The sequence below is a fragment of the Pseudomonas sp. NPDC078416 genome (assembly GCF_050268485.1).
GTDB lineage: Bacteria > Pseudomonadota > Gammaproteobacteria > Pseudomonadales > Pseudomonadaceae > Aquipseudomonas.
In genome coordinates this window covers 283,049-374,457 of the sequence record NZ_JBNNGV010000002.1, presented here as the reverse complement: position 1 = coordinate 374,457, position 91,409 = coordinate 283,049, and the positions used below count along the sequence as shown (strand labels likewise).

General features: G+C 61.4%; 80 protein-coding genes and 1 pseudogene (1 of these 81 cut by a window edge). 54 read left to right on the top strand and 27 right to left on the bottom strand.

Annotation, left to right across the window (positions count from 1 at the left end; genetic code table 11):
- From der to ACQKEN_RS05535, 5 genes are all read left to right on the top strand, one after another.
- Positions 1–1,421, top strand: a 1,421-nt coding sequence (gene der / locus ACQKEN_RS05555) for a ribosome biogenesis GTPase Der (RefSeq protein ID WP_427684240.1), incomplete at its 5' end; no start/stop codon positions are given.
- Between the two features lie 118 nt (positions 1,422–1,539).
- Positions 1,540–2,688: a pyridoxal phosphate-dependent aminotransferase gene (locus ACQKEN_RS05550; RefSeq protein WP_427684238.1), complete on the top strand. Its 1,149-nt coding sequence runs from the start codon at positions 1,540–1,542 to the stop codon at positions 2,686–2,688.
- Positions 2,676–3,467: an amidohydrolase gene (locus ACQKEN_RS05545; RefSeq protein WP_427684236.1), complete on the top strand. Its 792-nt coding sequence runs from the start codon at positions 2,676–2,678 to the stop codon at positions 3,465–3,467. The genes ACQKEN_RS05550 and ACQKEN_RS05545 overlap by 13 nt, the downstream gene beginning before the upstream one ends.
- 58 nt (positions 3,468–3,525) lie before the next feature.
- Positions 3,526–3,972 (top strand): hypothetical protein, encoded by a 447-nt coding sequence (locus tag ACQKEN_RS05540; protein ID WP_427684234.1) that lies wholly within the window; start codon positions 3,526–3,528, stop codon positions 3,970–3,972.
- A 278-nt stretch (positions 3,973–4,250) separates the two neighbouring features.
- Positions 4,251–4,658, top strand: coding sequence for a hypothetical protein (locus tag ACQKEN_RS05535; RefSeq protein WP_074886306.1), 408 nt, complete (start codon positions 4,251–4,253; stop codon positions 4,656–4,658).
- 65 nt (positions 4,659–4,723) lie between these two features.
- On the opposite strand, the gene leuA is transcribed toward ACQKEN_RS05535, so the two are convergent.
- The 3 genes from leuA to xseA form a co-directional block, all read right to left on the bottom strand.
- Positions 4,724–6,409, bottom strand: a complete 1,686-nt coding sequence (leuA, locus tag ACQKEN_RS05530; RefSeq protein WP_427684232.1) for a 2-isopropylmalate synthase — start codon at positions 6,407–6,409, stop codon at positions 4,724–4,726.
- A 481-nt stretch (positions 6,410–6,890) separates the two neighbouring features.
- The gene (locus ACQKEN_RS05525; RefSeq protein ID WP_427684261.1) at positions 6,891–7,688 is read right to left on the bottom strand and encodes a peptidoglycan DD-metalloendopeptidase family protein; all 798 of its coding nucleotides are present in this window, start codon (positions 7,686–7,688) and stop codon (positions 6,891–6,893) included.
- Between the two features lie 48 nt (positions 7,689–7,736).
- Positions 7,737–9,116, bottom strand: a complete 1,380-nt coding sequence (gene xseA, locus ACQKEN_RS05520) for an exodeoxyribonuclease VII large subunit (protein WP_427684230.1) — start codon at positions 9,114–9,116, stop codon at positions 7,737–7,739.
- A gap of 135 nt (positions 9,117–9,251) precedes the next feature.
- Between xseA and ACQKEN_RS05515 the strand changes: the two genes are divergently transcribed.
- The 3 genes from ACQKEN_RS05515 (at position 9,252) to guaA (ending at position 13,072) form a co-directional block, all read left to right on the top strand.
- Positions 9,252–9,800, top strand: coding sequence for a sugar ABC transporter ATPase (locus ACQKEN_RS05515; protein ID WP_074886647.1), 549 nt, complete (start codon positions 9,252–9,254; stop codon positions 9,798–9,800).
- 126 nt (positions 9,801–9,926) lie between these two features.
- Positions 9,927–11,396, top strand: coding sequence for an IMP dehydrogenase (gene guaB / locus ACQKEN_RS05510; protein ID WP_122535039.1), 1,470 nt, complete (start codon positions 9,927–9,929; stop codon positions 11,394–11,396).
- 98 nt (positions 11,397–11,494) lie between these two features.
- On the top strand, positions 11,495–13,072 hold the full coding sequence (gene guaA, locus ACQKEN_RS05505) for a glutamine-hydrolyzing GMP synthase (RefSeq protein WP_108120879.1): 1,578 nt from the start codon (positions 11,495–11,497) through the stop codon (positions 13,070–13,072).
- Between the two features lie 89 nt (positions 13,073–13,161).
- Here guaA and ACQKEN_RS05500 read toward each other — a convergent pair whose 3' ends face one another.
- Entirely contained in the window at positions 13,162–16,026 is a 2,865-nt protein-coding gene (locus ACQKEN_RS05500) for a dermonecrotic toxin domain-containing protein (RefSeq protein WP_427684259.1), read from the bottom strand.
- A 238-nt stretch (positions 16,027–16,264) separates the two neighbouring features.
- Here ACQKEN_RS05500 and ACQKEN_RS05495 point away from each other — a divergent pair, with 238 nt between their 5' ends.
- Complete coding sequence (locus ACQKEN_RS05495; RefSeq protein WP_427684228.1) at positions 16,265–17,638, top strand: multicopper oxidase family protein; 1,374 nt, start codon at positions 16,265–16,267, stop codon at positions 17,636–17,638.
- The gene (gene tadA, locus ACQKEN_RS05490; RefSeq protein ID WP_427684226.1) at positions 17,638–18,120 is read left to right on the top strand and encodes a tRNA adenosine(34) deaminase TadA; all 483 of its coding nucleotides are present in this window, start codon (positions 17,638–17,640) and stop codon (positions 18,118–18,120) included. The genes ACQKEN_RS05495 and tadA overlap by 1 nt, the downstream gene beginning before the upstream one ends.
- A 33-nt stretch (positions 18,121–18,153) precedes the next feature.
- Here the strand turns inward: tadA and mltF are convergent, their stop codons facing one another.
- The gene (gene mltF / locus ACQKEN_RS05485; RefSeq protein WP_427684224.1) at positions 18,154–19,614 is read right to left on the bottom strand and encodes a membrane-bound lytic murein transglycosylase MltF; all 1,461 of its coding nucleotides are present in this window, start codon (positions 19,612–19,614) and stop codon (positions 18,154–18,156) included.
- Positions 19,615–19,827: 213 nt separating this feature from the next.
- On the opposite strand from mltF, the gene purL reads away from it, so the two are divergent.
- The gene (gene purL / locus ACQKEN_RS05480; RefSeq protein ID WP_427684222.1) at positions 19,828–23,727 is read left to right on the top strand and encodes a phosphoribosylformylglycinamidine synthase; all 3,900 of its coding nucleotides are present in this window, start codon (positions 19,828–19,830) and stop codon (positions 23,725–23,727) included.
- 6 nt (positions 23,728–23,733) lie between these two features.
- Positions 23,734–24,045, top strand: coding sequence for an NGG1p interacting factor NIF3 (locus ACQKEN_RS05475; RefSeq protein WP_427684220.1), 312 nt, complete (start codon positions 23,734–23,736; stop codon positions 24,043–24,045).
- Between the two features lie 158 nt (positions 24,046–24,203).
- Here the strand turns inward: ACQKEN_RS05475 and ACQKEN_RS05470 are convergent, their stop codons facing one another.
- Positions 24,204–24,767: a L,D-transpeptidase family protein gene (locus ACQKEN_RS05470; protein WP_427684218.1), complete on the bottom strand. Its 564-nt coding sequence runs from the start codon at positions 24,765–24,767 to the stop codon at positions 24,204–24,206.
- Positions 24,768–24,817: 50 nt separating this feature from the next.
- The gene (locus tag ACQKEN_RS05465) at positions 24,818–25,369 is read right to left on the bottom strand and encodes an NUDIX hydrolase (RefSeq protein ID WP_427684216.1); all 552 of its coding nucleotides are present in this window, start codon (positions 25,367–25,369) and stop codon (positions 24,818–24,820) included.
- Between the two features lie 152 nt (positions 25,370–25,521).
- Between ACQKEN_RS05465 and ACQKEN_RS05460 the strand changes: the two genes are divergently transcribed.
- From ACQKEN_RS05460 to purT, 4 genes are all read left to right on the top strand, one after another.
- The gene (locus tag ACQKEN_RS05460; RefSeq protein WP_427684214.1) at positions 25,522–26,133 is read left to right on the top strand and encodes a CoA pyrophosphatase; all 612 of its coding nucleotides are present in this window, start codon (positions 25,522–25,524) and stop codon (positions 26,131–26,133) included.
- Positions 26,134–26,196: 63 nt separating this feature from the next.
- A complete protein-coding gene (locus ACQKEN_RS05455; protein ID WP_192170765.1) occupies positions 26,197–26,721 on the top strand; it encodes a gamma carbonic anhydrase family protein in 525 nt (174 codons plus the stop codon).
- Positions 26,721–26,954: a DUF1289 domain-containing protein gene (locus tag ACQKEN_RS05450; protein ID WP_427684212.1), complete on the top strand. Its 234-nt coding sequence runs from the start codon at positions 26,721–26,723 to the stop codon at positions 26,952–26,954. The genes ACQKEN_RS05455 and ACQKEN_RS05450 overlap by 1 nt, the downstream gene beginning before the upstream one ends.
- 117 nt (positions 26,955–27,071) lie before the next feature.
- Entirely contained in the window at positions 27,072–28,253 is a 1,182-nt protein-coding gene (gene purT / locus ACQKEN_RS05445; RefSeq protein WP_427684210.1) for a formate-dependent phosphoribosylglycinamide formyltransferase, read from the top strand.
- Between the two features lie 77 nt (positions 28,254–28,330).
- On the opposite strand, the gene ACQKEN_RS05440 is transcribed toward purT, so the two are convergent.
- The 3 genes from ACQKEN_RS05440 to ACQKEN_RS05430 all read right to left on the bottom strand — a co-directional run bounded on the left by ACQKEN_RS05440 (position 28,331) and on the right by ACQKEN_RS05430 (position 32,020).
- A complete protein-coding gene (locus tag ACQKEN_RS05440) occupies positions 28,331–29,653 on the bottom strand; it encodes an MFS transporter (protein ID WP_427684208.1) in 1,323 nt (440 codons plus the stop codon).
- 303 nt (positions 29,654–29,956) lie between these two features.
- Positions 29,957–31,195, bottom strand: coding sequence for a transporter associated domain-containing protein (locus ACQKEN_RS05435; RefSeq protein ID WP_427684206.1), 1,239 nt, complete (start codon positions 31,193–31,195; stop codon positions 29,957–29,959).
- A gap of 12 nt (positions 31,196–31,207) precedes the next feature.
- Complete coding sequence (locus ACQKEN_RS05430) at positions 31,208–32,020, bottom strand: cytochrome C assembly family protein (protein WP_427684205.1); 813 nt, start codon at positions 32,018–32,020, stop codon at positions 31,208–31,210.
- A 291-nt stretch (positions 32,021–32,311) separates the two neighbouring features.
- Between ACQKEN_RS05430 and ffh the strand changes: the two genes are divergently transcribed.
- The 11 genes and pseudogenes from ffh to ACQKEN_RS05375 all read left to right on the top strand — a co-directional run bounded on the left by ffh (position 32,312) and on the right by ACQKEN_RS05375 (position 43,580).
- Positions 32,312–33,688, top strand: a complete 1,377-nt coding sequence (gene ffh, locus ACQKEN_RS05425; protein ID WP_065989960.1) for a signal recognition particle protein — start codon at positions 32,312–32,314, stop codon at positions 33,686–33,688.
- A 246-nt stretch (positions 33,689–33,934) separates the two neighbouring features.
- The gene (gene rpsP, locus ACQKEN_RS05420) at positions 33,935–34,186 is read left to right on the top strand and encodes a 30S ribosomal protein S16 (protein WP_037012442.1); all 252 of its coding nucleotides are present in this window, start codon (positions 33,935–33,937) and stop codon (positions 34,184–34,186) included.
- A gap of 5 nt (positions 34,187–34,191) precedes the next feature.
- Positions 34,192–34,728: a ribosome maturation factor RimM gene (gene rimM, locus ACQKEN_RS05415; RefSeq protein ID WP_037012440.1), complete on the top strand. Its 537-nt coding sequence runs from the start codon at positions 34,192–34,194 to the stop codon at positions 34,726–34,728.
- Positions 34,729–34,731: 3 nt separating this feature from the next.
- Positions 34,732–35,484: a tRNA (guanosine(37)-N1)-methyltransferase TrmD gene (gene trmD, locus ACQKEN_RS05410; protein ID WP_065989956.1), complete on the top strand. Its 753-nt coding sequence runs from the start codon at positions 34,732–34,734 to the stop codon at positions 35,482–35,484.
- Between the two features lie 43 nt (positions 35,485–35,527).
- Positions 35,528–35,878, top strand: a complete 351-nt coding sequence (rplS, locus tag ACQKEN_RS05405) for a 50S ribosomal protein L19 (protein WP_037012438.1) — start codon at positions 35,528–35,530, stop codon at positions 35,876–35,878.
- Positions 35,879–36,007: 129 nt separating this feature from the next.
- The gene (gene xerD, locus ACQKEN_RS05400; RefSeq protein WP_108120893.1) at positions 36,008–36,904 is read left to right on the top strand and encodes a site-specific tyrosine recombinase XerD; all 897 of its coding nucleotides are present in this window, start codon (positions 36,008–36,010) and stop codon (positions 36,902–36,904) included.
- 167 nt (positions 36,905–37,071) lie between these two features.
- Positions 37,072–37,812 (top strand): bifunctional protein-disulfide isomerase/oxidoreductase DsbC, encoded by a 741-nt coding sequence (dsbC, locus tag ACQKEN_RS05395; protein ID WP_427684202.1) that lies wholly within the window; start codon positions 37,072–37,074, stop codon positions 37,810–37,812.
- A 132-nt stretch (positions 37,813–37,944) separates the two neighbouring features.
- Positions 37,945–39,249: a homoserine dehydrogenase gene (locus ACQKEN_RS05390; protein ID WP_108120894.1), complete on the top strand. Its 1,305-nt coding sequence runs from the start codon at positions 37,945–37,947 to the stop codon at positions 39,247–39,249.
- 163 nt (positions 39,250–39,412) lie between these two features.
- Positions 39,413–40,822 (top strand): threonine synthase, encoded by a 1,410-nt coding sequence (gene thrC, locus ACQKEN_RS05385; protein WP_074892276.1) that lies wholly within the window; start codon positions 39,413–39,415, stop codon positions 40,820–40,822.
- Between the two features lie 172 nt (positions 40,823–40,994).
- A pseudogene (locus tag ACQKEN_RS05380) lies at positions 40,995–43,070 on the top strand (transporter substrate-binding domain-containing protein); the annotation flags it as partial.
- 213 nt (positions 43,071–43,283) lie between these two features.
- Positions 43,284–43,580 carry a DUF3509 domain-containing protein gene (locus tag ACQKEN_RS05375; RefSeq protein WP_427684199.1) on the top strand — a complete coding sequence of 99 codons (297 nt, stop codon included), beginning with the start codon at positions 43,284–43,286 and terminating at the stop codon, positions 43,578–43,580.
- A gap of 196 nt (positions 43,581–43,776) precedes the next feature.
- On the opposite strand, the gene ACQKEN_RS05370 is transcribed toward ACQKEN_RS05375, so the two are convergent.
- Entirely contained in the window at positions 43,777–44,622 is an 846-nt protein-coding gene (locus ACQKEN_RS05370) for a TIGR02285 family protein (RefSeq protein WP_425438896.1), read from the bottom strand.
- Between the two features lie 250 nt (positions 44,623–44,872).
- On the opposite strand from ACQKEN_RS05370, the gene ACQKEN_RS05365 reads away from it, so the two are divergent.
- From ACQKEN_RS05365 to ACQKEN_RS05355, 3 genes are all read left to right on the top strand, one after another.
- Positions 44,873–45,415, top strand: a complete 543-nt coding sequence (locus ACQKEN_RS05365) for a YaeQ family protein (protein ID WP_427684197.1) — start codon at positions 44,873–44,875, stop codon at positions 45,413–45,415.
- Between the two features lie 101 nt (positions 45,416–45,516).
- Positions 45,517–47,226 carry a single-stranded-DNA-specific exonuclease RecJ gene (recJ, locus tag ACQKEN_RS05360; RefSeq protein ID WP_427684195.1) on the top strand — a complete coding sequence of 570 codons (1,710 nt, stop codon included), beginning with the start codon at positions 45,517–45,519 and terminating at the stop codon, positions 47,224–47,226.
- A gap of 373 nt (positions 47,227–47,599) precedes the next feature.
- Positions 47,600–48,706 (top strand): NADH:flavin oxidoreductase/NADH oxidase, encoded by a 1,107-nt coding sequence (locus ACQKEN_RS05355; RefSeq protein WP_427684194.1) that lies wholly within the window; start codon positions 47,600–47,602, stop codon positions 48,704–48,706.
- 49 nt (positions 48,707–48,755) lie between these two features.
- Here ACQKEN_RS05355 and ACQKEN_RS05350 read toward each other — a convergent pair whose 3' ends face one another.
- The 6 genes from ACQKEN_RS05350 to ydcS all read right to left on the bottom strand — a co-directional run bounded on the left by ACQKEN_RS05350 (position 48,756) and on the right by ydcS (position 53,627).
- On the bottom strand, positions 48,756–49,082 hold the full coding sequence (locus ACQKEN_RS05350) for a type II toxin-antitoxin system HicB family antitoxin (protein ID WP_427684192.1): 327 nt from the start codon (positions 49,080–49,082) through the stop codon (positions 48,756–48,758).
- Positions 49,079–49,333: a type II toxin-antitoxin system HicA family toxin gene (locus ACQKEN_RS05345; protein WP_427684190.1), complete on the bottom strand. Its 255-nt coding sequence runs from the start codon at positions 49,331–49,333 to the stop codon at positions 49,079–49,081. Before ACQKEN_RS05345 ends, ACQKEN_RS05350 begins: the two co-directional genes overlap by 4 nt.
- 97 nt (positions 49,334–49,430) lie before the next feature.
- Complete coding sequence (locus ACQKEN_RS05340) at positions 49,431–50,240, bottom strand: ABC transporter permease (protein ID WP_427684188.1); 810 nt, start codon at positions 50,238–50,240, stop codon at positions 49,431–49,433.
- Positions 50,230–51,180, bottom strand: a complete 951-nt coding sequence (locus ACQKEN_RS05335; protein WP_427684186.1) for an ABC transporter permease — start codon at positions 51,178–51,180, stop codon at positions 50,230–50,232. Before ACQKEN_RS05335 ends, ACQKEN_RS05340 begins: the two co-directional genes overlap by 11 nt.
- 1 nt (position 51,181) lies before the next feature.
- Complete coding sequence (locus tag ACQKEN_RS05330; RefSeq protein ID WP_427684184.1) at positions 51,182–52,219, bottom strand: ABC transporter ATP-binding protein; 1,038 nt, start codon at positions 52,217–52,219, stop codon at positions 51,182–51,184.
- A 256-nt stretch (positions 52,220–52,475) separates the two neighbouring features.
- Positions 52,476–53,627 carry a putative ABC transporter substrate-binding protein YdcS gene (gene ydcS / locus ACQKEN_RS05325; RefSeq protein ID WP_427684182.1) on the bottom strand — a complete coding sequence of 384 codons (1,152 nt, stop codon included), beginning with the start codon at positions 53,625–53,627 and terminating at the stop codon, positions 52,476–52,478.
- Positions 53,628–53,889: 262 nt separating this feature from the next.
- On the opposite strand from ydcS, the gene ACQKEN_RS05320 reads away from it, so the two are divergent.
- The 14 genes from ACQKEN_RS05320 to ACQKEN_RS05255 all read left to right on the top strand — a co-directional run bounded on the left by ACQKEN_RS05320 (position 53,890) and on the right by ACQKEN_RS05255 (position 70,257).
- Positions 53,890–54,624 carry a tellurite resistance TerB family protein gene (locus tag ACQKEN_RS05320; RefSeq protein ID WP_427684180.1) on the top strand — a complete coding sequence of 245 codons (735 nt, stop codon included), beginning with the start codon at positions 53,890–53,892 and terminating at the stop codon, positions 54,622–54,624.
- A 401-nt stretch (positions 54,625–55,025) separates the two neighbouring features.
- Entirely contained in the window at positions 55,026–56,588 is a 1,563-nt protein-coding gene (locus ACQKEN_RS05315; protein ID WP_427684257.1) for a methyl-accepting chemotaxis protein, read from the top strand.
- Between the two features lie 9 nt (positions 56,589–56,597).
- A complete protein-coding gene (locus ACQKEN_RS05310; protein ID WP_427684178.1) occupies positions 56,598–57,134 on the top strand; it encodes a chemotaxis protein CheW in 537 nt (178 codons plus the stop codon).
- Positions 57,131–58,483: a CheR family methyltransferase gene (locus ACQKEN_RS05305; RefSeq protein WP_427684176.1), complete on the top strand. Its 1,353-nt coding sequence runs from the start codon at positions 57,131–57,133 to the stop codon at positions 58,481–58,483. The genes ACQKEN_RS05310 and ACQKEN_RS05305 overlap by 4 nt, the downstream gene beginning before the upstream one ends.
- Positions 58,480–59,163: a chemotaxis protein CheW gene (locus ACQKEN_RS05300; RefSeq protein WP_427684175.1), complete on the top strand. Its 684-nt coding sequence runs from the start codon at positions 58,480–58,482 to the stop codon at positions 59,161–59,163. The genes ACQKEN_RS05305 and ACQKEN_RS05300 overlap by 4 nt, the downstream gene beginning before the upstream one ends.
- On the top strand, positions 59,160–61,499 hold the full coding sequence (locus ACQKEN_RS05295; protein ID WP_427684174.1) for a hybrid sensor histidine kinase/response regulator: 2,340 nt from the start codon (positions 59,160–59,162) through the stop codon (positions 61,497–61,499). The genes ACQKEN_RS05300 and ACQKEN_RS05295 overlap by 4 nt, the downstream gene beginning before the upstream one ends.
- Positions 61,496–62,506: a chemotaxis response regulator protein-glutamate methylesterase gene (locus ACQKEN_RS05290; protein WP_427684173.1), complete on the top strand. Its 1,011-nt coding sequence runs from the start codon at positions 61,496–61,498 to the stop codon at positions 62,504–62,506. Before ACQKEN_RS05295 ends, ACQKEN_RS05290 begins: the two co-directional genes overlap by 4 nt.
- A gap of 45 nt (positions 62,507–62,551) precedes the next feature.
- Positions 62,552–63,556: a diguanylate cyclase gene (locus ACQKEN_RS05285; protein ID WP_427684172.1), complete on the top strand. Its 1,005-nt coding sequence runs from the start codon at positions 62,552–62,554 to the stop codon at positions 63,554–63,556.
- 161 nt (positions 63,557–63,717) lie between these two features.
- A protein-coding gene (prfB, locus tag ACQKEN_RS05280; protein WP_108120905.1) for a peptide chain release factor 2 occupies positions 63,718–64,813 on the top strand; the annotation gives its coding sequence in 2 pieces (ribosomal slippage) (positions 63,718–63,789 and positions 63,791–64,813; 1,095 coding nt in all).
- Positions 64,814–64,927: 114 nt separating this feature from the next.
- Positions 64,928–66,430 carry a lysine--tRNA ligase gene (lysS, locus tag ACQKEN_RS05275; RefSeq protein ID WP_427684171.1) on the top strand — a complete coding sequence of 501 codons (1,503 nt, stop codon included), beginning with the start codon at positions 64,928–64,930 and terminating at the stop codon, positions 66,428–66,430.
- 213 nt (positions 66,431–66,643) lie between these two features.
- Complete coding sequence (locus ACQKEN_RS05270; RefSeq protein WP_133772657.1) at positions 66,644–67,375, top strand: TetR/AcrR family transcriptional regulator; 732 nt, start codon at positions 66,644–66,646, stop codon at positions 67,373–67,375.
- 18 nt (positions 67,376–67,393) lie between these two features.
- Positions 67,394–67,951 carry a hypothetical protein gene (locus ACQKEN_RS05265; RefSeq protein ID WP_427684169.1) on the top strand — a complete coding sequence of 186 codons (558 nt, stop codon included), beginning with the start codon at positions 67,394–67,396 and terminating at the stop codon, positions 67,949–67,951.
- 27 nt (positions 67,952–67,978) lie between these two features.
- Positions 67,979–69,256, top strand: a complete 1,278-nt coding sequence (locus ACQKEN_RS05260; RefSeq protein ID WP_427684167.1) for a flavohemoglobin expression-modulating QEGLA motif protein — start codon at positions 67,979–67,981, stop codon at positions 69,254–69,256.
- 68 nt (positions 69,257–69,324) lie between these two features.
- A complete protein-coding gene (locus ACQKEN_RS05255; protein WP_427684165.1) occupies positions 69,325–70,257 on the top strand; it encodes an alpha/beta hydrolase in 933 nt (310 codons plus the stop codon).
- Positions 70,258–70,345: 88 nt separating this feature from the next.
- Here the strand turns inward: ACQKEN_RS05255 and ACQKEN_RS05250 are convergent, their stop codons facing one another.
- From ACQKEN_RS05250 to ACQKEN_RS05240, 3 genes are all read right to left on the bottom strand, one after another.
- Positions 70,346–71,128 (bottom strand): OmpA family protein, encoded by a 783-nt coding sequence (locus ACQKEN_RS05250; RefSeq protein WP_427684163.1) that lies wholly within the window; start codon positions 71,126–71,128, stop codon positions 70,346–70,348.
- Between the two features lie 48 nt (positions 71,129–71,176).
- Positions 71,177–71,602, bottom strand: a complete 426-nt coding sequence (locus ACQKEN_RS05245; protein WP_074893253.1) for a DUF4398 domain-containing protein — start codon at positions 71,600–71,602, stop codon at positions 71,177–71,179.
- A gap of 287 nt (positions 71,603–71,889) precedes the next feature.
- On the bottom strand, positions 71,890–72,225 hold the full coding sequence (locus ACQKEN_RS05240) for a pilin assembly protein (RefSeq protein WP_427684161.1): 336 nt from the start codon (positions 72,223–72,225) through the stop codon (positions 71,890–71,892).
- Positions 72,226–72,468: 243 nt separating this feature from the next.
- Between ACQKEN_RS05240 and ppc the strand changes: the two genes are divergently transcribed.
- The 6 genes from ppc to ACQKEN_RS05210 all read left to right on the top strand — a co-directional run bounded on the left by ppc (position 72,469) and on the right by ACQKEN_RS05210 (position 79,030).
- Positions 72,469–75,105, top strand: a complete 2,637-nt coding sequence (gene ppc, locus ACQKEN_RS05235; protein WP_427684160.1) for a phosphoenolpyruvate carboxylase — start codon at positions 72,469–72,471, stop codon at positions 75,103–75,105.
- Positions 75,106–75,388: 283 nt separating this feature from the next.
- Positions 75,389–76,036 carry an adenylate kinase gene (gene adk / locus ACQKEN_RS05230; RefSeq protein WP_427684159.1) on the top strand — a complete coding sequence of 216 codons (648 nt, stop codon included), beginning with the start codon at positions 75,389–75,391 and terminating at the stop codon, positions 76,034–76,036.
- A 90-nt stretch (positions 76,037–76,126) separates the two neighbouring features.
- Positions 76,127–76,801 carry a tRNA (adenosine(37)-N6)-threonylcarbamoyltransferase complex dimerization subunit type 1 TsaB gene (gene tsaB, locus ACQKEN_RS05225; protein ID WP_427684157.1) on the top strand — a complete coding sequence of 225 codons (675 nt, stop codon included), beginning with the start codon at positions 76,127–76,129 and terminating at the stop codon, positions 76,799–76,801.
- 321 nt (positions 76,802–77,122) lie between these two features.
- Positions 77,123–77,413: a hypothetical protein gene (locus tag ACQKEN_RS05220; protein ID WP_133772675.1), complete on the top strand. Its 291-nt coding sequence runs from the start codon at positions 77,123–77,125 to the stop codon at positions 77,411–77,413.
- On the top strand, positions 77,410–78,282 hold the full coding sequence (locus tag ACQKEN_RS05215; RefSeq protein ID WP_427684155.1) for a DUF72 domain-containing protein: 873 nt from the start codon (positions 77,410–77,412) through the stop codon (positions 78,280–78,282). The genes ACQKEN_RS05220 and ACQKEN_RS05215 overlap by 4 nt, the downstream gene beginning before the upstream one ends.
- A gap of 49 nt (positions 78,283–78,331) precedes the next feature.
- Positions 78,332–79,030 (top strand): extensin family protein, encoded by a 699-nt coding sequence (locus tag ACQKEN_RS05210; protein WP_427684153.1) that lies wholly within the window; start codon positions 78,332–78,334, stop codon positions 79,028–79,030.
- A gap of 46 nt (positions 79,031–79,076) precedes the next feature.
- Here ACQKEN_RS05210 and ACQKEN_RS05205 read toward each other — a convergent pair whose 3' ends face one another.
- On the bottom strand, positions 79,077–79,706 hold the full coding sequence (locus tag ACQKEN_RS05205; RefSeq protein ID WP_427684152.1) for an energy transducer TonB: 630 nt from the start codon (positions 79,704–79,706) through the stop codon (positions 79,077–79,079).
- A gap of 98 nt (positions 79,707–79,804) precedes the next feature.
- Here ACQKEN_RS05205 and ACQKEN_RS05200 point away from each other — a divergent pair, with 98 nt between their 5' ends.
- Positions 79,805–80,596 (top strand): class I SAM-dependent methyltransferase, encoded by a 792-nt coding sequence (locus ACQKEN_RS05200; protein WP_427684150.1) that lies wholly within the window; start codon positions 79,805–79,807, stop codon positions 80,594–80,596.
- A gap of 133 nt (positions 80,597–80,729) precedes the next feature.
- A complete protein-coding gene (locus ACQKEN_RS05195; protein WP_427684148.1) occupies positions 80,730–81,818 on the top strand; it encodes a catalase family protein in 1,089 nt (362 codons plus the stop codon).
- 155 nt (positions 81,819–81,973) lie between these two features.
- Here ACQKEN_RS05195 and ACQKEN_RS05190 read toward each other — a convergent pair whose 3' ends face one another.
- Complete coding sequence (locus ACQKEN_RS05190; protein ID WP_427684147.1) at positions 81,974–82,606, bottom strand: TetR/AcrR family transcriptional regulator; 633 nt, start codon at positions 82,604–82,606, stop codon at positions 81,974–81,976.
- Between the two features lie 102 nt (positions 82,607–82,708).
- On the opposite strand from ACQKEN_RS05190, the gene ACQKEN_RS05185 reads away from it, so the two are divergent.
- Positions 82,709–83,821 carry an efflux RND transporter periplasmic adaptor subunit gene (locus tag ACQKEN_RS05185; RefSeq protein ID WP_427684145.1) on the top strand — a complete coding sequence of 371 codons (1,113 nt, stop codon included), beginning with the start codon at positions 82,709–82,711 and terminating at the stop codon, positions 83,819–83,821.
- A 4-nt stretch (positions 83,822–83,825) separates the two neighbouring features.
- On the top strand, positions 83,826–86,903 hold the full coding sequence (locus tag ACQKEN_RS05180) for an efflux RND transporter permease subunit (protein WP_427684143.1): 3,078 nt from the start codon (positions 83,826–83,828) through the stop codon (positions 86,901–86,903).
- Positions 86,904–87,035: 132 nt separating this feature from the next.
- Here ACQKEN_RS05180 and ACQKEN_RS05175 read toward each other — a convergent pair whose 3' ends face one another.
- From ACQKEN_RS05175 to ACQKEN_RS05155, 5 genes are all read right to left on the bottom strand, one after another.
- Complete coding sequence (locus ACQKEN_RS05175) at positions 87,036–87,725, bottom strand: DUF4197 domain-containing protein (RefSeq protein WP_427684141.1); 690 nt, start codon at positions 87,723–87,725, stop codon at positions 87,036–87,038.
- 39 nt (positions 87,726–87,764) lie between these two features.
- Positions 87,765–88,163, bottom strand: a complete 399-nt coding sequence (locus ACQKEN_RS05170) for a YbaY family lipoprotein (protein WP_427684139.1) — start codon at positions 88,161–88,163, stop codon at positions 87,765–87,767.
- Positions 88,164–88,209: 46 nt separating this feature from the next.
- Entirely contained in the window at positions 88,210–90,702 is a 2,493-nt protein-coding gene (gene plsB, locus ACQKEN_RS05165) for a glycerol-3-phosphate 1-O-acyltransferase PlsB (RefSeq protein WP_427684137.1), read from the bottom strand.
- A gap of 97 nt (positions 90,703–90,799) precedes the next feature.
- Entirely contained in the window at positions 90,800–91,177 is a 378-nt protein-coding gene (locus ACQKEN_RS05160) for a hypothetical protein (protein WP_427684135.1), read from the bottom strand.
- A 65-nt stretch (positions 91,178–91,242) separates the two neighbouring features.
- Positions 91,243–91,409, bottom strand: the end of a protein-coding gene (locus tag ACQKEN_RS05155) for a putative RNA methyltransferase (RefSeq protein WP_427684133.1). Its footprint extends 643 nt past the window's final position; only the last 167 of its 810 coding nucleotides appear in the window; its start codon lies beyond the right edge, outside the window; its stop codon occupies positions 91,243–91,245.

Here is a 91,409-nt window from a genome sequence, read left to right as displayed (position 1 = left end):
TGTTCAAACGCCTGACCAGGACTCGCGACGCCATCGTCGGCGACTTGTCCGGTCTGACCCGTGATCGCCAATACGGTGAGGCCAAGTGGCAAGGGCGCTCCTACATCCTGATCGACACCGGCGGTATCTCCGGTGACGAACACGGCATGGACGAAAAAATGGCCGAGCAGTCGCTGCTGGCCATCGAAGAAGCCGATGTCGTGTTGTTCCTCGTTGACGCCAAAGCAGGCTTCACAGCCGCCGACCAGATGATTGGCGAGCACCTGCGCAAGCGCAACAAGACCTCCTACGTCGTTGCCAACAAAGTCGACAACATCGACCCTGACATGGCCCGTGCCGAGTTTGCACCGTTGGGCATGGGTGACGCGATTCCGGTCGCCGGCGCTCACGGTCGAGGCATCACGCAGATGCTCGAAATCGCCCTGCGCGATTTCCCGAAAGACGCTGACGAAGTCGAAGAAGGCGAAGAAGAGGAAGTCGTCGCTGAAGGTCAGGAAGCCAAGCGCATTCCGGGTCCGAGCGAGAAAGACGGCATCAAGATCGCCATCATCGGTCGCCCTAACGTCGGCAAGTCGACGCTGGTCAACCGCATGCTCGGTGAAGACCGCGTTATCGTTTACGACGAGCCCGGCACCACCCGTGACAGCATTTACATCCCGTTCGAACGCAACGAGGAAAAGTACACGCTGATCGACACCGCCGGTGTGCGCAAGCGCGGCAAGATCCACGAAGAAGTCGAAAAGTTCTCCGTGGTGAAAACCCTGCAGGCGATCAAAGACGCCAACGTGGTGATCTTCGTGATGGACGCCCGTGAAGGCGTCGTCGACCACGACCTCAACCTTCTGGGCTTTGCCCTTGAATCCGGTCGGGCCCTGGTCATCGCGCTGAACAAGTGGGATGGCATGGTGCCGAGCGAGCGCGATTACGTGAAGGTCGAGCTGGAGCGTCGGTTGTTCTTCGTCGACTTCGCCGACATCCACTTCATCTCGGCGCTGCACGGCACCGGCGTGGGCAACCTGTATCAGTCGGTGCAGAACTCGTTCAAATCCGCTGTGACCCGTTGGCCGACCAGCCGCCTGACGCAGATTCTGGAAGACGCAGTCAGCGAGCACGCACCGCCCATGGTGGGCAGCCGCCGCATCAAGCTGCGTTATGCACACTTGGGTGGCGCGAACCCGCCGTTGATCGTGATCCACGGTAACCAGGTCGAGAAAGTACCGAAGTCGTACGTCCGGTATCTCGAGAACACCTACCGCCGTGTGCTCAAGCTGGTCGGTACGCCGATTCGCATCGAGTTCAAGGGTGGCGAGAACCCGTATGAAGGCAACAAGAACACGCTGACCGACCGCCAGGTCAACAAGAAGCGTCGGATGATGTCGCACCACAAGAAGGCCGACAAGAAGCGCCGCGACAAGCGCTGATCGTGTAAAGGTCTTTCTCGGAAAAGGCGCCAGTGGCGCCTTTTTTTGTGCGCGACATCTGGGCTATCCTGCGGGTCCCCGAGCCCTCCAGGTGTCGGGAGTGGAGCAGGAAAACCCCATGATCACCAGCAAACTGCCGAACGTTGGCACCACCATTTTTACTGTGATGTCTCAGCTTGCCGCCGAAACCGGGGCGATCAATCTGTCTCAGGGTTTTCCCGATTTCGATGGGCCCGATGCGCTGCGTGAAGCCCTTTGCCGCCGCGTCATGGACGGCAACAACCAATACGCGCCGATGGCCGGCCTCCCGGCACTGCGCGAGCAAGTCGCCGCGAAAATCGCCCGGTGCTACGGCCGTCAGGTCGGCGTCGACAGCGAAATCACCATCACACCCGGCGCCACACACGCCATCTTCTGCGCCATTCAAACCGTCGTCAGCGCTGGCGATGAAGTGATTGTCTTCGACCCTTGCTACGACAGCTATGCGCCTTCGGTGGAACTGGCCGGTGGACGCTGCGTGCATGTGCAGCTGAAAGACGGCGACTTCGCCATCGATTGGGAGAAACTCAGCGCCGCGTTGAGCCCCCGCACCCGCATGATCGTCATCAACACGCCGCACAATCCCAGCGGTGCGTTGATCACCCGCGACGAACTGGATCGCCTGGCGGCGTTGATACGCGACCGTGATATTTACGTGCTCAGCGACGAGGTCTACGAACACCTGGTGTTCGACGGCCTGCAGCATGCCAGCGTGCTGGCCCATGATGAGCTGTATCAACGCGCATTTGTCGTCAGTTCGTTCGGCAAGACTTACCACGTCACCGGCTGGAAAACCGGCTACCTCGTTGCGCCGCCGGCGCTGACCGCCGAAGCGCGCAAGATCCACCAGTTCGTTGCGTTCTGCGGCGTCACACCGCTGCAGTGGGCGCTGGCCGATTTCATGGCGGCGCACCCTGAACACGTCGACGAACTGCCGGCGTTCTATCAGGCCAAACGCGACTATTTCTGCGATCGACTGGAAGCCTCGCGCTTCACCTTCACGCGGGCCAGCGGCACGTACTTTCAGCTCGTTGATTATTCGCAGATCCGCCCGGACCTCAATGACGTCGACATGTCGTTGTGGATGACCCGCGAGCACGGTGTGGCGAGCATTCCGATTTCGGTGTTCTATCAGAGTCCGCCCGAGGGCCAGCGCCTGATCCGGCTGTGTTTTCCCAAACGTGAGGAGACGCTGCGTCTGGCGGCGGAAAAACTATGCGCGATTTGAGTACGCTGCCCAATCTGAACATCGCGCTGGTCCAGACCACGCTGGTCTGGCACGACGCCCCGGCGAATCACGCCCACTTCGAAGAGCTGCTGGCCCAGGCCAAGGGCGCGGATCTGGTGATCCTGCCGGAGATGTTCACCACCGGCTTTACCATGGAGTCCGAAACCCTGGCCGAGCCCGGAGACGGCCCGACGGCGCAGTGGATACTGGCGCAGGCCAGGCAACTGGATGCCGTGGTGACCGGCAGCGTGATCATTCGCGCCGCTGACGGCAGCCATCGCAATCGCTTGCTGTGGGCGCGGCCGGACGGCGAGCTGCTGCATTACGACAAGCGCCATCTGTTCAGAATGGCCGGCGAGCATGAGCATTACAGCCCGGGCGAGCGCCAGGTTCAGTTCGAACTCAAGGGCTGGCGGATTCGTCCGCTGATCTGCTACGACCTGCGTTTTCCGGTGTGGAGCCGTGACGCGTACAATACCGATCTGCTGCTGTACACCGCCAACTGGCCGGGCGCGCGCCGTCTGCACTGGAACCGCTTGCTTCCGGCGCGGGCCATCGAGAACCTGTGTTACGTCGCGGCAGTGAATCGCGTGGGCATTGATGGCAAGGGCTTCGCCTATACCGGCGACAGCCAAGTGCTGGACTTCCAGGGCGAGAGCCTGCTTAACATCGGCGAGGCCGATGGCGTGTTTCAGGTCAGCTTGTCAGCGCAGAGCCTGGCGGCGTATCGCGAGAAATTCCCGGCCTGTCTCGACGCTGATACATTCGAGATACAGTAATGTCATGGAGTTGAGGGGGCAGGGGTCGATAGCGGTTGTACCCAGACAGGAGATCGGTATGACCACCATTAACGCATCCTCATTGAGTTCCTACTCCAGCAGCTTCACCGTTGCGGTCAAGAAAGACGCCACAACAGCGGCGGCTGACAGCGACACCTCCACCACAGATGCCACGTCGGCATCTGCGTCGACCACAGCCACTGCGGCAGGTGGCGCTGGCGGTGCTGGCGGTGCTGGCGGAGCGGGTGGGGCCTCTGATTCCTCCAGCACCAGCGAGCAGGCCATCGCGAAGCTGGAAGAGCAGATCAAGGAAACCCAGAAGCGCTTGCAGGAACAGCAACAGCAGCTCGCTGCCGCCCAGGCCAGCTCTGACACTGACGAGGAAAAGTCCGCCCGCGTGATGGCCATTCAGGGACAGATATCGTCGACGACCGCCAGCTTGTCCACGGAACAGGCCGCGCTCTTGCAACTGCAGAAGTCCGGCAGCATCAACACCACCGCCTGATTCATTGATTCTGAGATACAGACGCTCCATGACTTCGGTCATGGGGCGTTCTCGTGCGTGGCATATAGGTCGTTGGGGGCTCACGTGTAGCATCAGGCTGTAGGAGCCGGCTTGCTGGCGAAGGCATCAGGTCAGTTGCCCTCGCATCGACTGACAACATGGGTTCGCCAGCAAGCCGGCTCCTACGAATGAGAGGTGGCACGATCAGCCGGAAAATAATTCGACTTCAGATGTTTGTACGCTGGCCGATACAAAGTGCACCTCATAAGGAGTTCATCATGACCACCATCAACACCAGTTCGTTGGGTGCTTACTCCAGCGTGTTTACGGCTGCTGTCAAAACCGACGACTCCACCAAGAGCGATGCCAAGACCGCCAGCGTCGAGTTGCGTGGCAACGTCTATGGCGACACCAAGGCGGCCGGAGCCACTGAGTCGGGCGACGCGCCGAGCATGAAGGAGGAGATGATCAAGCAGTTGCAGGAGCAGATTGAGCGAACCCAGAAAATGCTTCAGCAGCAGCAGGCTCAGTTGGCCGCTGTACAGGGCAGCAAGACGCCGGATGAGCTGAAGGCCACGCAGGTCATGGCGATCCAGCAGCAGATTTCCGGGACCATGGCTCAGTTGGGCGCGTTGCAGGCTTCCCTGTTGAACCTGATGAAAGTCAAAGTCGACACCACGGCCTGATTATCCAGCGCTAAAACAAAAGGCCCTGAAGTTTGCACTTCAGGGCCTTTTTGCATCGCGGTGCGTTACGCCGCTTTGGTGGCTTCTTCAGCCTGCTGCACGCCACGGTTGAGCGCGCTGAACAGGGCCTTGAAGCTGGCCGTGGTGATGTTCTCGTCGATACCGACGCCGTGCACTGCGCGGTCGCCATTCACACGCAGCTCGATGTAGGCAGCGGCCTTGGCCGTGGTGCCTGCGCCAATGGCGTGCTCGTTGTAGTCCATGATCTCGACCGGCACCGGCAGACCGGCGACCAATGCTTCCAGCGCACCATTGCCCGTGCCTTTCCAGCGCAGGTTGCTCTCGCTGTCACCCTTGCCGGTCACTTCCACTTCCACGGCGCTGTTGCCGTTCTCTTCCTGTAAGCGGTGGCTGACCAATGCGTACGGCTTGTTGGCCTGCAGGTATTCACGCTTGAACAGCGAGTAAATCTGCTGAGCGCTCATCTCCAGGCCCAGACGATCGGTCTCGCCCTGAACCACCTGGCTGAACTCGATCTGCATGCGGCGCGGCAGGGAAATGCCGTATTCCTGTTCGAGCAGGTAGGTGATCCCGCCTTTGCCGGACTGGCTGTTGACGCGGATGACCGCTTCGTAGCTGCGGCCAATGTCAGCCGGGTCGATTGGCAAGTAAGGTACTTCCCACAACGTGCCGTCCTTCTGCTGAGTGAAGCCCTTGCGGATCGCGTCCTGGTGAGAGCCGGAAAACGCGGTGTGTACCAGATCGCCAACGTACGGATGACGCGGGTGCACCGGAATCTGGTTGCACTCCTCGACCACCTTGCGCACGCCGTCGATGTCGGAAAAGTCCAGCTGCGGATTCAGGCCTTGGGTGTACATGTTCAGCGCGACGGTCACGAGGTCGACGTTACCGGTGCGCTCGCCGTTGCCGAACAGGCAGCCTTCAACGCGATCCGCGCCGGCCATCAGGCCCAGCTCGGTTGCGGCGACGCCGGTGCCACGGTCGTTATGGGTGTGCAGGCTGATGATCACGCTGTCACGACGGGAAATGTTGCGGCAGAACCATTCGATCTGGTCGGCGTAAATATTCGGGGTGGCGACTTCGACGGTTGCAGGCAGATTGAGGATCACCTTGTTCTGCGGCGTCGCGTTCCACACTTCGATGACGGCGTCGCAGACTTCCTTGGCGAACTCCAGCTCGGTAGCGCTGAAGGTCTCAGGCGAGTACTCGAACTGCCATTGGGTTTCTGGCTGCTGGGCGGCGTATTTGACGAACAGCTGAGCGGCATTCACGGCGATGGCTTTGACGCCTGCTTTGTCCTGGTTGAAGACGATGCGGCGGAAGGACGGGCAGGTGGCGTTGTACAGGTGCACGATGGCTTTCTTCGCACCGCGCAGGGATTCGAACGTCCGTGCGATGAGGTCTTCGCGGGCCTGGGTCAGCACCTGAATGGTGGTGTCGTCCGGGATGTGGCCGTCTTCGATGAGCGTGCGCACGAAATCGAAATCGGTTTGCGACGCGGACGGGAAGGAGGCTTCGATTTCCTTGACGCCCACTTGCACGAGGGTTTTCCAGAATCGCAGCTTTTTGACCGCATCCATGGGCTCGATCAGGGACTGGTTACCGTCACGCAAGTCGGAACTGCACCAGATCGGCGCCGCAGTGATGGTCTTGGAAGGCCAGGTGCGGTCAGGCAGGTCGATGACAGGAAAGGCGCGGTACTTCGTCGAGGGATCTTTGAGCATGGTCATGTGAATAATCCTTGTTGTACTCAGGGCCGAAAAAAGGCGGCCAGCCGGTTGATGCGAGAGTAGCACTGCGGGATGAGCGTCGAGGCACCGCGTTCAGCTTTGCAGTCGTGCACTGACGAGGCAGAGGCAGCGATGTTGACGCATCAGAATGAGGGTGCGAGAGGTTTTCATGTCGCCAAACGTAACCAATAGGGTGAAAGCTGGCAAGCGGTTGGGAAAAATTGAGAGAAGCTACCGCTAAAAACACATGGTCGAGATGTTATTGCCGTATTTCGAGGGCTTGCGCGATTAAATTGCCGTCACGGTTGGGGCTGGTCCTAATGGGTGCTCGTGAGCAAGCTCAGCAGGATGTATGCATTCCAATTGTAGGACCGGCTTCAGCCGGGAAGGGGCCAGATTTCACGCCATCACATTCGCGATGAAGCGTCCGACGCGTTCCCGGCTAAAGCCAGTCCTAGAGGGCCATTACCCTGGGCAAGCGTTACGGCTGAAACGCATTAATGAAAATCGCCGGATCCACCCGCGCGTCATTCAGGCTGATGTTCCAGTGCATATGCGGCCCCGTCGCGCGGCCAGTCGAACCTACGCGCCCGACCACGCCACCGCGCGGCACGGCATCGCCGACTTTCACGTCGATCTTCGACATATGGCAAAACATGCTGATGAAGCCCTGCCCGTGATCGACGAACACCGTGTTGCCGTTAAAGAAGTAGTTACCGATCAGAATCACCTTGCCCGCCGCCGGCGACTTGATAGGCGTCCCGGCAGGGACCGCGAAGTCCAGTCCGGCGTGAGGATTACGCTCCTCACCGTTGAAAAAGCGCCGCACACCGAATTTGCTGGAGAGCGGCCCGTCCACCGGCTTGTCCAGCAGAAGGTTGCTCGGCGTCACGGGACTGAACGTACGGTAGGCGCGGACTTGCACGTCGAGCTCCTGCTCGATGCGCTTCAAGTCGTCCGGGTTCGGATTGACCTGACGCTGATTCTTCAGCGTGATGCGCTGCTCCGGGTACTTCTTGTTGCCCACCACGAAAGGCAGGTTGCGACCGCCGCTGCTAACCTGTTGCGGGCTGCCTGGCTTGATGGTCAGCGGGATGCCGACGATGGCCAGCCAGCGCGCGTCCTGATCCTTGACCACCAGCACCGGTTTGCCTTGCCACGTGGCCTTGGGCGCTTGCGCGGAAGGGCCGAGGTCGACCACCGCTACGCCGCCCGGTACCGGCTTGTTGAGCAGGCGGGAAATGTAGCTGTCGGCGCAGGCGGGCAGGGCGGCGCACATGACCAAGGCAGCGGTGACCAACGAACGGGATAGAAGAGGCAGCATTGATCAATCCAGAAGTGAAAGGGTGACAGGCGTCAGATGGTTGTCTTCGACGCGCACTTGCAGCTCGCCGTCCGCCAGCTTTGCCGTCAGGCGCTGACCCTGATGCGTCTGCTCGGCAGCGCGAACGGCCCTGCCGCGTTCATCCAGCAAAATACTGTAACCACGGCCCAGGGTCGCCAGCGGGCTGACCACGTTGAGCGTCTGCACCTGACTTTGCAGCTGCAGGCGACGGGTCTTGAGGTTTTCCTTGATCGCACGGGGCAGCCTCTCGGCAAGTACCGCCAGGCGCTGACGCAGAAACATCAGCGTGCGTCCCGGGTGTTGCGCGGCGAGGCGGCTTTCCAGGTGGCTCATGCGCACCTGGCGCTTGTGCATCTGCTGTTCAAAGGCCCGGCGCATGCGCATGTCCAGATCGTCGAGGCGCTGGGCGCGCTGGCGCAGGCGCTCGCCAGGGTGACGCAAGCGGCGGGAGATACCGTCCAGGCGCAATTTCTCGCGCATCAGCCGGTCCTGCATGCGGCTGATCAGTCGGCGCTCCAGGCTGTCGACGCGGCGGTGCAAATCACTTGAATCCGGCGCCAGCAGCTCAGCGGCGGCGGAGGGCGTCGGTGCGCGCACGTCGGCGACGAAGTCACTGATCGAGACATCGGTTTCGTGCCCGACCGCGCTGACGATCGGCGTCACGCACGCATCGATTGCGCGGGCGACGGCCTCTTCGTTGAAGCACCACAGGTCCTCCAGCGATCCGCCGCCCCGCGCCAGGATCAACGCATCAAAGCCGCGGCCATCCGCGAGCTTCAGGGCGCGCACGATCTGGCCGATGGCTTCGCGGCCCTGCACGGCGGTGGGAATCAGGGTGAGTTCGACCTGGGGCGCGCGACGGCGAAACACGCTGATGATGTCGCGAATCACTGCACCGGTCGGGGAGCTGATGATGCCGATACGCTTGGGGTGCAGGGGCAGGGCGACCTTGCGCTCGGCGCTGAACAAGCCTTCGGCGCTGAGCTTTTCTTTCAACGCATCGAAAGCCAGACGCAGCGCGCCATCGCCAGCAGGCTCCACCGTGTCGAGAATCAGCTGATAGTCGCCGCGACCTTCAAATAGCGAGACCTTGCCGCGCACTTTGACCGCCAGGCCGTCCTTCAACGCCTGACGCACCCGCGCGGCATTGCTGCGAAACAGCGCGCAACGCACTTGGGCGCCTGAATCCTTCAGCGTGAAGTAAACGTGCCCGGAGGCGGGACGCGAGAGGTTGGAAATCTCGCCCTCCACCCAGATGCTGGAGAACACATCCTCCAGCAGCACGCGTGCGCGGCCGTTGAGCTGGCTGACAGTGAGGACGTCCCGGTCAAGGCCGAGTCTTGCGAAGGGGTCTTTGATCATGGCGGCATCATAAAGGCATTGGGGCACGGGTCACCAGATGAGATCGCTGACGGCGCGCGCCCCGACGGCCATACTTGACGTCACCGACAGCGCGATTAAGCTGCCGGCCCCGATTACTCGTCAAACAGGCCCGTCATGGACACCCAGAGCATCATCGTCCCGCAAATCTCCAGCTTTCCTGCGCACGAAGCGAAGGCGCGGGCGATCCTGCGCTGGCTGGTGAAGCTGAACGTCGTCGAGGAATCCCTGACCACTTGTGGGCGCAGCTTCAACCGCATGGCCTACGCGGTTGCGCCGGGCGCGCGACGTTTCGTCGAAAACCCTGATGCCTTGCCGTTCGGTCAACCGGTCAATGGCCTGGAAATCGTCCTCAAGCGGTGCATCTATACGCCGCAGCAGGGCTTCAAGGAGGAGGCCGGTTGCCCGGAATGCCGGCGCGAGATCGGCGAAGCCCTGTTCGACAGCCTGGAAGACTGGATGCCGGGCCACACCGACAACTTCATGTGCCCCGAATGTCGCCATGAAGACGACATCAACGGGTTTCTTTTTCTGGAGCCGTGCGGGTTCTCGAATCTGGGTTTCATCTTCAACAACTGGCTAGATGCCGGCTTTAAAAGCAGCTTTGTCGAGGCGTTTGCCGAGCGCATGGACCGTCCGGTGTCCCACGTCAAAGTCAGGATGTAGGTCTTGGCTGCTGTCACTGGGCGTATTAATCGGGTTCATTAGTAAATAGCCTGATCTTTACATTGAGATAGTGCAGGTGTCTGGGTACAATGGCGCGCTTCCATTTTCCCGCTCGGGAGCCCAGCGATGCTGCGTATCAGCCAAGAAGCCCTTACATTCGACGACATTCTCCTTGTGCCCGGTTATTCCGAGGTGCTTCCCAACGAAGTCAGTCTTAAAACACGCCTGACCCGTGGCATCGAACTCAACATCCCCCTCGTTTCCGCCGCTATGGACACCGTCACCGAAGCCCGTCTGGCGATCGCCATGGCTCAGGAAGGCGGCATCGGCATCATCCACAAGAACATGACCGTCGAGCAGCAAGCTGCCGAAGTGCGCAAGGTCAAGAAGTTCGAAGCGGGTGTGGTCAAGGATCCGATCACCATCGAGGCTGACGCCACTGTTCGCGATCTGTTCGAACTGACCCGTCAACACAACATCTCCGGCGTTCCGGTCCTGCATGACGGCGAGCTCGTCGGCATCGTGACCTCCCGCGACGTGCGTTTTGAAACCCGCCTCGATATCGCCGTTCGCGAAGTGATGACGCCGAAAGAGCGTCTGGTCACCGTCCGCGAAGGCGCCGACAAGTACGAAGTGCGCGATCTGCTGCACAAGCACCGTCTGGAAAAAGTCCTGATCGTCGACGACAAGTTCGCGCTCAAGGGCATGATGACCGTCAAGGACATCGAGAAATCCAAAGCCTGGCCGCTGGCGAGCAAAGACGACCAGGGTCGCCTGCGTGTCGGCGCTGCAGTCGGCACTGGTAAAGACACCGGCGAACGCGTCAGCGCGCTGGTAGCTGCGGGCGTGGACGTCATCGTTGTCGACACCGCACACGGCCACTCCAAAGGCGTGATCGACCGCGTTCGCTGGGTCAAACAGAACTTTCCTGACGTGCAAGTCATCGGCGGCAACATCGCCACCGGCGCCGCTGCACTCGCACTGGTCGAAGCCGGCGCTGACGGCGTCAAGGTCGGTATCGGTCCCGGCTCCATCTGCACCACCCGTATCGTCGCTGGCGTGGGCGTCCCGCAAATCAGCGCCATCGCCAACGTGGCTTCGGCGCTGGAAGGCACCGACGTTCCGCTGATCGCCGACGGCGGCATCCGCTTCTCGGGTGACCTGTCCAAGGCCATCGTTGCCGGCGCCTACTGCGTGATGATGGGTTCGATGTTTGCCGGTACCGAAGAAGCACCGGGCGAGATCGAACTGTTCCAGGGCCGTTCGTACAAAGCCTATCGCGGCATGGGTTCGCTGGGCGCAATGTCCCAGGCCCAAGGCTCGTCGGACCGTTACTTCCAGGACTCGTCCGACGGCGCGGAAAAACTCGTACCGGAAGGTATCGAAGGCCGCGTTGCGTACAAGGGTTCGCTGACGGCCATCGTTCACCAGTTGATGGGTGGCCTGCGCTCTTCCATGGGCTACACCGGCAGCGCCGACATCCACGAAATGCGCACCAAGCCTGAATTCGTGCGCATCACCGGTGCCGGCATGGCTGAGTCCCACGTTCACGACGTGCAGATCACCAAGGAAGCGCCGAACTACCGCGTAGGTTGATCGGAACGCGCCTGATGACTCAGGCGCGTTTCACGAATTGTGTACCGGGGCTGTTCATGACAGCCCCGTCTTGTTTCTGATTTTCGACGAGAATGACTATGGCCCTCGACATTCACGCCCACCGCATCCTGATCCTGGACTTCGGTTCTCAGTACACCCAGCTGATCGCCCGTCGCGTTCGCGAAATCGGCGTTTACTGCGAACTGCACCCGTTCGACATGTCGGACGAAGCGATCCGCGAATTCGCCCCAAAAGGCATCATCCTCGCCGGCGGCCCCGAGTCCGTCCACGTTGCCGACAGCCCGCGCGCGCCGCAGGCCGTGTTCGACCTGAACGTGCCGATCTTCGGTATCTGCTACGGCATGCAAACCATGGCCGAGCAGCTCGGCGGCCGCGTGGCCGGCTCCGAATTGCGTGAGTTCGGTTATGCCCGAGTCGACGTCGTCGGCAAGAGCCGCGTGCTGGATGGCATCGAAGACCACGTCGACGCCGATGGCGTCTTCGGTCTCGACGTGTGGATGAGTCACGGCGACAAAGTTACCGAAATCCCGGAAGGCTTCCACGTACTGGCCAGCACCCCTAGCTGCCCGATCGCTGGCATGGCCGACGACACCCGCGGCTACTACGGCGTGCAGTTCCACCCGGAAGTGACCCACACCAAGCAGGGCGGTCGCATCCTGTCGCGCTTCATTCTCGACATCTGCGGCTGCGAAGCGCTGTGGACCCCGTCCAAGATCGCTGAAGACGCCATCGCCCAGGTGCGCGCCCAGGTCGGCACCGACAACGTGCTGCTGGGTCTGTCTGGCGGTGTTGACTCCTCGGTGGTCGCAGCGCTGCTGCACAAAGCCATCGGCGACCAACTGACCTGCGTCTTCGTCGACAACGGCCTGCTGCGTCTGCACGAGGGCGAGCAAGTCATGGCCATGTTCGCCGAGAACATGGGCGTCAAGGTGATCCGCGCCAACGCCGAAGACCAGTTCCTCAACAATCTGGCCGGCGAAAGCGATCCGGAGAAGAAGCGCAAGATCATCGGGCGCACCTTCATCGACGTGTTCGACGCCGAGTCGACCAAGCTCGACAACATCAAATACCTGGCCCAGGGCACCATCTACCCTGACGTGATCGAGTCCGCTGGCGCCAAAAGCGGCAAGGCCCACGTCATCAAGTCGCACCACAACGTGGGCGGCCTGCCGGAAGAGATGAACCTCAAGCTGGTCGAACCACTGCGCGAGCTGTTCAAGGACGAGGTCCGCCGTCTGGGCCTCGAACTCGGCCTGCCGTACGACATGGTGTACCGCCACCCATTCCCAGGCCCAGGCCTGGGCGTGCGCATCCTCGGTGAAGTGAAGAAGGAATACGCCGACCTGCTGCGTCGCGCCGACCACATCTTCATCGAAGAACTGCGCAAAGCCGACTGGTACCACAAAGTCAGCCAGGCTTTCGTCGTGTTCCAGCCGGTGAAATCGGTTGGCGTCGTCGGCGACGGTCGTCGTTACGCCTGGGTCGTCGCCCTGCGTGCCGTAGAGACCATCGATTTCATGACCGCACGTTGGGCGCACCTGCCTTACGAGTTGCTGGAAACGGTGAGCGGCCGGATCATCAATGAGATCGAAGGCATTTCGCGCGTGACTTATGACGTGTCGAGCAAGCCGCCTGCGACGATTGAGTGGGAATGATCGGCTACCTCAGCTGACTACTGCTACACCGTCGTAAGCGAAAGCCGAGTGAGCCTCAACGTCTCACTCGGCTTTTTACGTTTTCCGCCTCAGCCCACCAGCCTCATCCCCATCAGCTCCAGCGCCGTGGTCAGATCCGCCAAGGTATCAAACCGACGCCCACTCACACGGGGCCATGCCGGGCGGTCGATGTACACGCGATTACCCTCGTGTTTAACCTCCGTATGAACCGCAGCGCCTGCTTTATTGCGGTGTATAAGCGTGACCCCTTCGGCGGTTCGTTCGAGCGTGAACATGCCGGGGTGGAGCAGCGTATTTTCCAGGTCGGTTTCCTGCCTGGGCGCCTCACTCAGGTATTGCAGGCGTAAGTCGCTCTTTACGGTTCCTGCGCGACGTCCCATAGAATCAAACATCTCGGCACCAGGGTCGAGGGTTACCGCTCCCGACTCCATGACGCGGACATCTTCGATGCGCAATCCGATGGCGCCTTCCAGTTCGGCCACGCCCGGGATGCCCTGATAGGTGTTGGCGTGGGAGTTGCCGACGAGCGCGACCCAGTTGCCACTGTTTGATGCCTGATCCGCCTCGATGACGCCTTTGGCGAAGTAGTTCATCATTTTTTGCCTAAGGGTTCGTTCACCACCCTCTACGCCGTCGAGGCGGTAACTCGCCATGCAGTCGATGGCGCTTATTCGCACCCGATTGGCTCGGGCGGCTTTGAGCACGGCCATGAAGGTGTATTTGCCGGTGGGATCAGTCCGATGTCCTTTGTCGAGGGTGTCGACATAGGCTTCAAGCTGAGGCGACATATCACCGGTCCTTGAAAAAGCATCCAGATCTGCCTGATGAAAATCGGTCATCAGGTGCTCCATATACAGTGTTCGCACCTTGAGCTTGGCGAGACGCGGCATCTGTTCGATCAGAAACTGTTTGCTACCGATGCCGGCGTGACTCTCGCCGATGACCAGACCCGGTGAGCGTTGGAACAGCGTCTTCAGCGTGCTTTTCAATGGCGCGTCGGTACGCAGGTCAGGGATTTCCGGACGCGGCGGCAGTTGGAGTGTCGTGAAGAATGCGTCGGCGTCATTGCGCAAATCGTCACGCAGGCGTTTGAAATCATCGTAGGGATCGCGCGTGCTGAAATCCCCACTGTGGTAACGCTCATCCACACGACGTCCACCAAATTGCGCGCCTTCCATTACATCGGACCTGAGTGCCTCCGGTATTTCGTAGGGGCTGGGCAAAGGCGCTGTGTGTTGTGAAACGCCGGGCCCACGTCCAATCCCTATCTTGCTCATCGCTTTACCTCCGCCTTGCAGACTCAACGGAATGATGGGCTCCCACCTGCCAGCGCTGTTGAGCCGGACGGGCCGGTTTCGATAAAACGAGAAGGGGTTCTCAGGGTCGATGATGGCCCAGGATTTCAGTTCGTTGATGTAGCGAACGGCGTAGGCGAAGCCATCGATCTCGATAAAGGTTTCGCCTTGATCGGTCAGGTAGATGCCGTTCATCCTGCCCTCTTCACGTATGGGCTCGAAGGCATCCAGCAGCATGTTGGTCTCGAAAGAATTCAGCCCATCGTTACGCTCAGTGGGGTAAACGGATTCGGGTTCCAAGCCCGGCGTTTCTACGAACCCACCCACAGGCTCATCGACTTCGGGGGCTGGCTCCAACCCGGCTTCAGGCTGCGGTAACTCGCCTTCCGCCAACGCCTCTCCGCCCGCAAGAAATGCGCTATTAAACAGCGTGTCGATGGCCGCCGTGACAGCGCCGATGACTCCGGCCTCGCGTTGCGCCGTGCTCGCGCCGTTCAAGGCCTGATCGATGTTGAGCCCCATGTCGGCGATGCCGGCGCCCACGGCTGCCAGCGCAATCGGCCAGTCAATCGCTGCCAGCGCACCGGAAAGCTGAGAGAACGACCGCAGATAGCCGATCCACATCTGTTTGCGCAGGTCGGCATTTGAATGCAGTGCCAGGTCTGCGTCGGCAAACATCCGCGCCCGGATTGCGTCGCGCAGATGAGCGAACGGGTCCCCTGACACAGGCCGACTCTGTTGATTGATCAGGCCGGGATGAGCAGATCCCCATGTGCTGTAGAGCACATCCAGGCCGTGAAACAGCCCGATGTTTTCATCGGCCTCGCCATGTGCCGACAGCGGGAAGTGCCCCATGAAGCGTGCACGTCGCTCCGGGCGGTTGTTCTGCGACAGCAGCCACCCGTGCAGCTCTTCCGGCGTATCGAAGGCATGAAACGCCTGTACTTCGCCGGGCGTGTAGAGAATCTGTCGGCCGCTGGCGGTCACGATTCGCAAGATGTCGCTGGCTTCGTAGCCGATGACATCGAAGGTCCAGACGTTCGCGTCAACACTGGCCGGCGCGCTGGCCTGGAGTGTTTGCAGGCTAGGAGAATCGGTCGGTACAACGTTAGCCGCACGCAAGACGGTTAGCAGATCTTCTTCACTGAGCCAGCCGGCGTGTTGGTCTTCAAAGGCGCTGGCGATGAAGTTGGCTTTGGCCAGAGTGCGGAAATCGTCGGCAAAGTCCCGCCAGAAAGCGTCCAGCTTCCCTTGATAGCGGGATTTGAAATCCACCGCCCAGAAGTCGCTCATGACCTGCGCGGGCAACATCCTGACCTCGTTTCGTTCATCGAACGCTTCTGCATCAGGGGCAGCGGTGTAGAACCCGCTGAGCATCTGCAGGGTATCGGCGTTGTCCTGATCGTGGGGATTGAAACGGTGCATGACCAGCTGCGGGAGGGTCATCGATTGATAGGGCGCATCCCGGTGTTGCCAGCCATTGAACGATCGCGGGCTGCTCTCTGCGGTGTGGAAGCAGTGCCAGTAAACTGTGTCGGGCTCGGTATCGTGACCGGTGTGACGCAGGAGAATTTCCTGGGCGATGCTGCGGGCCATTTCGCGCATGTCCGGGCAGGCCTCGACCAGGCGCTCACTCATTTTAACGAGGGCAGTTCGGTCCTGGCTCAGGGATGCAACGGGTGGGCGGGCGGGTGCAACGGTCATATTCGTCTTCCTTGATGAATGGGAGGACAAGCTTGGCGTGATCCCCGATTCATTTGGCACTAAATATGTATTGCGTACGCGGTCTCCTTAAATTTCTGTAAGTGCCGGTGTATCGTGTCCGCCCCCTGCATCGTTCCCGGATGCGGTCAGTCGTTGTTGAGGTTTTTTGTACATGTCTTTTACCCGTCGACAGATACTCGGAGGTCTGGCCGGTCTTGCCGTGGTCGGGCTTGGCGCTGGCGGCGCCTCAAGGTATTGGCTCGGCAAACGCGGGCCGGGCGAGGGGCACGATTACGAATTGATCGCCGCGCCGCTCGACGTTGAGCTGGTGGCCGGGCACCAGACGCCCGCCTGGGCATTCGGCGGCTCGGCGCCAGGCACTGAACTGCGCGTCAGACAGGGCGAGTGGCTACGGGTGCGCTTCATCAATCATCTGCCCGTTGAAACCACGATTCACTGGCACGGCATCCGGCTGCCGCTGGAGATGGACGGCGTGCCTTACGTCTCGCAGTTGCCGGTTAAACCGGGCGAGTACTTCGACTATAAATTCCGCGTGCCGGACGCCGGCAGCTACTGGTATCACCCCCACGTTAGCAGCAGCGAAGAACTGGGCCGCGGGCTGGTTGGGCCGCTCATCGTCGAGGAGCGCGAGCCGACCGGGTTTGCCCACGAACGCGTTGTCAGCCTGAAGAGCTGGCACGTGGACGAGCAGGGCGCTTTCACTGATTTCAGCGTTATTCGCGAGGCTGCACGCGAGGGCACGGCGGGGCGCCTGTCGACGATCAATGGCGTGCCACAAGGCGTCGTCGAGCTGCCTGCCGGGCAAATCACCCGGGTGCGCATCCTCAATCTCGACAACACGGTGACTTATCGCCTGAACCTGAAGGGCGCCGAGGCGATGATCTACGCCCTGGACGGCAACCCGGTCAAACCGCGCCCGCTGGGCAAGGATTACTGGCTGGGGCCGGGCATGCGCATCTGTCTGGCGATCAAGGCGCCTGCCGCCGGTGAAGAGATTTCCCTGCGCAACGGCCCCGTGCGGCTGGGCACATTTCGTTCGGTGGCCAGCACCGATACGCCGGGCGAGTGGCCGCCTGAGCTGCCGGCCAATCCGGTTGCCGAGCCTGATCTGGCCAACGCCGAGAAGCTCAATTTCAATTTCGAGTGGTTCGGTTCGGTGTCGGTGAATGTCGACAACGGCAAGCCGCCCAGCTTGTGGCAGATCAATGGCCAGGCGTGGGACATCACCGACAAGACCTGCGCGGACCGGCCGATCGCCAAGCTTGAACGCGGCAAGAGTTACATCTTCGAGCTGAAGAACATGACGCAGTATCAGCATCCCATTCACTTGCATGGGATGAGTTTCAAAGTCATTGCTTCCAATCGAAAGAAGGTGGTTCCGTATTTTACGGACACCTATCTGCTGGGGCGCAACGAGCGCGCGCGCGTTGCCTTGGTCGCGGATAATCCCGGCGTGTGGATGTTTCACTGCCATGTGATCGACCACATGGAAACCGGCCTCATGGCCGCTATCGAGGTCTCCTGATGCGTCAGCCGCCCATCATCGATCGCAGTCGCGATCAGCATTTCATGCGTGAAGCGTTGGCGCTGGCGGCGGAGGGTGCGTTGCTGGGCGAGGTGCCGGTCGGCGCGGTGGTGGTGCAGGACGGTGAAATCGTGGGCCGCGGTTTTAACTGCCCCATCAGTGGCAGCGATCCCAGTGCCCACGCCGAGATGGTTGCCATCCGTGCGGCGGCGCAATCACTGAGCAATTACCGTCTGCCTGGCAGCACCCTGTATGTGACGCTGGAACCCTGCAGCATGTGCGCCGGTTTGATCGTGCACTCGCGCATCAGCCGGGTGGTGTATGGCGCGACTGAGCCCAAGGCCGGGGTGGTGCAGAGTCAGGGGCAGTTCTTCATGCAGCCTTTCCTGAACCATCGCGTGCTGTTTGAAGGTGGGGTGCTGGGGGAGGAGTGCGGGACGATGCTGAGCGAGTTTTTCAGGATGAGGCGGGCGAAGGGGTAGTTCGGTGCGACGGCGAGCGGATTCTGACGCTGACTAAAGCGGCGCTTTCTCTTCAGACGGCTTGGTCTTGTCCACACCGGGTACATGCAGCGAACCTTCCGCGACCTGACCGCCTTCCATCTGCGGCTGCGTCACCCAGGTCAGGATGTCGTAATAACGGCGGATGTTGGCAACGAAGCTGACCGGTTCGCCGCCCCGGGCATAGCCGTAGCGGGTCTTGCTGTACCACTTCTTCTGCGACAGACGCGGCAGCATCTTCTTTACGTCCAGCCACTTGTTCGGATTCAGGCCTTCGCTTTCCGCCAGCTTGCGCGCGTCATCCAGATGGCCGCTGCCGATGTTGTAGGACGCGAGCGCCAGCCAGGTGCGATCCGGCTCCTGAATCGAGTCGTCGAGCTGTTCTTTGACGTAGGCAAAATACTTGGCGCCGCCTTGAATACTTTGTTTTGCGTCAAGCCGATTGGACACACCCATGGCCTGGGCCGTGCTCTGGGTCAGCATCATCAAGCCGCGCACACCGGTCTTCGACGTCACCCCCGGCTGCCACAATGATTCCTGATAACCGATTGCGGCCAGCAGCCGCCAGTCGACCTGCTCAGACTTGGCAGCGGCCTGGAAGTGCTTTTCGTACTTGGGCAGGCGTTCCTGCAAATGCTGGGCGAAGGTGTAGGCACCGACGTAACCGAGGACGTCAACATGTCCGTAATAGCGGTCTTTGAGCCGCTGCAGCATGCCGTTCTTCTGCATCTTGTCGAGATAGGCGTTGATCTCGTTGAGCAGACTGTTGTCATCGCCCAATGCCACGGCCCAACGCTGATCGCGGCCATCGCCGAGGTCGAAGCCGACGCGAACGTTGGGGAAATACACCTGATTCATCGCCAGTTCGTTGGAATCCACCAGGGTCAGGTCGATCTGGCCCTCATCCACCATGCGCAGCAGGTCGACGACTTCGACCTGATCGGATTCTTCGTAGTTGATGCCGGGGTACTTGATCTTCAGCGCTGCCAGCTGCTCGGCGTGGCTGCTGCCTTTAAGGACGAGGATGCGCTTGCCGACCAGATCGCCCGGATCGGTGGGGCGCGACTGGCCGTTGCGATAAATGACCTGCGGGGTGACTTCAAGATAGGAGTGGGAAAAACGCACCTGCTTCGCGCGGTTTTCGCTGCTCACCAGGCCCGCTGCCGCCAGCACAGGGCCGCCGGGCTTGCCCATCTGATCGAACAGGTCGTCGAGGTTGTCGGCAGCTTCTATTTTCAGTTCAACGCCCAGATCGTCGGCGAAACGCTTCACCAGTTCGTACTCGAAACCGGTTTCACCGTTGCGGTCCTGGAAATAGGTTGCCGGGCTGTTGCGGGTGACGACGCGCAGAACGCCATCCTCCTTGACTCGTTCCAGCGTGTTGGGTTTCTCCACACACGCGCCGAGCAGCAGGAAGATTCCGGTTGCGATGAGCCACTTGGCACAGCGTGGGCGGAAATCTGATTGGGAAAACATCGGTGCAGTATACGCAAAGGAGCCATACCGCCATATCTCGACAGCGCGGGTCGCGTCTGATAGAGCAGAGGATTTTTTACCTTCCGGCGCGGGCAAGCGCTCGGAGCCGACATTCGGGTGCATTCCACGCCGTGGTTTCGGGTGCCGATGCAGACTGATTAGGCTAGAATGCACGGCCTCAACGCACACCCCCTTCCCGAGGCTGTCCCGACGATGTTGATCCTGCGTGGTGCTCCCGCCCTTTCCGCCTTCCGCCACAAGAAATTACTTGCGCAGCTGAACGATAAAGTTCCGGCTGTCAGTGGCCTGTACGCTGAATTCGCCCACTTCGCTGAGGTCAATGGCGTTCTGACCGAAGACGAGCAGCAAGTCCTTGCCCGCCTGCTGAAATACGGTCCGAGCGTGCCGGTTCAGGAGCCTGCGGGCCGCCTGTTCCTGGTCCTCCCGCGTTTCGGCACCATTTCGCCATGGTCGAGCAAGGCCACCGACATCGCGCGCAATTGCAGCCTGACCAAGATCCAGCGTCTTGAGCGCGGTATTGCCTTTTATGTAGAAGGCCAGTTCAGCGACGCCGACGCACAGCTGATCGCCAACGCGCTGCACGACCGCATGACCCAGATCGTACTGGGCGCGCTGGAAGAGGCCTCCAGCCTGTTCAGCCACGCCGAGCCCAAGCCGCTGATCGCCATCGACGTACTGGGTGGCGGCCGCGCTGCGCTGGAAAAGGCCAACGTCGAACTGGGTCTGGCCCTGGCCGAAGACGAAATCGATTACCTGGTGAACGCGTTCACCGGCCTCAAGCGTAACCCTCACGACATCGAACTGATGATGTTCGCCCAGGCAAACTCCGAGCACTGCCGTCACAAGATCTTCAACGCCAGTTGGGATATCGACGGCCAGAGCCAGGAAAAAAGCCTGTTCGGCATGATCAAGAACACCTACCAGATGCACAACGAGGGCGTGCTGTCCGCTTACAAGGACAACGCCTCGGTGATCGTCGGCAGCGTGGCCGGCCGCTTCTTCCCGAATCCTGAAAGCCGCGAGTACGGCGCTGTTCAGGAGCCGGTGCACATTCTGATGAAGGTCGAAACCCACAACCATCCGACGGCGATCGCTCCGTTCCCGGGCGCTGCCACCGGTTCCGGCGGCGAGATCCGTGACGAGGGCGCCACCGGACGTGGTGCCAAGCCGAAAGCCGGCCTGACCGGTTTCACGGTGTCCAACCTGAACATTCCGGGTTTCGAGCAGCCGTGGGAGAAGCCGTACGGCAAACCCGAGCGCATCGTCACGCCGCTGGACATCATGATTGAAGGCCCGCTGGGTGGCGCGGCGTTCAACAACGAGTTCGGTCGCCCGGCGCTGACCGGCTATTTCCGTACCTTCGAGCAGTCGATCAGCACGCCCCACGGCGATGAAGTTCGCGGCTACCACAAGCCGATCATGCTCGCAGGCGGCATGGGCAACATTCGCGAAGGGCACGTACAGAAGGCTGAAATCACCGTCGGCGCCAAGCTGATCGTGCTCGGCGGCCCGGCGATGCTGATCGGTCTGGGCGGCGGCGCGGCTTCCTCCATGGCCACCGGCACCAGCTCGGCTGACCTGGACTTCGCTTCGGTACAACGTGAAAACCCGGAAATGGAACGCCGCTGCCAGGAGGTCATCGACCGCTGCTGGCAGCTGGGTGAAGCCAACCCGATCGCGTTCATCCATGACGTCGGGGCGGGCGGTCTGTCCAACGCCTTCCCTGAACTGGTCAACGACGGCGGTCGCGGTGGCCGGTTCGAGCTGCGCAACGTGCCGAACGACGAGCCAGGCATGGCGCCGCTGGAAATCTGGAGCAACGAGTCCCAGGAACGTTATGTACTGGCCGTCAGCGCCCCTGATTTCGAGCGCTTCAAAGCCATCTGCGAACGTGAGCGTTGCCCGTTTGCGGTGGTAGGCGAGGCGACTGAAGAGCCGCAACTGACCGTCACTGACAGCCATTTCGGCAACAACCCTGTCGACATGCCGCTGGAAGTGCTGCTGGGCAAGGCCCCGCGCATGCACCGTTCGGCCGAGCGTGAAACAGAACTGGGCGACGACTTCGACCCAAGCGTGCTCGACATCGAAGAAAGCGTCCAGCGCGTGCTGCATCACCCGGCGGTGGCGAGCAAGAGCTTCCTTATTACCATTGGCGACCGCAGCATCACCGGCATGGTCAATCGCGACCAGATGGTCGGCCCGTGGCAAGTGCCGGTGGCAGACGTCGCCGTTACCGCAACCAGCTTTGACGTGTACACCGGCGAAGCCATGGCGATGGGCGAGCGCACCCCGCTGGCATTGCTGGACGCTCCGGCGTCTGGCCGCATGGCCATTGGCGAGACCCTGACCAACATTGCGGCGTCGAGCATCGGCAAGCTTTCCGACATCAAGCTGTCTGCCAACTGGATGTCTGCTGCCGGTCACCCGGGCGAAGACGCGCGTCTTTACGACACCGTGAAAGCAGTTGGCATGGATCTGTGCCCCGAGCTGGGTATTACCATTCCGGTGGGCAAGGACTCGATGTCCATGAAAACCCGCTGGAGCGACGAAGGCACCGAGAAAACCGTGACCTCGCCGCTGTCGCTGATCGTCACCGGTTTCGCACCGGTCACCGACATCCGCAAGACCCTGACCCCGCAACTGCGCATGGACAAGGGCCTGACCGATCTGATCGTGATCGACCTGGGCCGTGGCCAGAACCGCATGGGTGCGTCGATTCTCGCCCAGACCCACGGCAAGCTTGGCAGCGTCGCACCGGACGTCGATGACGCCGAAGACCTGAAAGCCTTCTTTGCCGTCATCCAGGGCCTCAACGCCGACGGCCACCTGCTGGCCTACCACGACCGTTCCGACGGTGGCTTGATGGCGACCGTGCTGGAGATGGCGTTCGCAGGCCATTGTGGCCTGAACCTCGAACTCGACACGCTGACCGGCAAGCGCGAAAAAGTCGCGGCCATTCTGTTCAACGAAGAGCTGGGTGCGGTAATCCAGGTTCGCCAGGACGCCACGCCGCTCGTGCTCGCGCAGTTCAGCGCTGCCGGCCTTGGCGAAGATTGCGTCGCCGTGATAGGTAAGCCGATCAACAACAGCGACGTGATCATCAGCCTGAGCGGTGACACCGTGTTCAAAGGCGATCGTCGCCTGCTGCAGCGTCAGTGGAGCGAAACCAGCTATCAGATCCAGCGCCTGCGTGATAACGCCGATTGCGCCGATCAGGAATTCGATGCGCTGCTGGAAGAAGACAACCCGGGCCTGAACGTGAAGCTGGGCTATGACGTCAACGACGACATCGCTGCGCCTTACATCAAGAAGGGCGTTCGTCCACAAGTGGCGGTGCTGCGTGAGCAGGGCGTCAACGGTCAGGTTGAAATGGCGGCTGCCTTCGACCGCGCCGGTTTCGCCTCGGTCGACGTGCACATGAGCGACATCCTCGCCGGTCGCGTCGACCTCAACGACTTCAAAGGTCTCGTGGCGTGCGGTGGTTTCTCTTACGGCGACGTGCTGGGTGCCGGTGAAGGCTGGGCCAAGTCCGCGCTGTTCAACAGCCGTGCACGGGACGCGTTCCAGGGCTTCTTCGCCCGCAGCGACAGCTTCGCCCTGGGCGTTTGCAACGGTTGCCAGATGATGTCCAACCTCAGCGAGCTGATCCCGGGCAGCGAGTTCTGGCCGCACTTCGTGCGCAACCGCTCGGAGCAGTTCGAAGCGCGCGTGGCGATGGTCGAAATCCAGAAGTCGGCGTCGATCTTCCTGCAAGGCATGGCCGGCTCGCACATGCCAATCGCCATTGCCCACGGCGAAGGCCACGCTGAGTTCAAGACCCCTGAGTCGCTGATTGAAACCGATCTGTCCGGCACCGTTGCCGTGCGTTTCGTCGACAATCACGGCAAGGTCACTGAAACCTATCCGGCCAACCCGAACGGTTCGCCCCGTGGTATCGCGGGTCTGACTACGCTCGACGGTCGGGTGACCATCATGATGCCGCACCCTGAGCGCGTGTTCCGCGCCGTGACCAACTCGTGGCGTCCGGATGAGTGGGCTGAAGATGGCGCGTGGATGCGCATGTTCCGTAATGCGCGCGTTTGGGTGAACTGACCGCTGATGTATAAGCTGGCCTTCTTTGTGCCACCCAGCCATGTGGAGCAGGTCAAAAATGCGTTATTCGCCGCCGGTGCGGGGCGAATCGGCGCGTATGACTGCTGCTCATGGCAGGTACTCGGGCAAGGTCAGTTTCGTCCGCTGGACGGCAGTCAGCCGTTCATCGGGCAAGCCGGCGAGGTCGAGCAGGTTCAGGAATGGAAGGTTGAGCTTGTCGTGTCAGATGAGCTGATCAGGCAGGCGGTGGCTGCGCTGAAGGCCAGTCATCCCTACGAAGTACCGGCTTATGATGTGTGGAAGCTGGAAGATATCTAGCTCCACCGCATTCCGTGTTCCGTCAATGTCGGTCTTCTTGAATGTCAGCACCGCTGTCCCTCTGTAGGAGCCGGCTTGCTGGCGAACGCGGTAGACCGTTGACGAAAATGTTGACTGCGACATCCCCGTTCGCCAGCAAGCCGGCTCCTACAGTTACCTCAAGGTCGAATCTCGATCATCGTGCCGTCTTTCACCAGATCCCACACCTCACGAATATCGCTGTTGCGCATGGCGATGCAGCCGTTCGTCCAGTCCAGGGTGTGGAAATACCACTCCGGGTAATCGTCGTTGATCGGCGTGCCGTGAATCATGATCATGCTGCCGGGTTTCACGCCTTCGCGGCGGGCGCGTGCGGCATCGGAAATGTTGGGGTAGGAAATGTGCATCGACAGGTTGTAGGCGTCGCTGGTCTTGCGCCAGTCGAGCCAGTAGAAACCCTCCGGTGTGCGCTGGTCTCCCTCTTGCAGTTTCGGTCCGATGGGCGCCTTGCCCAGTGAGATCCGGTAGGTCTTCAGCGCCTCGCCACGGCTGATCAGCTGCAGCTGATGCGCGGATTTGAGCACCAGCACCTTATCGATGGTCCGGTCCGCGATGTTCTGGGTGTCGACGACCTTTCCGCCAACGAACTTCTGTTCGCTGCCTTTGGGCACGATGGTCTGGGTGAACGCAGCCTGGGACAGCGGCACAACCGACAGGCATAAAACGGCAAGCAACCAACGCATGAAAAGGGTATCCCTGAAGCCTGCGCGGCAGTCGCGCGCCATCGTCTTGATCAAGTGGTTTTAAGAGGGGGTGTGACGGACAGGCAATCGGTGCGCACCTGGAAATCCTGTTGCCGCCGATCGCGGAAAAAGCATTCTAGGGTACGCCTGACGGTCTGGAAAGCCAGCTCCGACCACGGGATGTCGGCTTCGTCAAACAACTTCACCTCAAGGCTTTCGATGCCGGCCGCGAACTCCGGTTTGACCAGGTTCGAGCGGTAGAAAATGTGCACCTGATTGATGTGCGGCACGTCGATCATCGAATACAAGTGCAGGTCTTCGACCTCCGCGCAGGCTTCTTCAAGCGTTTCCCGGCGGGCGGCCTGTTCGACACTTTCGCCGTTTTCCATGAAGCCGGCGGGCAGTGTCCAGTAGCCCAGTCGCGGCTCGATGGCGCGGCGGCACAGCAGCACCTTTTCGCCCCACACCGGCACGACGCCGGCGACGATGTTGGGGTTCTGGTAGTGAATGGTGTCGCAATGTTCACACACGTAACGCGGGCGGCTGTCGCCCTCGGGGATACGCTGGATGACCTGTTCGCCGCAGTTGCTGCAGAATTTCATGATCGAATCGGGTTCCTGTTGGCAGCGGCTATCTTGAGCTGTAGCGCGGGTGGACGGCAAGAGGCGTCTTCGCACGCGGGTTGTCCTACAAGACTTGGGCGCGTCGCCGCTTTGGTGCATGATGCCGGGCAGGCAACCGATCGAGAATTCCCATGCTGGATGAGCTACTTCACCGTATGAGCAGCCACACGCCGGTGATGCTGGAAACGGACGCGCGCTTCCCCGAGGCCGCCGTGCTTCTCCCCATTACCCGCAACGCAGAGCCTGAGCTGGTACTGACCCTGCGCGCCAGCGGCCTGTCGACCCACGGCGGCGAAGTGGCCTTCCCGGGCGGGCGGCGTGATCCGGAAGACCCGGACCTGGTCTTCACCGCACTGCGCGAAGCCCAGGAGGAAATTGGACTGCCTCCGGGGCTGGTGGAAGTGATCGGCCCGCTGAGTCCATTGATCTCCAAACACGGCATAAGAGTGACGCCCTACGTCGGCATCATTCCCGATTTCGTCGAGTACACACCCAATGATGGCGAGATCGCGGCGGTCTTCAGCGTGCCGCTGGACTTCTTCCGGCAGGACGCCCGCGAACACACCCACCGCATCGACTATCAAGGGCGCAGCTGGTACGTGCCGAGTTACCGCTTCGGCGAGTACAAGATCTGGGGCCTGACCGCGATCATGATCGTCGAGCTGATGAACCTGTTGTTCGACAGCGGCATCGACCTCAACCAGCCGCCCAAACGCTCCATCATCCACACGCTGAAATCCTGACCCGCGGCCGTAGCGCCGTGCATGAGGACTGAGCCATCAGGGCCGAACCATGAGGAGCAGACCATGAAATACCGCCTGGGCGATGCCCGCGTCGACGCGCACGCCAGCAGCTGGATCGCGCCGACAGCCACCGTCATCGGCAATGTGCGCTTGCAGGCCAACGCCAGCGTCTGGTTCGGCGCTGTGCTGCGCGGCGACAACGAGCTGATCGACATCGGCGAGAACAGCAACGTGCAGGACGGCACGGTCATGCACACCGACATGGGTTCGCCGCTGACCATCGGTCGCAACGTGACCATCGGCCACAACGCCATGCTTCACGGCTGCAGCGTGGGTGACAGCACGCTCATCGGCATCAATTCGGTCATCCTCAATGGCGCGAAGATCGGCAAGCATTGCATCATCGGCGCCAACTCACTGATTGGCGAAGGCAAGGTCATTCCCGACGGTTCGCTGGTCATGGGCTCGCCGGGCAAGATCGTTCGCGAACTCACTGATGCACAAAAGCAGATGCTCGACGCCAGCGCTGCCCACTACGTCCACAACGCCCAACGCTACGCGCGTGACCTGGCCCCACAGGAAGATTGATGTCCAACGCCGACGCTCCACTCCATGAAAAGCCGGTCCGCTCGCCCTGTGTAAGTATTTGCGCGCTGGACGACGCCGACATCTGTACCGGTTGCCAGCGCACCGTGGCCGAGATCACCGGCTGGAGCCGCATGGACAACCAGGCGCGCCGTGCCGTGTTGATCGCCTGCGAGGAGCGGGCGAGGGCAAGCGGGATGATGTTTCAGGTGAGCGGCAGCAGCCCTCGACGTTGATCCAAGCCTGCGCCGCTGCCACCCATTCCCCGGCCTTCATGTTAAATTGCGCGCCTTTCTACCTGCGGTTGCCTGCACACGGCGAGCAACCCTCGACCTGCTCCACGAGGACCTGAGATGACTCAAATCGGAACTCCACTGTCGCCGACCGCGACCCGCGTTTTGCTCTGCGGTTGCGGCGAGCTTGGCAAGGAAGTGGTGATCGAACTGCAACGCCTGGGCGTTGAAGTGATCGCCGTCGACCGTTATGCCAATGCGCCGGCGATGCAGGTCGCGCACCGCAGCCACGTCATCAACATGCTCGACGGCGCAGCGTTGCGTGCGGTGATCGAGTCCGAGAAGCCCCATTACATCGTCCCGGAAATCGAAGCCATCGCCACCGCGACCCTGGTGGAGCTGGAGTCTGAAGGCTTCACGGTCATTCCGACGGCCCGCGCCGCGCAGCTGACCATGAACCGCGAAGGCATTCGTCGTCTGGCCGCTGAAGAGCTGGACCTGCCGACCTCGCCGTATCACTTTGCCGACACCTTCGAAGACTACAAAAAAGCCGTCGAAGACCTCGGCTTCCCGTGCGTGGTGAAGCCGGTGATGAGCTCGTCGGGTAAAGGCCAGAGCCTGCTGAAAACCGACGCTGACATCCAGAAGGCCTGGGACTATGCGCAAGAAGGCGGTCGTGCCGGCAAAGGCCGGGTGATCATCGAAGGCTTCATCGATTTCGATTACGAAATCACCCTGCTGACCGTGCGTCACGTCGGTGGCACGACATTCTGTGCACCGGTCGGTCATCGTCAGGAGAAGGGCGACTATCAGGAATCGTGGCAGCCCCAGGCCATGAGCCCGGTGGCACTGGCCGAGTCCGAGCGCGTCGCCAAAGCCGTAACCGAGGCGCTGGGTGGCCGTGGTCTGTTTGGCGTCGAGTTGTTCATCAAGGGCGATCAGGTCTGGTTCAGCGAAGTCTCGCCGCGCCCCCACGACACCGGTCTGGTCACGCTGATTTCCCAGGACCTGTCGCAGTTCGCCCTGCACGCCCGCGCCATTCTCGGTCTGCCGATCCCGTTGATTCGCCAGTTCGGCCCATCGGCGTCGGCGGTGATTCTGGTGGAAGGTCACTCGACCCAGACGGCGTTCGCCAATCTGGAGCAAGCCCTGAGCGAACCGGACACCGCGCTGCGTCTGTTCGGCAAGCCTGAGGTCAATGGTCAGCGCCGCATGGGTGTTGCCTTGGCGCGTGACGAGTCGATCGAAGCGGCCCGTCGCAAGGCCACTCGCGCATCGATGGCGGTGAAGGTTCAGCTGTAAGCGTCACGCTGAACAAAAAACGGCGCCCTCAGGGGCGCCGTTTTTTTTTGGCGATCACGCTCCTACACTTCAGGTGATCAGGCAATCGTATCCAGGTCCGCGTGCCGGGTTTCTTTCAGGCACAGCACGGCGATCACGCTGATCAACGCCGCTGCCGAGACATACCCGCCGACCCAGCTCAGGCCGCCCATTTCCACCAGCTTCTGTGCGAAGAAAGGCGCGACCGAGGCACCGACGATCCCGCCGATGTTGTAGGCCGCCGACGCGCCGGTATAACGCACCCGCGTGGGAAACAGCTCCGGCAGCATCGCCCCCATCGGCGCGAACGTGACGCCCATCAGAAACAGCTCGATCGACAAGAACAGCGTCACCGCCCAGGTCGTGCCGTGGGTCAGCAAAGGCTCCATCAGAAAGCCCGACAGGATCGCCAGTACGCCGCCGATGATCAGTACGGGCTTGCGACCAAATCGATCACTCGCCAACGCGGACAGTGGCGTGGCGAGGGCCATGAACAGCACCGCAAAACACAGCATCGCCAGAAACGACTCGCGACTGTAACCGAGCGTTTTCACCCCATAACTCAGCGAGAAGACGGTGGAGATATAGAACAACGCGTAGCACACCACCATCGACGCGGCCCCCAGCAGCATCGGCTTCCAGTACTGACCGAACAGCTCGGCAATCGGCAGTTTCACACGCTCATGGCGGGCGATGGCCTTGGCGAAAACCGGCGTTTCCTCAAGCTTGAGGCGCACATACAGCCCGATGATGACCAGCACGGCGCTGAGCAGAAACGGCACGCGCCAGCCCCAGGAGCGGAATTGCTCGTCATCCAGGGTCATCGCCAATGTCAGAAACAGCCCGTTTGCTGCGAGGAAGCCGATCGATGGGCCCAGTTGCGGGAACATGCCAAACCACGCCCGTTTGCCCTTGGGTGCGTTCTCGGTCGCCAGCAACGCCGCGCCGCCCCATTCGCCGCCCAGTCCAAGGCCTTGGCCGAAGCGCAGCACGCAAAGCAGGATCGGCGCCCATGACCCGATGGCGTCGTAGCCCGGCAAAACGCCGATCAGCGTGGTGCAGACGCCCATGAGCAGCAGCGAGGCGACCAGGGTGGATTTGCGGCCGACCCGATCACCGAAGTGGCCGAAGAGCGCCGAGCCCAGGGGACGTGCGAGAAAGGCGATCCCGAACGTCAGAAACGCTGACAGCATCTGTGCGGTGCTGGAGGTTTGCGGGAAGAACACCGGCCCGATCACCAGTGCGGCGGCGGTGGCGTACACGTAGAAATCGTAGAACTCGATGGCGGTGCCGATGAAGCTGGCGGTGGCGACGCGCGCCGCGGAGTTGGCGGGGCGGGCGTCGCTCTCGTCACTGGTCGGACAGGCAGAAGTTGTGGTCATGCGGATATCCCTGGCAGTCGTATCGCCTGTCAGCGGGAGACGAAGATTCGTACGCGCGCTGCGGCAATCGTAATTGTTGTTTTGGGTCCAGCGCTGAACAGACTAGCCCGGATGCGGGCAAAGGCGCGTGGCGTGCTCGGGATGGGAGCGAAGGCCAGGGTGTCGCGTGGGCAGTCAGGCTGTGTGACTGGCCGGATCGCGCAGTGTGCGGGTAGCACGCGGATCGGCGGGGCTGGGTAAGCGGATCGATTATAGGAAGGGGGCCGGCGCGGAAACAAGTGTTTCAGGGCGCTGCCTGCCTTTTCAGATCACGTCTTTGGTGCGGGTGTTCAGCCACATCAGCACTCGGCTGACGCGGTTGTCTTCGGTCTCGAGGATTTCCAGGCGGTAAGGGCCGATCTTCAGGCAGACCGCGCTGTTGGGGATGGTCTCCAGCGCTTCGGTGATCAGGCCGTTGAGGGTCTTGGGGCCATCGGAGGGCAGATGCCAGCCAAGGCTCTTATTCAGATCGCGAATCGACGCCGCGCCTTCAATCACCAGTCGCCCGTCAGGCTGCGGCTGAATGTGCGGGTTATCGAGGACCTGCTCGCTTTCGAACTCGCCGACGATCTCTTCCAGAATGTCCTCGAGGCTGACGATGCCCAGCACTTCGCCGTATTCATCGACCACCACGCCCATGCGCCGCTGCTGTTTGTGGAAGTTGAGCAGCTGCATCTGCAGCGGCGTGCTCTCCGGCACGAAATACGGTTCGTAGCAGGCGGCTCGCAACGCCTCTTTGGTCAGCTCGTTACGCGGCAGCAAGTGGCTGATCATCCGCGTGTTGAGCACGCCTTCCACCTGATTGATGTCGTTGTGGTAGACCGGCAGACGCGTGTGACGGGAGATGATCAGCTTGTCGATGATCTCCTCGATGGTGTCGTCGAGGTTGATGCCGTCGACTTCGCTGCGGGGCACCAGGATGTCATTGACGGTCATGCGGTCCAGCGCGTAAATCCCGGAGATGACGTGGGCGCGGCCATACTGGCTTTCGTTGTCCTGATAGACCGTCGGGCGCGTGTCGTCTTCATCATCAATGGTGTCTGGCCGACGCTTCGACAGAAAAGGGCGCAACAGCGTCTTGGCAATGTTCTTGTAGATCCAGGTCAGCGGGTGCAGCAGCCGAACCGGGATGCGCAGCACGTTGTTGCCCAGCAGCAGGATTGACTCGGGACGACGGGCTGCCAGTTTTCGCGGAATGAATTCGGTCACCACCACCAGCACGCTGGCGACGCCGAGCCAGGCAATCAGCGGACCGTGGAAATACCAGTGCCCGATGGCTAGCAACGTGGCGAGGACGGTAATCAGCGCCTTGAGCAGCGTGTTGCCCAGAATGAGGCTGTTGAGGTTGAAGGCCAGAACTGGCTTCGGTGGCTCGTTGGAGCGGGGATTGACCGGCATCGCCCGGAGATTATGGTGCGCCGCCTCGACCGCGCTGAGCAGCCCGGACCACAACGTGAGCAGCGCAAGCAGCGTGAGCATTGTGCCGACCGGCAGATTATCCATGATCAACGCCCGTCAGATGTGCAGGATGTATTCACGAACGAGCTTGCTGCCGAAGTAGGCCAGCATCAGGAGCAGAAATCCGCCCAGCGTCCAGCGGATTGCCTTGTGGCCGCGCCAGCCCAGGTGGTGACGCCCCCAGAGCAGCACACTGAAGACCATCCACGCGAGGATCGACAGCAGGGTTTTGTGCACCAGATGCTGGGCAAACAGGTTTTCGACGAACAGCCAGCCGGAAATCAGCGACATCGAGAGCAGGACCCAGCCGGCCCAGAGAAAGCCGAAGAGCAGGCTTTCCATGGTCTGCAGCGGAGGGAAGCTTTTGATCAGGCCCAGCGGGTGCTTGTTCTTCAGTTGATGATCCTGCAGCAGCAAGAGCAAGGACTGGAACACCGCAATGGTGAACATCCCGTAGGCGAGGATCGACAGCAGGATATGGCTGATGATGCCGTGTTCTTCAATGATGGGTTGCAGCGTACCGGAGGGCGCGAACTGCGCCATCAGGGACGTCAGCAGGCCCAGCGGGAACAGGAGGATCAGCAGGATTTCGACCGGGAGGCGAATGCACGCGAGCATGGTCACGATGATCACGGCAACAGCAATCAGGCTGGCGGCACTGAAAAAGTCCAGACCCAGGCCGATAGGGCGCACCAGTTGGCCGAACAGGGCACTGGCCTGGCAGGCAACGGCAAGGGTGCCGATCAGGCACAGCAGCCATTTGTCGGCCTTTTGGCCCTGACGCAGGCGCATACCCTGATAGACGGTCGCAGCGGCATAAAAGACGGCGGCGGCGAGGCTGAAGAGCAAACTCGGTGACAAGGGGGACATAGATCCTGTTGGGCGTGCTCGAAAGCCGGTGAGTTTGGCATAAAACGCACATTTCACGAAAGACTACAGAAGCAGACGCCGTGGTGTCCGTGCGCCGGAGTCTTCGCTATAATCCGCGACCTGCTCAAGCCACAGGTTCGCCGATCGCTGTGTCAGCCGCCTTTATAGCGTCGCTATTATTAATAGCCATCCAGTAAAGAGCAGGCGTCGCGATGTCGGCAGCCGACTGAAAAGGCCGCTACGGGCCGGGCCGCATCAATCGGGGTTCAGCACGAACCCAAAGGATCACGCATGTTTGAAAATCTGACAGATCGTCTCTCGCAGACGCTGCGCCAGGTCACTGGTAAAGCCAAGCTGACCGAGGACAACATCAAGGACACACTGCGTGAAGTGCGTATGGCGCTGCTTGAAGCCGACGTCGCCTTGCCGGTTGTCAAAGACTTCGTCAATCGCATCAAGGAGCGCGCCGTCGGCACCGAGGTGTCGCGCAGCCTGACGCCGGGCCAGGCGTTCGTGAAGATCGTCCAGGCCGAGCTGGAAGAGATGATGGGGGCGGCCAACGAAGAGCTGACCCTCAACGTCACGCCGCCGGCGGTCATCCTGATGGCCGGTCTGCAAGGTGCGGGCAAGACCACCACTGCCGGCAAGCTCGCCCGATTCCTGAAAGAACGCAAAAAGAAAACCGTGATGCTGGTGTCGGCGGACGTTTACCGCCCGGCCGCGATCAAGCAGCTGGAAACCCTGGCCAACGACATCGGTGTGACGTTCTTCCCGTCCGACATCAGTCAGAAGCCGGTGGACATCGCCGAAGCAGCTATTAAAGAAGCCAAGCTCAAGTTCATCGACGTCGTGATCCTCGACACCGCCGGTCGTCTGCACATCGACGCCGAGATGATGGGCGAGATCCAGGCGCTGCACGCAGCGGTCAAACCGGCCGAGACGCTGTTCGTCGTCGACGCCATGACCGGCCAGGATGCTGCGAACACCGCCAAGGCGTTTGGTGATGCGCTGCCGCTGACCGGTGTGATTCTGACCAAGGTCGACGGCGACGCCCGTGGCGGTGCTGCGCTGTCGGTGCGCGCCATTACTGGCAAGCCGATCAAGTTCATCGGTATGGGCGAGAAGAGCGAGGCGCTGGAGCCGTTCCACCCGGACCGTATCGCCTCGCGCATCCTCGGCATGGGCGACGTGCTCAGCCTGATCGAGCAGGCCGAACAGACCCTCGACAAGGACAAGGCCGACAAACTGGCCAAGAAGCTGAAGAAGGGCAAGGGCTTCGACCTCGAAGACTTCCGCGATCAGCTGCAACAAATGAAGAACATGGGCGGCCTGGGCGGGCTCATGGACAAGCTGCCAAGCATCGGCGGCGTCAACCTGTCGCAGATGGGCAACGCGCAGGGCGCAGCCGAAAAGCAGTTCAAGCAGATGGAAGCCATCATCAACTCGATGACCCCGGCCGAGCGTCGCGACCCTGAGCTGATCAGCGGTTCACGCAAGCGCCGTATCGCCATGGGTTCCGGCACCCAGGTGCAGGACATCGGTCGTCTGATCAAGCAGCACAAACAGATGCAGAAGATGATGAAGAAGTTTTCGACCAAGGGTGGCATGGCCAAAATGATGCGCGGCATGGGCGGAATGTTGCCCGGCGGCGGTATGCCCAAAATGTAAATTGCATCGCGCGGGCTTTATTCCCGCGCGTTCTCCAACGGGGCAACCGTCCCGGTGGCCTGCTCAGGCAGGCACTCAACGCCGTCATCCCTGACGGCTCCATGGCAGATCTAGGTGGCCCGACGGCGTACGCCGGAAAAAGTCATTTGCAAAAATCCGGATATTCCTTAGAATATGCGGCCTTTCGGGCACCCATGCCCGCTGTGCATCTTAGATTTGCAGCACCGACTACAGGAAAATTGTTCAATGCTAACAATCCGTCTTGCCCTTGGCGGCTCTAAAAAGCGCCCGTTCTACCACCTGACTGTCACCGACAGCCGCAACCCACGTGACGGTTCCCACAAGGAACAAATCGGTTTCTTCAACCCGGTTGCCCGTGGTCAGGAAATCCGTCTGTCCGTGAACCAAGAGCGTCTGGCCTACTGGCTGAGCGTTGGTGCACAACCTTCTGAGCGTGTTGCTTCGCTGTTGAAGGAATCTGCCAAGGCTGCGGCCTGAGCAATATGAACGCGACGCCAGCTTCTGCCGACGATCTGATCGTTATCGGCAAGATTTACTCGGTACACGGCGTTCGCGGCGAAGTGAAGGTGTATTCCTTTACTGATCCAACCGAAAACCTGTTGCAGTACAAAACCTGGACGCTCAAGCGCGAAGGCAATGTGAAACAGGTCGAGCTGGTCAGTGGACGCGGGAACGACAAGTTCCTGGTCGCCAAGCTCAAGGGTCTTGATGATCGTGAAGAAGCTCGTCTTCTGGCCGGTTATGAGATCTGCGTGCCGCGCAACCTGTTCCCTGAATTGACCGACGGCGAGTACTACTGGTACCAGCTTGAAGGTCTGAAGGTCATTGACGGTCTTGGGCAACTGCTCGGGAAGGTCGATCATCTTCTGGAAACCGGCGCCAATGATGTAATGGTGGTCAAACCCTGCGCAGGCAGTCTGGACGATCGCGAACGCCTTTTGCCCTATACGGAGCAATGCGTGTTGGCAGTTGATCTGGTTGCAGGCGAGATGAAGGTGGAATGGGACGCGGATTTCTAAGCAATGGCCAGCCTGCGCATAGAAGTCATCACGCTGTTTCCCGAGATGTTTTCCGCCATCAGCGAATACGGCATTACCAGCCGTGCGGTGAAACAGGAGCTGTTGCAGCTCACCTGTTGGAATCCGCGGGATTACACCACTGATCGACATCACACTGTGGACGATCGCCCGTTTGGCGGTGGCCCTGGCATGGTGATGAAGATCAAGCCCCTCGAAGATGCTCTGGCTCAGGCCAGGCAGGCGGCGGGGGATGCGGCGAAGGTGATTTACCTGTCGCCACAAGGCCGCAAGCTGGATCAGTCTGCGGTACGCGAACTGGCGCAGGAAGAAGCACTTATCCTGATTGCCGGTCGTTATGAAGGCGTCGACGAGCGTTTCATTGAAGCTCATGTCGATGAAGAGTGGTCGATTGGCGACTATGTGTTATCTGGCGGTGAGCTGCCGGCCATGGTCCTGATAGATGCGGTTACGCGACTGCTGCCTGGAGCTTTAGGGCATGTAGATTCCGCGGAGGAAGATTCCTTCACGGATGGTCTGCTGGATTGCCCGCACTACACCCGACCGGAGGTGTATGCGGATCAGCGTGTTCCCGACGTATTGCTTAGTGGCAATCACGCACACATCCGGCGTTGGCGTTTACAGCAGTCCCTTGGGCGGACCTATGAACGACGCGCCGATCTTCTGGAAAGCCGCTCGCTTTCTGGAGAAGAGAAGAAGCTGCTGGCGGAATACCTCCGCGAGCGGGACGATAGTTAACGTATCGATGGTAAATCCAACCGGTTTACCTTAGGAGCACAGCATGACTAACAAAATCATCCTTGCACTCGAAGCAGAGCAGATGACCAAAGAGATCCCTCCCTTTGCCCCGGGCGACACCATTGTCGTTCAGGTGAAAGTGAAGGAAGGCGACCGCGCTCGTCTGCAGGCGTTCGAAGGCGTTGTTATCGCCAAGCGTAACCGTGGTGTGAACAGTGCTTTCACTGTTCGTAAAATCTCCAACGGTGTTGGCGTTGAACGTACTTTCCAGACCTACAGCCCGCAAATCGACAGCATGGCTGTGAAACGTCGCGGCGACGTTCGCAAGGCCAAGCTGTACTACCTGCGTGACCTGTCCGGTAAAGCAGCTCGCATCAAGGAAAAACTGGTTTAATCCCAGTCTTCCGATGCGAATGAAAAAGCAGCCTACGGGCTGCTTTTTTGCTTTCTGGCATTCGGGTTTTGTCCCGCCTTCGCAGGTATGAAAAACTGCCTCCGCTTTCCACCACTCAAGTCAGAACCCATGCCCGCCATTGACCATCCCATGATCGACCGCTTCCTCGACGCCCTGTGGCTGGAGAAAGGGCTTTCGGACAACACGCGCGACGCCTATCGCAGCGATCTCGCGCTGTTCAACGGCTGGTTGCAGGAAAAGGGGGTGGACCTGATGAGTGTGAGTCGGGAAGCGATTCTCGACCACTTGGGGTGGCGGGTCGACAACGGCTACAAACCTCGCTCGACGGCGCGGCTGCTTTCTGGCGTACGCGGTTTCTATCGCTATCTCCTCCGGGAGAAGCTGATTGCGGTCGACCCGACATTGCAGGTCGACATGCCGCAGTTGGGTAAGCCACTTCCCAAATCCTTGTCCGAAGCCGACGTTGAAGCGTTGCTCGCCGCACCCGATCTGAGCGACGCCATCGGCCAGCGCGACCGGGCCATGCTCGAAGTACTCTACGCCTGCGGACTGCGGGTGACCGAGCTGATCAGCCTGACGCTTGAACAGGTCAACTTGCGCCAGGGCGTGTTGCGCATCATGGGCAAAGGCAGCAAGGAGCGGCTGGTGCCGATGGGGGAGGAAGCCATCGTCTGGGTCGAGCGCTACATGCGCGACGCTCGCCACGAATTGCTTAACGGTCGGCCCAGCGACGTGCTGTTTCCCAGCCAGCGCGGCGAGCAGATGACCCGCCAGACCTTCTGGCACCGCATCAAGCATCAGGCCAAAGTCGCCGGCATCGGCAAATCCCTGTCGCCGCACACCCTGCGTCACGCCTTTGCCACCCACCTGCTCAACCACGGCGCCGACCTGCGCGTCGTGCAGATGCTTCTCGGCCACAGCGACCTGTCGACCACACAGATCTACACCCACGTCGCCCGTGCGCGGTTGCAGGAAATGCATACGAAGCATCACCCGAGGGGTTAGATGACTTCAGTAATTTACGATCTGTCTTACATCGGCGGGCGTCGGCCTTGGGAGCCTTATGTGATAGGCTTTGCCGGTTTCGCAGATCAAGGCCCTGAAAACATCCCGGTGCTTTTTCGCCACACGTCTTCAGCCCGGCCCGTCTGCTCACCGCTCGAGGAGTTTTCATGCGCGTCACTCGTTTTCTCGGTGCTGCCGTTGTAGCGCTGGCCAGCTCTTTCAGCCTGTTTGCCCACGCCGACGAGGCGTCCGACAAAGCCATTCGCAAGACCCTGGAATCGCTCAATCTGGAAATTCCCATCGAGAGCATTTCCAGCAGTCCGTTGAACGGCCTCTATGAAGTCAATCTGAAAGGCGGCCGCGTGCTCTATGCCAGCGCCGACGGCCAGTTCGTCATGCAGGGCAACCTGTACCAGATGCAGGGCGGCAAGCCGGTCAACCTGACCGAGAAGGTCGAGCGTCAGGCGATTTCCAAGACGATCAATGGCATTCCTGCCGCTGAAATGGTCGTCTACCCAGCCGTTGGCGAGACCAAATCCCACATCACGGTGTTCACCGACACCACCTGCCCGTACTGCCACAAACTGCACGCCGAAGTGCCGGAGCTGAACAAGCGCGGCATCGAAGTGCGTTATGTGGCGTTCCCGCGCCAGGGCCTGGGTTCGCCGGGTGACGAGCAACTCCAGGCCGTGTGGTGCTCGAAAGACCGCCGCGCTGCCATGGACCGCATGGTCGACGGCAAGAATATTCAGGCGCCCAAGTGCGACAACCCGGTCACAAAGCAATTTGAAATCGGCCAGTCCATCGGCGTGAACGGCACACCGGCCATCGTGTTGGCCGACGGTCAGCTGATTCCGGGCTACCAGCCGGCGCCACAAGTCGCCAAACTGGCGCTGGGTGCCAAGTAATTTCGTTTATCGCAGCCTCCTGCGGTAGACATTGAAGCGGCCTGTGAGCAGCGCTTCATCAATAGCGAGCCGTTTTGAATGCGGCTGATTCCACGGCCGGCCTCGCGTCGGCCGTTTTATGGGGAGTTCATAGTGAAACCGGTCAAAGTAGGCATCTGTGGGCTGGGTACTGTCGGTGGCGGTACCTTCAATGTGCTAAAGCGTAACGCCGAGGAAATTGCCCGCCGTGCCGGGCGTGGAATCGAAGTGGCGCAGATTGCCATGCGTACACCAAACCCCAATTGCCAGATTACCGGTACCCCGACCACGACCGACGTGTTCGACGTGGCGAGCAACCCTGAAATCGACATCGTCATCGAGCTGATCGGCGGCTACACCATCGCCCGCGAACTGGTGCTCAAGGCCATCGAAAACGGCAAGCATGTGGTCACCGCCAACAAGGCGCTGATCGCCGTGCACGGCAACGAGATTTTCGCCAAGGCCCGGGAGAAGGGCGTCATCGTTGCCTTCGAAGCCGCAGTGGCGGGCGGTATCCCGGTGATCAAGGCCATTCGGGAAGGCCTGTCGGCGAACCGCATCAACTGGGTCGCCGGCATCATCAACGGCACCGGCAACTTCATCCTCACCGAGATGCGCGAAAAAGGCCGCACCTTCCCGGACGTCCTCGCTGAAGCGCAGGCGCTGGGCTATGCAGAAGCCGATCCGACCTTTGACGTCGAAGGCATCGACGCGGCGCACAAGCTGACCATTCTGGCGTCCATCGCCTTTGGCATCCCGCTGCAGTTCGACAAGGCCTACACCGAAGGCATTACCAAGCTGACCACCGCCGACGTCAATTACGCCGAAGCGCTGGGTTACCGCATCAAGCACCTGGGCGTCGCCCGCAGCACGCCGAGCGGTATCGAGCTGCGCGTCCACCCGACTTTGATCCCGGCGGATCGCCTGATCGCCAACGTCAATGGCGTGATGAACGCCGTGATGGTCAACGGCGACGCCGCCGGATCGACCCTCTTCTACGGCGCGGGTGCCGGCATGGAGCCGACCGCTTCATCCGTGGTGGCCGATCTGGTCGACGTGGTCCGTGCCCTGACCACCGACCCTGAAAACCGCGTCCCGCATCTGGCCTTCCAGCCCGATTCGCTGTCGGCCCACCCGATCCTGCCGATCGATGCGTGCGAAAGTGCGTACTACCTGCGCATCCAGGCCAAGGATCATCCGGGCGTGCTGGCGCAGGTGGCGAGCATTCTGTCCGAGCGCGGCATCAACATCGAATCGATCATGCAAAAAGAAGTCGAAGAGCACGACGGCCTGGTGCCAATGATTCTGCTGACCCACCGCGTGGTCGAGAAACGCATGAACGATGCGATCGAAGCGCTGGAAGCGCTGGAAGATGTTGCCGGGCCGGTTGTGCGCATCCGCGTCGAGCATCTGAACTGAGATCAGCCGCAAGCGTTAAGCGGCAAGCTGCAGGTTGCAAGCAAGAGCAAGAGCAAAATCATATCGCGGTGAGCTTCGTGATCCGGGCGGCAGGGGGAAGGCGAATCGTCTTGACCTGCAGCTCGCCACTTGAAGCTTGCCGCCCAAACCGAAGGTTTGAAAAATGCGCTATATCAGTACCCGCGGCCAGGCACCGGCCCTGAATTTCGAAGACGTGTTGCTGACCGGTCTGGCGAGCGACGGTGGTCTGTACGTTCCAGAGAACCTGCCGCGTTTCACTCAGGAAGAAATCGCGTCCTGGGCCGGTCTGCCTTACCACGAGCTGGCATTTCGCGTCATGCGCCCGTTCGTGACGGGCAGCATTCCCGACGCGGATTTCAAGAAGATTCTCGAAGAAACCTACGGCGTGTTTTCCCACGCGGCGGTCGCCCCACTGCGTCAGCTGAACGGCAACGAGTGGGTGCTGGAGCTGTTCCATGGCCCGACCCTTGCGTTCAAGGATTTCGCCCTGCAACTGCTGGGTCGTCTGCTGGATTACGTGCTCGAGAAGCGCGGCGAACGCGTGGTCATCATGGGCGCAACGTCGGGTGACACCGGCTCGGCCGCCATCGAAGGCTGCCGTCGCTGCGACAACGTCGACATCTTCATCCTGCACCCGAACAATCGCGTTTCCGATGTTCAGCGCCGCCAGATGACCACCATCTTCGGCGAGAACATTCACAACATCGCGATCGAAGGCAACTTCGACGACTGCCAGGAAATGGTCAAGAACAGCTTCGCCGACCAGAGCTTCCTCAAGGGCACGCGTCTGGTGGCAGTGAACTCGATCAACTGGGCGCGGATCATGGCCCAGATCGTTTACTACTTTCACGCGGCGCTGCAGTTGGGTGGCCCGGCGCGTTCGGTGGCGTTCTCCGTGCCGACCGGCAACTTCGGCGACATTTTCGCCGGCTACCTGGCCCGCAACATGGGCTTGCCGATCAGCCAGCTGGTGGTCGCGACCAACCGCAACGACATCCTGCACCGCTTCATGAGCGGCAATCAGTATGTCAAAGAGACCCTGCACGCAACGTTGACCCCGTCGATGGACATCATGGTGTCGTCCAACTTCGAGCGTCTGCTGTTCGACATGCACGGTCGCAACGGCGGCGCGATTGCCAAGCTGATGGACACCTTCAGGCAAGGCGGCGGTTTCAGCGTGGATGAAGAACGCTGGACCGAAACCCGCAAGCTGTTTGATTCCCTGGCGGTCAGTGACGAAGACACCTGCAAAACCATCGCCGAAGTCTTCGCCAGCACCGGCGAGCTGCTCGATCCGCACACCGCGATCGGCGTGAAGGCCGCGCGGGACTGCCGCCGCAGCCTGGACACGCCGATGGTGATTCTGGGAACGGCGCATCCGGTCAAGTTCCCGGACGCAGTGCTGAAGGCCGGTGTAGGAAAAGCGCTTGAGCTGCCTGCACATTTGTCTGATTTGTTTGAGCGAGACGAACGCTGCACCGTCCTGCCGAACGACCTCAAGGCCGTGCAGGCCTTTGTCAGCCAACACGGTAATCGTGGCAAACCCCTCTGACCGTATCGCCGTGTAACAACTAAGGCCCGCCTCGCAGCGGGCCTTGTTTTTTCTGCGTGCCACACTTCCGAAGAATTTCAATTTCTCGGATAAGCCTGTGGTTGTTAAACATTTTTACTCAGCGGCATTGAATGGCCGTCAGCTTGATATCGGACCGGCGCTGTGGGCACTCCTGCTGCTCGTGTGCCTCTACAGTCGCGCTGGTCACGCCGGTGAAAACCTGCCGTTCGCCTTGGGCGCACCTTTCCTCCCGCAGCAGCCCCTCGCCCTCGATGACGCGGACCGCCAGTGGCTGGACGCACGCAAGGCACTCCGTGTCGGCATTTCCGTCGCCGATCACGAGCCCGTCGACATCACCACCGACCGCAATCGCTATCAGGGCATCAGCGCGGATTACCTCAGCGTGGTCAGCGCCCGGTTGGCAATTCCCGTTCAATTGCGAGGGTTCGCCAAACGTGAGAAGGCCGTGGAGGCATTACTGGCGGGTGACATCGACGTGCTGACCAGCGCCAGCGGATTCGAGCGAAACAAAGCCGGGCTGGCGTTGACGCGCGAGTACGTGCCGGACCGGGCGGTGGTGTTCGGGCGGGCCAACGACACCAGCCTCAAGCCTACGCTGGAAGGTAAACGCGTGCTGCTGCTGGACGGCTATGCCGATGCTGCGGTTGTGCAGCGTATCTATCCCGAAAGCAATATCGTACTTGCCCCCACGCTCTACAGCGCCATGGAGGCGTTGGCCCACGACGACGCCGACGCGCTGATCGCCAACGAACTCGTGGTGCAGTCCTACAGCCTCTTGCGGCCCTACCTTCGGCTGCACAGAAAGTTCGACAGTCTGTTGCCAGCCGTTGGTTTTTCGTTCGCCCTTCGCGAGAAAGACTCCAGACTTAGCCTGCTGTTCGACCGCGTGCTGGCAGACATGGACGAGTCCTTGCATCGGGAAATTCTCGGGCGATGGACCGTCGGGCTTGGCGCTGACCCTGCTCGTCGGCAAGTCAGCCTTAATCCTGCTGAACAGTTATGGATTCGCAAGCATCCGCGGGTAGTGGTGGCGTCAACTCAGCACCCTCCCTACATTTACAAAGACGCTCGTGGTCAATGGGCAGGGTTGAATGTCGATCTGTTGGCGCGGATTTCGCGTCTGACCGGGCTGCAGTTTGTGTATCAGGAAGCGCCTTCAACCCATTCGCTGCTTGAGACCTTGGCCCACGGCGGCGCGCACATGAACACCACCCTGGCGGAGAACCCCGAGCGCAAGAAACTGCTGTATTTCACCTATGCATTTGGAGGCAATAGCTGGGTGTTTCTGGAGCGCGCCGACAGCGACGCGTCCCTTCAGCTGGCGGACATGACCGGCAAGGTGCTTGCGCTTCCCTCGCGACATGCGTTGCTGGAGTTTATTCAGACACGCTATCCGCAAATCCGTCTGCGGCTCGTGCCCACCTACGCCGAGGCCCGGCAGCTCGTGGAGGAGGGTGAGGCGCACGCCACTATTCAGAACGAGGCAGGCGCCTGGTTGTATCCGCCAGGCGAGCTGAAAGTGGGGCGCAGCGTCGAAGGGTTGTGGTCTCCCGACCGGTTTTCCGTGGTCAAGGGCCATCCTGAATTGCTCGGCATCTTGAACAAGGCCCTGGAAGAATTTTCCGTGACGGAAATGCGCGCCATTCGCCTCAAATGGCTCGGTGCGGCAGCCGCTCCGCCTTCGGTCTGGAACCGCATTCCTTACTGGGTTTACTGGGTTACGAGCGCCTCACTGCTGCTGGGCCTGGTGTCGCTGCTCTGGAGTAGCCGCCTGAGGTATCAGATCCATCAACGGCAGCGAGCCGAAGCACAATTGGGTGATCAGCTCGCCTTCAAGCGAACCCTGCTTGATGCCTTCCCGAACCCTGTTTATGTGCGTGACCTGCAAGGCCGGCTCGTCGCCTGCAACCGCAGTTATGAGGAGAGCTTCGGGATCAGTTACGAACAGATGCAGGGCCGACGCCTGATCGATGTGGATCTCGTTGACCGTGAAATGGCCGAGCAAATGCACGCCGATTACATGCGTCTGCTGGAGACGCAGGAGCCCGTGTTTACCGAGCGCGCCCTTACGCTGGCCGGGCGAGTGGTCCACGCCTGGCAATGGGTGGTGCCCTACCATCGCGCCGACGGACAGATGCAGGGACTGCTCGGCGGCTGGATGGACATCAGCGAGCGCAAACGCCTGGAAAGCGAGTTGCGCGAAGCACGTCAAGCCGCGGAGCAGGCGGCAGGGCAGCTGAAGGGCCTGCTCGACGAATTGGGGCAAGCGAAGGCATCGGGGGTGTAAATTTTGCCTGTCACATTCGGCAGGCATGCTCCGGAATCAAGCTGTTGCGGTGAGTGCGCATGTGTCAAAGCGCCACAGTGCTCAGAACTTTCCACTGCTGCCAATGGTCATTGGTTAGCACCTTTGCATTCAAACTGTTGAGTGGTGATCCGGATGGAAAATATCAGCTTGCTACTGAGCGAAGCGCTGTCCCCTTATCAGGTGAGCATTGGCCCTGCCGGTATTCTGGGTGAGCGTCTGGTGACGCTGAAAAACCCAGTGGGTGCGATTGTGATCGAACGTGTTTTTTCTGCATCGCAATTGGGCGACAAGCGTCAGCTGACTGACGTGGTGGATGGTCTTCACCGTGATTTGATGGTGGCAGAAGGGCGCATCGAGCCTTGTGTGATCGCCGCCATGCGCAATGTTTCCCAGTCTGCTGCTTACACTGCCGCCCGACCTTTCGTCTGAGCCGCAGGGAACCTTCTCGATTCAGTAGGCTCCTATCAGTTACTGCAGGCGCAGGCATTGTGCTCCGGTGTTCATGCTGCCTGCCGTACGGGTCCAAGATGGGCCACGGTTGACCCCGAGTAGTCTCCCCGCTGCTCGGGGTTTCTTTTTGCCTGAAATTCAGCGCCTCAATGCCGGGCCTGGATTTGACCCGGCGTCAGTTCGGCACTTCATCGAAGAATGTCTGGGCGTCGCGCAGGTATTCCTCCTTCTTGACCATCCACTCCGCGTAAAACCCCACCAGCCGCGTCACTCGCAGCACACGCATTTCCCGGTTGATGATCTCCATCGCCGCGCGGCCCTTATCGGTCTTTGAACAGGCAATGTGAGCGAACTGGTATTTGGGCACGTCTTTGACCGGCAGGAACTCCAGCTCCGTTAGAGGAATGCCCTGTTGCTGCGCGTGAAAGCGCGCTTCCGGCCAGTAACTGATGATCGCCTGAAAGCGATCCAGCCGTTCCATTTCCAGCATGCTGCCCACCGCTGAATTGCCGTAGTGCAGGACCAGACGTTCGGGGTGAGGGGTCTCGCGCAGCACGTTATCGATGACCGGGCCGTAGCTGCGTTCGCCGACGATGCCGACATCGATACTGTCGCTGGCCAGCAAGGCGGCAAGGTCGAGGCGGCCGTCAGCATCGATGAACGGAGCGAACAGTGCGTGTCGCCTGCTCTCGATCGTTACGCCGTTACTGGGGGTCGCATAGGAAGGGATGGAAAACAGAATGGTTTTGTCGCGCTCGGGCGTCCACAGCAGGGTCGGGTCGCAGGCGAACACGTCATGGTCATTGAGCATCTGCGTTCCGCGCGCGCGGTTGACGTGCATGATCTGGTGATCGTATTCCGGCATCCGGGCAGTCAGCTCGGGCATCAGCTTGTCGATGGCCCCCTGGCCCGCCAACGGTCCGGAAAATATGGTCAGGGGCGGGAAGTCGCGCAGCAGCCAGATCAGCGTTTCACGTGCGGACGCCTTACCGGGCAGGCAGGCGAACACACCTGCGATCAGCAAGGCGCGCATTCGGGAACCGGTGACATGCATGGAAGCGTTGACCTTCATCGACAGCGTCTCGCAGCAAGGAATCAGTGATGTGCTTCATTTATTTAACACATGTCATGGGGGCATGAGTAACGCCTCGCGAACGTTGTGCCCCATCATCCATTTGAGGGGCGAGCCGCATCGCTCATCGAGTTCGGTCGTTCAACGGGGCTGCATCGGGTAGACTTGCCGCCTTTCCCGTCTCTCTAGAAGCCCGTTCATGGCCCAGCCGTCCACGACCTATAAGTTCGAACTCAACCTCACCGACCTTGATCGCGGGGTCTATGAAACCGTCAAGCAGACCATCGCCCGCCACCCTTCGGAAACCGAAGAGCGCATGACCGTGCGCCTGTTGGCCTACGCCTTCTGGTACAACGAGCACCTGTCGTTTGGCCGGGGTCTGTCGGACGTCGACGAACCTGCATTGTGGGAAAAGAGTCTGGACGATCGCGTGCTGCACTGGATCGAAGTGGGCCAGCCCGACGCCGACCGCCTGACCTGGTGCTCGCGCCGTACCGAGCGCACCAGCCTGCTGGCCTACGGCAGCCTGCGGGTGTGGGAAGGCAAGGTCATACCGGCGATCAAGACACTGAAGAACGTCAACATTGCTTCGGTGCCTCAGGAAGTACTGGAAGTGCTGTCCAAGGACATGCCCCGGGTGATCAAGTGGGACGTGATGATCAGCGAAGGGACGATCTTTGTGACCGACGATCGCGGTCAGCACGAAGTGCAACTGCAGTGGCTGGCGGGCGAGCGGGGCTGATTCAGTCCTTCGGTGCGACGGCACTGCGGCGCTACTACAGCGACATCGCGACGGCATCCCTACACCCAGCCAGTCCCAACGAGAACACCAGCGGAACCTGAATGCGCATCGAACCACGCGAGTTACCTGACACCCTGCCTTTTCTTGGCGATCTGCCTCCTCTGCTCACCCGGCTGTACGCGGCTCGCGGTGTCGCATCGGAGGCCGAACTCGACAAGGGCCTCGCCCGGTTGATTCCGTATCAACAGCTCAAGGGCATCGACGCCGCCGTCGATTTGCTGGTGACGGCGTTGCAGCAGCGCCAGCGCATCCTTATCGTCGGCGACTTCGATGCCGATGGCGCGACGGCCAGCACAGTCGGCGTGATGGGCCTGCGCTTGCTCGGTGCTGCCCATGTGGACTACCTGGTGCCGAACCGTTTCGAATTCGGTTACGGCCTGACACCGGAAATCGTTCAGGTGGCCCTTGAACGTCAGCCTGATTTGCTCATGACCGTGGACAACGGCATTTCCAGCGTCGAAGGCGTTGCCGCAGCGAAGGCCGCAGGCTTGCAGGTGTTGGTCACCGATCACCACTTGCCCGGCCACGAATTGCCGGCGGCGGATGCCATCGTCAACCCGAACCAGCCCGGCTGCACCTTTCCGAGCAAGTCGCTGGCCGGCGTCGGCGTGATCTTTTATGTGTTGATGGCCTTGCGCGCGCGACTGCGGGACATCGGCTGGTTCGAGGGCCGCGCTCAACCCAATCTGGGCGAGCTGCTGGACCTTGTGGCCTTGGGCAGCGTCGCCGACGTAGTGCCGCTGGATGCCAACAACCGGATTCTGGTGCACCAGGGGCTGATGCGCATCCGCGCCGGGCGGGCCCGTCCGGGGTTGCGCGCCATTCTTGATGTCGCCCGTCGCGAGGCGTCGCGCATCACCTCCACTGATCTGGGGTTCATCATCGGCCCGCGCCTGAACGCGGCCGGGCGTCTGGATGACATGAGCCTGGGCATCGAATGCCTGCTGTGCGATGACGAGACCGAGGCGCGGGAAATGGCCGTGCGCCTGGACGAACTCAATCAGGACCGCAAATCCATCGAGCAGGGCATGCAGCGCGAGGCGCTGGCCCAGCTCAAGGACCTGCCGCTGGAGTCGATGCCGTTTGGTCTGTGCCTGTTCGAACCCGAATGGCATCAGGGCGTGATCGGCATTCTGGCCTCGCGTTTGAAAGAGCGTTATCACCGCCCGACCATTGCGTTCGCCAGTGCGGGCGAGGGCGTGCTGAAAGGCTCGGCGCGTTCGGTACCGGGCTTTCACATTCGCGACGCCCTCGATGCCGTGGCGGCGAAACATCCCGAGCTGATCAGCAAGTTCGGCGGCCATGCGATGGCGGCCGGGCTGTCGCTGCCCGAAGGTAACTTCCCCGCGTTCGCCCAGGCCTTCGACGCCGAGGTTCGCCGTCAGCTCAATGAAGAGGATCTGACCGGCCGGCTGTTGTCCGACGGCACCCTGGCGGTGGAAGAGTTTCACCTGGAACTGGCCCGTGCGCTGCGCAACGCCGGCCCGTGGGGGCAGCACTTTCCCGAACCGTTGTTCCATGGCGTGTTCCAGCTGGTTGAGCAGCGAGTGGTCGGCGAGCGCCATCTGAAGATGGTACTCAAGACCGAATGCGGGAGCGTCAGGCTCGAAGGTATCGCCTTCAGCGTCGACCGCGACGTATGGCCCAACCCGACCGTGCGCTGGGTCGAGTTGGCGTACAAGCTGGACCTCAACGAGTTTCGCGGCAACGAAACCGTGCAACTGATGGTGGTTCACCTCTCGCCGCGTTGAGCCACGACCAACTCGCGGTGTGCCTACTGACGCCTTCCCGGCTAAAGCCGGTCCCACAGGGGGACGCGTTCTTTCAGTGGGACCGGCTTTAGCGGGGAAGAGGCCTTTCCAGACACCTTGATCGTTCCCACGCTCCGCTTGGTAATGCATCCTGCGACGCTCTGCGTCGCAGCGATGGACGCGGAGCGTCCGGGGCGGGCATCCCCACGCGGAGCGTGGGGACGATCATTCAAGCCAGTCCCACAGGTCTATGCAGTGTTTCAGCTGGACCGGCTTCAGCCGGGAAATGACTGAACCCTCACTTCGCTCGGGTTGTCGACTAGGCTCAAGGTTCGCACGTAAGGAACCTGCCACACGATCTGAGAGGTCCCCCATGAGCCTGCTGCTTGAACCCTATACCCTTCGCCAACTGACGCTGCGCAACCGCATTGTGGTTTCACCGATGTGTCAGTACTCCTGCGCCGACGGCCTGGCCAATGACTGGCATCTGGTCCATCTGGGCAGCCGTGCGGTTGGCGGCGCCGGGCTGATTTTCACCGAAGCGGCGGCAGTCACCCAGGACGGGCGTATCACGCCGGAAGACCTCGGCCTCTGGAATGACGAGCAAATCGAGCCGTTGCAACGCATTACTCGATTCATCAAAGCACAGGGCGCAGTCGCCGGCATTCAGCTGTCCCACGCCGGACGCAAGGCCAGTACCTGGCGTCCGTGGGTGAGCCAGAGCGGCGCCATCCCTGCCGACCAGGGCGGCTGGGCGACCTGGGGGCCCTCGAAGATCGCTTTCGACCCGACCTATACCGTGCCCACGCCGCTGGATGAAGCCCAGATTCAGGAAGTGATCAAGGCCTTCGTCGACGCCGCCAAACGTGCCTTGACCGCAGGTTTCGAAGTCGTCGAAATCCACGCTGCTCACGGTTATCTGCTGCACCAGTTCCTGTCGCCGCTGAGCAACCAGCGTCAGGATCAGTACGGTGGCTCGTTCGACAACCGCATCCGCCTGACCCTCGAAATCACCAAAGCCGTGCGTGAAGTCTGGCCCGCAGACCTGCCGTTGTTCGTGCGCGTCTCTGCCACCGACTGGGTGGAAGGTGGCTGGAACGCTGATGAAACCGTCGAGCTGGCCAAGCGCTTGAAAGAGTTGGACGTGGATCTTGTTGACGTGTCTTCCGGCGGTACTGCAGCCAAGGCCGAGATCCCGGTGGGCCCGGGTTATCAAACCGAGTTTGCCGCGCGCGTACGCAACGAGTCCGGCATTGCCGCCGGCACCGTAGGCATGATCACCGAGCCCACCCAGGCCGACACCATCCTGCGTACTGGCCAGGCGGACCTGATCTTCCTCGCCCGTGAACTGCTGCGCGATCCGTACTGGCCGCTGCAAGCCGACGAGTCCCTCGGTGGACGTCAGGCCACATGGCCCGCGCAGTACCAGCGTGCCACGCACCGCGACCAGCCGATTCATGAGTCGGATCTGCGCGATTGAGGCGCAGGATCGGGGCGCCTGTATTGGCTCCTCGCCGATAGATATAGGGTCAGATGGCCTGGCGTAGCAGGTCACTGACCCATTGGTTAATGCTTTTGTGCGCCAACTCAGCTTGTGAGGCAACGCTCGCGTGCAGCTCAGGTTCCAGCCTAAGGCTCAGTTTCCCGGAATAGGTTTTTTGAGGTTCGCGCCCCAACCGTCTGCAGACGTCCAGATAATCGTCTACCGCCTCCTCGAACGCTGCGCGAAGCTCCGGTACCGACTGGCCGTGAAAGCCAATCACGTCTTTAATCCCCGCTACATGACCTACGAACAGGCCGTCTTCATCGCTGTAGTTGATTCGGGCTGAGTAGCCTTTGTAATTCATGATATTCATGGGTTAACTCCTGCGTGCTCAAGGAACACTCGCGCGTCTCGAACCTGGTAGGGTTTCGCCTCCTTATCCGGATGCGGGCGGTGGAAGGTTGCCACAACGCCATTGAGCTCGAATCTGACCCTTGAGCCATTACCTTCTATGGTTCTTGCACCCAGAGCAGTGAAAAGCGACTCCAGTCGACTCCACTCCAGGTTGCTAGGGACGGGTTTGGAAAACACGATTTTCAGGGTGCCGGCTTGTCGATTATTCATGGTATCAAAATATGATACTGACAAGCCTGAGCCTAGGGACAAGCTGTAGGAAAAGGGGACGCGTTAAAGCTCCGCGTTCTGAAACCATTCGATGCCTTCACTTGCCCCCACTCCCCGCCACGCTTTCCCCGCCCCGAGTCAGGTAGTACGCGCCGAGGATCGGCAGCATGGTCACCATCATCACGAGCATCGCCACGACGTTGGTCACCGGCACGTCGCGGGGGCGGCTGAGTTGGTTGAGCAGCCAGATGGGCAGGGTGCGTTCGTGCCCGGCGGTGAAGGTGGTGACGATGATTTCGTCGAACGACAGGGCAAACGCCAGCATGCCGCCGGCCAGCAGCGCCGAGCCCAGGTTGGGCATGATGATGTAGCGGAAGGTCTGCCAGCCATCGGCGCCGAGGTCCATCGACGCTTCGATCAGGCTGTGGGAGGTGCGGCGCAGACGGGCGATGACGTTGTTGTAGACGATCACCACGCAAAAGGTCGCGTGGCCGACGATGATGGTGAACATCCCCGGCTCGATCCCCAGGGTCTTGAACGCCGACAACAAGGCCAGTCCGGTGATGATGCCGGGCAGGGCGATAGGCAGAATCAGCATCAGCGAAATGCCGTCCTTGCCGAAGAAGTCCCGCCTGTACAGCGCCGCCGAGGCCAGGGTGCCGAGCACCAGTGCGATGAATGTGGCAACGCAGGCGATTTGCAGCGACAGCTTGATTGACTCCATCACGTCGGGCCGCGCGAACGCCACGCTGATCCACTTCAAGGTGAAACCCTTTGGCGGGAAGCTGAAAGCGGCGTCTTCGGTGTTGAAGGCGTAGACGAAGATGATCAGGATCGGAAAGTGCAGAAACACCAGCCCGCCCCAGGCGGCGATCTTCAGGCCCCACGACGCTTTTTCAGAGTGCATCGAACGCTCCCAGACGCTTGACGATGGCCAGGTAAATCGCGATCAGCACGATCGGCACCAGCGTGAACGCCGCGGCCATGGGCATGTTGCCGATGGCGCCTTGCTGGGCGTAGACCATGCTGCCGATGAAGTAGCCCGGGGGGCCAATCAGTTGCGGCACGATGAAATCCCCCAGCGTCAGCGAAAACGTGAAGATCGAGCCCGCCGCAATGCCCGGCACCGACAGCGGCAGAACCACCTGCATGAACGTCTGCCGGGGCGTGGCGCCGAGGTCGGCGGAGGCGTGCAGCAGTGACGGCGGCAAGCGTTCGAGGGAGGCCTGAATCGGCAGAATCATGAACGGCAGCCAGATGTAGACGAACACCATGAAACGCCCAAGGTGCGAGGTCGACAACGTGCTGCCGCCAATGCCGGGGACGCTCAACAGCCACTGCAACACCGGCGCCAATCCCAGATGCTGAACGAACCATTGCGCGACGCCGCCCTTTGCCAGCAACAGCGTCCACGCGTAGGCCTTGACGATGTAACTGGCCCACATCGGCATCATCACCGCGATGTAAAAGAACGCTTTGGTTTTGCCGGTGGTGTAACGCGCCATGTAATACGCAATAGGGAATGCGACGATGGCACTTGCCATGGACACGGCGACGGCCATGGTGAGGGTGCGCCGGATGACGTCGAAGTTGGCCGGGTTGAACAGCGCGCCGAAGTTCGCCAGGGTCAGCTCCGGCGTCACGGTCATGCTGAAGTCGTCGAAGGTATAGAAGCCCTGCCACAGCAGGCCCAGCAGCGAGCCGAGGTAAATCGCGCCGAACCACAGCAGCGGGGGAATCAGCAGCAGTGACAGGTATAGATTCGGACGTCGATACAGCAGGTTGGAAAAGCGCCGACGTGGCGATTGCCGTTGCGTCGGCGCCGAGCTGGTCAACGTCTGACCCATCTCACCGCGCCTCGTCGGGCGCGTCATGCAGCGCAATCATTGCCTGCCGTGCCCAGCGGATGGTAAGGCGTTGCCCCGGTTGATGGCGCGCGCCGGTGTCCAGCCACTGATTGTTGGCCTGGCTGACCGTTAGCGTCTGGCCGTTGTCCAGTTTGACCTCGTAGCGGGTGGCGCTGCCCTGATATTGAATATCGTGCAGCACGCCGTTGACCTGAACCTCGTGGCTCGCGGCAACGCCCTCGGCAAAGCGAATGTGCTCCGGCCGAATAGAGAACGACTCAGGGTTGCCCCTCAACGCCTGAGCCAGTTCGCCGCGCACCACGTTGGAAGTGCCCACGAATTCGGCCACGAAGGTCGTCGCCGGTTTCATGTACAGATTGCGTGGCGTATCGACCTGCTCAATGCGGCCCTTGTTGAACACCGCCACCCGGTCCGACATCGACAGCGCTTCGGTCTGGTCGTGGGTGACGAAGATGAACGTGATGCCCAGTTGGCGCTGCAGTTTCTTCAATTCGCTCTGCATCTGCTCGCGCAGCTTCAGGTCAAGGGCGCCGAGGGGCTCGTCGAGCAGCAGCACGCGCGGCCGATTGACCAGTGCCCGTGCCAGGGCTACACGCTGGCGCTGTCCGCCGGACAGTTGCACGGGTTTGCGCGCGCCATAACCCTCGAGTGCCACCATGCTCAGGGCTTCGTCGGCCCGCTTGATCCGCTCGGCCTTGCCGACGCCTTTGACTTTCAGGCCATAGGCGACGTTGTCCCGCACGTTCATGTGCGGGAACAGCGCGTAGTCCTGAAACACGGTGTTGACGTCACGCTGGTAGGGCGGCAGGCCGGCCGCTTCCTGGCCATGAATGCGGATCGAGCCAGCGCTGGGTTGCTCGAAGCCGGCGATCAGGCGCAGGCAAGTGGTTTTGCCGGAACCCGAGGGGCCGAGCATGGAAAAGAACTCGCCGTCCTCGATGTCGACGGACACCCGGTCCACGGCTTTCACCTCGCCGAACAGCCGCGAAACCTGGGTGAACTGGACAGCGTGGGTCATGGTGGCTAATTCCCGGAACCGAAGTCATTTGGAAGCGGACACCGTCGCAGGGGGGGCGCCGGGTGAAACTGAATGCATGCATCTGAAGGAGTGCGGTCATTGTAGGAGCGTGGCTTGTCCCGCGATTGACTGCGCAGCAGTCATTGAATCAGGCGCCGCGACTTTAATGACACACCGCATCCCCAGATTTTACGACCGGTTCCCGGCCGATCGCGGGACAAGCCACGCTCCTACGGGTTATGTGGGGTGCCTGGGTCTAACGCCCACCCATGATCGCGATGTAATCCTGCGTCCAGCGGCTGTAAGGCACGTACTTGCCGCCCTCGGCCTGGGGTGTTTTCCAGAAGGCAATTTTCTCGAACAGGTCAAACCCGTTGGTTTCGCAGCCCTCGGCGCCGAGCAGTGCGTTGCCCTTGCAGGCGTCGGGCACCACCGGCAGGGAGCCGAACCAGGCGGCGACGTCGCCCTGAACCTTCGGTTGCAGCGACCAGTTCATCCATTTGTAGGCACAGTTGGGGTGCTTGGCTTCGGCGTGCAACATCGTGGTGTCGGCCCAGCCGGTGGCGCCCTCCTGCGGGATGGTCGAGGCGACGGGCTGTTTGTCGGCGACCAGCCCGTTGACCATGTACCCCCACGAACTGGACGCTGCCACGCCTTCGTTTTTCACGTCGCTCATCTGCACCGTTGCGTCGTGCCAGTAGCGATGAACCAGCGGCTGCTGGGCGCGGAGCAGGTCGAGCACGGCCTTGTACTGGGTCTCGGTGAGCTGATAGGGATCGACGATGTCCAGCTCTGGCTTGGCGGTCTTCAAGTACAGCGCGGCGTCGGCGATGTAGATCGGCCCGTCATAGGCCTGGACCCGGCCCTTGTTCGGTTTGCCGTCGGGCAAATCCTGCGGCTCGAACACCACGCTCCAGCTCACCGGCGGCGTCTTGAACACGTTGGTGTTGTACATCAGCACGTTCGGGCCCCACTGATAGGGTGTGCCATAGGTTTTGTTCTCGACCGTGTACCAGGGGCCATCTTTCAGGCGCGGGTCGAGGGTTTTCCAGTTCGGGATCAACGTAGGGTCGATGGGCTGCACGCGCTTGCCGGCGATCAGGCGCAACGACGCGTCGCCCGAGGCGGTGACCAGGTCATAGCCGCCCTTGGTCATCAGGCTGACCATTTCGTCGGAGGTTGCGGCGGTCTTGACGTTGACCTTGCAGCCGGTTTCCTGCTCGAAGCCGGTCACCCAGTCGTAGGCCTTGTCGCTTTCGCCGCGCTCGATGTAACCCGGCCACGCCACGATATCCAACTGCCCCTCGCCATCGCCCACCGCCGTCAGTGCTTCAACGGCCTGCACCGCGCCGCTGGTGAATAGTGCGGTGATCACAGCGCTCAGAATCGCGGTCTTGTGCACGGACATGGTGGGTTTGCCTTATGGTGGTTGTGTGGGCAGAGATCGGTGATGCAGAGCGTAGTGCCCAGTTCGATCCTCGACAAACTTCGCGCAGCAAATACCGAGCCCATTCGTGCAGGCGGAAGCGGTTGAGCGAAAACCCGTCGTCATCCGGCCTCAGGACTCCCGATCGCCGCAACATTCAGAAGCAAACCTGCCCAACGGCTGCTGGTGCCTTCGCCTTAACCTGCGGGTCGAATCGTCTGTCCCCATTTCTGAAGGTGAAGTCATGAACACGCGCGGTTTACTTGATCAATTATTGAAATCCGGTCAGGACCTGCTGCAAAACAAGGCCGGCGCCCGTGACAAGAGCGGCAAAAGCGGGCAAAACGGGCAGGGCGGGCTTGGCGATCTGCTGGGCAAGGTCGGTGGCAGCGGCCTGGGCGGGCTGCTTTCAGGTGCCGGCGGTGGTGCGTTGGCGGCGGGCGCGATGGGCTTGCTGATGGGCAACAAAGGCGCACGCAAAATGGGCGGCAAAGCGCTGACTTACGGCGGGCTCGCGGCGTTGGGCGTGCTGGCGTACAAGGCGTATGGCAACTGGCAGGCAAGTCAGGGTGTGGCGCAACCGGTTGAGCCGCAGACCGTGGACCGCGTGCCCCCGGCCCAGGTCGAACAACACAGCGAGGCCATCCTGCGGGCGCTGGTGGCAGCAGCCAAGGCCGACGGCCACGTCGACGAGCGTGAACGCGAACTCATCGAAGGCGAGTTCACCCGCATCACCGGCGACAACGAACTGCAGCAATGGCTGCACGCCGAACTGAACAAACCGCTTGACCCTGTCGACGTCGCCCGTGCTGCGCAAACCCCGGAAATCGCCGCCGAGATGTACCTGGCCAGCGTGATGATGGTCGACGAAGAGCACTTCATGGAGCGCGCTTACCTGGACGAACTCGCCAAGCAGCTGAAGCTTGACCCGGCCCTCAAGACCGAGCTTGAGCATCAGGTGCGTCAGGCCCAGCCGTAAATCAGCGGGTCGGTCCAGCGCCCCGTAACGAAAATCGAATACCCGCAACCCTGGCGGGTCGGTCCCGACAATCCTGAGGGCCTGACCCGCATCCTTCCCCCCGCGCGCCAAAATTCCCAGCCAGCATTCGCCCTCAACGCACTTGCACCATCAAGCAACGCCACATCAAGCCGATAGCGTGTAAGACAATTCCGATCTGGCTGTGTGTTATGGCGTTTTTCCCGTCAGAAACACTCCGAATATCGGTAAAGCACTGGGCTATACTCCCGCTCGTTTTGGACCGTTCGTCGGTCCGCTTTCTGAACCCGGTCATGCCGGCGTTGAACCCTTGAGGGCTGACTGTGAAGAACTGGACGTTGCGTCAACGGATTTTGGCGAGCTTCGCTGTCATCATCGCCATCATGCTGTTGATGGTGGTTGCGGCATTCAATCGCCTGTTGGTGATCGAGAACAGCGGCGATGCGGTACGCCTGGACGCGCTCCCCGGCGTTTTTTACAGCAGTACTGTGCGCAGTGCATGGGTTGAAAGCTACGTAGCCACCCAGCATTTGCTGGTTGAAGGCGCGGGTCGCGACCTCACCGGCGCTGAAGAAGACCAGTACAAAGAATTCGAAGACCGCCTGCAGGCGCAGATCGCCAACTATCAGAAAAGCATTTTCGACGAATCCGATCGCAATGACTTCGCCCAGTTTCTGCAATTGCGCGAACGCTACCAGCTCGTGCTCAACGGCGTGCTTGCGGCTTACCAGGGCGATAACTACGCGCTGGCCCAACGGATATTTGCCGAGCAACTCACGCCCGCATGGATGGAGGGTCGCAAACAGCTCAACGCACTCGGCGCCAAGAACAAGGTGGTCGCCGACAAGGCGTCCGACGCCATTCAGTCCGCTGTTTCCAGCGCCAAGATCACCCTCGGCATTTCGTTGATCATCGCTTTGCTGGCGGCGGCTGCGTGCGGCCTGTTGCTGATGCGCGCGATTCTGGCGCCGATGAACCGCATCGTGCAGATTCTCGACACCATGCGCACCGGCGACCTGAGCACGCGGCTGGCGCTGGATCGCAACGATGAGTTTGGATCGGTGCAGACCGGCTTCAACGACATGGTCGCCGAACTTGCTGCATTGGTGTCCCAGGCCCAGCGCTCGTCGATTCAGGTGACCACCTCGGTAACCGAAATTGCCGCCACCTCCAAACAGCAACAGGCGACGGCCACCGAGACCGCTGCGACCACCACGGAAATCGGCGCGACGTCCCGCGAGATTGCCGCGACGTCCCGGGATCTGGTGCGCACCATGACGGAAGTGACCTCGGCCGCGGATCAGGCTTCGGTTCTGGCGGGCTCCGGTCAGCAAGGCCTGGCGCGCATGGAAGAAACCATGCACTCGGTCATGGGCGCCGCCGATCTGGTCAACTCCAAGCTGGCAATCCTCAACGAGAAGGCCGGCAACATCAATCAGGTCGTGGTGACCATCGTCAAAGTCGCCGACCAGACCAACCTGCTGTCGCTCAACGCGGCCATCGAAGCCGAAAAAGCCGGCGAATACGGCCGTGGTTTTGCCGTGGTGGCGACCGAGGTCCGGCGTCTGGCCGACCAGACCGCCGTGGCCACCTATGACATCGAGCAGATGGTTCGCGAGATCCAGTCGGCGGTGTCGGCAGGCGTCATGGGCATGGACAAATTCTCCGAAGAAGTGCGTCGCGGCATGTACGAAGTAACCCAGGTCGGCGAGCAGCTTTCGCAGATCATTCATCAGGTGCAGGCCTTGGCGCCGCGTGTCTTGATGGTCAACGAAGGCATGCAGGCCCAGGCCACCGGCGCTGAACAGATCAACCAGGCGCTGGTGCAGTTGGGTGATGCCAGCAGCCAGACCGTCGAATCCCTGCGTCAGGCCAGCTTCGCCATCGATGAGCTGAGCCAGGTGGCGGTGGGGCTGCGTAGCGGCGTTTCGCGTTTCAAGGTCTGAGTCAGGCCCATGATCGAGCATTCAGCCAAGCGCAGCGCTGCGGTGTTGCCCAAAAACAAGCTGTTTCTGCTGTTCCGCATCGGCGCGGAACGCTATGCGCTGCAAGCGACAGAAGTCGCCGAAGTGCTGCCACGGCTGATGCTTAAACCCATCGCGCAAGCGCCCCACTGGGTCGCGGGTGTGTTTGCCCACCGCGGCGCGATCGTCCCGGTCATCGATCTCAGCGCGCTGACCTTCGGCCATCCCGCCCCGTTGCGTACCAGCACACGGCTGGTGTTGGTGCATTACCGCCTCGGCGGCGATCGTCCCGCGCGGGAGCTGGGTTTGATCCTCGAACAGGCGACCGACACGCTGCGCTGCTCGCCCCATGAATTCAAAGCCTACGGCCTGGATAACTCGCAGGCGCCGTATCTGGGCCCGGTGCGCGAGGACGAACACGGTCTGCTGCAGTGGATACGCGTGGATGACTTGCTCAGCGACGCCGTGCGCGAACTGTTGTTTCCCGAGCAGCCCGTGAGTCTGGATGCCTTCGAGGCCGCGCCATGAGCCGCGATGCGCGTTTCTTCTCCTTCCTCAAGGACCGCATCGGGCTTGACGTTGCGTCGGTGGGCGAGGCGATCATCGAGCGCGCCGTGCGTCAGCGCTGCACGCTGTCCAGGGCGCGGGACCACGATGATTACTGGCAGACGCTGCTGGTTTCGGCGGATGAGCAACAGGCGCTGATCGAAGCGGTCATCGTCCCCGAAACGTGGTTTTTCCGTTATCCGGAATCCTTCGTCACCCTCGGCAAGCTGGCCAATGCCAGGCTGGCCCAGCTCAATGGTGTGCGTGCGCTGCGGATTCTGAGCCTGCCGTGCTCCACTGGCGAGGAGCCTTACTCCATCGCCATGGCGCTGTTCGACGCAGGTTTACGAGGCCCGCAGTTCAGCGTCGACGCCGTGGACATCAGCCCGCTGTCCATTCAGCGCGCGCGCCAGGGCGTGTATGGCAAAAATTCCTTTCGCGGCGATCAACTGGGTTTCCGTGAACGTTTTTTCAGCGCGGTCGAGGAGGGCTATCGCCTGGAGGAGCGGGTGCAGGATCAGGTCCGCTTTCAGTCCGGCAACCTGCTCGACCCTGCCATGCCGGTGGCGCAGTCGGCGTACGACTTCGTGTTCTGCCGCAACCTGCTGATCTACTTCGACGTCGACACCCAGCGTCAGGGCTTTGAGGCACTGAAGCGCATGACCCGCGACGATGGCGTGCTGTTCATCGGCCCTGCCGAGGGCAGCCTGCTCGGGCGCATGGGCATGGTGTCGATCGGCATTGCCCAATCGTTCGCCTTTCGTCGGCGTGAAGAGGCCACTTCCGAACCCCCCAGCATCCTGACTGCCCCAGCCATGCCGCCGTCGCGAAGCGGTTCATTGTCTGCTCACTCAACGTCCGCTCACCCAACATCAGCCCTGACGCGCGTCACGCCTAAACCGCAGCACTTTGTGCCAAGGTTGTTGGGTGATCCTGCGCTGGTTGAAGAGCGCAGGGCTGCGCTCAGGCCCGACATCAAGGCGGTGGCGCCGGGCGCTGGCAATGGCGACGCTGCCGAGTTATTGCGCAGCATCGCGGCCCTTGCCAACGAAGGCCGCAGTGCCGAAGCGAAGGTGGCCTGCGAGCAGTACCTCAAGCGCTTTGAACCCGTGGCCCCGGTGTTTTACTGGCTGGGCCTGCTCAGCGAAGTGGCGGGGGAGGCGAGCGCGGCACAGGGGTTTTATCGCAAGGCGTTGTATTTGCAGCCCCAGCATCCGGAGACCCTGGCGCAACTGGCCGCGCTGCTTGCCGCCCAGGGCGACAGCGCAGGGGCTCGGCGGCTGCAGGAGCGTGCGGCACGGGGTGTCACTAAAGAAGGACGCAGCGGATGAGTCGCGTACACACAGAGCTGGTCAGCGACGACGCCGAGGCGATCGACGACTGCTGGAACCGCATCGGCATCCATGGCGACCGGTCCTGCCCGCTGCTTGCCGATCATATTCATTGCCGCAACTGCTCGGTGTACTCGGCCGCAGCCACGCGCTTGCTCGACCGTTACTCGCTGGCGCAGGAACAGCGCGTGTCGATGCACACCGATGCGCTGGCCGTTGACGTCGAAACCCGCTCGACCGTGGTGTTTCGTCTGGGCGAAGAGTGGCTCGGTCTGCCGACCCGTTGTCTGGTGGAAGTGTCGCCGGTGCAGGCCATTCATTCGCTTCCGCACCAGCGCTCCCGCGCCTTGCTGGGGGTTGCCAATGTGCGCGGCGCCTTGGTGGCGTGCCTGTCGTTCGTCGAGCTGCTCGGGCTGGACCCGTCGGTCGCGCCGGTTGGTGATGCCCGAACATTGCCGCGCATGCTGATCGTTTCGGCAGACGGCGGTCCGGTCGTGGTGCCGGTGGACGAGGTCGACGGCATTCATGCCATCGAAGCGCGCCTGCTGGATAGCGCCTCGGCGTCGGCCCAGAACAGCAACGCGCGTTTCACCCGAGGGGTCGTGCAATGGAAAAACCGCAGCCTGCGCCTGCTTGATGAAGACCAGCTGTTGTCGGCCGTAAACCGGAGCCTGACATGACGCCCGATCAAATGCGCGACGCGTCGCTGTTCGAACTCTTTACCCTGGAGGCGGAAGCGCAGACCCAGGTGCTGAGCGCGGGCCTGTTGGCCCTTGAGCGCAACCCGACCCAGGCCGATCAGCTGGAAGCGTGCATGCGCGCGGCCCATTCGCTGAAAGGCGCGGCGCGTATTGTCGGGGTCAACGCCGGCGTCAGCGTTTCCCACGTCATGGAAGATTGCCTGGTCAGCGCCCAGGAAGGGCGACTTTACCTGCTGCCCGAGCACATCGATGCCCTGCTGATGGGCACCGATCTGCTGATGCGCATCGCCACGCCTGGCGCCAGCGTGCCGCAGGCGGATGTGGACGGCTATGTGGCGCTGATGAACAACATGGTCAGCGACGATCCGGCCATGAAAGCCATGCTGGTGCCCATCGCGCTGCCTTCCCTCGAAGACATCCTGCTCGCCAACGCGCAGTCGCTGGTCACCTCGCTGCAGTCGGCGCAGGATTCGGCGGCCGAAGAACTGGCTGCCGCCATCGTCGTTGAGCCCGTCGCCGACCCGGCGCTTAAAGCAGATGGCCCCGGTGAACGACGTGTGGTCGAGACCGGCGAACGGGTCCTGCGCGTCACCGCCGAACGCTTGAACAACCTGCTGGACCTGTCGAGCAAGTCGCTGGTCGAGACTCAACGGCTGAAGCCGTACCTGGCCGCAATGCAGCGGGTCAAACGCACACAGACCGGCGCCACCCGAGCGCTGGACAGTCTTGAAGCCTTGCTCGGCGCCAGCACCGACCCGGACGCGCAAAAGGCGCTGGACGAAGCGCGGCGTCTGCTCGGCGAAGCGCAGCACTTGTTGATTCAGCAGACGGCTGATCTCGACGAGTTCGGCTGGCAGTCCTCCCAGCGCGCGCAACTGCTGTACGACACCGCGCTGGCCTGCCGCATGCGCCCGTTTGCCGATGTGCTGGTGGGTCAGGCGCGCATGGTCCGGGATCTGGGCCGCTCGCTGGGCAAGCAGGTGCGCCTGGAAATCGACGGCGAAAAGACCCAGGTCGATCGCGATGTGCTGGAAAAACTGGAAGCACCGCTGACCCATTTGCTGCGCAACGCCGTCGACCACGGCATTGAGCTGCCGGCACAACGCATCGCCAGCGGCAAGCCGGCCGAGGGTCTGATTCAGCTGAAGGCCTCGCACCAGGCCGGGCTGCTGGTGGTCGAGCTGATCGATGACGGCGCCGGTGTCGATCTCGAACGCCTGCGCATGAACATCGTCGAGCGCAAACTTTCGCCTGCGGAAACCGCTGCGCAGTTGAGCGAGGAAGAGCTGCTGAGCTTCCTGTTCCTGCCCGGGTTCAGCATGCGCGACACGGTCACCGAAGTGTCCGGCCGAGGCGTCGGCCTGGACGCGGTCCAGCATATGGTTCGGCAGCTGCGTGGCGGCGTCGAACTGGACCAGCGCGCGGGGCAGGGCAGCCGTTTCCATCTGGAAGTGCCGCTGACCTTGTCGGTGGTGCGCAGTCTGGTGGTGGAAGTCGGCGGCGAAGCGTATGCCTTTCCGCTGGCGCACATCGAGCGGATGCGTGACGTGCGCGCCGACGAAATCGTGCAGCTGGAAGGGCGTCAGCATTTCTGGCACGAAGAGCGTCACGTCGGGCTGGTCGCCGCCACTCAGCTGCTCAACCGTCCGGCCAGCCAGCACAGTGAAGACGTGCTCAAAGTAGTGGTCATTCGCGAGCGCGATGCGGTGTATGGCGTCGCCGTGGAGCGCTTCATTGGCGAACGCACGCTGGTGGTTTTGCCGCTGGATCCGCGCCTGGGCAAGGTTCAGGACATCGCCGCCGGCGCGTTGCTCGACGACGGCTCGGCGGTGCTGATCATCGACGTCGAAGACATGCTGCGGTCGGTGGAGAAACTGCTCAATACCGGACGCCTGGAACGCATTGATCGGCGCAATCGTCAGGCGGACGCACGGGTACGCAAACGCGTATTGGTGGTCGATGACTCGCTGACGGTGCGCGAGCTGGAGCGCAAGTTGTTGCTCAGCCGTGGCTATGAAGTGGCGGTGGCCGTGGACGGAATGGACGGCTGGAACGCGTTGCGCGGCGAAGATTTCGACTTGCTCATCACCGACATCGACATGCCGCGCATGGACGGCATCGAACTGGTGACGCTGGTGCGCCGCGACAGCCGCCTGCAATCGCTGCCGGTGATGGTGGTGTCGTACAAGGACCGTGAAGAAGATCGCCGTCGCGGTCTGGACGCCGGCGCCGATTACTATCTGGCCAAGGCCAGTTTCCACGACGACGCGCTGCTCGACGCGGTCGTTGAGTTGATAGGAGATGCGCAGGGATGAAGATTGCCATCGTCAACGACATGCCCATGGCGGTAGAGGCGTTGCGCCGTGCGCTGGCTTTCGAACCGGCGCACCAGATTGTCTGGGTGGCGAGCAATGGCGCCGAGGCGGTGGAGCGCTGTGCCCAGCTGACGCCCGACCTGATCTTGATGGACCTGATCATGCCGGTGATGGACGGCGTAGAGGCCACTCGACGTATTATGGCGGCCACGCCGTGCGCCATCGTCATTGTCACCGTGGACCGCGAGCAGAATGTGCATCGGGTGTTCGAAGCCATGGGCCATGGCGCGCTGGACGTGGTCGACACGCCCGCGCTGGGGGCCGGCAACCCCAAGGACGCAGCCGCGCCTTTGTTGCGCAAGATACTTAATATAGGCTGGCTCATTGGCGAGCGGGACACGCGGGTTCGCCCCGTGCCGCCACCGGTGCGCGAGTCGGCACAGCGTCAGCGGTTGATCGCGATCGGCTCATCGGCCGGCGGGCCCGCCGCGCTGGAAATACTGCTCAAGGCGCTGCCGACAGATTTTCCGGCCGCCATCGTGCTGGTGCAACACGTGGATCAGGTATTCGCCGAAGGGATGGCGCAATGGTTAAGCAGCTCTTCGGGGCTGGAGGTCAGGCTGGCGCGCAATGGCGAGCCGCCGCAAGTGGGCACGGTGCTGCTGGCAGGCACCAACCACCATATTCGTCTGCTCAGGAACGGCACACTGGCGTACACCGCAGAGCCGGTTAACGAAATTTACAGGCCCTCCATCGACGTGTTTTTCGAAAGTGTGGCCAGCTATTGGAATGGTGACGCAGTGGGTGTTTTGTTGACCGGCATGGGCCGTGATGGTGCGCAGGGACTCAAGCTGATGCGTCAGCGGGGCTTTCTCACCATCGCCCAGAATCAGGAAAGCTGTGCGGTATACGGCATGCCCAAGGCGGCTGCGGCGATTGACGCCGCCATGGAAATTCGCTCACTGGACTCGATCGCACCTCGCTTGAAGGAGGTATTCTCCCAATGAATTTCCAGGTGATTTCACAGCCCGCCTGTGACCAGGAGACCCCGCATGCATGATTTGCAACTGGACGATCTGAACGCCACGGATGAAAACGCTGCCATGGTGTTGCTCGTCGACGATCAGGCCATGATCGGCGAGGCTGTCCGGCGCGGGCTGGCGCAAGAAGACAACATCGACTTCCACTTCTGTGCCGATCCGCATCAAGCGATTGCGCAAGCCATCCTGATCAAACCGACCGTGATTCTTCAGGATCTGGTCATGCCCGGCCTGGACGGCCTGACCCTGGTGCGCGAATACCGCAACAATCCGAAAACCCGTGACATCCCGATCATCGTGCTCTCGACCAAGGAAGACCCGCTGATCAAGAGCGCCGCCTTTGCCGCCGGAGCCAATGATTACCTGGTCAAACTGCCGGACAACATCGAACTGGTCGCGCGCATTCGCTACCACTCGCGTTCGTACATGACGCTGCTGCAGCGCGACGAAGCCTATCGCGCCCTGCGCGTCAGTCAGCAGCAGTTGCTCGACACCAACCTGGTGCTGCAGCGCCTGATGAACTCCGACGGCTTGACCGGCCTGTCCAACCGCCGCCACTTCGATGAATACCTTGAACTGGAATGGCGCCGGTCTACCCGGGAGCAGACGCAGATTTCGCTGTTGATGATCGACGTCGATTACTTCAAGGCCTACAACGACGCCTTTGGGCACCTTGAAGGCGATGAAGCCCTGCGTCAGGTCGCCAAAGCCATCCGCGCCAACTCCAGCCGTCCCTCCGACCTGCCGGCGCGTTACGGCGGCGAAGAATTTGCGCTGGTACTGCCCAGCACCTCGCCGGGTGGCGCACGCCTGCTGGCGGAAAAACTGCGTCAGACCATCGCCAGCATGAACATCCCCCATGTCGCCCCGAGCCAGGGCTCGAGCCTGACGGTCAGTATCGGGCTGGCGACCATCGTGCCGCAGGTCGGCAGCCACAGCCGCCAGCTGATTCAGAGTGCGGATCAGGGGTTGTACGCGGCCAAACACAATGGGCGCAATCAGGTGGCGGTGGGATAAGGCGGGGCAGCATCTTTCCCGCGCTCGGCGGCCACCGCCGGGCTGGGTCCGCACCAACAACGGTGAACACCGCGCACCCGTCGCCCAACGGACTGCCATCGGGGGGTTGCCTGCGTTATACTCGCCGGCTTTGTGAAAATCGCCTGCGAGTGCTGCCCACCATGGAAATCAACCCGATCCTAAACAGCATCAAGGACCTGTCCGAGCGCTCCGAAACCATTCGGGGGTATCTTTGACTACGATCACAAACATGATCGTCTGACCGAAGTTAACCGCGAGCTCGAAGATCCAAACGTCTGGAACAACCCGTCGTACGCCCAGGAACTGGGCCGCGAGCGTTCGCTGCTGGCGCAGATCGTCGACACCCTCGACGAGATGAGCACCGGCCTGGTGGATGCCAAGGACCTGTTGCTGATGTCCGCCGAAGAAGAAGACCAGGCCGCCGTCGACGACGTTGCCGCTGAAGTCGAGCGCCTGCGCGAAGCCCTGGAAAAACTGGAATTCCGTCGCATGTTCAGCGGCGAGATGGACCAGAACAACGCCTATCTGGATATCCAGGCCGGTTCCGGCGGCACCGAAGCCCAGGACTGGGCGAACATCCTGTTGCGCATGTACCTGCGCTGGGCCGACAAGCGCGGCTTCGACGCGACCATCATGGAACTGTCGGCCGGTGAAGTCGCCGGTATAAAAGGCGCCACGGTGCACATCAAGGGTGAATATGCATTCGGCTGGCTGCGCACCGAAATCGGCGTACACCGGTTGGTCCGCAAGAGCCCGTTCGACTCCGGCAACCGCCGCCACACCTCGTTCTCGGCCGTTTTCGTTTCGCCGGAAATCGATGACAACATCGAGATCGACATCAACCCGTCGGACCTGCGCATCGACACCTACCGCTCCTCGGGCGCCGGTGGTCAGCACGTCAACACCACCGACTCGGCGGTCCGGATCACCCACGTTCCGACCAACACCGTGGTCAGCTGCCAGAACGAGCGTTCCCAGCACGCCAACAAAGACACCGCGATGAAGATGCTGCGGGCGCGCCTGTACGAGCAGGAAGTGCAGAAGCGCAACGCGGCCTCGCAAGCGCTGGAAGACACCAAGTCGGATATCGGCTGGGGTCACCAGATCCGTTCGTACGTGCTCGATGCCTCGCGCATCAAGGACCTGCGGACCAGCGTCGAACGCAGCGATTGCGACAAGGTGCTCGATGGCGACATCGACGAATACCTGATCGCGAGCCTCAAACAGGGCCTGTAATCGCCACACCACTGTTGCGGGTCGGGCGCGTCATCATGACGTCGCCGCCCGCGATCCTTCGTCACGCACCCCGGCCAGACGAAGGGCCACGAACCTGTGATGGATAATCAAGACATGAGCGACCAACAACTCGACCCGCAAGCCCAGCAACAGGAAGAAAACAGCCTGATCGCCCTGCGCAAGGAAAAACTTGCGGCCGAGCGCGCCAAGGGCAACGCCTTCCCGAACGACTTCCGTCGCGAAAACTACTGCAACGACCTGCAGAAACAGTACGCGGACAAGACCAAGGAAGAGCTGGCTGAAGCGGCGATTCCAGTCAAGGTTGCCGGGCGCATCATGCTCAACCGTGGCTCGTTCATGGTGATTCAGGACATGACCGGTCGCATTCAGGTCTACGTCAACCGCAAGACCCTGCCGGAAGACACCCTGGCCTCGGTAAAAACCTGGGACATGGGCGATATCATTGCGGCCGAAGGCACCCTGGCCCGCTCCGGCAAAGGCGACCTGTATGTCGAAATGACCAACGTGCGCCTGCTGACCAAATCCCTGCGTCCGTTGCCCGACAAGCACCACGGCCTGGTGGATACCGAACAGCGTTATCGCCAGCGCTACGTTGACCTGATCGTCAACGAAGACGTGCGTGAAACCTTCCGCGTTCGCTCGAAAGTCATCGCCCACATCCGGAGCTTCCTGATGCAGCGCGATTTCCTGGAAGTCGAAACGCCGATGCTGCAGACCATCCCGGGCGGCGCCGCGGCCAAGCCGTTCGAGACGCATCACAACGCGCTGGACCTGGAAATGTTCCTGCGCATCGCGCCTGAGCTGTACCTCAAGCGTCTGGTGGTTGGCGGGTTCGAAAAAGTGTTCGAGATCAACCGCAACTTCCGTAACGAAGGCGTTTCGACCCGGCACAACCCCGAGTTCACCATGCTTGAGTTCTACCAGGCCTACGCTGATTACGAAGACAACATGGACCTGACCGAGGAACTGTTCCGCGAACTGGCCCAGCTGGTTCTCGGCAGCACCGACGTGCCGTATGGCGACAAGGTGTTCCACTTCGGCGAGCCGTTTGCGCGCCTGTCGGTGTTCGACTCGATCCTCAAGTACAACCCCGAGCTGACCGCCGATGACCTGAACGACATCGACAAGGCCCGCGCCATCGCCAAGAAAGCCGGCGCCAAGGTGCTGGGCTTCGAAGGCCTGGGCAAGCTGCAGGTGATGATTTTCGAAGAGCTGGTCGAGCACAAGCTGGAGCAGCCGCACTTCATCACGCAGTACCCGTTCGAGGTGTCGCCGCTGGCCCGTCGCAACGATGACAACCCGAACGTCACCGACCGCTTCGAACTGTTCATTGGCGGCCGTGAAATCGCCAACGCCTACTCCGAGTTGAACGACGCGGAAGACCAGGCCGAGCGCTTCATGGCTCAGGTGGCGGACAAGGACGCGGGCGACGATGAAGCCATGCACTACGACGCAGACTTCGTCCGGGCACTGGAATACGGCATGCCGCCGACAGCGGGCGAGGGCATCGGCATCGACCGTCTGGTCATGCTGCTGACCAACTCGCCGTCCATTCGCGACGTCATTTTGTTCCCGCACATGCGGCCACAAGCCTGAGTGTCAAAACAAGCCGCCTGCGCAGGGCGGCTTTTTTTTGGCTGTTCGTTGAGTGCGCAGCTGCATTTGGAGATGCTATCGCGAGCAAGCTCACTCCTACAGGGGCATTCCGCCTATTGTAGGAGTGAGCTTGCTCGCGATGACGTAGGCGCAGACACGGCCGCAGGCTGACGTTGCTGTGATGTGAATGACTCGAAAAAAGGAAATCCAGTTGTGAACCGCACGATCGCTCAAAAGGGAGCCGCTGGCCTGGCCACGGCAGTCGCACAGAGTGTTCAGTACCAGGGCCGCAAGGCGAGTCGACAGGGAAGTGAACAGCGTCGCCAACAGATTCTCGATGCGGCCATGCGCATCCTCATTCGTGACGGCGTTCGGGCCGTGCGTCATCGCGCGGTGGCGGCCGAAGCGCAAGTGCCGCTCTCTGCCACCACCTACTACTTCAAAGACATCGATGACCTGCTCACCGATGCCTTCGCGCAATACGTTGAACGCAGCGCGGCGTACATGGCCAAGCTGTGGACCAACACCGAGGCGCTGCTGCGCGAGATGGTCGCGCGCAATGACGGCAGCGCCGAGGCCCGCGCCCGGTTGGCGGATGAGATCGCGCGCATGACCATGGAATACGTGCGTCATCAATTACTGACCCGTCGCGACCAGCTCATTGCCGAACACGCCTTCCACCTCGAAGCGCTGATCAACCCGCGGCTGGCCCCACTGGTGAGTGCCCATCAGCAGATTCTGTTGCAGGGCAGCGCCCAGTTTCTCGAAGTCATGGGCTCGGTTCAGCCGCAACTGGATGCCCAAGTGTTGACGGGGCTCATCTGCCGGATGGAATATCAGGGGCTGCTCAACGGGCCTCGGCCCGGCGCGGACGAAGAAATGCTCGCTATTCTTACTCGCCAGATGCATCTGGTACTGGGCACTGCCAAGCCGATGGCTGGCTGATACCTCAAGGAGAACCTGATGAAAGTCTGGAGCGTATTGCTCGCCCTGTCGTTCGCGCTGTTGAGCGGATGCTTGGTGACGTTCAAGGACCCGATTCCGGTCAGCAACACCGCCCCGCCCAAATTGCTCGGCACCTGGAGCAGCAAAAATGCCTGGGGCGAGCCGCTCGAACTGGAAATCAGCCGCGCCGGCGCCGACCGCTACAAAGCGGTCAGCTACCGCAAAGGCGACCGCAAGAACCGCGACGAGTATGCCTTCACCGTGTCGCGCCACGGCAGTCGCTGGTACGTCTCCGCCGCGCTGCCTGACAAATACGGCGCCAATTACGTCATCGCCGGTTTCGACCTCATGGATAACGAGAACGGTGCCGATGAACTGGTGGTCTATGACCTCGACCTGGAGCGGTTTCAGCAGTTGGTCGAGCAGAAGGTGCTCGACGGCGAGCGGGTCGATACGGTCAAGGGCGACGGCATGTTGATCTCAAGTCCCATGGACAAGGTGTTTGCCTACCTCGACGACCCGGCCAACTCCGACGTCTTTCTCAAATCAGCTCAATATCAGCGCATGACCAAATAGCGCAAACGGTTCAATAAGGGGTACCGGGTGGACGAATACCAACAGACTATTCGCACGTTGTCCGATCGTATCGTGATAGCGCAGACGCCGATTCGAATCCTTGATGCCGTGAAGTGGGATGACACCATCCGCAAGACCTTCCTCGACGGCAAAGGCAAAAACCTGCCTGAAGTCGATCGCGCGTACTACGAAAATCGTCCGCTGGGCTTTGATTCCGGCGCGGTGAAGCTGGAATTCCAGAACATCGAGCGCGACATCACCCGGCAGCTGGGCCAGTTCAACCCGGTCGGGCAGATCATGCGCCGCATGTGCAAAGAGTACCGGATGGTCATCCGCATGCTCGAAGCGCGCGGCACCCCGGACTTCGGCCTGATCTCCCAGGAGCTATACGGCGCGGCGTCCGATGCTTTTCACGCCGGCGACCCGACGCTGTCCGACCTCGGCATGATGCTCTCCGATTACCTGAACAACATTGCCGGTCGCGGCGATCTCAAGGACGAGCCGAAAGTCCTGACGGCCAAAGACGCCGTCGCCATGCTGCAGACCCGGCTCAATCGCACGTTTGGCGAGGCGGAAGAGACGATCCGGGTGTTTGAATCCGACGGCATCGTGGCGGACGCTGCGGCCGGCGCCGACTACATCAAGATCCGCAGCGACGCGATGTTCAATGAACGAGACGTGCGGGCGCTGGAAGTCCACGAAGGCCTGGTGCACGTCGGCACCACGCTGAATGGTCAGAATCAGCCGATCTGCACCTTCCTGTCCAAAGGCCCGCCCTCGTCGACGGTGACTCAGGAAGGCTTGGCGATTCTGATGGAGATCATCGGTTTTGCCTCCTACCCGAGCCGCCTGCGCAAGCTGACCAATCGCACCCGCGCCATTCACATGGCCGAGGAGGGCGCCGACTTCCTGCAGGTCTTCGACTTCTATCGCGAGCAAGGCTTCGGCATGTCGGAAAGCTACGGCAACGCCAGTCGGGTATTCCGGGGCTCGGTGCCGAATGGGCTGCCATTCACCAAGGATCTGTCTTACCTCAAGGGCTTCATCATGGTCTACAACTACATCCAGCTGGCCGTGAGAAAGGGCAAGCTGGAGCAGGTGCCGCTGCTGTTTTGCGGCAAGACCACCCTGGAAGACATGCGCACGTTGCGCCAGTTGGTGGACGAAGGCCTGGTGGTGCCGCCCAAATACCTGCCCGACCAGTTCCGCGACATGAACGCGCTGTCGGCGTGGATGTGTTTCTCCAACTTCCTCAACCACCTGAGCCTGGACCGGATCGAAGCGGACTATTCGAATATCCTCTGATACGTTCGCGTTTAACTGGGACCTACGGTTTTGTACAGTGACCCCTATCGTGAATAGAAGGACATCGCGTGAAGCGTCTTCTTACCTTGTTCCTGATCGTGACCCTCAGCGGCTGCAGCCAATTGCTGTTCTACCCGGAACGCGGCCTGCCGCTGACGCCGGACAAAGCCCACCTCGCCTGGCGCGATGTCACCCTCACGGCGGCCGACGGCACCAAACTCAACGCATGGTTTCTGCCGGCCAAGCCCGGCGTGCCGGTGAAGGGCACGGTACTGCACCTGCATGGCAACGGCGGCAACATGGCCTGGCACCTGGCGGGGAGTTGGTGGTTGCCGGAGCAGGGGTATCAGGTGTTGCTGGTGGACTATCGCGGTTATGGCCGGTCCGAAGGCGAGCCGAGTCTGCCGGCGATTTATCAGGACATCGATGCGGCCTTTGACTGGCTGAACGCTGCGCCCGAGGTACAGGGCAAACCGCTCGTGTTGCTCGGCCAAAGCATCGGCGGGGCGCTGGCCGTGCATTACCTGTCCGAACATCCCCAGCAGCGCGCGCGGGTCAAGGCGCTGGTGCTCGATGGCGTGCCGGCGAGCTATCGTGAGATGGCGCGCTATACCCTCAGCACGTCGTGGCTGACGTGGCCCCTCAAACGGCCGCTGTCGTGGGTAATCCCCGACGGCGACAGCGCCATCAACGGCATGCCGCAGCTCAAGGGCACGCCGATGCTGCTGTTCCAGAGTCTGGATGACACGCTAGTGCCGCTGCACAACGGCATCAGCCTGTATCAGGCCGCGCCGCCACCGCGTGTGCTGCAACTGACGCGCGGCCCTCACGTGCAGACTTTCGGCGACCCCACCTGGCGCGAGGTGATGGTTCGCTATCTGGACGACCCGCAGCACTTCAATGGCCTGCGCAGGCTGGGGGAAATTCCGAATTATCCTGATCCTCAAGCAGGCAAGGCGGCGCCGTCCTCTCCACAGCCGGCGGATGAGCACCACGAGTAACACTTCGTATCACTCGCATTTCGAACGCCACAAAAAAGCCCCGCCTGTCTCTCGACAGGCGGGGCTTTTTATTGCCGCTACAACCGCATTACTTCATCGAAGAGCGCGGTGCTACTGGCTGGTTGTCGTTGGAAATGGTCACTTCCACACGACGGTTCATGGCACGGCCCGAGGCGCTGGCATTGTCAGCAACCGGGTATTCCTTGCCGTAACCCTGAGCAACGATACGCTCCGGGCCTACGCCCATCTTGATCAGAGCCATGCGCACGGAGTTCGCGCGGCGCTCGGACAGCGAGTCGTTGTAGGCAGCCGAACCGGTGCTGTCGGTGTAGCCTTCAACGATGACCTTGCGATCAGGGTTTTCCGACAGGAACTGGGCCAGCTTGTTGACGTTGACCAGACCGGACGACTTCAGCTCGGCCTTGTTCAGGTCAAACAGTACGTCGCCGAAGGTCACCAGCGTACCGCGTTCGGTCTGCTTGGCGTTCAAGCTGTTCTGCAGGGCCTTGATCTGTGCGTCGCGAGCATCCAGACGCGCTTGTGCACGTTGGGCGGCGGCACCTTTCAGATCGTTTTCAGCGGTCTTCAGGTTGATGGTCTGCTTGGCCAGCTCAACGCGCTGGTTGGTCAGATACGCCAGCTGATCGACCTTCTTCTGGTCATCGTTGTTGCGGTACGCAGCGTCAGCCTTGTCCAGCCACTCGCTGGCGTCTTTGGTTTCCAGCGCAGCCAGTTCAGTGGCTTTCGGGTTGCTTTGCAGCGCGGAGTAATTGGTGCGGGCTTGTTCCAGGTTCACGTTCGGCTGCGACGAGCACGCCGCCAGACCAACGCTCAAAGCCAGCAGGGCAGGAATAAGTACTTGTTTACGCATAATATTTTCGTCCTTTAACTCAATGGCCAATGCTTGAACTGCGAAGCGTTACTGTGTGACAGGCTGAACCTGACGCATGCCTTCTTCACGCAACTCATTGACGCCCTGACGAGCATCCTGCACCGCTTTCTGTGCCTTCGCGGCCTGAGCCTTACGCTCGGCTACACGTGCATCCCACTCGGCTTGCTCGGCGTATTTGCGAGCTTCGTCGTATTTCTTTTCCTGCATCGCCAGTTCGGCTTGCTTGAACTTGTCCTGGGCGGACTTCATTTCAACGGCAGCGTACTCGGTAGCGCCGGCGGTGACCGCGGCATTGACGGCCGATTGGGTCACGGCGTACTGCTCGCTTGGAGGATTGCCTGCGCAACCAGCCAGAAGAACGCTGGTGCCCAGCGCCAGTGCAGCCATCTTCAGCCCGCGCAGGCGATTGAACGTTGGTTTGGCAGTGCTGGTGTTCATGGTTGTCAACTCCATTTCTTAACTCCTGAAAACTGGTTGTTCCATTACAGCTACGGCCCACGCGGATGGATGGTGTTACGTCGCTTCCGCTGTCATCTGACGGCTTTACTGGAATGGCTAACTGCTCGGACCGCTGGCTTTTTTGAATAGTTCAGACATTTTTCTAAACTTCCGGTCAGCTTTTGTTACGTGTTGTAAAATTGACGTTCAAAAAATGACGGCGCTTTCCCCCCCGTTATCATCGGCAAAATGCACCGGTGGAGAAATTTGACGGGGCAAAAACGACGTCGCGCATGCAATCGTTACAACGCTTCCCGATCCGAGATTTCCTGGAGGTGGCGTCGCGAAAGCTCAAGGAACCGCGGCGTCGGGCCAACGTCTTCGTAAAGCGGGTTGCCTTCCTCGTCGGTGGCGACCACCTGCTGACCGCGCACGTAAGGGAAGCTTGCCTCCAGTTCTTCCAGCGCGGCGCCGATCAGCTCGCCCAGCAGTTCCTCGGGCGTGCGCTTGGGGTAAATCTCTGCAATCGCCGCAAGCCGGGCGGCCGCTTCAACATCCAGATGAATGGCATAGGCGGTCTCGGTCAGACGGCCTTTGGCGTGCTGTTCCCACTGTTCGGCGAGCTCTCGGATCTTCATACATACCTCATCGGTTCCCGCGCCAGGGCGGGTGTTGGACATGGTGCTGAGCCACAGTGATGCGTGACTGAGACGGGCTTCCCCGGCGGTGAAAGTGCGTCGAGGGTTGCGTATGGACATCAATTTGTCGCTCTATACACACCAATAGAAACGAAACCCCGCAGGGCGTTCCGTTCGGCAGCAGCGAATGGACCCCCGCAAGGACTCGCCGGTAAAAACAATAAAGCGGAAGGAGAGGGCTGGATGGCTGATATCGATGCACGATTGCGCGAGAACGTTCACCTGCTGGGTGAGCTGTTGGGCAACACCATTCGTGATCAGCACGGCGCTGATTTCCTCGAGAAGATCGAGCGCATCCGCAAAAGCGCCAAGGCTGACCGCCACGCGTCTACCCAGGGCACCGAGCAGCTTAGCTCCAGTCTTGAGGGCCTGAGCGAGGACGAATTGCTGCCGGTGGCACGTGCGTTCAACCAGTTCCTCAATCTGGCAAACATCGCCGAGCAATATCAGCTGATTCACCGTCGCGATGACGGCAAGCCGCAGCCGTTTGAATCCCGCGTCTTGCCAGAACTGCTGGAACGCCTGAAACAGGCCGGGCAGACACCCGAAGCGCTGGCGCAGCAATTGTCCACGCTGGAAATCGAACTGGTGCTGACCGCGCACCCGACCGAAGTCGCGCGGCGCACGCTGATCCAGAAGTACGACGCCATCGCGGCACAATTGGCCGCACTCGATCATCGCGATCTGAATCGCCAGGAGCGTGAGCAGATCACCGAGCGTCTCCAGCGCCTGATTGCCGAAGCGTGGCACACCGAAGAAATCCGCCGCGTCCGTCCTACGCCCGTCGATGAAGCGAAGTGGGGTTTTGCGGTCATCGAAAACTCCCTGTGGCAAGCGATTCCCAACTCCCTGCGCAAGGCCGATCAGGCGCTGCACGCCGCGACCGGTCTGCACCTTCCGCTGGAGTCGGCGCCGATTCGCTTTGCTTCCTGGATGGGCGGTGACCGCGATGGCAACCCCAACGTCACCGCTGCTGTTACCCGCGAGGTGCTGCTGCTGGCGCGGTGGATGGCCGCCGACTTGTACCTGCGCGACGTCGATCATCTGGCGGCCGAACTGTCGATGCAGCAAGCCAGCCCTGCGCTGATGGAGGCTGCGGGCGACAGCGCCGAACCTTATCGCAGTGTCCTCAAACAACTGCGTGAGCGGCTTCGGGCCACGCGCAACTGGGCCCACGCCTCACTGAGTGTCACCCAGGCCGCGCCGGAAGACGTGCTGCACCAAAACCGCGAGCTGCTTGAGCCGCTGCAACTGTGTTTCGACTCGCTCCACCAATGCGGCATGGGCGTTATCGCCGATGGCCCGCTGCTCGACTGTTTGCGTCGCGCGGTGACCTTCGGCCTGTTCCTGGTAAAGCTCGACGTGCGCCAGGATTCCACGCGGCACAGTTCGGCCATGAGCGAGATCACCGAATACCTCGGGCTCGGCCGCTACGACGAGTGGGATGAGCCGACGCGCGTCGATTTCCTGCTGCGAGAACTGGACAACAAGCGCCCGCTGCTGCCCGCGCATTTCAGCCCTGGAGCGGACACCGCCGAAGTGCTCGCCACCTGCCGTGAAGTCGCGGCTGCGCCGGCGGCATCGCTGGGTTCCTACGTGATTTCCATGGCCGGCGCGGCCTCCGATGTGCTCACCGTTCAGCTGCTGTTGAAAGAAGCCGGGCTGCAGCGATCCATGCGCGTGGTGCCGTTGTTTGAAACCCTCGCCGACCTGGACAACGCCGGCCCGGTGATCGAGCAGCTCTTGAGCATTCCTGCCTATCGCCGCAGCCTGGAAGGTCCCCAGGAAGTCATGATCGGCTACTCGGATTCGGCCAAGGACGCCGGCACCACCGCTGCGGCGTGGGCGCAGTACCGGGCGCAGGAAAAACTGGTTGAGATCTGCCGCGCGCAGGAAGTTGAGCTGCTGTTATTCCACGGTCGCGGCGGCACGGTCGGTCGTGGCGGCGGCCCTGCACATGCGGCAATTCTGTCGCAGCCGCCGGGGTCGGTGGCGGGGCGTTTCCGCACCACTGAACAGGGCGAGATGATCCGCTTCAAGTTCGGCCTTCCGGACATTGCCGAGCAAAACCTCAACCTTTATCTGGCTGCAGTGCTGGAGGCCACGCTGCAACCGCCGCCGATGCCGCAACCCGCCTGGCGTCAGGTGATGGACGAACTCGCCGAGGACGGTGTGAACGCCTACCGCGCCGTGGTGCGGGAAAACCCGGAGTTCGTCGAATATTTCCGCCAGGCCACGCCGGAACAGGAGCTGGGCCGCTTGCCGTTGGGCAGCCGTCCGGCCAAGCGCCGCGAAGGCGGGGTGGAAAGCCTGCGCGCGATTCCGTGGATTTTCGCCTGGACCCAGACGCGCCTCATGCTGCCCGCCTGGCTGGGCTGGGAAAACGCGTTGAGCAAGGCGCTGGAGCGCGGTCAAGGAGATCTGCTCGCCGAAATGCGTGAGCAATGGCCGTTCTTCCGCACCCGCATCGACATGCTGGAAATGGTGCTGGCCAAGGCCGACAGCGACATCGCCCAGCTCTACGACGAACGTCTGGTGGCGCCGGAACTGCTGCATTTGGGGACGCATTTGCGCGGCCTATTGTCGCAGGCGTGTGACGTGGTGCTGGGTCTGACAGGCCAGTCGCGGCTGTTGGCCCACAGCCCGGAAACGCTGAAGTTCATCAGCCTGCGCAACACCTACCTCGACCCTCTTCATTTATTGCAGGCGGAGTTGCTGGCGCGCTCCCGTCAGCAGGACGCGAGTCTGGACAGTCCGCTGGTGCAGGCGCTGCTGGTGTCTGTCGCAGGTATCGCCGCCGGATTGCGCAACACCGGCTGACGGGCAGAAAGCCCGGCCGAATGAACACGCCCCCTTTCATTCGGCTGCACCTTGAGCATCGTGAGCGGTGCGGCGTCACCCGGCTGCACGAGGTCTGACCGGTGCGCGGATCGATGCCAAGCTACTGGTTTTTCGCGGGTTACTGCGACTTTCGCCGTCTTGTGCGGCATGAATCGGCTGTGTATCTTGATCAGCCTTTGGCCGTTGGGTCAGTAAAATTTTGCGATTGGCCCCATTTAGGCGAATCCGACGATATCTCTATAAAAATTTGAGGAGCACAACAATGCGCGTGATTCTGCTGGGAGCTCCCGGGGCCGGCAAAGGTACTCAGGCAAAGTTCATCACTGAGAAATTCAACATTCCGCAGATTTCCACCGGCGACATGCTGCGCGCCGCGGTCAAGGCCGGTACCGAGCTGGGCCTGAAAGCCAAAAGCGTCATGGACAGCGGCGGCCTGGTCTCCGATGACCTGATCATCGGCCTGATCAAGGATCGCCTCTCCGAGCCTGATTGCGCCGGCGGTTGCCTGTTCGACGGCTTCCCGCGCACCATTCCTCAGGCAGAAGCCCTGAAGAAAGCCGGCCTGGCCATCGATCACGTCATCGAGATCAAGGTCGACGACGAAGAAATCGTCAAGCGCATCTCCGGTCGCCGCGTTCACGAAGGTTCCGGTCGCGTTTACCACACCCTTTACAACCCGCCGAAGGTTGACGGTGTGGACGACGTTACCGGCGAGCCACTGGTTCAGCGCAAGGACGACGTCGAAGCCACTGTTCGCCATCGCCTGTCGGTCTACCATTCCCAGACCAAGCCGCTGGTGGAGTTCTACACCAAGCTGCAGGCCCAGGACGGCACGCCGAAGTGCAGTCACATCGAAGGCGTGGGCTCGGTCGAGCAGATCACCGCCAAGGTGCTTGAAGCCCTGAGCTGATTCGCGTCTCAAGGCATTGAACTACGGCCCGCTTGCGGGTCGTAGTTGTTTATAATGCGGCACTTTTTTCGCACAACGATGGAAACCCCGATGACCACCTTGCTGGCCCTGGATACCGCCACTGAAGCCTGCTCAGTCGCTTTGCTGCATGACGGCAAAGTGCTGACTCACTACGAGGTGATCCCGCGCCTGCACGCGCAAAAACTCCTGCCGATGATCAAGGACCTGCTGGCCGAGGCGGGCATCGGCCTGTCGGCGCTGGACGCCATTGCCTTTGGGCGCGGGCCGGGCGCGTTCACCGGCGTGCGCATTGCCATTGGTGTGGTTCAGGGGCTGGCTTTCGGCTTGGCTCGCCCGGTGCTGCCGGTTTCCAACCTCGCGGCCCTGGCGCAACGGGCATTTCGCGAGCAGGGCGCCACTCAGGTCGCGGCGGCCATCGACGCGCGGATGGACGAAGTCTATTGGGGCTGCTACCGCGAAGTGGCGGGAGAGATGAAACTGGCGGGTGAAGAGGCGGTGATGGCGCCGGAGCTGGCAGCTCTGCCAAGCGCTGCAACGGGCGACTGGTTCGGTGCGGGTACAGGCTGGGGTTATGCCGAGCGCATCGCCGCAGGTGTGAGTGCACAGGACGCAACGCTCTTGCCCCACGCGCAGGACCTGCTGACCCTCGGCACTTTCGCCTGGCACCGTGGCGAAGCCATCGTTGCCGACGACGCTCAACCGGTTTACCTTCGCGATAAGGTGGCCACGCCGAAGGCGCGTTGAGCATCAACCCCATATTCCGGCCCTTCGCAAATCCGTAGGAGCCGGCTTGCTGGCGAACCCGGGTCATCCAGCACCACTGCAGTGCCGGTTGAATCGAGTTCACCAGCGAGCCGCCTCCTGCAACTGCGGGTATCCCCAAGGCCCGTTACGCCCAATCTGCGACGCAGGTCACACTGTTCATGACCGTTCAGCGATAAATCCGCATAAAATTCAGGCTGCTTTAAACAATTCGCAATAAGTGTGGTCTAGTTATCGTTCGCATGTTTGCTTAACGGCTTACTGTGAGATTAAATTGCCACTATCAGACGCCGAGTAAGCATGATGCGAATCACCGGTCCCTCACCACGTTCATACCCGATCAAGCGCAAGCCACGCAGGGATTCTGCGTCGGTGGACGGTACGTTTGAGGAAGTGAACGACGAGATCGAGGTGAACCCGCAAGTGGCCCGTCGTCAGACCGGGACCACGGCAAACGTGCCCGCGCGTCAGCAAGACATCATTTTCCCCCGTGCCATGAGCACCCGCGTCGCCCACGCGCTCAGCAGCTATCTGATGACCTCGACCTTTGTTGACTGGGACCTCGAAGTCTCCGGGCTCGACCTCCACGTTTGAACCTCGCCCACCCGCCTTACTACATCGGTTGCCCGTCCTGGAGCGAAAAAGCCTGGCGTGAGTCGCTGTACCCGCCGGATGCCCCGGACCTGGATTTGCTTGGGTTGTACGCGCAGGTCTTCAACGCCGTCGAAGGCAACACCACGTTCTACGCCCGTCCCAAACCCGAGATCGTCCAGCGTTGGGCGGACGCCTTGCCCGAGCATTTCCGCTTCTCGGCAAAAATCCCCCGTGACATCAGCCATGCCGGCGACCTGCGCGAGCACCTGGGCGCAGTGGAAGATTTCATGCAACTGCTGGCGCCACTGGGTTCGAGACTTCAACCGCTGTGGCTGCAGCTGTCGGCCAGTTTCGGCCCCCATCGGCTGAATGAGCTGGCTGCTTTTATTGATGCACTGGAAGGCTGGCCGTTGGCGGTGGAAGTGCGCAACATGGCTTTTTTCACCAAGGGCGAAGACGAGCGTCAGCTCAACCGTCTGTTGCTCGACCGCGGCGTGGAGCGCATCTGTCTGGATTCCCGGCCGTTGTTCAGTTCCGTCTCCACTGACCCAGCCGTGCTTCATGCGCAATCGAAGAAGCCCAAAGTGCCACCGCGTCCGGCGGCGCTGACGTCTTTTCCGCAAGTGCGTTTTATTGGCGGGCCGGATGAGGCGATCAACGAAGGCTTCATCGTGCAGTGGGCGGAAAAAGTGGCCGGCTGGATCGAGGAGGGGCGCACGCCTTCGGTGTTCCTGCACACGCCTGACAACATCGCCTCGCCGCAACTGGCCCGTCGTTTTCACCATCACTTGATGACCTTGCTGCCGGGGTTACCCGATCTGCCGCAGCTGGATCGCGGTCGGCAAGTGGAGCAACTCGGGCTGCTTTGAGGTCGAGATAGGGTGGACTCATCCCTCCGTCGAACGAGAACTTTCCTGCATGCGCGGCTCGACCTTCTTTCTTCTACTGGTTCTGATCAGCGCGGCGGTCGCGGTATCGATCTGGCGTGGCTGGTTGCCTGTCGCTGACCGCTGGAACCCGTGGGCCCCGCTGGATGTGCGGGACGAGCCCAACCTCATTACGCCGTTCAAGCTCTGGCGATTGCAGGAGGATCCGGCGTTGTGCGAGGCCGCGCTGCAAACTTCGACCCTGCGGTACACGCACCAGGCCGACAGCGCTGCCGACGCCAAATGCCCGCTGACCAACACCCTGCGTATCCAGGGCGGCGATGTCGCGTTGAGCAGCAGCTTTCTGTCCAGTTGTCGCCTGGCCGTGGCGTATGCGCTGTTCGATATTCACCAGTTGCAGCCGGCGGCCCAGTCGGTGTTCGGGCAAAAGGTCACCCAGGTTGATCACCTGGGCAGCTTCGCCTGCCGCAACATTTACAACCGCAGCGAAGGCCGCCTGAGCCAGCACGCCACCGCCAACGCCCTGGACATCGCCGGCTTTCGACTGGCAGACGGGCGCAGGATCTCGGTGCTCAAGGACTGGAAAGACGACGGCGACGAGGGGCGTTTTCTGCGATTGGTGAGGGATGGCGCCTGCCAGCAGTTCAATACGGTGCTGAGCCCGGACTACAACGCCGCGCATCGAAACCACTTTCACCTGGACATGGGGCGCTGGCGGGTGTGTCGCTAGGGGAGGCGAGCGAGGGTGTGTGCTCGCGCCGGGTTACGGCCTGGCGTCAGGCAGCGATACGAAGATTCTGCAGCACAATCGGTCGTGCCCAGCCGTTATCGAAGGCCAGATGACGCTGCTGCTCGGTCATCTCTTCAGCGCTGAATGGCGTCGCAGGCTTGTCGGCCAGGTCCCATTCGAACTCGGCAATCGGCAGGAACAGAGGGCGAGGCTGAGGGCCCGGGCCAGGTTCAACGCTGTCATCGTAGGGATTGAGCACGGTCGGGCGAACCCAGTTGTCATCGAATTCGAGGTTGCGTTGCTGCTCGATCATTTCCATCGCGGTGAACGGCTTGGCGGGTTTGTCGGCCAGGGCCCATTCGAACTCGGCGATCGGCAGGAACAACGGCTCCGGCGGCGCGATTTCCTTGTCCTGAACGGGGCACTCACGTTGTTCAACGATCTTGCCCAGTGCGGTGGCGCCGGCAATCGGTTCGCCGGTCAGGTGGTCCATCGTGGCGACGGCGCTGTATTCCGGGGTGTCGCCAGCGTTGTCACCGACCTGCTGAGCCATCGCACGGGCAAACGCATCCTGCCAGAGCTGCGTAGTGCCGCCCAGGGTTTGGGTATTGCGTACGCTGTAGTCGCCTGCGTACGTCAAATAGCCTATCGAGGAGGTTTGCTGAATGTCTGACATAAGCGCTCAGTACAGCCCGTGGGTCTGGCAAAATGCCGGATACTTTTGTTATCGGCAGATCCTGCCAATCATTAAGATTATTTGAGCGCGTACAGACAATGACTGAGCAGCACGCGGGCAGCCGCATTCGGGTCGACAGCCTGACCCCCGACGGGCAGGAAAGCGCAGCGCAGTGGGCGCAGCGACTGGGTTTGCCGCTGGACGATGCCGCCGCGGATTTCGCCCTGCAGGTGGCCGAGGACGGCCTGCAATTGCAGCAACTGGGTGACGATGCCCCAGGCCCGGTGCGTGTGGATTTCATCGAAGGCAAGGCGGCCCATCGGCGTCTGTTTGGCGGCGGCAGCGGCCAGATGATCGCCAAGGCCGTGGGCATTCAGCCCGGCGTGCGCCCTCGGGTGCTGGATGCCACGGCGGGGCTGGGCAAAGACGCGTTTGTGCTGGCGAGTCTGGGGTGTGAAGTGAGCCTGATCGAGCGGCAGCCGATCATCGCGGCGCTGCTTGAAGACGGCCTCGCGCGTGGGGCGAGGGATCTGGACGTGGGCGGGATCATCGCGCAGATGCGCCTGCTGACCGGCAACTCCATCGAGCTGATTCGTCAGTGGGAAGGCGAGCCGCCCCAGGTCATCTATCTCGACCCGATGTTTCCACACCGGGAAAAGACCGCGCTGGTGAAGAAGGAAATGCGCCTGTTCCGGCCACTGGTAGGCGACGACATGGATGCCCCGGCGTTGCTGGAAGCGGCGCTGGCGCTCGCGACTCATCGCGTCGTAGTGAAACGCCCGCGCAAGGCACCGTGCATCGACGGCCCGAAGCCTTCTTACGCGCTGGACGGCAAATCCAGCCGCTACGACATTTACCCGAAGAAGGCGTTGAAAAGCGCAGGTCCGTGACACTCGTCCGGTAAACCTGAACCCGGCAATTGTCGGCGCAGTCATCTGCTGTGCCGATGCCTGACAAGCCACCGTTTCAGGTGTGCGCTCATCGGCGATATGCCCTGACCAGAGCTGTAGCCGGAGATCACCGATGAGCACTTCCCCTTTGTCCGTCACGCCTTTGCCGTTCGAGCCGCGGTTCGAGCAGATACCCGATGACGAGGCTCAGACGAGCAAAGAACTCGCCGAGGCCATGCACAGCATTCTGGAAACCACCTACAAGGATGGCGGCCATGCCATACGCAGCGTGCATGCCAAGGCCCATGGTTTACTGCACGGCAAGATTCATATTCTGGACGGCCTGCCCGCTGAGCTGGCGCAGGGCGTCTTCGCCCACCCCGGCACGCTTGACGTGAAGATGCGCTTTTCAACCAATCCGGGGGATCTGCTCGACGACAAGGTGTCAACCCCGCGCGGTCTGGCCATCAAGCTGGTCGGTGTGCAGGGCGCACGCCTGCCGGGCAGTGAGGGCCAGGTCACCCAGGACTTCGTCATGCAGAACGCCAAGGCGTTCACGGCGGCCACGCCCAAGGACTTTCTCAAGACCCTCAAGCTGCTGGCAAAGACCACCGACAAAATGCCCAACATGAAGAAAGCGCTGTCGGCATTGTTTCGTGGTCTGGAGTCGACGGTTGAAGCCATGGGCGGGGAGAGTGGCACGCTCAAGTCGCTGGGCGGGCATCCGATGACGCATTTGCTGGGTGAAACCTATAACAGCGTTGTGCCATTTCTCTACGGCCGCTATTACGCCAAGCTGAGCCTGGTGCCTGTTTCCCCCGAACTCACTGCGTTGACCGACCAGAAGGTGGACCTGAATGGCCACCCCGACGGTTTGCGGGAAGCGGTGCGCAGTCACTTCGCGAGCAAGGGTGGGGTGTGGGACGTGCGTGTCCAGTTGGCTACCGACCTTGAAAAAATGCCGATTGAAGACGCCTCGGTGGAATGGTCCGAGGCGCTGAGCCCCTTCGTGACCGTGGCCCGCATCGAAGTGCCGCCCCAGGACAGCTGGTCGGACGAACGCCAGCAGGAAATCGACGACGGCATGGCCTTCAGCCCCTGGCACGGCGTGGTCGAGCACCGGCCACTGGGCGGCGTCATGCGGGTGCGCAAGCCGTCCTATGAGCTGTCTTCAGGCTTCCGCGCCAGCCACAACGGCTGCCCGATGCACGAGCCTCGCTGATTGATCGCAAGCCAGTCCTACGGGGTAAGCGCGGTGCTTTCGGTGGGACCGGCTTCAGCCGGGAAGAGGCCGGTGTGATCACCATCAGATTTGTGGTGTGACACCGACGCCTTCCTGGCTAAAGCCGGTCCCACAGTGAGCACCGGCATCCAGCCCTAAACCCGATACGCCTTCAAGAACAGCGTCACCACTTCCCTGGCATGGTGGTCGGCAGTCTGCTCGTTCGGTATTTCCCCGGTGCCGATGAGAAGCCTGAAATGGTGCACGCCTTTGATCAAACTCAAAAAATGCCCCGCCGCATTAAGGGGTGATTCGAAATGCAGCCCGTTTGTACCGCTCAGCTTCCCCAGAAACCGCTCCATCTCGTGAAGAACGCGTTGCGGTCCTGCTTCGAAGAACACCTGAGTCAGCGATGATCCCTGAGGCCCCAAAGCGATGATCAAACGGTTCAGATCGATGGACTCAGGGCTGTTGATCAGCGTCTGAAACCCTCTGGCAATAACCAGCAATACTTTTTCAACGGGCTCATCAACCGGCACATCCACGAATAACTCCGGTACCTGCTCCTCGCAGCGAGTCACCACTGCGCAGGAAAACAACGTCTCCTTGTCGGTGAAGTGGCTATAGACGGTGAGCTTGGAGACCCCGGCTTCAGCGGCAACGGCGTCCATGCTGGTGTTGGCGTAACCGTTGCGGATGAACAGGTTCTTGGCGGCTTCGAGAATGGCCTGGCGCTTGGCCAGATCCTTGGGGCGGCCGGGTCCGGCGGGGGAGGTCGAGTCGGTCATGGAGTCGTCAGCATCTTCGTGTGATTAGTGGACTGTTCAGTTCGGTAATTTTAAATATACTCGCCGGTACAATTATTCAAAGCTCTCCTAAGGTGCCTCATCATGCTCTGCGATGCCCTGCTCCGCGCCCGGCTCCTTGCGCTGCCGATCGGTTTGATCGCGGCACTTGCCGGTTGTCGACAGGAGGCACCTGTGACCGCCGCCGTGCGGCCCGCCATGGTGGTGCAACCGCTGCCGTCTGCCCAGTCCATGGACAGCTATCCGGGCGAAGTCCGCGCCCGCTTCGAACCGGAACTTGCCTTCCGCATTGCCGGCAAGGTCAGCAAGCGTCTGGTCGAGGAGGGCGAGCGGGTCAAGGTCAATCAGCCGCTGGCCGAGCTCGACGCCCAGGACGTGCGCCTGCAGCAGGACGCCACCCGCGCCCAGGTTGCCGCCGCCGAAGCCAACCTGCAGACGGTCCGCTCCGAGCGCGAACGCTACAAAACGCTGATGGACCGGCAAATGGTCAGCAAGTCGCTCTACGACAATGCCGAAAACACCTACCGCGCCGCAGACGCCCGTCTTAGACAGCTCAAGGCTGAATTGACCGTCGCTGACAATCAGACCGGCTACGCCGTGCTTCGTGCGTCGCAGGACGGTGTCATCGCCAGACGACTGGTGGAAGTCGGTCAAGTGGTGGCGGCCGGGCAGACTGTCTTCACCCTCGCGGCCGATGGCGAGCGCGAAGTTTCGATCAGCCTTCCGGAGCAGAATTACGGCCGCTTCAAGATCGGTGACCCGGTCTCCGTCGAACTCTGGACCCAGCGCGAGCAACGCTTCCCGGGCCGCATCCGCGAGTTGTCGCCGGCTGCCGATCCGCGATCCCGCACTTTCGCCGCGCGCATCGCCTTCACCAGCGGAAAAGTCCCGGCCGAGCTGGGCCAGAGCGCCCGGGTCTACATCCAGTCCGAACACGCGGTGCCGCTGTCCGTGCCGCTGTCAGCGCTGACAGCCGAAAACGGCGTCACCTACGTCTGGCGTCTGCAAAGTGACTCCACCCTGAAACGCACGCCGGTACAGGTCGGCGCCTACGGCCAGGAAACGGTGCCGGTGCTCAGCGGCTTGCAGGCCAGCGACTGGGTTGTCGCGGCGGGTGTGCACGTGCTGCACGAGGGTGAGCAGGTGCGCCCGGTCGACCGCAATGACCGGGCGGTGAAACTGGCGGCGAAGGAGTAGCGGGATGCGTTTCAATTTGTCCGAATGGGCTCTGCGTAATCGGCAGATGGTCCTGTATCTCATGATTCTGCTGGCCGTAGTCGGTGCGCTTTCCTACACCAAACTGGGCCAGAGCGAAGACCCGCCCTTCACCTTCAAAGCCATGGTCATTCGCACGCTCTGGCCGGGCGCGAGTGCCGAAGAGGTGTCGCGGCAAGTCACCGACCGCATCGAGAAGAAGCTGATGGAGACCGGCGATTACGAGCGCATTGTCTCGTTCTCGCGCCCCGGCGAGTCCCAGGTCACGTTTGTCGCCCGGGACTCGCTGGTGTCCGCCCGGCTGCCGGAACTCTGGTATCAGATCCGCAAGAAGATCGGCGACATCCGTCAGAACCTTCCGACCGGTGTGCAGGGCCCGTTCTTCAACGACGAATTCGGCACCACGTTCGGCAATATCTATGCGCTCACGGGAGAGGGTTTCGATTACGCGGTGCTCAAGGACTACGCCGACCGCATCCAGATCCAGCTGCAACGGGTCAAGGACGTCGGCAAAGTCGAGCTGGTCGGCCTGCAGGACGAGAAGATCTGGATCGAACTCTCCAACGTCAAACTCGCCACCCTCGGCCTGCCGATGCAGTCGGTGCAGCAGGCGCTGGAAGCGCAGAACGCGGTGGTGGCGGCGAGCTTTTTCGAGACACCCAGCGAGCGCGTTCAACTGCGCGTGACAGGGCGTTTTCAGACCGTCGACGAGATCCGCAGCTTCCCGATCCGCGTCGGTGATCGCACGTTCCGCATCAGTGATCTGGCCGATGTGCGTCGTGGCTTCAATGACCCGCCTGCGCCGCAAATGCGCTTCATGGGGCAGGACGCCATCGGGCTCGCCGTCGCCATGAAAGACGGCGGCGACATTCTGGTGCTGGGCCGCGCGCTGGAAGGGGAGTTCGCCCGTTTGCAGAACAACCTTCCGGCCGGCATGCAGCTGCGCAAAGTCTCGGACCAGCCAGCGGCGGTGAAAACCAGCGTCGGCGAGTTCGTGCAGGTGCTCGCCGAGGCCTTGGGCATCGTGCTGCTGGTGAGCTTTTTCTCTCTCGGCGTGCGCACCGGAATGGTGGTGGCGCTGGCGATTCCGCTGGTGCTGGCGATGACCTTCGCCTGCATGTATTACCTTGGCATCGGCCTGCACAAGATCTCCCTCGGCGCGTTGGTGCTGGCGTTGGGCTTGTTGGTGGACGACGCGATCATCGCCGTGGAAATGATGGCGATCAAAATGGAACAGGGTTACGACCGGCTGAAGGCCGCCAGTTTCGCCTGGACCAGCACTGCATTTCCGATGCTCACCGGCACCCTGATCACCGCTGCGGGGTTTCTGCCCATTGCCACCGCGCAGTCGAGCACCGGTGAGTACACCCGTTCGATCTTTCAGGTGGTCACCATTGCGCTGATCGCCTCGTGGATTGCTGCCGTGGTGTTCGTGCCTTATCTGGGGGCGAGGCTGTTGCCGGATCTGGCGAAGATCCATGCAGCCAAACATGGCGCCGGGGTCCATGCGCCAGACCCGTACGGCACGCCGTTCTACCGCCGTGTTCGCGGGCTGGTCGGCTGGTGCGTGCGGCGGCGCAAGACGGTCATCGTGTTGACCATTGCGTTGTTCGCCCTGTCGATTTTCATGTTCCGCTTCGTGCCCCAGCAGTTTTTCCCGGCGTCCGGTCGGCTGGAGCTGATGGTTGACCTGAAGCTCGCCGAAGGTGCCTCGCTGAGCAGCACCGCCGAGCAGGTCAAACGGCTGGAAGCAATGATCAGGGACCACGCCGGCGTCCAGAACTACGTGGCCTATGTCGGCACCGGTTCGCCAAGGTTCTACCTGCCCCTGGATCAGCAATTGCCTGCGGCAAGCTTTGCCCAGTTCGTCGTGCTGGCGAAAACCATCGAGGACCGCGAGGCCCTGCGCACCTGGCTGATCCAGACGCTTGATGAGCAATTCCCGATGCTGCGGCCCCGCGTCACGCGGCTTGAAAACGGCCCGCCCGTGGGCTATCCGGTGCAGTTTCGCGTCACCGGCGAGCACATCGACGAGGTGCGTGCGCTGGCTCGCAAGGTGGCGGCGAAGGTCCGGGAAAACCCCCATGTGGTCAATGTGCATCTGGACTGGGAAGAGCCGAGCAAGGTCATCTACCTGAATGTCGATCAGGACCGGGCCAGGGCGCTGGGCGTGACCACGGCGGACCTGTCGCGCTTTCTGCAAAGTCAGCTGACCGGGTCAAGCGTGAGCCAGTACCGCGAAGACGACGAGCTGATCGAAATTCTCCTGCGTGGCACTGAGCAGGAACGGCATGAGCTGGGCAGTCTCGCCAGCTTGTCAGTGCCGACCAACAACGGCGGCAATGTCGCGCTGTCCCAGGTGGCGACGCTGGAATACGGTTTTGAGGAGGGCATCATCTGGCACCGCAACCGCTTGCCGAACGTCACCGTGCGCGCTGACATCTACGGCAAGGAGCAACCGGCGACGCTGGTGAAACAGATTCTGCCGACGCTGGAGGACGTGCGCGCTCAGTTGCCTGACGGGTATTTGCTGGACGTGGGCGGCACGGTGGAAGACTCGGCCCGCGGGCAGAACTCGGTGAACGCCGGGGTGCCGTTGTTCATCGTGGTGGTGCTGACCTTGCTGATGATCCAGCTGCGCAGTTTCTCCCGCACGTTCATGGTGTTTCTCACCGCACCGTTGGGATTGATCGGTGTGACGCTGTTTCTGCTGCTGTTCAATCAGCCGTTCGGCTTCGTCGCGATGCTGGGCACCATTGCGCTGTCAGGGATGATCATGCGTAATTCGGTGATTCTGGTTGATCAGATCGAGCAGGACATCGCGGCGGGCCTGGATCGCTGGCAAGCGATCATCGAAGCGACGGTGCGGCGCTTCCGGCCCATTGTGCTTACTGCGCTGGCGGCGGTGCTGGCGATGATTCCGCTGTCACGCAGCGTGTTTTTCGGGCCAATGGCCGTGGCCATCATGGGCGGCCTGATCGTCGCCACCGCGCTCACCCTGCTGTTCCTGCCCGCGCTGTATGCGGCATGGTTCAGGGTGAAAAAGGATGAAGTAGTGCCGTGATAGAGGGTCGTTGCGCTTGATGCTGCCGAAGGCGTAGGAGCGCGCTTGCCCGCGATTGCGGTTTGTCTGTGCCATGTTTGCCACTGACACACCCTTCGCGGGCAAGCGCGTTCCTACAGGTGGCAGGTCACGTTACAGCGCGCCGAACACCTTCTTCGCCAGACCGGTCGCGGCCGCTGCCGGGTTGGCGCGGATGGTTTCTTCCTGTTTGGCGATCATTTCGAACAGGCCGTTCAGCGCCTTCTCGGTGACGTAGCCTTCGATGTTCGAGCTCTTGGCATCCAGCACGCCCAGCGTTGCGGCCTGACCGGCGAAGGCGTTGTATTTCTGCGCCAGGCCGACTTTGTCAGTGGCCTGTTTAACGATGGGCAGGAACCTGGCGCGGATCTGTTCGCGGCTGGAGGTGCTCAGGTACTGAGTGGCCGAGTCCTTGCCGCCCTTGAGGATGGCTTTGGCGTCGGAGACACTCATCTTCTTCACGGCATCGACCAGCAACGTCTGCGCCTGGGGCATCGCCGCTTCCGCCGCCTGGTTCATGCTTGTTTCCAGCTGATCGACCTGCGCGCCCATGCCTAACTGTTTCATCTTCTTGGCGACCTTGCCCAGGTTTCCCGGCAGTTCGATGCGCACATCCTTGTTGTTGCTGAACCCGCCCGGCACGCCCAGTTGCTTGACGGCGACTTGCGCGCTCTGGGTCAGGGCATCCTTCAGCCCGCCGGTGGCGTCCGATTGCGACAGATCATTGAGCGACAACGCGAAGGCACTGGCCGATAACAGCAGGCCGGCGCATATACCAGTGAACGAGAGGGAGCGACGCAGCATGGGTAATGTCCTTTTCAGCGGTCTGTGATGCACGCCCGATTAACGGGCCGGGCTCAAACGAATTTTGACGGGCGGTTTTTCGTCCAGCGCCAGGTCCACCGTGTAGCGCTCGGTGCTGATCATCAGCAACTTGCCGTCCACTTCGATGCGTGCGCTGACCGAGTAAGTGTGACCCGGCTGGACCTGCTTCTGATCGTAGGTCAGGTGAAACGGCAGCGGCACCTGGCCTTTGATCGGGCCGTTCTGGCTGGCGAGGATCTGCGCGGGCGCATCGGCCAGCGTCACGTCCTGCAGCGTGACCTTCAGCGTAGCGGCCGACGGAAGCGCCATGCGCTGCAGATAAAACACCTCGCCATCCACCGAGCCCGGCAGGTTGTCCGGCGCGTGAGCGCAAGCGGCCAGCACGGTGGTCATGAGGGTGAGCAGGATATGTTTCATGTGATGCTCCTTGTCAGGTGAAACATTTGAAGGGCTTCGCCGTCGCTCAGGCGATCGGTGCGGCCCCGACGACTTCATCACTGCGGTGCAACGCCACCTGGCGGATCGACAGCCGGATTTCCGCTGGCAATACGCGCTTGGCGGCGCCTTCCGCCAGATCCCCCAACATATCGTGATAGCTCAGTTTGCTGGCGGCGTCGGTGCGCAGGACGCCCTGATCCAGCAGCGTCTGAATGAAATGCCGGAACAGGCTCTTGTCGAAAAACTCCGGCGCGTTCAGGCCGTGCAGGATCGACAGCCGCTGGGCCATCGTCGTGCACAACTCCTCAAGCCCTTCGGCGCTGAGCGTGTGCTGACCGCTGTTGAGCAGCAGCGAAATCGCCATGTAGAAGCGCTGCAGGGTCTGGGCAATCGCCCGCGACAGCACCGTCAGCAGCACGAAAGCCCGCGAACTCGGCGCCGGGCGCAGGTACACGCCGTTCTCGAATCGCAACAAGCCCTGTTCAACAAACGCTGCCAGCCACTGATCGACGACGTCATCCAGATCGTCCAGCGACCAGCGGATGAACAGCTCCGATTGCAGGTACGGATACAGCGCCCGGGTGTACCGCAGAATCTGCTCGCGGCTCATGCGCGACGAGCTCTGGAAGAAGCAGGCCAGCAACGAGGGCAGCGCGAAAATGTGCAGCACATTGTTGCGGTAGTACGTCATCAGGACGGCATTCTGCTCGTCCAGGTACAGAATCTTGCCCAGCGCATCGCTGAGCTCCGAGAGCAGATTCATGCCTTTGACATGGGCGATCAGCGCCCGGCCATCGCCTTCCGGCAGCGTGGTATGGGGTGAGTAGGGCACGGTGCGCAACAGCGTCAGGTACAGATCGAGCACCCGCGCCAGGGCCTGATCGTCCAGCGCGTGTTTGGCCGTCGACAGCAACGCCAGCGCCACCAGATTCACCGGGTTGATCGCCGCCGCTTCGTTCAGGTGGCGGGCCACGCGTTCGCCCAGACGGTGTGTGGTCTCGTTGAGCCACGCCGGTTTGAACACCGGTCCCAGTTCCTGAGTACGCCAGTCCGGCTGCTCATGGTCGAGAAACTCGGTCAGCTTGATCGGCTCACCGAAGTTGACCGAGACCTGGCCGAAGCGCTGCTTCAGCGCACCGATGACTTTGAAGATGTCGAAGATCGACTCTTTCTTCTTCGCCGCACCGCGCAGTTCGCCCAGGTAGGTCCGGCCTTCCAGCACCCGTTCGTAGCCGATGTACACCGGCACAAACACGATGGGCATGCGCGAGTTGCGCAAGAAGCTGCGCAGGGTGATCGCCAGCATTCCGGTCTTCGGCTGCAACATGCGCCCGGTCCGCGAACGTCCGCCTTCGACGAAGTATTCGACCGGGAAACCTTTGGTAAACAGGGTGTGCAGGTATTCATTGAATACCGCGGTGTACAGCGGATTGCCCTTGAACGTGCGGCGCATGAAAAACGCGCCGCCGCGCCGCAACAGACCACCGATCACCGGCATGTTCAGGTTAATGCCGGCGGCAATGTGCGGCGGGGTCAGGCCGTTACGAAACAGCAGGTAAGACAGCAGCAGGTAGTCGATGTGGCTGCGATGGCACGGCACATAAATGATCTCGTTGCCCTGGGCGACGTTCTGCACGCCTTCCAGGTGACTGACCTTGATGCCGTCGTAGATCTTGTTCCAGAACCAGCTCAGCACCACTTCCAGAAAGCGGATGGCGGTGTAGGTGTAGTCCGAGGCGATTTCGTTGCCGTAGTGCAGGGCTTTTTCACGGGCTTTGGCTTCGGTGATTTTCTCCCGGGCGGCCTCGTCGAGAATGGCCTGCCTGACCAGCGGATCCGCCACCAGCCCTTTGACCAGATGACGACGGTGCGAAAGGTCCGGGCCGATCACCGACGTCTTCAGGTTGCGGAAATGCACACGCAGCAGGCGTTGAGCCATGCGTACCGTGCGCTCGTAACCCTTGTTCTGATCGACCAGCTCGCGCAGATGAACCGGCGCCGAGAACTGCACGCGGGTCTTGCGGCCCAGGATCAGGATGGTCACGAAGCGACGCAGACGCCCGGTCACCTTCCAGCTGTCGGCAAACAGCAGTTTCCACGGGCTGTCTTCCTTATCCGGTGACTGGCCCCAGAACACGCTGACCGGAATGACTTGCGCGTCTTCGGTAGCGTTCTGTGTGACCGCGCTGACCAGGCGTTCAAGGGTCGGTGGTGCGCCGCGTTTGTCGTGGCGTCCCAGCCAGTCAGGCTCGGGCGTGAGGTAGAAAAACGCGGCCGGCTCGGTCAGATTGCCAACGGCCACGGACAGCACCGGGCGCGGCAGACCGGCCTTGCGGCACTCGGTATCAAGGACCGCGAGATCGCTCATCGAAGGGTTTTGCAGCGCATAGAAAACCGGGCGGCTGCGGTCGAGATTGAGCGTGAAGGACGACTGGTTGATCGTCTCCGAGCGCACCCACAGATAAAGCAGGCGGCGCACGGTGCCGAATACAAGACGGCGAAACGGGGAACGGGTCATAGAATTCTGCTGAGAGGGGCGACGCCCGCGAGGCCGCCAGTTTGCCGCATCTGGTGGGGATGGGCAAAGCGGCGCGGGTGCCCGGCGGGATGACGTCTCAGGACGTATGCCAGGTGATTTCTTCTTCACCATCTACGCTGATGCGAATCCATTGATCGGCTTCGGCGTCACTCTCTTCCTCGACCCACGTCCCCGGCGCGCAACGCACTTCGACCTTCAGCGCGGCGAAGGCGGCACGGGCGCAGGCGATATCGTCTTCCCACGGGGTTTTGTCGCTGTCCAGGCACAGGCTGTTCCACTTGCCCACGGCCTTGGGAATCCAGGTCACGGGCACGTCGCCCGCCCGGCATTTCCAGGTCTGGCCTTTCTGTGTCCACTCGGAGCAAGGGCCGATGTCTGCGGTCAGCCAGGCGGTGATTGCCTTGTGGTCGACGTCAGCGTCTTTCAGGTAAATCTCGATATCGGGTTGGCGCATGGATGCCTCTTGGTTGTGCTGGAAAATCCACTCGCGGATTCAGTCTGTTCGGGTGCTTCAAGCCGTCAATTCAGGACGAAATAATCGTAGCGCATGGACACCGTGACCTCGAACGGCTCGGCCTGATCGATCACGTTCGCGCGGCGTTCGGCACTGGCCCGCCAGCCGTGGGGCGTCATGGCCAGCAGATTGGCGCGGGCCTGCCCGTCCACCAGTGTCAGGGTGAAACGCA

Excerpts from the sequence above, each read along its gene's own strand:
- ACQKEN_RS05550 (WP_427684238.1), top strand. The coding sequence starts at position 1,540 with ATGATCACCAGCAAACTGCCGAACGTTGGCACCACCATTTTTACTGTG.
- ACQKEN_RS05545 (WP_427684236.1), top strand. The coding sequence starts at position 2,676 with ATGCGCGATTTGAGTACGCTGCCCAATCTGAACATCGCGCTGGTCCAG.
- ACQKEN_RS05540 (WP_427684234.1), top strand. The coding sequence starts at position 3,526 with ATGACCACCATTAACGCATCCTCATTGAGTTCCTACTCCAGCAGCTTC.
- ACQKEN_RS05535 (WP_074886306.1), top strand. The coding sequence starts at position 4,251 with ATGACCACCATCAACACCAGTTCGTTGGGTGCTTACTCCAGCGTGTTT.
- leuA (WP_427684232.1), bottom strand. The coding sequence starts at position 6,409 with ATGACCATGCTCAAAGATCCCTCGACGAAGTACCGCGCCTTTCCTGTC.
- ACQKEN_RS05525 (WP_427684261.1), bottom strand. The coding sequence starts at position 7,688 with ATGTGCGCCGCCCTGCCCGCCTGCGCCGACAGCTACATTTCCCGCCTG.
- xseA (WP_427684230.1), bottom strand. The coding sequence starts at position 9,116 with ATGATCAAAGACCCCTTCGCAAGACTCGGCCTTGACCGGGACGTCCTC.
- ACQKEN_RS05515 (WP_074886647.1), top strand. The coding sequence starts at position 9,252 with ATGGACACCCAGAGCATCATCGTCCCGCAAATCTCCAGCTTTCCTGCG.
- guaB (WP_122535039.1), top strand. The coding sequence starts at position 9,927 with ATGCTGCGTATCAGCCAAGAAGCCCTTACATTCGACGACATTCTCCTT.
- guaA (WP_108120879.1), top strand. The coding sequence starts at position 11,495 with ATGGCCCTCGACATTCACGCCCACCGCATCCTGATCCTGGACTTCGGT.
- ACQKEN_RS05500 (WP_427684259.1), bottom strand. The coding sequence starts at position 16,026 with ATGAGTGAGCGCCTGGTCGAGGCCTGCCCGGACATGCGCGAAATGGCC.
- ACQKEN_RS05495 (WP_427684228.1), top strand. The coding sequence starts at position 16,265 with ATGTCTTTTACCCGTCGACAGATACTCGGAGGTCTGGCCGGTCTTGCC.
- tadA (WP_427684226.1), top strand. The coding sequence starts at position 17,638 with ATGCGTCAGCCGCCCATCATCGATCGCAGTCGCGATCAGCATTTCATG.
- mltF (WP_427684224.1), bottom strand. The coding sequence starts at position 19,614 with ATGTTTTCCCAATCAGATTTCCGCCCACGCTGTGCCAAGTGGCTCATC.
- purL (WP_427684222.1), top strand. The coding sequence starts at position 19,828 with ATGTTGATCCTGCGTGGTGCTCCCGCCCTTTCCGCCTTCCGCCACAAG.
- ACQKEN_RS05475 (WP_427684220.1), top strand. The coding sequence starts at position 23,734 with ATGTATAAGCTGGCCTTCTTTGTGCCACCCAGCCATGTGGAGCAGGTC.
- ACQKEN_RS05470 (WP_427684218.1), bottom strand. The coding sequence starts at position 24,767 with ATGCGTTGGTTGCTTGCCGTTTTATGCCTGTCGGTTGTGCCGCTGTCC.
- ACQKEN_RS05465 (WP_427684216.1), bottom strand. The coding sequence starts at position 25,369 with ATGAAATTCTGCAGCAACTGCGGCGAACAGGTCATCCAGCGTATCCCC.
- ACQKEN_RS05460 (WP_427684214.1), top strand. The coding sequence starts at position 25,522 with ATGCTGGATGAGCTACTTCACCGTATGAGCAGCCACACGCCGGTGATG.
- ACQKEN_RS05455 (WP_192170765.1), top strand. The coding sequence starts at position 26,197 with ATGAAATACCGCCTGGGCGATGCCCGCGTCGACGCGCACGCCAGCAGC.
- ACQKEN_RS05450 (WP_427684212.1), top strand. The coding sequence starts at position 26,721 with ATGTCCAACGCCGACGCTCCACTCCATGAAAAGCCGGTCCGCTCGCCC.
- purT (WP_427684210.1), top strand. The coding sequence starts at position 27,072 with ATGACTCAAATCGGAACTCCACTGTCGCCGACCGCGACCCGCGTTTTG.
- ACQKEN_RS05440 (WP_427684208.1), bottom strand. The coding sequence starts at position 29,653 with ATGACCACAACTTCTGCCTGTCCGACCAGTGACGAGAGCGACGCCCGC.
- ACQKEN_RS05435 (WP_427684206.1), bottom strand. The coding sequence starts at position 31,195 with ATGGATAATCTGCCGGTCGGCACAATGCTCACGCTGCTTGCGCTGCTC.
- ACQKEN_RS05430 (WP_427684205.1), bottom strand. The coding sequence starts at position 32,020 with ATGTCCCCCTTGTCACCGAGTTTGCTCTTCAGCCTCGCCGCCGCCGTC.
- ffh (WP_065989960.1), top strand. The coding sequence starts at position 32,312 with ATGTTTGAAAATCTGACAGATCGTCTCTCGCAGACGCTGCGCCAGGTC.
- rpsP (WP_037012442.1), top strand. The coding sequence starts at position 33,935 with ATGCTAACAATCCGTCTTGCCCTTGGCGGCTCTAAAAAGCGCCCGTTC.
- rimM (WP_037012440.1), top strand. The coding sequence starts at position 34,192 with ATGAACGCGACGCCAGCTTCTGCCGACGATCTGATCGTTATCGGCAAG.
- trmD (WP_065989956.1), top strand. The coding sequence starts at position 34,732 with ATGGCCAGCCTGCGCATAGAAGTCATCACGCTGTTTCCCGAGATGTTT.
- rplS (WP_037012438.1), top strand. The coding sequence starts at position 35,528 with ATGACTAACAAAATCATCCTTGCACTCGAAGCAGAGCAGATGACCAAA.
- xerD (WP_108120893.1), top strand. The coding sequence starts at position 36,008 with ATGCCCGCCATTGACCATCCCATGATCGACCGCTTCCTCGACGCCCTG.
- dsbC (WP_427684202.1), top strand. The coding sequence starts at position 37,072 with ATGCGCGTCACTCGTTTTCTCGGTGCTGCCGTTGTAGCGCTGGCCAGC.
- thrC (WP_074892276.1), top strand. The coding sequence starts at position 39,413 with ATGCGCTATATCAGTACCCGCGGCCAGGCACCGGCCCTGAATTTCGAA.
- ACQKEN_RS05375 (WP_427684199.1), top strand. The coding sequence starts at position 43,284 with ATGGAAAATATCAGCTTGCTACTGAGCGAAGCGCTGTCCCCTTATCAG.
- ACQKEN_RS05365 (WP_427684197.1), top strand. The coding sequence starts at position 44,873 with ATGGCCCAGCCGTCCACGACCTATAAGTTCGAACTCAACCTCACCGAC.
- recJ (WP_427684195.1), top strand. The coding sequence starts at position 45,517 with ATGCGCATCGAACCACGCGAGTTACCTGACACCCTGCCTTTTCTTGGC.
- ACQKEN_RS05355 (WP_427684194.1), top strand. The coding sequence starts at position 47,600 with ATGAGCCTGCTGCTTGAACCCTATACCCTTCGCCAACTGACGCTGCGC.
- ACQKEN_RS05350 (WP_427684192.1), bottom strand. The coding sequence starts at position 49,082 with ATGAATATCATGAATTACAAAGGCTACTCAGCCCGAATCAACTACAGC.
- ACQKEN_RS05345 (WP_427684190.1), bottom strand. The coding sequence starts at position 49,333 with ATGAATAATCGACAAGCCGGCACCCTGAAAATCGTGTTTTCCAAACCC.
- ACQKEN_RS05340 (WP_427684188.1), bottom strand. The coding sequence starts at position 50,240 with ATGCACTCTGAAAAAGCGTCGTGGGGCCTGAAGATCGCCGCCTGGGGC.
- ACQKEN_RS05335 (WP_427684186.1), bottom strand. The coding sequence starts at position 51,180 with ATGGGTCAGACGTTGACCAGCTCGGCGCCGACGCAACGGCAATCGCCA.
- ACQKEN_RS05330 (WP_427684184.1), bottom strand. The coding sequence starts at position 52,219 with ATGACCCACGCTGTCCAGTTCACCCAGGTTTCGCGGCTGTTCGGCGAG.
- ydcS (WP_427684182.1), bottom strand. The coding sequence starts at position 53,627 with ATGTCCGTGCACAAGACCGCGATTCTGAGCGCTGTGATCACCGCACTA.
- ACQKEN_RS05320 (WP_427684180.1), top strand. The coding sequence starts at position 53,890 with ATGAACACGCGCGGTTTACTTGATCAATTATTGAAATCCGGTCAGGAC.
- ACQKEN_RS05315 (WP_427684257.1), top strand. The coding sequence starts at position 55,026 with ATGCTGTTGATGGTGGTTGCGGCATTCAATCGCCTGTTGGTGATCGAG.
- ACQKEN_RS05310 (WP_427684178.1), top strand. The coding sequence starts at position 56,598 with ATGATCGAGCATTCAGCCAAGCGCAGCGCTGCGGTGTTGCCCAAAAAC.
- ACQKEN_RS05305 (WP_427684176.1), top strand. The coding sequence starts at position 57,131 with ATGAGCCGCGATGCGCGTTTCTTCTCCTTCCTCAAGGACCGCATCGGG.
- ACQKEN_RS05300 (WP_427684175.1), top strand. The coding sequence starts at position 58,480 with ATGAGTCGCGTACACACAGAGCTGGTCAGCGACGACGCCGAGGCGATC.
- ACQKEN_RS05295 (WP_427684174.1), top strand. The coding sequence starts at position 59,160 with ATGACGCCCGATCAAATGCGCGACGCGTCGCTGTTCGAACTCTTTACC.
- ACQKEN_RS05290 (WP_427684173.1), top strand. The coding sequence starts at position 61,496 with ATGAAGATTGCCATCGTCAACGACATGCCCATGGCGGTAGAGGCGTTG.
- ACQKEN_RS05285 (WP_427684172.1), top strand. The coding sequence starts at position 62,552 with ATGCATGATTTGCAACTGGACGATCTGAACGCCACGGATGAAAACGCT.
- lysS (WP_427684171.1), top strand. The coding sequence starts at position 64,928 with ATGAGCGACCAACAACTCGACCCGCAAGCCCAGCAACAGGAAGAAAAC.
- ACQKEN_RS05265 (WP_427684169.1), top strand. The coding sequence starts at position 67,394 with ATGAAAGTCTGGAGCGTATTGCTCGCCCTGTCGTTCGCGCTGTTGAGC.
- ACQKEN_RS05250 (WP_427684163.1), bottom strand. The coding sequence starts at position 71,128 with ATGCGTAAACAAGTACTTATTCCTGCCCTGCTGGCTTTGAGCGTTGGT.
- ACQKEN_RS05245 (WP_074893253.1), bottom strand. The coding sequence starts at position 71,602 with ATGGAGTTGACAACCATGAACACCAGCACTGCCAAACCAACGTTCAAT.
- ACQKEN_RS05240 (WP_427684161.1), bottom strand. The coding sequence starts at position 72,225 with ATGAAGATCCGAGAGCTCGCCGAACAGTGGGAACAGCACGCCAAAGGC.
- ppc (WP_427684160.1), top strand. The coding sequence starts at position 72,469 with ATGGCTGATATCGATGCACGATTGCGCGAGAACGTTCACCTGCTGGGT.
- adk (WP_427684159.1), top strand. The coding sequence starts at position 75,389 with ATGCGCGTGATTCTGCTGGGAGCTCCCGGGGCCGGCAAAGGTACTCAG.
- tsaB (WP_427684157.1), top strand. The coding sequence starts at position 76,127 with ATGACCACCTTGCTGGCCCTGGATACCGCCACTGAAGCCTGCTCAGTC.
- ACQKEN_RS05220 (WP_133772675.1), top strand. The coding sequence starts at position 77,123 with ATGCGAATCACCGGTCCCTCACCACGTTCATACCCGATCAAGCGCAAG.
- ACQKEN_RS05210 (WP_427684153.1), top strand. The coding sequence starts at position 78,332 with ATGCGCGGCTCGACCTTCTTTCTTCTACTGGTTCTGATCAGCGCGGCG.
- ACQKEN_RS05205 (WP_427684152.1), bottom strand. The coding sequence starts at position 79,706 with ATGTCAGACATTCAGCAAACCTCCTCGATAGGCTATTTGACGTACGCA.
- ACQKEN_RS05200 (WP_427684150.1), top strand. The coding sequence starts at position 79,805 with ATGACTGAGCAGCACGCGGGCAGCCGCATTCGGGTCGACAGCCTGACC.
- ACQKEN_RS05195 (WP_427684148.1), top strand. The coding sequence starts at position 80,730 with ATGAGCACTTCCCCTTTGTCCGTCACGCCTTTGCCGTTCGAGCCGCGG.
- ACQKEN_RS05190 (WP_427684147.1), bottom strand. The coding sequence starts at position 82,606 with ATGACCGACTCGACCTCCCCCGCCGGACCCGGCCGCCCCAAGGATCTG.
- ACQKEN_RS05185 (WP_427684145.1), top strand. The coding sequence starts at position 82,709 with ATGCTCTGCGATGCCCTGCTCCGCGCCCGGCTCCTTGCGCTGCCGATC.
- ACQKEN_RS05180 (WP_427684143.1), top strand. The coding sequence starts at position 83,826 with ATGCGTTTCAATTTGTCCGAATGGGCTCTGCGTAATCGGCAGATGGTC.
- ACQKEN_RS05175 (WP_427684141.1), bottom strand. The coding sequence starts at position 87,725 with ATGCTGCGTCGCTCCCTCTCGTTCACTGGTATATGCGCCGGCCTGCTG.
- ACQKEN_RS05170 (WP_427684139.1), bottom strand. The coding sequence starts at position 88,163 with ATGAAACATATCCTGCTCACCCTCATGACCACCGTGCTGGCCGCTTGC.
- plsB (WP_427684137.1), bottom strand. The coding sequence starts at position 90,702 with ATGACCCGTTCCCCGTTTCGCCGTCTTGTATTCGGCACCGTGCGCCGC.
- ACQKEN_RS05160 (WP_427684135.1), bottom strand. The coding sequence starts at position 91,177 with ATGCGCCAACCCGATATCGAGATTTACCTGAAAGACGCTGACGTCGAC.